The organism is Robertmurraya sp. DFI.2.37, assembly GCF_029211245.1.
In the GTDB taxonomy this organism is placed as follows: Bacteria; Bacillota; Bacilli; order Bacillales; family Cytobacillaceae; genus Robertmurraya; species Robertmurraya methanolica_A.
Genome location: NZ_JARGEJ010000010.1, coordinates 1 through 115,343, shown reverse-complemented (window position 1 = coordinate 115,343; position 115,343 = coordinate 1). Strand labels below are relative to the sequence as shown.

Annotated in this window: 110 protein-coding genes, 1 pseudogene, 1 CRISPR repeat array and 2 riboswitches (1 of these 114 running past the window's edge); of the genes and pseudogenes, 46 read left to right on the top strand and 65 right to left on the bottom strand. The window is 38.7% G+C overall.

The window, feature by feature from the left end; translation table 11 throughout:
- The 3 genes from PZE06_RS08055 to PZE06_RS08045 all read left to right on the top strand — a co-directional run.
- A protein-coding gene (locus PZE06_RS08055) for a glutamate-1-semialdehyde 2,1-aminomutase (protein WP_150915128.1) crosses the window boundary here: on the top strand, positions 1 to 325 show its 3' portion. It extends 974 nt beyond the left edge of the window; 325 of the gene's 1,299 nt are visible here — the last part of the coding sequence; the start codon falls outside the window, past its left edge; its stop codon occupies positions 323 to 325.
- Between the two features lie 513 nt (positions 326 to 838).
- Complete coding sequence (locus tag PZE06_RS08050; RefSeq protein WP_275791661.1) at positions 839 to 5,311, top strand: glutamate synthase-related protein; 4,473 nt, start codon at positions 839 to 841, stop codon at positions 5,309 to 5,311.
- 601 nt (positions 5,312 to 5,912) lie between these two features.
- Positions 5,913 to 6,995 (top strand): FUSC family protein, encoded by a 1,083-nt coding sequence (locus PZE06_RS08045; RefSeq protein WP_150915130.1) that lies wholly within the window; start codon positions 5,913 to 5,915, stop codon positions 6,993 to 6,995.
- Between the two features lie 31 nt (positions 6,996 to 7,026).
- Here PZE06_RS08045 and PZE06_RS08040 read toward each other — a convergent pair whose 3' ends face one another.
- The 5 genes from PZE06_RS08040 to PZE06_RS08020 all read right to left on the bottom strand — a co-directional run bounded on the left by PZE06_RS08040 (position 7,027) and on the right by PZE06_RS08020 (position 12,859).
- On the bottom strand, positions 7,027 to 7,926 hold the full coding sequence (locus tag PZE06_RS08040; RefSeq protein WP_095314058.1) for an ABC transporter permease: 900 nt from the start codon (positions 7,924 to 7,926) through the stop codon (positions 7,027 to 7,029).
- Positions 7,927 to 7,941: 15 nt separating this feature from the next.
- The gene (locus PZE06_RS08035) at positions 7,942 to 8,946 is read right to left on the bottom strand and encodes an ABC transporter permease (protein ID WP_137744789.1); all 1,005 of its coding nucleotides are present in this window, start codon (positions 8,944 to 8,946) and stop codon (positions 7,942 to 7,944) included.
- 277 nt (positions 8,947 to 9,223) lie between these two features.
- Positions 9,224 to 10,837 (bottom strand): ABC transporter substrate-binding protein, encoded by a 1,614-nt coding sequence (locus PZE06_RS08030; protein WP_150915131.1) that lies wholly within the window; start codon positions 10,835 to 10,837, stop codon positions 9,224 to 9,226.
- Positions 10,838 to 10,901: 64 nt separating this feature from the next.
- Positions 10,902 to 11,873, bottom strand: coding sequence for an ABC transporter ATP-binding protein (locus PZE06_RS08025; RefSeq protein ID WP_150915132.1), 972 nt, complete (start codon positions 11,871 to 11,873; stop codon positions 10,902 to 10,904).
- A complete protein-coding gene (locus PZE06_RS08020) occupies positions 11,873 to 12,859 on the bottom strand; it encodes an ABC transporter ATP-binding protein (RefSeq protein ID WP_150915133.1) in 987 nt (328 codons plus the stop codon). Before PZE06_RS08020 ends, PZE06_RS08025 begins: the two co-directional genes overlap by 1 nt.
- A 491-nt stretch (positions 12,860 to 13,350) precedes the next feature.
- On the opposite strand from PZE06_RS08020, the gene PZE06_RS08015 reads away from it, so the two are divergent.
- The 8 genes from PZE06_RS08015 (at position 13,351) to PZE06_RS07980 (ending at position 20,924) form a co-directional block, all read left to right on the top strand.
- A complete protein-coding gene (locus PZE06_RS08015; RefSeq protein WP_150915134.1) occupies positions 13,351 to 15,462 on the top strand; it encodes a BglG family transcription antiterminator in 2,112 nt (703 codons plus the stop codon).
- Between the two features lie 25 nt (positions 15,463 to 15,487).
- Positions 15,488 to 15,928 carry a PTS sugar transporter subunit IIA gene (locus PZE06_RS08010; RefSeq protein WP_095314069.1) on the top strand — a complete coding sequence of 147 codons (441 nt, stop codon included), beginning with the start codon at positions 15,488 to 15,490 and terminating at the stop codon, positions 15,926 to 15,928.
- Positions 15,928 to 16,194, top strand: a complete 267-nt coding sequence (locus tag PZE06_RS08005; protein ID WP_095314177.1) for a PTS sugar transporter subunit IIB — start codon at positions 15,928 to 15,930, stop codon at positions 16,192 to 16,194. Before PZE06_RS08010 ends, PZE06_RS08005 begins: the two co-directional genes overlap by 1 nt.
- Positions 16,195 to 16,224: 30 nt before the next feature.
- Positions 16,225 to 17,520: a PTS ascorbate transporter subunit IIC gene (locus PZE06_RS08000; protein WP_095314071.1), complete on the top strand. Its 1,296-nt coding sequence runs from the start codon at positions 16,225 to 16,227 to the stop codon at positions 17,518 to 17,520.
- Between the two features lie 201 nt (positions 17,521 to 17,721).
- Complete coding sequence (locus tag PZE06_RS07995; protein ID WP_095314073.1) at positions 17,722 to 18,714, top strand: phosphotriesterase family protein; 993 nt, start codon at positions 17,722 to 17,724, stop codon at positions 18,712 to 18,714.
- Between the two features lie 16 nt (positions 18,715 to 18,730).
- Entirely contained in the window at positions 18,731 to 19,459 is a 729-nt protein-coding gene (locus tag PZE06_RS07990; protein ID WP_095314075.1) for a creatininase family protein, read from the top strand.
- A gap of 1 nt (position 19,460) precedes the next feature.
- Positions 19,461 to 20,174: a KDGP aldolase gene (locus PZE06_RS07985; protein WP_150915135.1), complete on the top strand. Its 714-nt coding sequence runs from the start codon at positions 19,461 to 19,463 to the stop codon at positions 20,172 to 20,174.
- Between the two features lie 3 nt (positions 20,175 to 20,177).
- Positions 20,178 to 20,924 (top strand): SIS domain-containing protein, encoded by a 747-nt coding sequence (locus PZE06_RS07980; RefSeq protein WP_137744782.1) that lies wholly within the window; start codon positions 20,178 to 20,180, stop codon positions 20,922 to 20,924.
- Positions 20,925 to 21,018: 94 nt separating this feature from the next.
- Here PZE06_RS07980 and PZE06_RS07975 read toward each other — a convergent pair whose 3' ends face one another.
- From PZE06_RS07975 to fabL, 5 genes are all read right to left on the bottom strand, one after another.
- The gene (locus PZE06_RS07975) at positions 21,019 to 22,767 is read right to left on the bottom strand and encodes an ABC transporter ATP-binding protein (RefSeq protein WP_095314083.1); all 1,749 of its coding nucleotides are present in this window, start codon (positions 22,765 to 22,767) and stop codon (positions 21,019 to 21,021) included.
- 224 nt (positions 22,768 to 22,991) lie between these two features.
- A complete protein-coding gene (gene ntdP / locus PZE06_RS07970) occupies positions 22,992 to 23,522 on the bottom strand; it encodes a nucleoside tri-diphosphate phosphatase (RefSeq protein ID WP_095314085.1) in 531 nt (176 codons plus the stop codon).
- 234 nt (positions 23,523 to 23,756) lie between these two features.
- Positions 23,757 to 24,008, bottom strand: a complete 252-nt coding sequence (locus PZE06_RS07965; protein ID WP_095314087.1) for a YgaB family protein — start codon at positions 24,006 to 24,008, stop codon at positions 23,757 to 23,759.
- Positions 24,009 to 24,271: 263 nt separating this feature from the next.
- Complete coding sequence (locus PZE06_RS07960; RefSeq protein WP_095314090.1) at positions 24,272 to 24,466, bottom strand: gamma-type small acid-soluble spore protein; 195 nt, start codon at positions 24,464 to 24,466, stop codon at positions 24,272 to 24,274.
- A gap of 79 nt (positions 24,467 to 24,545) precedes the next feature.
- A complete protein-coding gene (gene fabL, locus PZE06_RS07955; RefSeq protein WP_095314092.1) occupies positions 24,546 to 25,292 on the bottom strand; it encodes an enoyl-[acyl-carrier-protein] reductase FabL in 747 nt (248 codons plus the stop codon).
- Between the two features lie 125 nt (positions 25,293 to 25,417).
- Between fabL and PZE06_RS07950 the strand changes: the two genes are divergently transcribed.
- The gene (locus PZE06_RS07950) at positions 25,418 to 25,606 is read left to right on the top strand and encodes a hypothetical protein (protein ID WP_095314094.1); all 189 of its coding nucleotides are present in this window, start codon (positions 25,418 to 25,420) and stop codon (positions 25,604 to 25,606) included.
- 391 nt (positions 25,607 to 25,997) lie between these two features.
- Here PZE06_RS07950 and mutY read toward each other — a convergent pair whose 3' ends face one another.
- Positions 25,998 to 27,092 carry an A/G-specific adenine glycosylase gene (gene mutY, locus PZE06_RS07945; protein WP_150915136.1) on the bottom strand — a complete coding sequence of 365 codons (1,095 nt, stop codon included), beginning with the start codon at positions 27,090 to 27,092 and terminating at the stop codon, positions 25,998 to 26,000.
- Positions 27,093 to 27,290: 198 nt separating this feature from the next.
- On the opposite strand from mutY, the gene PZE06_RS07940 reads away from it, so the two are divergent.
- Positions 27,291 to 28,271 (top strand): metal-dependent hydrolase, encoded by a 981-nt coding sequence (locus PZE06_RS07940; protein WP_150915137.1) that lies wholly within the window; start codon positions 27,291 to 27,293, stop codon positions 28,269 to 28,271.
- Positions 28,272 to 28,404: 133 nt separating this feature from the next.
- On the opposite strand, the gene PZE06_RS07935 is transcribed toward PZE06_RS07940, so the two are convergent.
- Positions 28,405 to 28,668 carry a YfhJ family protein gene (locus PZE06_RS07935; protein WP_095314181.1) on the bottom strand — a complete coding sequence of 88 codons (264 nt, stop codon included), beginning with the start codon at positions 28,666 to 28,668 and terminating at the stop codon, positions 28,405 to 28,407.
- A 132-nt stretch (positions 28,669 to 28,800) separates the two neighbouring features.
- Between PZE06_RS07935 and PZE06_RS07930 the strand changes: the two genes are divergently transcribed.
- Together PZE06_RS07930 and PZE06_RS07925 are read left to right on the top strand one after the other, a co-directional pair.
- Positions 28,801 to 28,977 carry a small, acid-soluble spore protein K gene (locus PZE06_RS07930; RefSeq protein WP_095314100.1) on the top strand — a complete coding sequence of 59 codons (177 nt, stop codon included), beginning with the start codon at positions 28,801 to 28,803 and terminating at the stop codon, positions 28,975 to 28,977.
- Positions 28,978 to 29,036: 59 nt separating this feature from the next.
- A complete protein-coding gene (locus tag PZE06_RS07925) occupies positions 29,037 to 29,195 on the top strand; it encodes a YpzG family protein (protein WP_095314103.1) in 159 nt (52 codons plus the stop codon).
- Between the two features lie 47 nt (positions 29,196 to 29,242).
- Here PZE06_RS07925 and PZE06_RS07920 read toward each other — a convergent pair whose 3' ends face one another.
- Both PZE06_RS07920 and recX read right to left on the bottom strand, forming a co-directional pair.
- Positions 29,243 to 29,563, bottom strand: a complete 321-nt coding sequence (locus tag PZE06_RS07920) for a YfhH family protein (protein ID WP_095314105.1) — start codon at positions 29,561 to 29,563, stop codon at positions 29,243 to 29,245.
- Positions 29,564 to 29,580: 17 nt separating this feature from the next.
- Positions 29,581 to 30,390 (bottom strand): recombination regulator RecX, encoded by an 810-nt coding sequence (recX, locus tag PZE06_RS07915; RefSeq protein ID WP_150915138.1) that lies wholly within the window; start codon positions 30,388 to 30,390, stop codon positions 29,581 to 29,583.
- A 271-nt stretch (positions 30,391 to 30,661) separates the two neighbouring features.
- Here recX and PZE06_RS07910 point away from each other — a divergent pair, with 271 nt between their 5' ends.
- The 3 genes from PZE06_RS07910 to PZE06_RS07900 all read left to right on the top strand — a co-directional run bounded on the left by PZE06_RS07910 (position 30,662) and on the right by PZE06_RS07900 (position 32,019).
- Positions 30,662 to 31,561, top strand: a complete 900-nt coding sequence (locus tag PZE06_RS07910) for a TIGR01777 family oxidoreductase (RefSeq protein WP_150915139.1) — start codon at positions 30,662 to 30,664, stop codon at positions 31,559 to 31,561.
- Positions 31,562 to 31,624: 63 nt separating this feature from the next.
- A complete protein-coding gene (locus PZE06_RS07905) occupies positions 31,625 to 31,753 on the top strand; it encodes a YfhE family protein (RefSeq protein ID WP_095314111.1) in 129 nt (42 codons plus the stop codon).
- A gap of 83 nt (positions 31,754 to 31,836) precedes the next feature.
- Positions 31,837 to 32,019: a YfhD family protein gene (locus tag PZE06_RS07900; protein WP_095314113.1), complete on the top strand. Its 183-nt coding sequence runs from the start codon at positions 31,837 to 31,839 to the stop codon at positions 32,017 to 32,019.
- 34 nt (positions 32,020 to 32,053) lie between these two features.
- On the opposite strand, the gene PZE06_RS07895 is transcribed toward PZE06_RS07900, so the two are convergent.
- Both PZE06_RS07895 and PZE06_RS07890 read right to left on the bottom strand, forming a co-directional pair.
- On the bottom strand, positions 32,054 to 35,209 hold the full coding sequence (locus PZE06_RS07895; RefSeq protein WP_150915140.1) for a DEAD/DEAH box helicase: 3,156 nt from the start codon (positions 35,207 to 35,209) through the stop codon (positions 32,054 to 32,056).
- A 942-nt stretch (positions 35,210 to 36,151) separates the two neighbouring features.
- On the bottom strand, positions 36,152 to 36,331 hold the full coding sequence (locus PZE06_RS07890; RefSeq protein ID WP_150915141.1) for a hypothetical protein: 180 nt from the start codon (positions 36,329 to 36,331) through the stop codon (positions 36,152 to 36,154).
- Positions 36,332 to 36,577: 246 nt separating this feature from the next.
- On the opposite strand from PZE06_RS07890, the gene PZE06_RS07885 reads away from it, so the two are divergent.
- Positions 36,578 to 37,090 (top strand): MFS transporter, encoded by a 513-nt coding sequence (locus PZE06_RS07885; RefSeq protein WP_150915142.1) that lies wholly within the window; start codon positions 36,578 to 36,580, stop codon positions 37,088 to 37,090.
- Between the two features lie 36 nt (positions 37,091 to 37,126).
- Here PZE06_RS07885 and PZE06_RS07880 read toward each other — a convergent pair whose 3' ends face one another.
- From PZE06_RS07880 to PZE06_RS07860, 5 genes are read right to left on the bottom strand one after another with little or no spacing between them, the layout of a single operon-like run.
- A complete protein-coding gene (locus tag PZE06_RS07880) occupies positions 37,127 to 37,567 on the bottom strand; it encodes an OsmC family protein (RefSeq protein WP_150915143.1) in 441 nt (146 codons plus the stop codon).
- Between the two features lie 11 nt (positions 37,568 to 37,578).
- Positions 37,579 to 38,742, bottom strand: a complete 1,164-nt coding sequence (locus PZE06_RS07875) for a cobalamin-independent methionine synthase II family protein (RefSeq protein ID WP_150915144.1) — start codon at positions 38,740 to 38,742, stop codon at positions 37,579 to 37,581.
- A gap of 42 nt (positions 38,743 to 38,784) precedes the next feature.
- On the bottom strand, positions 38,785 to 39,498 hold the full coding sequence (locus tag PZE06_RS07870) for a sulfurtransferase TusA family protein (protein WP_150915145.1): 714 nt from the start codon (positions 39,496 to 39,498) through the stop codon (positions 38,785 to 38,787).
- Between the two features lie 39 nt (positions 39,499 to 39,537).
- On the bottom strand, positions 39,538 to 39,900 hold the full coding sequence (locus PZE06_RS07865; protein ID WP_150915146.1) for a DsrE family protein: 363 nt from the start codon (positions 39,898 to 39,900) through the stop codon (positions 39,538 to 39,540).
- A gap of 28 nt (positions 39,901 to 39,928) precedes the next feature.
- Positions 39,929 to 40,168, bottom strand: coding sequence for a sulfurtransferase TusA family protein (locus tag PZE06_RS07860; RefSeq protein WP_150915147.1), 240 nt, complete (start codon positions 40,166 to 40,168; stop codon positions 39,929 to 39,931).
- A gap of 188 nt (positions 40,169 to 40,356) precedes the next feature.
- Between PZE06_RS07860 and PZE06_RS07855 the strand changes: the two genes are divergently transcribed.
- Positions 40,357 to 41,247, top strand: coding sequence for a selenium metabolism-associated LysR family transcriptional regulator (locus PZE06_RS07855; RefSeq protein WP_150915148.1), 891 nt, complete (start codon positions 40,357 to 40,359; stop codon positions 41,245 to 41,247).
- 62 nt (positions 41,248 to 41,309) lie between these two features.
- Here PZE06_RS07855 and PZE06_RS07850 read toward each other — a convergent pair whose 3' ends face one another.
- The 3 genes from PZE06_RS07850 to PZE06_RS07840 all read right to left on the bottom strand — a co-directional run bounded on the left by PZE06_RS07850 (position 41,310) and on the right by PZE06_RS07840 (position 42,818).
- A complete protein-coding gene (locus PZE06_RS07850) occupies positions 41,310 to 41,537 on the bottom strand; it encodes a hypothetical protein (RefSeq protein ID WP_150915149.1) in 228 nt (75 codons plus the stop codon).
- A gap of 434 nt (positions 41,538 to 41,971) precedes the next feature.
- Entirely contained in the window at positions 41,972 to 42,145 is a 174-nt protein-coding gene (locus PZE06_RS07845) for a hypothetical protein (RefSeq protein WP_170943658.1), read from the bottom strand.
- Positions 42,146 to 42,470: 325 nt separating this feature from the next.
- Positions 42,471 to 42,818, bottom strand: coding sequence for a cupin domain-containing protein (locus tag PZE06_RS07840; protein WP_306421142.1), 348 nt, complete (start codon positions 42,816 to 42,818; stop codon positions 42,471 to 42,473).
- Positions 42,819 to 43,084: 266 nt separating this feature from the next.
- Here PZE06_RS07840 and pepT point away from each other — a divergent pair, with 266 nt between their 5' ends.
- From pepT to PZE06_RS07815, 5 genes are all read left to right on the top strand, one after another.
- Complete coding sequence (gene pepT / locus PZE06_RS07835; RefSeq protein ID WP_150915151.1) at positions 43,085 to 44,317, top strand: peptidase T; 1,233 nt, start codon at positions 43,085 to 43,087, stop codon at positions 44,315 to 44,317.
- A 129-nt stretch (positions 44,318 to 44,446) separates the two neighbouring features.
- Entirely contained in the window at positions 44,447 to 45,673 is a 1,227-nt protein-coding gene (locus PZE06_RS07830; RefSeq protein ID WP_150915152.1) for a CynX/NimT family MFS transporter, read from the top strand.
- A gap of 175 nt (positions 45,674 to 45,848) precedes the next feature.
- Positions 45,849 to 46,028 carry an SE1832 family protein gene (locus PZE06_RS07825; RefSeq protein ID WP_483314057.1) on the top strand — a complete coding sequence of 60 codons (180 nt, stop codon included), beginning with the start codon at positions 45,849 to 45,851 and terminating at the stop codon, positions 46,026 to 46,028.
- A gap of 89 nt (positions 46,029 to 46,117) precedes the next feature.
- Positions 46,118 to 46,249, top strand: coding sequence for a hypothetical protein (locus PZE06_RS07820; protein WP_263641554.1), 132 nt, complete (start codon positions 46,118 to 46,120; stop codon positions 46,247 to 46,249).
- A 34-nt stretch (positions 46,250 to 46,283) separates the two neighbouring features.
- A complete protein-coding gene (locus PZE06_RS07815; RefSeq protein ID WP_150915153.1) occupies positions 46,284 to 47,243 on the top strand; it encodes a LacI family DNA-binding transcriptional regulator in 960 nt (319 codons plus the stop codon).
- A gap of 223 nt (positions 47,244 to 47,466) precedes the next feature.
- Here the strand turns inward: PZE06_RS07815 and PZE06_RS07810 are convergent, their stop codons facing one another.
- A complete protein-coding gene (locus PZE06_RS07810) occupies positions 47,467 to 48,189 on the bottom strand; it encodes an MOSC domain-containing protein (protein ID WP_150915154.1) in 723 nt (240 codons plus the stop codon).
- 257 nt (positions 48,190 to 48,446) lie between these two features.
- Here PZE06_RS07810 and PZE06_RS07805 point away from each other — a divergent pair, with 257 nt between their 5' ends.
- Positions 48,447 to 49,940 (top strand): peptide MFS transporter, encoded by a 1,494-nt coding sequence (locus tag PZE06_RS07805; RefSeq protein WP_150915155.1) that lies wholly within the window; start codon positions 48,447 to 48,449, stop codon positions 49,938 to 49,940.
- Between the two features lie 392 nt (positions 49,941 to 50,332).
- Here the strand turns inward: PZE06_RS07805 and PZE06_RS07800 are convergent, their stop codons facing one another.
- From PZE06_RS07800 to PZE06_RS07785, 4 genes are all read right to left on the bottom strand, one after another.
- Positions 50,333 to 50,482, bottom strand: a complete 150-nt coding sequence (locus PZE06_RS07800; protein ID WP_191963181.1) for a hypothetical protein — start codon at positions 50,480 to 50,482, stop codon at positions 50,333 to 50,335.
- A 625-nt stretch (positions 50,483 to 51,107) separates the two neighbouring features.
- A complete protein-coding gene (locus tag PZE06_RS07795) occupies positions 51,108 to 51,308 on the bottom strand; it encodes a hypothetical protein (protein ID WP_150915156.1) in 201 nt (66 codons plus the stop codon).
- Between the two features lie 95 nt (positions 51,309 to 51,403).
- Entirely contained in the window at positions 51,404 to 51,760 is a 357-nt protein-coding gene (locus PZE06_RS07790; RefSeq protein ID WP_225310643.1) for a YbaN family protein, read from the bottom strand.
- Positions 51,761 to 51,866: 106 nt separating this feature from the next.
- Positions 51,867 to 52,628 carry a MerR family transcriptional regulator gene (locus PZE06_RS07785; RefSeq protein ID WP_150915158.1) on the bottom strand — a complete coding sequence of 254 codons (762 nt, stop codon included), beginning with the start codon at positions 52,626 to 52,628 and terminating at the stop codon, positions 51,867 to 51,869.
- Positions 52,629 to 52,776: 148 nt separating this feature from the next.
- Between PZE06_RS07785 and PZE06_RS07780 the strand changes: the two genes are divergently transcribed.
- Complete coding sequence (locus tag PZE06_RS07780; RefSeq protein ID WP_150915159.1) at positions 52,777 to 53,394, top strand: FMN-binding negative transcriptional regulator; 618 nt, start codon at positions 52,777 to 52,779, stop codon at positions 53,392 to 53,394.
- Positions 53,395 to 53,425: 31 nt separating this feature from the next.
- Here the strand turns inward: PZE06_RS07780 and PZE06_RS07775 are convergent, their stop codons facing one another.
- Together PZE06_RS07775 and PZE06_RS07770 are read right to left on the bottom strand one after the other, a co-directional pair.
- Positions 53,426 to 54,727 (bottom strand): DUF4179 domain-containing protein, encoded by a 1,302-nt coding sequence (locus PZE06_RS07775; protein WP_150915160.1) that lies wholly within the window; start codon positions 54,725 to 54,727, stop codon positions 53,426 to 53,428.
- Between the two features lies 1 nt (position 54,728).
- Entirely contained in the window at positions 54,729 to 55,244 is a 516-nt protein-coding gene (locus tag PZE06_RS07770; protein WP_225310642.1) for a sigma-70 family RNA polymerase sigma factor, read from the bottom strand.
- Positions 55,245 to 55,438: 194 nt separating this feature from the next.
- On the opposite strand from PZE06_RS07770, the gene PZE06_RS07765 reads away from it, so the two are divergent.
- From PZE06_RS07765 to PZE06_RS07745, 5 genes are all read left to right on the top strand, one after another.
- Entirely contained in the window at positions 55,439 to 56,551 is a 1,113-nt protein-coding gene (locus PZE06_RS07765) for an ABC transporter ATP-binding protein (protein ID WP_150915162.1), read from the top strand.
- On the top strand, positions 56,541 to 57,344 hold the full coding sequence (locus PZE06_RS07760; RefSeq protein WP_150915163.1) for an ABC transporter permease: 804 nt from the start codon (positions 56,541 to 56,543) through the stop codon (positions 57,342 to 57,344). Before PZE06_RS07765 ends, PZE06_RS07760 begins: the two co-directional genes overlap by 11 nt.
- Position 57,345: 1 nt before the next feature.
- The gene (locus tag PZE06_RS07755) at positions 57,346 to 58,149 is read left to right on the top strand and encodes an ABC transporter permease (RefSeq protein WP_150915164.1); all 804 of its coding nucleotides are present in this window, start codon (positions 57,346 to 57,348) and stop codon (positions 58,147 to 58,149) included.
- Positions 58,146 to 59,219 carry an ABC transporter substrate-binding protein gene (locus PZE06_RS07750; RefSeq protein ID WP_150915165.1) on the top strand — a complete coding sequence of 358 codons (1,074 nt, stop codon included), beginning with the start codon at positions 58,146 to 58,148 and terminating at the stop codon, positions 59,217 to 59,219. The genes PZE06_RS07755 and PZE06_RS07750 overlap by 4 nt, the downstream gene beginning before the upstream one ends.
- Before the next feature lie 331 nt (positions 59,220 to 59,550).
- Positions 59,551 to 59,637, top strand: a riboswitch (cyclic di-GMP riboswitch).
- 127 nt (positions 59,638 to 59,764) lie between these two features.
- Positions 59,765 to 60,112: a hypothetical protein gene (locus tag PZE06_RS07745; RefSeq protein WP_275791658.1), complete on the top strand. Its 348-nt coding sequence runs from the start codon at positions 59,765 to 59,767 to the stop codon at positions 60,110 to 60,112.
- A gap of 59 nt (positions 60,113 to 60,171) precedes the next feature.
- Here PZE06_RS07745 and PZE06_RS07740 read toward each other — a convergent pair whose 3' ends face one another.
- From PZE06_RS07740 to PZE06_RS07730, 3 genes are read right to left on the bottom strand one after another with little or no spacing between them, the layout of a single operon-like run.
- A complete protein-coding gene (locus tag PZE06_RS07740; RefSeq protein ID WP_150915166.1) occupies positions 60,172 to 60,705 on the bottom strand; it encodes a hypothetical protein in 534 nt (177 codons plus the stop codon).
- Positions 60,706 to 60,723: 18 nt separating this feature from the next.
- Positions 60,724 to 61,881, bottom strand: a complete 1,158-nt coding sequence (locus PZE06_RS07735) for an ABC transporter permease (protein WP_150915167.1) — start codon at positions 61,879 to 61,881, stop codon at positions 60,724 to 60,726.
- On the bottom strand, positions 61,871 to 62,623 hold the full coding sequence (locus PZE06_RS07730; protein ID WP_150915168.1) for an ABC transporter ATP-binding protein: 753 nt from the start codon (positions 62,621 to 62,623) through the stop codon (positions 61,871 to 61,873). The genes PZE06_RS07735 and PZE06_RS07730 overlap by 11 nt, the downstream gene beginning before the upstream one ends.
- Before the next feature lie 186 nt (positions 62,624 to 62,809).
- Between PZE06_RS07730 and PZE06_RS07725 the strand changes: the two genes are divergently transcribed.
- Together PZE06_RS07725 and PZE06_RS07720 are read left to right on the top strand one after the other, a co-directional pair.
- A complete protein-coding gene (locus tag PZE06_RS07725; RefSeq protein ID WP_150915169.1) occupies positions 62,810 to 63,508 on the top strand; it encodes a LytR/AlgR family response regulator transcription factor in 699 nt (232 codons plus the stop codon).
- An 11-nt stretch (positions 63,509 to 63,519) separates the two neighbouring features.
- Positions 63,520 to 64,479 carry a sensor histidine kinase gene (locus tag PZE06_RS07720; protein ID WP_225310641.1) on the top strand — a complete coding sequence of 320 codons (960 nt, stop codon included), beginning with the start codon at positions 63,520 to 63,522 and terminating at the stop codon, positions 64,477 to 64,479.
- Between the two features lie 531 nt (positions 64,480 to 65,010).
- On the opposite strand, the gene PZE06_RS07715 is transcribed toward PZE06_RS07720, so the two are convergent.
- The 6 genes from PZE06_RS07715 to PZE06_RS07690 all read right to left on the bottom strand — a co-directional run bounded on the left by PZE06_RS07715 (position 65,011) and on the right by PZE06_RS07690 (position 72,767).
- Complete coding sequence (locus tag PZE06_RS07715) at positions 65,011 to 65,943, bottom strand: SDR family NAD(P)-dependent oxidoreductase (RefSeq protein ID WP_150915170.1); 933 nt, start codon at positions 65,941 to 65,943, stop codon at positions 65,011 to 65,013.
- Positions 65,944 to 65,991: 48 nt separating this feature from the next.
- Entirely contained in the window at positions 65,992 to 66,561 is a 570-nt protein-coding gene (locus tag PZE06_RS07710) for a TetR/AcrR family transcriptional regulator (protein WP_150915171.1), read from the bottom strand.
- Positions 66,562 to 66,654: 93 nt separating this feature from the next.
- On the bottom strand, positions 66,655 to 67,980 hold the full coding sequence (locus PZE06_RS07705) for a hemolysin family protein (RefSeq protein WP_150915172.1): 1,326 nt from the start codon (positions 67,978 to 67,980) through the stop codon (positions 66,655 to 66,657).
- Between the two features lie 227 nt (positions 67,981 to 68,207).
- On the bottom strand, positions 68,208 to 68,990 hold the full coding sequence (locus PZE06_RS07700; RefSeq protein WP_150915173.1) for a TerC family protein: 783 nt from the start codon (positions 68,988 to 68,990) through the stop codon (positions 68,208 to 68,210).
- Between the two features lie 553 nt (positions 68,991 to 69,543).
- Entirely contained in the window at positions 69,544 to 70,689 is a 1,146-nt protein-coding gene (locus PZE06_RS07695) for a trans-sulfuration enzyme family protein (protein WP_225310640.1), read from the bottom strand.
- A 575-nt stretch (positions 70,690 to 71,264) separates the two neighbouring features.
- Entirely contained in the window at positions 71,265 to 72,767 is a 1,503-nt protein-coding gene (locus PZE06_RS07690; RefSeq protein WP_150915175.1) for a DHA2 family efflux MFS transporter permease subunit, read from the bottom strand.
- Between the two features lie 188 nt (positions 72,768 to 72,955).
- On the opposite strand from PZE06_RS07690, the gene PZE06_RS07685 reads away from it, so the two are divergent.
- The 3 genes from PZE06_RS07685 to PZE06_RS07675 all read left to right on the top strand — a co-directional run bounded on the left by PZE06_RS07685 (position 72,956) and on the right by PZE06_RS07675 (position 75,763).
- Positions 72,956 to 73,846: a TetR/AcrR family transcriptional regulator gene (locus PZE06_RS07685; protein WP_150915176.1), complete on the top strand. Its 891-nt coding sequence runs from the start codon at positions 72,956 to 72,958 to the stop codon at positions 73,844 to 73,846.
- A gap of 118 nt (positions 73,847 to 73,964) precedes the next feature.
- A riboswitch (glycine riboswitch) is annotated at positions 73,965 to 74,037 on the top strand.
- A 73-nt stretch (positions 74,038 to 74,110) separates the two neighbouring features.
- Positions 74,111 to 74,386: an ACT domain-containing protein gene (locus PZE06_RS07680; RefSeq protein ID WP_150915177.1), complete on the top strand. Its 276-nt coding sequence runs from the start codon at positions 74,111 to 74,113 to the stop codon at positions 74,384 to 74,386.
- A 15-nt stretch (positions 74,387 to 74,401) separates the two neighbouring features.
- Positions 74,402 to 75,763, top strand: a complete 1,362-nt coding sequence (locus PZE06_RS07675) for a PFL family protein (RefSeq protein ID WP_150915178.1) — start codon at positions 74,402 to 74,404, stop codon at positions 75,761 to 75,763.
- Between the two features lie 190 nt (positions 75,764 to 75,953).
- Here PZE06_RS07675 and PZE06_RS07670 read toward each other — a convergent pair whose 3' ends face one another.
- From PZE06_RS07670 to glsA, 7 genes are all read right to left on the bottom strand, one after another.
- Positions 75,954 to 76,805, bottom strand: a complete 852-nt coding sequence (locus PZE06_RS07670; protein ID WP_150915179.1) for an MBL fold metallo-hydrolase — start codon at positions 76,803 to 76,805, stop codon at positions 75,954 to 75,956.
- 90 nt (positions 76,806 to 76,895) lie between these two features.
- Positions 76,896 to 77,807, bottom strand: coding sequence for a glycine betaine ABC transporter substrate-binding protein (locus PZE06_RS07665; RefSeq protein ID WP_150915206.1), 912 nt, complete (start codon positions 77,805 to 77,807; stop codon positions 76,896 to 76,898).
- 14 nt (positions 77,808 to 77,821) lie between these two features.
- Positions 77,822 to 78,655: an ABC transporter permease gene (locus tag PZE06_RS07660; protein WP_095309515.1), complete on the bottom strand. Its 834-nt coding sequence runs from the start codon at positions 78,653 to 78,655 to the stop codon at positions 77,822 to 77,824.
- Entirely contained in the window at positions 78,656 to 79,864 is a 1,209-nt protein-coding gene (gene proV / locus PZE06_RS07655) for a glycine betaine/L-proline ABC transporter ATP-binding protein ProV (protein ID WP_150915180.1), read from the bottom strand.
- 367 nt (positions 79,865 to 80,231) lie between these two features.
- A complete protein-coding gene (locus PZE06_RS07650; protein WP_150915181.1) occupies positions 80,232 to 80,981 on the bottom strand; it encodes an ABC transporter permease in 750 nt (249 codons plus the stop codon).
- Entirely contained in the window at positions 80,978 to 81,715 is a 738-nt protein-coding gene (locus PZE06_RS07645; RefSeq protein ID WP_150915182.1) for an ABC transporter ATP-binding protein, read from the bottom strand. The genes PZE06_RS07650 and PZE06_RS07645 overlap by 4 nt, the downstream gene beginning before the upstream one ends.
- Positions 81,716 to 81,954: 239 nt before the next feature.
- Entirely contained in the window at positions 81,955 to 82,884 is a 930-nt protein-coding gene (glsA, locus tag PZE06_RS07640) for a glutaminase A (protein WP_191963179.1), read from the bottom strand.
- A 187-nt stretch (positions 82,885 to 83,071) separates the two neighbouring features.
- Between glsA and PZE06_RS07635 the strand changes: the two genes are divergently transcribed.
- From PZE06_RS07635 to PZE06_RS07625, 3 genes are all read left to right on the top strand, one after another.
- Positions 83,072 to 83,974 (top strand): ABC transporter permease subunit, encoded by a 903-nt coding sequence (locus PZE06_RS07635; protein ID WP_150915183.1) that lies wholly within the window; start codon positions 83,072 to 83,074, stop codon positions 83,972 to 83,974.
- Entirely contained in the window at positions 83,971 to 84,870 is a 900-nt protein-coding gene (locus PZE06_RS07630; protein WP_150915184.1) for a peptide ABC transporter permease, read from the top strand. Before PZE06_RS07635 ends, PZE06_RS07630 begins: the two co-directional genes overlap by 4 nt.
- Before the next feature lie 337 nt (positions 84,871 to 85,207).
- Positions 85,208 to 85,834, top strand: coding sequence for a class I SAM-dependent methyltransferase (locus PZE06_RS07625; RefSeq protein ID WP_150915185.1), 627 nt, complete (start codon positions 85,208 to 85,210; stop codon positions 85,832 to 85,834).
- Between the two features lie 125 nt (positions 85,835 to 85,959).
- Here the strand turns inward: PZE06_RS07625 and PZE06_RS07620 are convergent, their stop codons facing one another.
- Positions 85,960 to 86,382 carry a hypothetical protein gene (locus tag PZE06_RS07620; protein ID WP_150915186.1) on the bottom strand — a complete coding sequence of 141 codons (423 nt, stop codon included), beginning with the start codon at positions 86,380 to 86,382 and terminating at the stop codon, positions 85,960 to 85,962.
- A 283-nt stretch (positions 86,383 to 86,665) separates the two neighbouring features.
- Here PZE06_RS07620 and PZE06_RS07615 point away from each other — a divergent pair, with 283 nt between their 5' ends.
- Complete coding sequence (locus PZE06_RS07615; protein WP_150915187.1) at positions 86,666 to 88,483, top strand: methyl-accepting chemotaxis protein; 1,818 nt, start codon at positions 86,666 to 86,668, stop codon at positions 88,481 to 88,483.
- 392 nt (positions 88,484 to 88,875) lie between these two features.
- Here the strand turns inward: PZE06_RS07615 and PZE06_RS07610 are convergent, their stop codons facing one another.
- From PZE06_RS07610 to PZE06_RS07595, 4 genes are all read right to left on the bottom strand, one after another.
- Positions 88,876 to 89,979, bottom strand: a complete 1,104-nt coding sequence (locus PZE06_RS07610; protein WP_150915188.1) for an HD-GYP domain-containing protein — start codon at positions 89,977 to 89,979, stop codon at positions 88,876 to 88,878.
- 163 nt (positions 89,980 to 90,142) lie between these two features.
- A complete protein-coding gene (locus PZE06_RS07605) occupies positions 90,143 to 90,820 on the bottom strand; it encodes a Na-translocating system protein MpsC family protein (RefSeq protein ID WP_150915189.1) in 678 nt (225 codons plus the stop codon).
- A gap of 114 nt (positions 90,821 to 90,934) precedes the next feature.
- Positions 90,935 to 91,630: a Na-translocating system protein MpsC family protein gene (locus PZE06_RS07600; RefSeq protein ID WP_150915190.1), complete on the bottom strand. Its 696-nt coding sequence runs from the start codon at positions 91,628 to 91,630 to the stop codon at positions 90,935 to 90,937.
- 214 nt (positions 91,631 to 91,844) lie between these two features.
- Positions 91,845 to 93,269 (bottom strand): PAS domain-containing protein, encoded by a 1,425-nt coding sequence (locus tag PZE06_RS07595; RefSeq protein WP_191963178.1) that lies wholly within the window; start codon positions 93,267 to 93,269, stop codon positions 91,845 to 91,847.
- A gap of 400 nt (positions 93,270 to 93,669) precedes the next feature.
- Here PZE06_RS07595 and PZE06_RS07590 point away from each other — a divergent pair, with 400 nt between their 5' ends.
- Complete coding sequence (locus PZE06_RS07590) at positions 93,670 to 94,437, top strand: divergent polysaccharide deacetylase family protein (protein WP_150915192.1); 768 nt, start codon at positions 93,670 to 93,672, stop codon at positions 94,435 to 94,437.
- Here the strand turns inward: PZE06_RS07590 and PZE06_RS07585 are convergent.
- The 10 genes and pseudogenes from PZE06_RS07585 to PZE06_RS07540 all read right to left on the bottom strand — a co-directional run bounded on the left by PZE06_RS07585 (position 94,429) and on the right by PZE06_RS07540 (position 105,432).
- The gene (locus tag PZE06_RS07585) at positions 94,429 to 94,629 is read right to left on the bottom strand and encodes a hypothetical protein (protein WP_150915193.1); all 201 of its coding nucleotides are present in this window, start codon (positions 94,627 to 94,629) and stop codon (positions 94,429 to 94,431) included. The two genes, PZE06_RS07590 and PZE06_RS07585, sit on opposite strands and share 9 nt — an antisense overlap.
- A gap of 37 nt (positions 94,630 to 94,666) precedes the next feature.
- Positions 94,667 to 95,446, bottom strand: coding sequence for a Cof-type HAD-IIB family hydrolase (locus PZE06_RS07580; protein WP_150915194.1), 780 nt, complete (start codon positions 95,444 to 95,446; stop codon positions 94,667 to 94,669).
- Positions 95,447 to 95,597: 151 nt separating this feature from the next.
- Positions 95,598 to 97,265: pseudogene (locus tag PZE06_RS07575) on the bottom strand (ribonuclease J).
- Between the two features lie 336 nt (positions 97,266 to 97,601).
- Positions 97,602 to 98,519 (bottom strand): sugar phosphate isomerase/epimerase family protein, encoded by a 918-nt coding sequence (locus PZE06_RS07570; RefSeq protein WP_150915195.1) that lies wholly within the window; start codon positions 98,517 to 98,519, stop codon positions 97,602 to 97,604.
- Positions 98,497 to 99,630 (bottom strand): Gfo/Idh/MocA family protein, encoded by a 1,134-nt coding sequence (locus PZE06_RS07565; protein WP_225310639.1) that lies wholly within the window; start codon positions 99,628 to 99,630, stop codon positions 98,497 to 98,499. The genes PZE06_RS07570 and PZE06_RS07565 overlap by 23 nt, the downstream gene beginning before the upstream one ends.
- A gap of 12 nt (positions 99,631 to 99,642) precedes the next feature.
- Complete coding sequence (locus PZE06_RS07560; protein WP_275791657.1) at positions 99,643 to 100,140, bottom strand: RbsD/FucU domain-containing protein; 498 nt, start codon at positions 100,138 to 100,140, stop codon at positions 99,643 to 99,645.
- Positions 100,127 to 101,059 (bottom strand): ribokinase, encoded by a 933-nt coding sequence (locus tag PZE06_RS07555; RefSeq protein ID WP_150915196.1) that lies wholly within the window; start codon positions 101,057 to 101,059, stop codon positions 100,127 to 100,129. Before PZE06_RS07555 ends, PZE06_RS07560 begins: the two co-directional genes overlap by 14 nt.
- Before the next feature lie 54 nt (positions 101,060 to 101,113).
- The gene (gene deoC, locus PZE06_RS07550) at positions 101,114 to 101,812 is read right to left on the bottom strand and encodes a deoxyribose-phosphate aldolase (RefSeq protein ID WP_150915197.1); all 699 of its coding nucleotides are present in this window, start codon (positions 101,810 to 101,812) and stop codon (positions 101,114 to 101,116) included.
- Between the two features lie 131 nt (positions 101,813 to 101,943).
- Entirely contained in the window at positions 101,944 to 104,142 is a 2,199-nt protein-coding gene (locus tag PZE06_RS07545) for an extracellular solute-binding protein (RefSeq protein ID WP_150915198.1), read from the bottom strand.
- A gap of 96 nt (positions 104,143 to 104,238) precedes the next feature.
- Positions 104,239 to 105,432 (bottom strand): class I SAM-dependent rRNA methyltransferase, encoded by a 1,194-nt coding sequence (locus PZE06_RS07540; protein ID WP_150915210.1) that lies wholly within the window; start codon positions 105,430 to 105,432, stop codon positions 104,239 to 104,241.
- Positions 105,433 to 105,985: 553 nt separating this feature from the next.
- Here PZE06_RS07540 and murQ point away from each other — a divergent pair.
- The 4 genes from murQ (at position 105,986) to PZE06_RS07520 (ending at position 110,233) form a co-directional block, all read left to right on the top strand.
- Entirely contained in the window at positions 105,986 to 106,888 is a 903-nt protein-coding gene (gene murQ / locus PZE06_RS07535) for an N-acetylmuramic acid 6-phosphate etherase (RefSeq protein ID WP_150915199.1), read from the top strand.
- Between the two features lie 27 nt (positions 106,889 to 106,915).
- A complete protein-coding gene (locus tag PZE06_RS07530; RefSeq protein WP_095309558.1) occupies positions 106,916 to 107,779 on the top strand; it encodes a MurR/RpiR family transcriptional regulator in 864 nt (287 codons plus the stop codon).
- A 91-nt stretch (positions 107,780 to 107,870) separates the two neighbouring features.
- Positions 107,871 to 109,229 (top strand): PTS transporter subunit EIIC, encoded by a 1,359-nt coding sequence (locus tag PZE06_RS07525; protein ID WP_150915200.1) that lies wholly within the window; start codon positions 107,871 to 107,873, stop codon positions 109,227 to 109,229.
- Complete coding sequence (locus tag PZE06_RS07520; RefSeq protein ID WP_150915201.1) at positions 109,226 to 110,233, top strand: MupG family TIM beta-alpha barrel fold protein; 1,008 nt, start codon at positions 109,226 to 109,228, stop codon at positions 110,231 to 110,233. Before PZE06_RS07525 ends, PZE06_RS07520 begins: the two co-directional genes overlap by 4 nt.
- A gap of 195 nt (positions 110,234 to 110,428) precedes the next feature.
- Here PZE06_RS07520 and rlmD read toward each other — a convergent pair whose 3' ends face one another.
- From rlmD to PZE06_RS07505, 3 genes are all read right to left on the bottom strand, one after another.
- Entirely contained in the window at positions 110,429 to 111,820 is a 1,392-nt protein-coding gene (gene rlmD / locus PZE06_RS07515) for a 23S rRNA (uracil(1939)-C(5))-methyltransferase RlmD (protein ID WP_150915202.1), read from the bottom strand.
- Between the two features lie 406 nt (positions 111,821 to 112,226).
- Entirely contained in the window at positions 112,227 to 113,234 is a 1,008-nt protein-coding gene (locus tag PZE06_RS07510; RefSeq protein ID WP_191963177.1) for a trypsin-like serine peptidase, read from the bottom strand.
- 83 nt (positions 113,235 to 113,317) lie between these two features.
- Positions 113,318 to 113,713 (bottom strand): DUF3221 domain-containing protein, encoded by a 396-nt coding sequence (locus PZE06_RS07505; RefSeq protein ID WP_191963176.1) that lies wholly within the window; start codon positions 113,711 to 113,713, stop codon positions 113,318 to 113,320.
- Between the two features lie 192 nt (positions 113,714 to 113,905).
- Positions 113,906 to 115,192: a CRISPR direct-repeat array (repeat unit 32 nt; unit sequence ATTTCAATCCACGCACCTATATAAGGTGCGAC).
- Positions 115,193 to 115,343: the final 151 nt, after the last annotated feature.

Genomic DNA, 115,343 nt, shown 5'->3' with positions numbered 1-115,343 from the left:
TTATTTGGACAAGCTTGGTGCCATGCTTGAAGAGGGTATCACAAAATCAGCACGAGAACACCGAATTCCGATAACAATAAATCGCCTAAAAGGGGCTCTAACAGTTTATTTCACAGATGTGAAAGTTGAAAACTATGAGCAAGCCGAAAACACAGACGGTGAAATGTTTGCCAAGTTCTTTAAGCTCATGCTTCAGCAAGGCATTAATCTTGCACCATCCAAGTATGAAGCATGGTTTGTCACGATCGCTCATACGACAGAAGATATTGAAGCCACTCTCCATGCTGTCGATCAAGCTTTTCAGGAACTGTCTGCTAACGCTTAAAAAACGAGCATAAATATTCATATTTTATGCATCAAGGAGCCCAATAAGGCTCCTTTTTTATAGATCATATTCATTGTAAACGGTTACATTATAAGGTTTTGTGGTAATTTCTTCCCATTTATTTCAAAAAACATATCCATGTTTATGTATAAATAATTGATTTCTGAAAATTCTTATGATACACTGGTATTACTATTTGGCTTCTTTAAGTGTGGTTATTTTTTGTCAAATAATCTCACATAATTAAGAGATAGAGTTTCATCTTTCGAGCTCTTCCCCAATAGTTTTCTATAAAGCCGACTTTATCTTCTATTATTCTAGAATGATAGGGAAGCTACCTTCAATTTTCCACTCAATATTAAAGCCATTGGATTGACGAATATTTTTCCAGATTGGTAAAACGTATGTCCCATACATAAGATCCCAATCGCTGGCTTGTCCAGCTCGTCAATCTAATTATGAAATTTTAGGAGGTGAACGGCTTTAAGGCAGAGCCTTTTTAAAGCCTAAGTTATGACAAATCAACACTGGAGCCCCTCACAATTTAATGAATTTTACCGCCAAGAACATGATGCTTGCGGAATTGTGGCCTCAATGGAAAAAACCAATACCCCTACCCGTGAAAATATATTTAATTGTATTAATGCCCTCGTGACAATGAATCACCGTGCTGGTTTCATTAATGGCGAAGGTGATGGGGTAGGAATTCACATCGACATTCCACGTACACTTTGGAAAGAAAAATTAGAAAAGGTTGGTCTAAACACAGAAGTGGTTGATCAAGCTGGATTTGTAGTCGGACATATCTTTATTAATAGAAAAGAACAGCCGCAAGCTCTAAAAGAAGATTTGATTTCAAAATTGGAAAAAGCTCACTTGGAAATTTTATTTGAGTCAACTGAAGAAAGTAATTCTTCTGCTTTAGGGCCCATTGCAATCCAAGAAAATCCTGTGTTTTGGCAAGTTGCCCTCAAAAGTGATGTAACGGGACAAGAGCTTTCAAAAAAACTATTTGAACTAACTGTAGAAATAGAAAAGAACGATCACATCCATGTTGCTTCATTAAGCCAATATCATGCCGTTTATAAAGTAATGGGTGCCGGTGATATTTTACCAAAGTATTATAACGATCTTGCAAACCCACTCGTTGCTTCAACAATGACATTAGGGCATAATCGCTACTCTACGAACACATTGTCCAGCTTTAATCGTGTTCAGCCGTTTAGTGTACTTGGTCACAACGGTGAAATTAATACCATTGCTAAACTTCGTGATGAAGCAAAAATGATCGGTGTTCCTCTTGTTAAGGATGGCAGTGATTCACAAGATTTAAGCAGAACGATTGAGACGCTTATTTGTCGTGATGGCTACTCTTTATTTGAAGCATTAGATTTACTTTTTCCACCGATTATTAATGAAATTAAAGCATATCCAAAGCATCTTCAAGATTTATATAGTTACATGCGTGAAGCATGGGGACATTTCGCTCAAGGTCCGGCAGGCATTATCTCCCGCTTTGGTGACGAAGCTGTCTTCAGTGTCGATGCATTAGGTTTGCGCCCGCTTTGGATGCTTGAGACAGAAAGTTCCTATCTGTTCTCTTCTGAACCAGGAATTATTCCTTCAAGTGAATATGTAAATGAGCCAAAGCCACTTGCACCAGGAGAAAAGGTTGGACTGAAGTGGGATGGCGATCTATTAAAAGTCTATGAGCATGATCAATATCAGGCTACTGTTTACGAGAGATTTTCAACAAGAGCGGACATCACAGATGCAAGAAAACGCCTCACTGTTCCAAAACTTGATAAAACCGTAAGCGTAACCTATCCGACGAAGATTCATAACGGTCAGTATAAAGCATTCGGCTGGGAAAGGGATCATATTCAATTAATTGAGCAAATGGCGGAAAAGGGTGTTGAACCGATCCGTTCACTTGGACATGATTCACCTTTGGCCGCGATCAATCCAAATCGTAAAAACGTTGCTGATTTTATTAAAGAAAGTGTCGCTGTTGTAACGAACCCAGCAATTGACCGCGATCGGGAGTCTGAGCATTTTTCAACAAGAACGATTATTGGCGAGCGACCTTCCCTTTTTGCGAAAAAATTGCCAGGTACACTTGTAGAATTGCCTACGCCATTGCTCATTGAAGGTGCGGCTGGCTACGAATGTTCATTGGAAATAAATCAACCTAGCTATGATCAAGTAACAGCTTTATTCCAAAAGGAAAATCTCGTCTCTTACTTATCTATGACCATGGATAAGAATGAAACGGTTGAAGCAGCAATAACTCGTCTTCAAGCGGAAGCTGTAACTGCAGTAAAGGATGGCAAAACACTAATTGTGCTTGACGACAGTCAGGCTCATATAAATGATTCATTATGGCTTGATCCACATCTTGTTACATCAGCCGTCGATCAAGCGCTTGTGAAAGAGGAACTGCGCAGAAATTGCTCCATTCTATTACGCTCTGCTTCCATTCGCTCTTTACACGATATTATTGTCGCCTTCGGATTAGGCTCTGACTTAATCAGTCCTTACTATATGTTTATGACCGTGTTTGATGAGTCTATTAAGCCTATCGTTAATCTTTACTCTGCCCTTACGAAAGGTTTGGAAAAGGTCATCTCTACGATCGGTATTCATGAACTTCGAGGCTACGGAAGATTGTTTTCGGCCATTGGTTTAAATGAAGAAGTTGCTAACGTCCTTAACATCGTTAACTTTTTCGGTTCTCGTGAGCTCGCCTATAATTTTGAGTCCATGAAAAATGATGCCCTTGAAAGAGCGGCAGATTATCAAAATGAAAAAGAGCGTGTCGGAAAGTCATTCAACCTCTTCCCTCGCATTTGGAAAGCTATCGGTGATGTGGCATCAACCGGTGACTACAGTGCATATAAGGAAAAAATCAGCGAGCAAGAAGAACAGAATCCAACAACGATCCGCCATTTAACTGATTTGAAAACATCTGCTTCAGGTATTTCAGCAAGTGATGTTGACATTAGTGTAGGCGAGCATAGTTTACCATTCGTGATTTCCTCTATGTCTTTCGGATCTCAAAATGAAATTGCCTTCCGCGCTTACGCCGAAGGGGCAGACCGATTAAATATGATTAGCCTTAACGGTGAAGGTGGGGAAATTAAGGATATGCTTGGTAAATATCCAAAAACGCGCGGCCAGCAAGTTGCCTCAGGTCGTTTTGGTGTCAATGCTGAGCTACTAAACTCTTCAAACCTCCTTGAAATTAAAATTGGGCAAGGAGCAAAACCGGGTGAAGGTGGACATCTACCAGGCTCAAAGGTTACAGAAAAAATTGCCGAAGCTAGAAATGCGACAATAGGTTCCGACTTGATATCACCGTCTAACAATCATGATATCTACTCGATTGAAGATCTAGCACAGATGATTCATGAACTCAAAACCGCAAACGACAAGGCGAAAGTTTCTGTCAAAGTTCCGGTCGTTCCAAACATCGGCACAATCGCTGTTGGAATTGCCAAGGCCGGCGCCGACATTATCACGTTAAGCGGATTCGATGGTGGTACTGGTGCTGCAAGAATTCACGCTCTTCAATATGTCGGGCTTCCAGTTGAAATCGGTGTTAAAGCAGCTCATAATGCCTTGTTGGAAGCTGGAATCCGTGACCAAGTAGAGCTTTGGGCAGATGGCGGTATTAAGAGCGCCAAAGATGTCATTAAAGTGATGCTTCTTGGAGCTAATCGTGTCGGATTCGGTACTTTATCAATGATTGCCATCGGCTGTACAACTTGCCGTGGCTGTCACTTAGATACTTGTCATGTTGGAATTGCTACACAAATCGAATCTGAAGCGCAGGCGAAGGATCATGGTTTAAGAAGATTTGTTCCAAGACAATTTGACCTAGCTGTTCAAGGAATTATCAACCTTTTCACTGCTTTTGGAAATGAGCTAAAGGAGCTCACAGCGTCATTAGGCTTTAAAAATCTTCAGGACATCGTCGGTCGCTCCGACCTTCTGCAACAAGCAAAAGGCACCGAGCAATTAGATTTAACTTACTTGTTAAAAACACTTGATATTGGTCAATTTGGGCAAAAAGAAGCAGCTGCCGCAACGGAAGCTGCCCAGCTTCAAATGGCAGTCGGCGCAGAGTTTTTAGATAGCAATGTTGGCGAGCTCCAGCAATCTCGCGAATATCATAGCATTACGTCGGAGCAGCGCGTATTGGGAAGCCGCGTTTCTTGCCACCGTGTTCTCGGCCGTTTAGATGGCTCCTATAAAGCTCTTCCTGCTGTTGAGCTCAAGTACAAGAACGGTTCCATTCCAGGTAATGGACTCGGAGCATACAACAGTGAAGGCATTAAAATTGAAGTATCAGGTGGTTCCCAAGACGGAACTGGTAAGACATCCTTTGGCGGCCAAATCCTCATCTTTAAATCAAAGGGGAAAAACGGACAATATTACAACGGTTCGGTCGGAAAAGGCTTCGGTTATGGAGCGCAGCAAGGCTTGCTCGTTGCTCAAGGCAATGCCGATGCACGCGCAGGTATTCGCTTATCTGGCGCTGATATGATTATCGGTGGCCAAGTAAAGAATGCCATCCCTGCAAAAGAAAATGGCAATATCGGTTCAAGAGCGAACATTAAAGGTTTTGCCTTTGAATACATGACCAATGGTCGCGGCTTAGTGCTGGGCGATCCAGGTCCATGGATTTGTGCTGGTATGACCGGCGGTGTCGTCTACTTAAGACATCAGCCTGAGCTAGGTTTAACGAAGGAAGCCATCCAAAGAAGGATCGCCAAAGGGGCGAAAGTAACCGTATCAGCTTTATCTGAAAAAGGTGTTTCAGATGTCGTTGAACTTCTTAGCCAGTACATTGATATGCTTAAAGCTCAAGGTCAAGACGAAGAAGCAAACAAACTAACCCTTCTCCTTCAAGACCCTGAAGAACATTTCGTTCAAGTAGTACCAGTAAAAGAACAAGCAGATCCATCTGTTTCAACTGAATGATGTTAGACGCCCGCCTTTGAGCGGGCGTTTTTTAGTTTGTGTAAGAGCTTACTGCTCCTTTCTTTGTTTTGTTCGTTTGACGGCGATTTAAAGCTTAATTTTGTCAGTCAATTTCCAGCCTTTTCTTCACAGCTTCTTCTTTTCTATCTGATTTTTCGATCGCACATTTGATTCGGGCTCTTCTCTCTGGTTTCTTCACTTGGCAGCCCGATTGCACTACCTATTCGGACTCTGCTTCTCCTTCGCCTCGCTTGGTTGTCCATGGACTCCCCTCTCTTAGCCTCGTTTGCTTGTTCAAATGCACTTTCTCTTCTATTTATCCATTTATATCCGTGCTGCTTAATCGAAAAAAATTCTTTATCTTCAAAACGACATTCGTCGCCTCTCCTTGACTGCAATTGTTTCATTATAGTCCAATTAAGAAGCAATTTTGCCCGTATAGCCACTCGTAAGAGCATGAACTCACGCCTAATTCATATACTCTTCACATATTATGAATTTTTGTCTATTGTGAAATAAAATAAAATAGTTTAAAGTATGTATACACATCTCATATAATGAGAAGTGTTATTTTTGTTGAAAAGAAAGGAAAAATCTACTTATGAAGCTTGGTGCCCGCATATTAAAGACGGGAATTGCAATTGTTCTTGCCCTCTTACTGTCAGAGCTATTTCAGTTACCTTCCCCAATTTTTGCTGGGATAGCGGCGATCTTTGCTGTTCAGCCGACCATTTATCGCTCCTATTTATCTATTATTGAGCAGGTACAGGGGAATATCATCGGAGCAATTGTTGCAGTTTTGTTTGTTGTCACTTTAGGGAATAATGTTGCTGTGATCGGGCTTGCTGCCATCATTGTGATCACGATAAATCTAAAATTAAATATTTCTAATACCATCAGCCTATCCCTTGTCACATTAATTGCGATAATGGAAAGTCCTGGTGATGAATTTATTGAGTTTGCTCTCATTCGCTTTTTAACCATTTTACTAGGGATTTTATCAGCATTTATTGTTAATCTTGTCTTCTTGCCTCCAAAATATGAGAAGAAGCTTTATTTTCGGATTGCCAGTTTGACAGAAGAAGCAACAAGATGGATTCGCATGAATACTCGGCATGCATCAGAACATACCTTTTTAAAAAAAGATATTGAAAAAATCAAAGATGATTTATTAAAGGTTAATCAGCTTTATCTAATGTACAAAGAAGAAAGAAGTTATTTTAAGAAAAACACAGCAACGAAGGCGAGAAAGCTCGTGATTTATCGGCAAATGATTTCCACGACGAAAAAAGCAATTGAAATCCTGAAAAGGTTGCATCGCTTTGAAAATGACGTGATTCACTTGCCTGATGACTTCCATTTAGAGATTCAGCACCAGCTCGATTTCTTAATTGAACGGCATGAGCAAATCATGCTGAAGTTTATTGGCAAGGTCAAACGGGAGAAATCTATCGAGGAAGATAAGCTGTGCCTAAATCGCCAAGAACTATTTAGCCTCTTTATCGCAAAGCAAAAAGAAATTGATTATGAAAATGAAGTGACCTTCTTTCATATTATGCAGTTAATTTCCTTTATCATCGAATATGATGAGCATTTAAATCATTTAGACGTGCTGGTAACGAGCTTTAAATCATATCATACAAAGGAAAACGAGCTTAATATGGAGGAAACTATCCAAGAATAAAGCAGCTGATCTTTTCAGCTGCTTTTTTTGGTTAATTTTTCATTTTTGGATCCAGTGCGTCTCTCAGTCCATCTCCCATTAAGTTAAAGCCAAGAACAGTGAGCATGATCGCCAAACCAGGAAAAATCATAGTCCATGGGGCCTGTACAAGAAATGCTCTGGAATCAGTGAGCATCTTTCCCCATTCTGGATTTGGTGCTTCAGCCCCCAATCCAAGAAACCCTAAAGCGGCAGCTTCAATGATCGCTGTTGCAATCGCTAATGTTCCTTGAACGATAATCGGCGCAATACTATTTGGCATCACATGATGGAATAGAATGCGACTATTTTTCATTCCAACAGCCTTAGCTGCTAAAATATATTCCTCTTGCTTGACACTTAAGACCCGAGAGCGAATGAGACGGCCAAAGTTAGGAATATTAATGATCGCAATCGCAATCAGTGCATTTTTCAACGATGGGCCTAATACGGCAACAATGGCGATCGCAAGCAAAATACTTGGAAATGCCAACAAAATATCAAAGAAACGGGAAATGATCGTATCAACCCATTTTCCATAATAACCTGCCAAAATCCCTAATAAGCAGCCGACTACAATAGAGCCTGTTACCGCTAAAAAGCCGACCCAGAGGGAAATTCTTGCCCCGTGTACCACCCTAGAAAAAATATCGCGGCCAAAATCATCCGTGCCAAACCAATGTTCACTTGAAGGCGCTAACAGGCGTTTTTCAAAATTTTGCTCATTAATTCCTTGAGGTGCAATAAGTGGTGCAAAAATCGCTAATAAAATAAAAAATAATACAATCAATGTTCCAAGCACTGCTAATTTATTTTTACGAAAGCTTCTCCACGCTTCTAGCCAAGGGGAGACTGCTTTTTCTTCAACCGGTTCTAATGGTCTCTGGAGTTGATTATTTGTTGAAAGCTCCAATTTCTCTCCCCCTCACTAATTGTATTTAATTCTTGGATCAATGACCGCATACAACAGGTCAACGATTAAATTTATCAAAACGAAAATGACCGCGATAACTAAAATTCCCGATTGGATAACAGGATAATCTCTGTAGTTAATCGCTTCATAAATATAGCGTCCAATGCCCGGCCAGCTAAAAATCGTTTCTGTTAATATCGCTCCCCCCAAAAGCAGCCCCGTTTGCAAACCAATAATTGTCAATACAGGAATAACAGCATTTTTTAAGGAATGCTTGTACACCACCCAAAACATTCTTAACCCTTTTGCTCGCGCCGTCCGGATAAAATCAGATTTCATCACTTCAAGCATTGTTGAACGGGTAATACGGGCAATAATCGCCATCGGTATGGTAGCAAGAGCAGCACTTGGTAAAATTAAATGCTTAATCACAATCCATAATTGGTCAAATCGCCCTTGAATAATCGTATCAATAATATAAAAATTTGTTATCGCGTCTATCGGGGCTCTTACATTTTCTCTGCCAGAAGTCGGAAGCCACTCTAAATTTATCGCAAAAATCCACTGCTCCATCAATCCTAACCAAAATATCGGCATCGATACTCCAACTAAAGCTAGAATCATTGCTACATAATCAAACCATGAGTTTTGAAACCAAGCACTGATAATTCCCGCATTCACCCCGATCACAATTGCAATCAGCATCGCACAAAGAGCTAGCTCTGCAGTGGCGGCTAAAAATGGCCAAATCTCTTCATTAATCGGTGACTTCGTTCTTAATGATTGTCCTAAATCTCCTGAAAATAAACCCCCTAAATAAAGAAAGAATTGGGTATACCAAGGTTGATCTAATCCGAGCTGCTTCGTTAATTCTGCAACTGCCTCCTCTGTTGCTAATTGTCCTAAAATAATTTGCGCTGGGTTACCAGGAATAGCTCGAATCATGAAAAAAACAATTAAAGTAAGACCGAGTAAAACTGGAATGAGCGATAAAAGCCGTTTTATCGTATAGGAAAGCATGATTGCACCTCACTTGCATGTGAAATATAGCGCTTATTGAGAACCATTTTTGTATCGCTTTGTTAATGTCGATGTTGCTTTTTAACTCATTTTCTTGCTGATCCATGAAGCAATATTGCTCATATCGTTTCATGAACATAACGGAAATCTTGGTTTTACACGAAAAAAGTTTTTGCTCAACCATATTGTTTAACAAAGCTATTGAAATAAAAATCGTTCTGAATAAGAACAAGATAAAGAAAAGGGAGCCACCCATATGCCCCCCTTTCCCTCAACCTTAATTTTTGATTTCGACAGATGACAATAGATCGGAACCAGTTGGATGAGCTAAGAAGTTAGAAATATTAGCACTTCCCGCTAATAACGGTGTAGAGTGTACTAAAGGAATCCACGGTGCGTCATCCTTGATAATCAATTGTGCTTTTTTATAGAGCTCATCGCGTTCAGCTTGATCAGAGCTAGCTTGTGCCTTTAGTAAGAGCTCATGAACTTCATCATTTTTGTAATACGAATAGTTGTTTGAGCCAATGGAATCTTCATCTAATAATACGTATAAGAAATTATCCGCATCCCCATTATCGCCGGTCCAACCTAATAAGAATGTGTCCGCCTCACCAGCATTAGCCTTCTCTAAGTAAGTACCCCATTCATAAGTGACAATTTTTGCTTTAACTCCGATTTCCTCAAACATTTTTTGAAGAGCTTCCGCGACTTTTTGTCCTTCAGGCATATATGGTCTCGGAACAGGCATTGCCCAAAGCTCCATTTCAAAGCCATCTGGGTATCCAGCTTCAGCCAATAATTCCTTGGCCTTCTCCGGATCATACTCATAATCCTCTACATCAGGATTGTAACCAGCCACTACAGGAGGCATCGGATTAATGGCAGGATCTGCGGCACCTGCATAGAATGCATCAATGATCTCTTGCTTATTAACAGCATGATTTAACGCTTGACGGACAAGTTTATTATCCAATGGTTTCCGAGTAGAAGTTAAACCTAAGTAACCGATGTTTAACGATGGTCGCTCAAAGACTTGAAGCTCTGGATTGGACTCGATCGTTTCTTTATCACTGAAGTTAACACCGTCAATTAAATCGACTTCTCCTGTCGCTAAGGCGTTTAATCGAGCAGAGTTTTCAGGAATTACGCGGAAAATAACTTCATCCAGCTTAGGAAGCCCTTCTTGCCAATAATCTTCATTTTTCACAATCGTGATGCGATCATTTTCTCTCCACTCTTTAAATTTGAATGGACCTGTACCAACCGGGTTTTTAAAGAAATTATCACCATGCTCCTCAATGGCAGTCGGACTTGCTATTCCAAATGGTGACATCGCTAAGTTTTTGTAAAATGGTGCAATTGGAGTTGTTAATTTGAATTCTACAGTGTGCTCATCAACCGCTGTTACAGATTCAATTTTGTCTCCAAATTGCGAATTGTAATAATAAAATTGTTCCTTGTCTCCACCTTTCCAACGCTCGAAGTTATACACTACAGCATCAGCATTGAAGTCTGTTCCATCGTGGAATTTGACGCCTTCACGGAGCTTAAGTGTGTGCGTTAAACCGTCTTCACTCGTACTCCACTCTGTTGCAAGTCCTGGATGAATTTCCGTATCTTGCTCTCCAAAATTAATAAGAGTTTCATAGAGGTTAACTGTAACCTTGAAAGCTTCACCTTCTGTTGTTGCTGCTGGGTCAAGAGAAGTAGAATCTCCGCCACGGCCAAATACAAGCTGACCACCAGCTGCCGTTTCTTCTGTACCATTATCATCAGTGCTATCGTCTGGCTCTCCCTCATTGCTAGTTGAACTGCTATTACATCCAACTAACGCCAATGAAAGTAACAACATCAATACTAACGCCCAAATACCTTTACGTTTCTTCATTCTTTTCCCCCTTTGTTTTTTTCGAGATTAGCTCTCCTATTTCTATATCATTTAATGCAGCTTTTCACTTGGTATACAAATGGCACGCTGCATAATGACCTGGTTCAACTTCTACCAATTCTGGTCTAGTTACTTTACAAATTTCCATACAATCGCCGCACCGGGTATGGAAAGCACAGCCTTGAGGTGGATCAGAAGGGCTTGGTAAATCCCCTTTTAGCAGCTCTCTTTCCTGTTTCAAGTCCGGATCCGGAATTGGGATCGATGCTAGTAATGCTTTCGTATAGGGGTGCAAAGGCTTTTCATATAACTTTTCCGATTCAGTTATTTCTACTAATCTGCCTAAATACATAACCCCTACTCTATCACTTATATGCTTGACAACACCGAGGTCATGCGCAATAAATATGTAGGTTAATTGAAATTCTTTTTGCAAATCCTCGAGCAAATTCAGCACTTGCGATTGAATGGACACATCCAATGCTGACACTGGCTCATCAGCAATAATTAATTTAGGCTTCGTCATTAAAGCGCGGGCAATTCCGATGCGCTGTCTTTGCCCACCGCTGAATTGATGGGGATAGCGCTTAGCATGGTAGCTGTTTAACCCGACGACTTCAAGCATTTCTTTCACTCTTCTTTTGCGCTCATCCTTATCCTTGATCCCGTGGACAATGAGTGGTTCCTCAAGAATTTTTTCAACGGTGTGACGCGGATTTAATGATGCAAATGGATCCTGAAACACCATTTGTATTTCTTTCCTCATTTGCCTCATTTCTTCCGCTTTGAGCTTGGTCAAATCTTTTCCGTCAAATTCTACAGTTCCTGCTGTTGGTTCCAACAATCGCATCAGTACGCGCCCAGTTGTCGACTTTCCGCACCCTGATTCTCCAACAAGACCAAGGGTTTCGCCCTTATTCACATAAAAACTGACATCATCAACCGCTTTGACATCGCCAATTTTCTTGCCAAAAATACCTCCCGTAAGCGGAAAATATTTCTTCAAGTTATCTACCTTAAGCAATACTTCTGCCATTAAATTTCACCTCCCGAGGCATGCAGGAAACAGCGGACATAATGGCCGTCGCCCTGTTTATATAGTTCAGGATCCTCTGTTAAACAGCGTTCTTGCACTTTGTCACATCGTGCAGCAAAACGGCATCCTGTCGTAATCGTTCCTGGCCTTGGCACATTACCTGGGATTGAATAAAGCCTTTCTTTCTTTTCACGAACATCAGGCACTGACTGCAATAAACCGATCGTATAGGGATGCTTTGGGTTTTTAAAAATCTCGCTCACACTTGCCTCTTCAACTACTTTTCCTGCATACATCACGAGCACTCTTTGACAAACCTCTGCTACCACCCCTAGATCATGGGTAATCATGATAATCGCTGTATCTAATTTTTTGTTTAAATCTTTCATTAAAGATAAAATTTGTGCTTGGATCGTTACATCCAAAGCGGTTGTAGGTTCATCCGCAATCAGCAGCTTTGGATCACAGGATAAAGCCATCGCTATCATTACCCTCTGTCTCATTCCACCTGAAAGCTGATGGGGAAATTCCTTCATAATCTGTTCTGCTCTAGGCAAGCCGACGAGCTTTAGCATTTCGACACCAATTTTAAAGGCTGCCTTCTTGCTTACCTTTTTATGTAAAATAATCCCTTCAACTAATTGATTTCCAATCGTAAACAGAGGGTTTAAAGACGTCATTGGCTCTTGAAAAATCATTGCAATGTCATTGCCTCTTATTTGCCGCATCCTTTTTTCTGTGGCCGGGACAAGATCCTCACCGTTCAAAAGAATCTCTCCACCTACTATTTTTCCTGGTGGCTGAGGAATAAGCTTCATAATCGATAATGAAGTAACGCTTTTTCCGCATCCTGATTCCCCAACGATTCCTAGAATTTCTCCTTTATTAACCGCAAAACTAATATTATCGACTGCTGGAATTTCACCATCAGACGAAATGAATGATGTTCTCAATTCTTTTACATCTAAAACGGGAGCCTGAGTCACACTTTTACTCCTTTCAAAGTTGCATTTTTAAAATGATTCCCTTCTAAAACAAAGCTCTCTTCATGGTGTTTTATTAAAAATGATCTTGCAGGATAAAATTTAAACATTACGTAAATCTTCCTAATATTCTACATTTTATAAAAAAAATAACACTTCGTCTACTATTTAACAGAATTATTTATATATAACGAATTTTCCATTAAATTCTTTCGAAGTATAAACCCAGTAATACCAATAGATAATATAAGTTATATTCTGAAATTATTTTTCAAAAATATAACGCGAAAAGTGGTCATCTATTTGACAAAAACCTTTTTACCTCCTCCACTTCATTTAGTGCTGTTAGACTATTTCGATAAATCAGTACGATTTTGCACAAAAGCAATGGATGGTACTTGGTCTTTTAATATCAGTAAGGAAGATGTACGATCAAATTAAGCAATTGCCCTTGATCTTTCTGCACAATCTTTTAGTGCAAGGAGGAATATGACATGTCATTAGATAAACGCAGTACTGCCATTTTAATGCAACTAATCAATGCTGACTCTTATCTTTCTGCGGAGGAATTAACAGAGAAAATAAATGTTTCACGGCGAACCATCTATTATGATATGGAAAAAATCAATGATTGGCTCGCCAGCCTTGGAATCGATAAGATTGAAAACATTCGTTCTGCTGGCTTTATTTTAACGGACCGTGCAAAAAAATTAGTTCCCAGCAAAATAGAGAAAATGAAAGCTTGGCACTATGAATACTCGCAGGATGAACGCAAGGCGTGGATTGCTCTCTATATCTTAATGGGTGTGAAAAGCTATTTCCTAGAGGATTTAATGGAAAAAAGCAGAGTTAGTAGAACTACTACGATAGAGGATATTAAATCATTAAAGGCAGATATTCGTTCCTTCCATCTTCATCTCGGGTTTGAGCGTAAAAAAGGGTACATCATTGCTGGTGACGAAGCTGAAATTCGCAGAGCGATTGGATATTATTTATCGATTGCGATCCCAATCCAAAATCATCATTCGTTAGTAGCTGCTATTCAACTGCAAGTAAATGACCCTAATAGCAGTGAACAATTTTTACATTTAATAAAACAGGTTTATCAATTTCTCTTTCAAAGTGAAGAAGAATTAAATATTAAGTTTACAGATGATATGCTGTATAGCTTAAGTTTACGCTTGGTGCTATTTAGCATGAGGATTGCGCAAAAGAAATATATAAAAATGGATTTAGTTGAGAAAGATGTTTTAAGAAAAACGAAAGCGTTTTTAGTGACAAAACAAATTTGTAGAAAACTCGAACGTATTTTTGATACCTCCTTTCCTGAGGATGAAAAATTTTATTTTACAACCTACTTATTGGGAGCGCGCGTAAATTATTCTGAGGAAGATAGAAATGACAATATACTTTCAGAAGAATTAACGAATGTTGCTAAAAAGATGACCCATCAATTTCAGATACTCGCATGTACACTATTTGATGATCAGGAAATGCTGGTGAAAAATCTTGTTCTACATTTGAAACCTGCTTTTTATCGAGTCAAATATGGACTCGACGTCGAAAAAAACATCGTCGACTCTGTTAAATCTAAGTTTGAGGAGGTGTACTCGCTTACACAAAAGGTGATCGAGCCCTTCGAAAAGTTAATTGGAAAACCGCTACCGGAAAATGAAATAGCTTACATTTCATTTCATTTCGGCGGCTGTCTACGGAGAGCCGGTACTACGCTGATTTCTAGAAAAAAAGCTCTAGTCGTTTGTGCAAATGGAATTGGAACTTCACAAATATTAAAACAGCAATTAGAAGGCTTATTTTCGACAATCGATATTATCGATTCTGTTTCCGTTAGAGATTATGAAGAAAAAGACTATGACATTGATCTCGTCTTTTCAACAACAGCGATTCAAAAAAATGATATTCCCATATTCGTCGTAAATCCGATTTTATCTGATGCAGAAAAAGAAGGCTTGTTAAAAAAAGTAAACGCCATCTTTAATAGCTCACAAAAACAAAACTTGGCAACAGACAGAATTGTTGATGTGATTGAAAGATATGCAACGATACATCAAAAGGACGAACTAATCAAGGAATTGCGCCAGCATTTAAATCGATCCGAAGTTTCTCTAACTGCAGTATATAAGCCAAACTTAATTGATATTTTAAAAGAAGAGCATATTCATACAATGCCAAGCGTGCCAGATTGGAAATCGGCTATTAAATTGGCTGCAAACTCACTTATAGAAGGTGAATATATTACGAAAGAATATAGGGACGCAATGATTTCAAATGTTGAAAAACATGGACCTTATATCGTCATTTCGCCAAAGGTAGCCATCCCCCATGCAAAACCTGAGGATGGTGTCAAAAAACTTGGCATAAGTCTGTTGAAGCTAGAGGAAGCTGTCTCCTTTTCAAATGATTCTAAACATGATGTCTTCTTAATCATTACATTAGCTCCATTTGATCAAGAATCACATCTCAGGGCATTATCCCAATTAACAGGATTATTTTCTAAGAAAGAAACAGTTAACAGATTAATCAAACTTCACTCAGCACGGGAAATCCATCAATACATTAAAAAATCCTTAATTGAACAGCATTAGCTTAACAAACATGGAGGTGTGATACATGAAATTTTTGGAGGAATCTTTGATTGCTTTAGACGTAGAAGCTAATTCACCTGAAGAAGCTATTATTAGCACAGGTACGCTCCTCAAGAATAACAAACTTGTTGAAGAAACATATGTAAATGCAATGGTGCATTCATTTAAAACAAACGGTCCCTACTTTGTTCTTGCACCAAATATTGCTCTTCCTCATGCTCGTCCAGAAGATGGCGTCAACGAGGCATGTGTTTCATTTGTAAGATTAAAGACCCCTGTTAAATTTGGTCATTCTTATAACGACCCAGTAAGGTTGGTTTTCGGCTTAGGTGCTTCATCTAGTATCGAGCATGTAACCGTGCTGCAAAAATTGATGGCGCTTCTATCTGATCAAGAAAATGTAGAAAAACTATTAACTGCTCAAAGCTATGAAGAAATTAAACCACTATTAGGAGGACAAGAATGATGAAAATTTTATGTGTCTGCGGTCTAGGACAAGGAACAAGTTTAATTTTAAGAATTAATGTGGAGAATGTGCTACGTGAGATGGGAATTGAAGCAGATGTAGAAAATACGGATGTTTCCAGCGCTTCTGCAGAGCATCCTGACTATATCATTACAAGCAACGAATTAGCACAATCATTAGAAGGACATTCATCTAAGATCATTATTGTCAATAACTACTTTGATACCAATGAGATAAAAACAGCTCTTGAAGCAAATTTAGCGTAGTAAATTCTAGATAAAAAGGGAGGATTAATAATGGAGGTTATTCAATGGTTAGCATCTAACTTCTTTGGAATACCAGCAATTTTATTAGGTTTTATCGTGTTGCTCGGTTTGATATTACAGAAAAAAAATAGCAGTCAAATTATCAGCGGCACTTTTAAAGCAATGATTGGATTCTTAATCATTAATGCTGGTGCCGGAGTCATCACAGGTGCCCTCGGTGTGTTTGAACCAATGTGGAGTGAGGTATTTGGAATTGAAGGCGCAGAATTTAGTTCCTTCATGGGACAAGAAGCATTCAATGCAAAATACGGTTCCGCAGTTACATTAGCAATGTTTATCGGATTTGTCATAAACGTGCTTTTGGCAAGATTTACTCGCTTTAAATATATTTACTTGACTGGACATATGATGTTCTGGACAACGATGATTTTTGCCGGCGTTCTCATCGACTCAGCAACAAATATTCCATTCGCGGCATTAGTTCTCATATTATCCGTATTTATGGGGATTTATTGGACATTACAGCCAGCGATCGTTCAACCATATATGCGAAAAGTAACTGGAAATGATCAAATTGCTTTAGGTCACACGTCTGCGATTGTTGCTTTACTTGCATCATGGTTTGGGAAATGGTTTGGCAATAAAGAAAATGATTCTGAAAAGATTAAATTGCCTAAAGGATTGGAATTCCTTAGAGATTCCAATGTCATTACGGCCTTAACGATGAGTATTCTATTCGTGGTAGGCGCTGTCATTCTTTCAATGAAAGATACTCCGGCTGCAGATGCATTAATTGCCCAAGCTGGAGAGCAAAATTTCATAATGTATGCCATCATTCAATCCTTTACCTTTGCAGCTGGTATCGCGGTCGTCCTTTTCGGGGTAAAAATGTTTATTGGTGAAATCGTTCCTGCCTTCAATGGTATTGCGACAAAGCTTGTACCAGGAGCAAGACCGGCATTAGACGCACCTGTTGTATTCCCTTATGCTCCAAATGCCGTTATTCTTGGTTTCCTCGGAGCCTTTGCAGGTGGACTTATTTGGCTGATTGTTTTAGGTCAAACAGTAGGCTATGTCTTTGTACCAACAATGATCGTCCTTTTCTTCCATGGGGCAACAGCTGGAGTTTTTGGAAACGCAACCGGCGGTGTGCGTGGCGCACTAATGGGCGGTTTCATTACTGCAACGATCGTCGCTTGGGGTCAGTATCTCATGGTAAAAACACTGATCTCTTCCACAATTCCAGATACTGCCATGTGGGCAGCGGATTCAGATATGTTTATCCTAGGACCACTATTCAAATTAATCGGAATGCTCTTTAATTAACAACAAAATGAAAACCGACATCCATCTGTCTTCAGGTTGAATGACAACGTTTGGTTCACCTTGCTAAATCTTGAAAAATGCGGAGTTTCCTATGAAGGGAACAGCACGAGAAAAAGGGAAAGAAAGCAAACGTTTACGATAACCGCCTGAGCCGACATGAAACTATGTCGGTTTTCATTTAGTCAATCAGGAGGGATCGATATGAGCTTTATTCGTACATTAAGAGGAGATATTCAACCGAAAGAGTTAGGCTTTACTTATTCGCATGAACATATTGTTTGCCGTCCAGCCTATTGGGCTGAAAGAGACGCAAATGATTTACTGTTAGATGATAAAGAGAAATCTAAAAAAGATGTAGCTGATTTTAAGCGTCATGGTGGAAAGGCTATTGTTGATGCTACCGCTGTAGACTATGGTCGAGATGTTCAAGCTGTAAAAGAAATTTCCGACGAGCTTGATCTACACATTGTCGGAACAGCTGGTTTTAACAAAAGCTTTCTTTGGGATGGAAAGATAAAGGACGAGCTCAAGCCCCTTATCGGAAATTACCAAACGTACGCAGAATGGATCGAGAACACAAGCATTAATAAGCTAACTGACTTTGTAATAAGGGAAGTTGAAGAAGGACTCGAAGGTACTCCCTTTAAAGCAGGACAAGTAAAATTCGGAACAGGCTATAACCGCATCACACCGTTAGAGGAGAAAACTTTACGTGCAGTAGCAAGAGCTCATCATGAAACAAAAGCTCCCATCCACTCACATACAGAAGCTGGTACAATGGCATTGGAACAAATTGAACTATTGAAATCAGAAAATGTGAACCTAGAATACTTAAGCATCGGACATATGGACCGCAATCCGGATCCGTACTATCATGAAAAAATTGCCAAAACCGGCGCCTTGTTAAGCTTCGATGGCATTGCGAAAATCAAATACGCACCAGAATCGCTGAGAATTGAATGTATCTTAAATTTAGTAGAAAAAGGCTTTGAAAACCAAATCTTAATATCTGGTGATACAGCCCGCAAAAGCTATTATAAACATTACGATTATGGCTTAGGCCTAGAATATATTATTGCCAAATGGGTTCCAAGATTTATAGATGAGGCGAATCAGAAGGGCTTTAATGGAGAACAATTGATTCATAAATTTTTCGTCGAAAACCCAGCAAGATGCTTTACATTTAAAAAATAGACAGCGAGGTGCAAGCATGCAATTCCAATATGAGAACTCCTTTGAAGTAAAAGAAAAAATCATGGCTAAAAAGGTTGCGATTTTGCCAATAGGTGCTGTCGAAGCACATGGTCCCCATTTGCCATTAGGTACTGATAATCTATTAGCAGAACGACTAAGTGCAAAGCTTGCAGAGCGCATCAATGGATTTGTTTTGCCAACCTTACCTTATGGACAAGTTTGGAGTTTAAAAAACTTCCCTGGGAGCATCAATGTTTCGAATGAGTCATTGATTAGTATGTTATACGATATTGGTGAAAGCTTATATCGTCAAGGATTCCAAATTTTCGCGATGGTCAATGGACATCTAGGAAATGCGGTTGCCATGAAAGAAGCTGCGCGCAAGCTTTATGAAAAATATCCAGGCTTAACAGTCCTGTACTTGTTTTATCCGGGAACCGGCAAGATCATCAGTGAAGTGAGAGAAACTCCTGCAAGTCACGGAACATACTTTCATGCTGACGAAATCGAAACATCGTATATGTTATATTTAGCTCCCGAATTCGTGCAGATGGAAAAAGCGTTGAATGATATGCCAACGATTCCGATGAGTGCTGATGTAACACCGACACCATGGGAAGAGTTCACCGAAACAGCTGTCTTAAGTGATGCGACATTAGCTCGAGTGGATAAAGGTGAAAAAATAATTAAAGTTGCCCTTGATAACATGGTCCAACTTATTGAACAGATGAAAGAAGGCCGTTAATATGTTAAAACAAAAACTTTATGATTTTGTCCTATTCAATTTTTTAGCAAAAGATAAAGCAAATGCCGAGGAAGTCATGGAAGCTGGTAAAGGGTTCGTCGTACCTGGAATCGTAGCATCCGATTTTTCCAACATTGAAGATGGCGCAAGCAAAGTGAAAGAGCTGAAAGAAGTGGTGGACATCGTCTCCATTGGCCTTGGTGGCGGCGGAGACCCCGTGTTCGCAAAACGGGTTCTCGACATTGCCGCCCTCTCCAACCCGGGCCACATTAATCAACCCTTTGAGAATGCTGTATATGCAAAAGGGTTTATAGACGGAAAGGCGGCTTCACCACAACTCATTAATGCATTAGTGAATCCAAGTGGAACCATTGGAACAGTGAAATTACCAACTGGTTCTGAAGTAAAAGTGGAGGAATTCGTGGAAATTGCCCATGCACTTGGAGTGGAATCTATTAAATTTATGCCTCTATCCGGTGAAGTTCATCTAGAGGAGCTTGTTTATTTAACGAAAGTAGCAGCTCAAAAAGGAATTCGTGGCATTGAACCTGCTGGTGGCATTAGCGCAGCAAATATTCGCACCATTATTAATGCTATAAAGAGTATTGAAATAGAATTTTTCATGCCGCATATTTTTGGCTCTACCATCGATAAGGTAACAGGAAAAACAATTCCAACAGAAGTTGCACAAGTATTACATGCACTGGAGGGGTAACATATGCTATCGAATTATTTTCAAAAAGTCAGCCATTTACTAGAGCACGTTTTAGAAAATGAAAAAGAGCATTTACAATTAGCAGCAGAAAAAGTCGCAAATAGTATCGAAAAAGGCGGCATTATTCAATTGTTTGGCTGCGGCCATTCACATATATTAACCGAAGAGGTTTTCTATCGCGCTGGTGGGTTAGTGCCCATTAAACCAATTTTGTTCGAGCCGCTAATGCTTCATGAAGGGGCTATGCGTTCTTCCCAACTCGAGCGAAAAAATGATTATGCTGAAAACTTTATTAAAGAGCATGAGATCAAGGCAAATGATATTGTTTTTGTTTTATCGACTTCCGGACGAAATCCTGTTCCCGTTGATGTTGCCAACTATGCAAGAGAAAAAGGCGCCTTTGTAATCGGCATTACCTCTCTAGAATATGCTAAAAGCCAACCTTCTCGCCATAAAAGCGGCAAACATCTATTTAACTCGGTTGACTTAGTCATCGATAATCACTCTGCTAAAGGGGATGCCATCTTAGCTTACGAAAAAGTGAAAATTAAGTTTGGCCCGACCTCAACGGTGATCGGTGCAACGATTCTAAACAGTATTTTTGCTGAAGCTATAAAAATCATGGCTGATCGAGGTTTTGAACCACCCATTTTCCTCAGTGGAAACATGGAAGATTCCGATGCTCATAATGAAGCATTAGTAAAAAAATATCAAGAACGAATTCCTTTACTAACTTTAAACGTGGAATAGAGAAGTGAACAAAAAACAAACGAAAGAGAACAAGTGCTTGCGCTTGTTCTCTTTCGTGCATCGTTTTTCAAAGCGATCTTTATCGCTTCTATTTCTAATGCTCTAATTGTTGAATTTGAAAAAGCTTATAATAATGACCTTGTGCTTCCATCAATTGTTCATGACGACCGATTTCGACGATTTCTCCATTTTCAATTAAGACGATGCGATCTGCATGGGTAATTGTTGACAGTCGATGGGCAACGATAAAAGTTGTACGCTCCTTAGCCAACTTCTCCAACGCCTCCTGAATTAAATGCTCGCTTTCTAAATCTAAAGCAGAAGTAGCTTCGTCTAAGACTAATATAGGTGGATTCTTAATAAAGACTCTCGCTATCGCAACCCTTTGTTTTTGCCCGCCTGACAGCTTCACTCCACGTTCGCCTACCTTCGTATCATAGCCTTCAGGCAGATTCATAATAAAGTCGTGGGCATTAGCTGCTTTCGCTGCCTCAATTACTTCTTCGTCCGTGGCATCAGGCTTGCCAATTAAAATATTTGATTTCACCGATTCGCTGAAGAGAATATTATCCTGTAACACCATCCCAATTTTATCGCGCAGCGAACGGACCTCAAACTCGCGAATATCGATGCCATCAAGAAGGATGCGCCCTTCTGTCACATCGTAAAACCTCGGCAGCAAACTAACCAATGAGGACTTGCCTCCGCCGCTCATACCAACGAGGGCAATCGTTTCTCCTTCTTTCACATCAAGGGAGATATTCTTCAGTACTTTCTCTTCATCTTTGTCATAAGCAAAACTCACATTTTCTAATTGAATATGGCCGGAGACCTTATTACAGGGAATCGCATTTGGTTTGTCAGCAATATCATATTTTTCATCGATAAATTCAAAGACCCGATCCATGGAAGCGATCGACTGGGTTAATGTCGTTGATGAGTTTACCAGCCTTCGTAGCGGGTTATAAAGACGATCAATATAAGCAATAAAAGCAGCCATTTCTCCAATCGATAAATGACCTTGAATCACTTGATAACCAGAGTAACCGATCACTAAAAGCGGGGCAATATCTGTAATCGTATTGACTACTGCGAATGCCTTCGCATTCCATTTTGTATGCTCAATCGCTTTACTTAAAAAATTGCTATTTTGTGAATCGAAGCGCTTTTGCTCTTCATCCTCAATAGCAAAGCTTTTTATAACAGGCATTCCCTGTACCCGTTCATGTAAATAGCTTTGAACCTCAGCAAGGGCCTGAGAGCGCCTCCTCGTCAGCTTTCGTAGATTCCCGAAAAAATATTTGATTGAAAATGCATAAAAAGGGAATAAAACAAGCGAAACAAATGTTAATGACACATCCATCGTCAGCATGATGACAACTGCGATCACAATCGTAGCAAGGTCCAACCATAAATTCATCAAGCCGGTAACGACAAATGTTTTCGTTTGCTCGACGTCATTAATCACACGAGAAATGACTTCCCCCGCCTTCGTGTTGGAATAATACTTAAAACTCAATTTTTGTATATGGGTAAAAAGTTTGTCCCGTATATCGTAAAGGATTTTACTCGCTGTCCACTGGGCAAAGTATTGACGATAATATTCAATCGGCGGCCGCACAACAAGAAAAATAACAATCATAATTCCCATGATTAATATGAGCTTGCTTACCTTTTCATCTCCGCTAAGTCCATCATTACCAACAATATCATCAAGAACATATTTAATCAGCAAAGGAATCAGCAATGGTATGGCAAATTTAATAATCCCAATCACAATCGTTCCCATGATTTGGAATCGATATGGCTTTACGAAACGCATGTACCTCCGTATACTATCCAACCTGTTCCCCCCTAGTTGAAAACAGCCATTAGAAAAATATTCAGATCAATGCTTAACACCAGCTAGACCTGACTTTTCAAAACAGACCTTTCCAATCTTCCTTCTCCTACCTTAATCACAACATAAACACCAAACGTTAGCAACGCTTCTAACTAACAACATTATTCACATATAAAAACCTGTTGAATCCATGTCAACAGGCGATCTCATCATACATTTCCTTGTTAGCGTCTGTAGGTTAAATATCGCTCATACCAAATATCAATAAAATCCGCGGCAAAAGGACCTTTTCTTTGACGTATCCAACGCATGAGCTTATCCACATGGGTTTTTAAAATTTGATCAATCACTTCAGGATATTTCATTTCCTTTCGGTGCCGTTCATACTCGTCCTCATCAAGCAAATTAAAGGTCATGTCGGGAAAAACCTTAATATCTAAATCATAATCTATGTACTTCAAAGCTTCTCCGTCAAAAATAAACGGTGAGCTTAAATTACAATAATAGTAAATCCCATCCTCGCGAATCATCCCAATCACGTTGAACCAAAGCTGTGCATGAAAATAGCAGATTGCTGGCTCCCGTGTTACCCATGTTCTGCCATCCGATTCAGTTACTATAGTCCGATCATTTCCACCAATAACTAAATTTCGCGAGCCTTTTAAAACGGTTGTTTCATCCCATACTCGATGAATATGTCCATTATGCTTATAGCTATGAATTTGTATCGGTTCACCTTCCATAGGTACTTCCATTTTAGTCTCCCTACTTTCATTTTCCGAACACCTTGAATATATTTGACAATGACTTCCAAGTTAACAGCCATTGTGACAATTGTTGAATTCGTTAAACTTATTCAAAAATAACAAAGCCTGTCCAGTTTCTCTTTTTATTATTATAACGGTAAAAGGGAGAATTTAAAACAAAGAGCCATTGAAATATTTCAATGACTTCACTTATTTCAAAGATTCGATTGTTTTTTAAAACCATTAAACTAAAGCACGTGCATCCTGATAAGACTGAATTAACTCTTCAGTTTGCTCCTCAAAGATCTTATGGATTTCCTGTAATTCTGCTTTCTTTACTGCTATATCCCTGCGAACACTTTCTAATTTAGCTTGCTCTTGAAGTTCTTTAAGTACCCTTTCAATATCCTGACAACGCTCAATTTCAGACTGAAGAAATAACAGCTTTTCCATCGTTTCCATCTGTTCACTTACTAAACGGTTAAATTTATTCATGTTTATACACCGTCCTATAGCTGATTTAATTCCACGTTTTAATATATTCGTTCCACCTAGAGGTATTCCTTTGACTAGTTATGTAAGCTTACAGGAAGTTTTGTCGAAAAAACACCGGAGCATGTCAAAATCAAAATAGCGATTTTTACTAGCACTGGACTTTGCCAGACCTTGCTGTTTACGCTTGAAAAAAGCATTCTTACTGCACAAAAGAACACCCCTTCTGCGCATAAGAAGGAGTGTTCTTTTTTAAGTATATACTGTTATGATTGACCAAATTGGCCAGAGTTTTGAGATTTTTTAGATTCTGCTTGTTGGTTTTGTTTTCTAACCTCTTGTGCGTTCGTTTCGCTACCAAATTCTGTACCGAATTGCCCTTGAGAACCAGCAGATTGAGCGTTTTGCTGGCGCACTTGTTGAATGTTAGTTCCAGCTTGAGATTTGTTTGGCTTTGCCACTGATATCACCTCCACGCCTATTAATTTATCCAGACGTGGAGATAAATATCCATTTATTTTCTGGAAATAAATGACTTATTTATACTAATAATGATATGCCGCCGTCAACAATAATTGTTTGTCCTCTAATCATGCTGGCTTGATCACTGACGAGAAACATTACAGTGTTCACGATATCATCAATTTCTACCATTTTTCCTGCCGGGGTTTTCGCTCTAGCTTCAGCAAGAAGCTCCTCGCGATTTGGAAAAGATTTCAACGCTTCTGTATCTACCGCTCCACCTGAGACAGCATTTACCACGATATTCTTCGCCGATAATTCAACAGCCAAGTAACGAGTAAGTGCTTCGACTGCCGCCTTTGATACTCCCACTGTCGTGTAATTTTCTAAATAGCGAATGGCCCCTAAAGAACTGATACTGACAATTTTGCCTCCACCATTCTTTTCCATTCGTTTCGCTGCTTCCTGGGCACAAAATAAAAGTGCTTTACTATTGATGTTCATCGTCCAATTCCAATGGGATTCTTCCAATTCCATAACTGGCCTTTGCACACCTGATGCTGCATTGCTGATGAATACATCCAAACGACCAAATACTTGATCGATTTCTTCAAACATGGCTTTTATTTTTTCCACGTCCCCAACATTGGCTTTAACGACCAATACTTTTCTTCCTAACGCTTCAATTTCAGCAGCCGTTTCCAAAGCAGCTTTTTTGCTTCTCGCGTAATTGAGCACAATATCATAGCCTTCCTGTGCTAAACGCAAGGCTGTCGCTTTGCCAATTCCTCGACTACTTCCAGTAACTAATGCAACCTTTGTCATAAAAATCGAAATCCTTTCTTATCCCCGTTCTTCCGAGTTTCTTCTTCAATTTTAGTCATTCTTTGTATAGATAGCAATTGAGAATATAAGACTATTCGTATACAAAAGATGAAGGAGTGTTTCAAATGTACGATGGAAGAGACATGACGGAACTGTCCATGCTCCCTATTACGAACTGGAATGATAAAGAACTTGCTTATTTTCACCACTCTTTACAACAAATGACGCCTTACTTAAACGCACAAGGCCAAACCATTCACCAGGAAATCATTACAGAAATCGAAAATCGCGGTGGACTTCGAAAAAGATTTTAATGTTACAACTCTTTCCAGCATTTCGAAGCGAATGTGCCGATTGTGATGCATTTGGACAGAAAAATATACGCTTAGGCTTCGCAGCACCGACAAAAAATGATGCACGTGCTCTTTCTATGTCCGATTAGAAAACCTATTCAGTCAGAAATGGCTGAGAGCCGCTTTCGCAAGTTCGAACGAAAGTCGAGATTGGACAGAAAATGGAGAGTCAGACTTGCCGCTCGATTAGAAGGCCTATTTGGACATAAAGACAGTACACCAACATTCTAAGTCCAAATCCTCTAAATTACCTTTCGGGAAACTAGCTCAAACAAAAAAAAGCTCAATTGCCCACGCCATTGAATTCATACTTCATATGATGTGAAAAAACGCCGTTTTTCTCGGCGCTTTTTCATGAAAATTTGTAGTATTGTTTGATAATTTTTTGGTGCGAGACGGGAAATGGATACGCATCAATACTTTCAAGAGTTGCATATTTTAAATCATCGGCTTCCTTTATCGGGGCAAGGAGCTTGCCTTCAAATACTTGAATATCCCACTTTAGATGCGAGAACACATGCTCAATGTGCCCAACATTTTGCCCAAGCTTTACTTCGATTCCAAGCTGCTCCAACAATAAGCCTTGAATATGACTCTTTTCTCGAGAAAATGGCAAAGATATTTCCACATTAGGGAATTCCCACATATTTGCCAATAGACCACTGCTTGGACGTTTATGAATCACCGTTTTTCCATCGCTATCTTTTATTACGACTGCTGCAAGGCGTATAAGCCTTTGCTTTTTGGCCTTTGTTTTAATGGGAAGCTCTTTCTCAACACCCTCATGAAAGGCATGGCAATGGTCACGCACAGGGCATAGTAAACACGAAGGAGTCGTTGGTGTGCAGATGAGAGCACCGAGTTCCATTAATGCTTGATTAAAATAAGATGGATTGTCATGAGAAATCAGTTGTTCAATCGCCTTGTCAAAGATCTTTCTCGTAGAAGGCTTTGCAATGTCATCCCAAATCGATAAAATACGTGATATAACTCTCATCACATTGCCATCAACAGCAGGCTCTGGAATTCCGTAAGCGATCGATAAAATGGCTCCTGCCGTATAGGGACCGACTCCTTTCAATGTGGAAATTTCATCCTTAGTATTGGGAACGGTTCCGCCATATTTTTCTTTTACTTCTTTCACAGCCGACTGGAGATTTCTGACCCTTGAATAGTAGCCCAATCCTTCCCATGCCTTTAATACTTTTTCTTCATCAGCATCAGCTAAGTCCTCCAATGTGGGGAACTGTTCAATGAAACGATTGAAGTAAGGGATGACCGTGTCTACCCTTGTTTGTTGAAGCATGATTTCGGAAACCCAAACCTTATATGGGTCCTGATCCTTCCTCCAAGGAAGAATCCGTTGTTCTTTCGCAAACCACTCAATTAAATCATTCTGGAAGGCATCTTTTTCAATTAATTTAAGGTTTTTTAAGGAATCTGTCATGAATGTGCCTCCTGGTGTCAAACATATTAATAATAAATATTTGTGAATTTTGTTTTAAACAATTTATAAAAATACCGGAAAAAACTATATTTACAGCGCACATGTTGTTAAAATTATTATATATTATTTAGCCTTTAAGGCAGAGCATTTTGCCTATACTGGATCACTTCACTCTATCCTACAAGGAGGTTCATCCTTTTGGACACTGGCACACACCTAGTTATGGGGCTTGCCCTTGGAGGGCTTGCTACACTTGATCCGGTTGTTGCAGGAAGTGCTGCTACTGCAACGAGCGTTATGGTAGGAACCATCGTCGGATCACAGGCTCCTGATGTTGATACTGTTCTTAAACTTAAAAATAATGCTGTATATCTTCGAAATCACCGTGGAATAACGCACTCTATTCCAGCTGTGTTATTATGGCCTATTGCGATCACAGCGGTTATATATCCTTTTTTTCCAGAAGCGAACCTTCTGCATTTATGGCTTTGGACATTCCTTGCTGTTTTCTTACACGTTTTTGTCGATATTTTTAATGCTTATGGTACTCAAGCATTGCGGCCCTTCTCATCGAAATGGATTGCACTCGGCGTGATCAATACATTCGATCCCTACATTTTTGGATTGCATGTGCTTGGAATCATCATTTGGATGTTAGGTGGAAATCCTGGTTACACTTTCTTAACTCTATATATAATTCTTGTCTTTTATTATTTTGTTCGCTTTTTCACGCAGCGCAAAGTAATGAAGGAGGTTCGGGCTCTCATTCCCGATGCTACCGACATCATCATTTCACCAACAATGAAATTTCATCAATGGCGCATCGCCGTTATGAATAACAACCAATTTTTTGTCGGCCGCGCCCACAACAATGATGTCACCATTATCGATCAATTTAATCGAGTAAAAGTCCCATCGTCTCCAGTCATTGCCGCTGCGAAAAAGGATGAAAATTTATCTGCTTTCCTCTCTTTTTCTCCTGTCTATCGCTGGGAAGTTGACGAATATGACAGTTACTATGAAGTCAAGTTTATCGATTTACGCTATCGCAGTAAAGATCATTATCCATTTGTCGCTGTCGTTCAACTTGATCGAGAGCTAAATATTGTTACTTCTTATACAGGCTGGATATTTAGCGAAGAAAAACTTAGAAAAAAACTTGAAGTCATTCCGAACTAATTTCCTTGTACAAAGGGGTAAACGCCTTTCAACTGAAAAGAGTATCCAAGAGGGTACTCTTTTTTTACACCTGAATGTTTCCGTAAAACATGTATCAGCTTTAGCTCGAGTCCCACAGCTCCAGTCAGCCATGTTAATGACCCTTTTGTTCATCAAACAAATGACTATATTTAGGGTTTGTTGCGAAAAATTCATGCAGCTTCTCGCCATAATTTTCAATCCACTGCCGGACAATTTTTTCAGTCATCTCGCTACCTTTATATTCCCGTCCTGCTTTCGCTCGTGTTGTTTCAAAGTCATCCCATAAAAGCTCTACCCACGTTTGCGCTTGATGGACGGATAATTTTGTATTTTTTTCAAGTAAAAGCTCCACTAATTTTTGCTGGTATTCCTGCATTTCTTTCACCTCACTGGCAACTTTTTGTTTGTTGTAATGATGATACTTCCATAGCAATGCGCTCATACTATGAATACGTGGTTAGCATTTATGCTCCTCACGTATTTAACACTCTTTTAGGGGGTAACTATTTTGCGCAATAAGGCTAAAGGTTTCCCGTATGAAAATCAAAATAAGTTCGAGGGCGAACCTCGAGCAAAAGCAGAATACGCCTCGAAAAGGGCCAATGGCACCACAAATACTCATCCACAAGAACGGATGAGGGCATCGAATAATCGAAATTCTGACACATCTGAGCTTTTCGAATAGAGGCTGTTCCTTGCACCTGTGTATTCTCTGAATTCATTTTTCTGGGAGGCTTGCATAAAATGGGAAATTCGAAAAAGTTTTTTGATCATAATCCGTATTCTAGCCCATTTACTTCGCCGCATTATCGTTCGAAGCATGCTCATTCTCAAGTTAACGGAGAAACTAAGGAAACGCAAGATATTATTATCCTCCACCGTCAAATTCGAAAAAACTCTTAATTCAATGACACACCTTCGTCAAGCAAATAACCAGAGCTTTGCTCTGGTTATTTTAGCTCTCTTAACATCGATATTGGCAATGCTTCCTTTTCCTTGCTCTCTCCAAGGCGGTATCCCCATGCAAATACTCCATTCAAATACGAGACTTGAAAATATTTCCCAGGATCCCCCTCTATTTCATAAATCTCTTCTTTTTTAATATCATTTGGATTCATTAAATATGCCTTAGCCATAATCGCTTTGCGCTCAAGAACCGCAAACTCATTAACCATTCCCATTTGTTCCGCTTTGCGCGCTTGTTCCTTTAGTCTGGCAATTTCTTGCTGAAGTTCATATTCGCTTAGTTCACTATATCTTTTATCTTCCATGTCGTTGCCACTCCTTATTATCGGTTCTTCATTTCTTCTAAAAACTGGGCAATCATGTCGAGTGAAAAGCCTTTGCGATATAAAGCTTGTTTCATTTTTTGCTCATATTCATAGCCATCATACTGGGCATACTTCCTGTGAGCTTTTTCTCCTTGGAATCTTAACGCATTCATTTCCTCATCAACATCTTTCAACTCATCATGCGCCTCTGCTGCTACTGTAATCACCTCAAAAGGATAGCCTTTACGGATTAAATGCTGTTCCGCTTTCTGCTTTGCCATTCTTTCGGATTCATGTGAACCTTTCTTAAGCACCTTTGTCCAAAGCTCTGTTGCTTTTTCCACTTGCCGTTCAAACGGGTACTCCTTTAAGGCTTGTTCCATTAAAGCGGGAGCTATTCCCTTCTCCTTCAGTTCTCGGCGAATTACCTCAATTCCCTTATCAGTTGTATTCATTTGCGTTCGGACGAAAGCTAAAGCATACTCTTCATCGTTTAAAAATTGGTACTCATCCAATTTATAAATGACTTCTTGTATAACAGGTGCTTCAACTTCTTTCTCAGCTAAATATTTTCGAACCTCCTGCTCCGATCTCATTTTTCTTGATAAAAAATGAATAGCTAAATTGTACGCTTTCCTAATATCATCATGGTAGTTTATTTCCATGAGTGCAAAGTCATCAAGCTCGAGACCTTTTTTTAAATTAAATTTTATCAACACATCTTCATCGACACTAAAAGCATATTCTTCACCTTTTCCATGGTCCAAGAAGATATTATATCGCTCGGTGTTCTTTTTTTGGACGGTGATTTTTGTAATGATAGCCATAACTCTCACCTCCCTATAAATGTACCACATGCTTTCCAATTATGTCTTTATGAAAACTATTTCTTTATCCTTAGGTTTTGTTATGATAACAGGATTGATTTTTGGCTCCTTTTCTCTCTTGCCTTTCAGTATAAGTGAAAGGCAAGTAACAATTCTGTTTAACGCAAAAACGCAAGCCAGTGCCACCATTTTTAAAACAGCTTCAGAAATAAAGGATTTCTATTATATAAAAGCAAATTAATTAATAATGAGCGAAAGGAGGACAATTCACATGAGAATTGCCATAGCAGGCGGAAGCGGCTTTGTTGGAAATGCCTTGACGAAACGTCTCATTGAGCGAGGTCATGAAGTATTTATTCTTACCCGCAGTCCAGCAAAGAACGGAGATATTAAGTACATACAATGGTTAACAGAAGGAAGCGACCCCGCTGAACAGTTAAAAGAAATCGATGTGATGATTAATTTAGCCGGTGAATCAATCGGAGCTGGACGCTGGACGTCAACACGTAAACAGCTTATCGTCCAGAGTCGTCTTCAAACAGTGGCAGAAGTACTGCAAATAATGAAACAGCTTCCCACAAAACCAAAAGTATTCCTAAACGCAAGTGCAATTGGCTTTTATGGGACTTCATTCCATGATCGTTTTACTGAAGCAGACACGTCAGCGGGTAGCGATTTTCTTGCTTCCACCGTTAAACAATGGGAAGAAAAAGCATTGGAGGCGACCCAACTCGATGTTCGCACGGTTTTATGTCGATTCGGTATAATTTTAGACAAAAAAGAAAGTGCTTTGCCGAGAATGGCTCTTCCGTATAAATTATTCGCAGGTGGAAACCTAGGTACTGGGCAGCAATGGATGTCTTGGATCCATCTTGATGATGTTGTAAATGGAATCATTTTTGCAATCGAGAATGAAAATCTTTCAGGCCCTGTTAATTTCACTGCACCTGTTCCAGTAAAAATGGAGCAATTGGGCAAGTCATTAGCAAAAGCGCTCAATAGACCTCATTGGTTCCCAACACCAGCGTTCATGTTAAAAGCGCTCCTCGGTGAGATGAGCCTATTAGTTTTAGAGGGACAGCATGTCCTTCCGACTAAATTACAAGAAGCAGGCTACCATTTTCAATATAAAGAAATTGCTTCTGCCTTAGCGGACATTTATCAAAATTAACGTATCATCCCCTCTTAATAAGGGAAAAATAGGAAGTGTATTGAATAAGGAGGGATGATTACGTTGTCTGATAAGAAAAGGAAAGATAAGTCAAAAAGCACATTATCCAGTATGCAGGAAGTCATCTATTCCCATGAATTTAAGCTCGCTGACCAAGCAGGTGGTTTTAGCAAAAAGAAAGCAAGACATTAACATATTTTTTAGCTTGAGAGTGAAAAATAAGTATGGAAACATTCGTGTTTTCCGTACTTTTTTCTTGGAAAGGGGTTTTTCGAGTGGGTCGAGCACAAGGACATAAAACAAGAGATAAAAACAAGGCGAAATTGCCGCAAGTACCAAAAAACATGAAATCTGACGGGCTTGATGTTGAATTTGACCGTGATTTAGCCGATCATGATGATTTAGAAGCGATGGCTCGCTCAAATGCTGCTGACAAGAGAGCCAAAAAGAACAAATAGCGCTATTTTCAGTGGGGAGATGCTCCCCACTGAGCTAAATTTGCAAAAGATCGCGAATATCTTCGTCTGTTAAAGCCCATGCATTATGATCTGATGACTGAATAAGTTCATCAATTAGATGACGTTTTTTATCCTGAAGTTCATCAATCTTCTCTTCAATCGTCCCTTTCGATATCAATTTAATGACTTTAACCGCGTTCTTCTGTCCAATCCGATGAGCCCGATCTGCTGCCTGCTCCTCCACTGCTGGATTCCACCAAAGATCGTATAAAATAACCGTATCTGCTCCAGTTAAATTTAGTCCTGTCCCACCAGCTTTTAGGGAAATAAGAAAGAAGTTATGCTCTCCTTGATTAAATCGATTGCAAATCTCTATTCGTTCCTCTGCCGGGGTTTTCCCATCAAGGTAAAAAAAGGATTCACCCTGTTCAGCTAGTTCTCTGCCAATTAAATCAAGCATTTTCGTAAATTGGGAAAAAATCAAAACTCTCCTGCCAGATAGCTTAGCTTCCGCAACAATATTCATTAATTTGGCAAACTTTGCCGAGTTCCCTTTATAGCCATCAACAAACAGAGCAGGATGACAACAAATTTGCCTTAATCTCGTTAAACCAGCCAAAATTCTAATCCGGTTTTTTCGGATTGTATTCTTGTCCAAATGCTTAAGCGTATCATTTTTAAGCTTTGCCAAATAGGCAGCATACAGTTTCTTTTGTTCGCTAAAAAGCTCAACCGATTCTTGAAGCGCAATTTTCTCTGGTAATTCACCAAGGACATCTTCCTTCATACGGCGGAGGAGAAACGGACGCGTTCTTCTTGCAATTTGCTTTGAAGTTAAATTGGCATATTGCTTCAATCCTCTAAAAAGCTCTGGAAAAACAACATGGAAAATGGACCAAAGCTCCTCACTAGAATTCTCGACTGGTGTCCCTGTTAATGCAAAACGATGATCGGCATGAAGCTTCTTGGCAGCTTTTGCCGTTTGCGTCATTGGGTTTTTAAATGCCTGCGCTTCATCAAAGAAAATGGTATGAAATTTTTCCCGTTCGAGCAGACTTACATCCTTTCGAAGCAATGTATAAGAAATGATCCAGACATCCTTCTCCTGCAAATGTTGATAGAATCTCGCCCTATCTTTTCTATCCCCATCAATGACAGCTACGTCAGTTTCTGGTGTGAATTTCCCTAATTCATTTAGCCAATTATATGTGACAGAAGATGGGCAGACAATTAGGACTGGTAGTGTATGTTTGCGAATATCTTCCATCACCGACTCGATATAGGCGATGCTTTGAACTGTTTTCCCCAATCCCATATCATCTGCCAAAACTCCGCCAAATCCATAGCTAGCGAGGGTTTTCATCCATTGATAGCCGCGCTTTTGATAGTCGCGCAGCACATGTGCCAAATTGGCAGGAACGTTGGTACGACTAGCTTCCGGTTCAGTCATTTCTTTTAAAAATTCACGAAAAGACTCTTCGAGGCTAAAGAGGTCATTTTCCATAATGGCATCAAGAAATGCGATGCCTTTAACCAGTGGCAGCTCAAATGAATCATCTATTTCTTCTTGAATGGGAACCGCCTTTAAAAAACGCTTAATCTCTTCAAACTCTCTCGTCTCTAACGAAAGTAATGAACCGTTGCGCAAACGGTAATATTTCCGTTTTTCTTCTAATGCTTGCAAAAGCTCGCGAATTTGCGCCTCCGGAATCCCATCCATTTCAAATTTAAATTCAAGCCAATTTGTTCGTTCCTTTTTGAACTTCACCTTTATTTTTGGTGGGGCATGCCCTTTAATAATTCGATTTCGAACGGCTGTTGTCGCATACACTTCAGTCAGTTTTTGCAGCTTAGGAACTGTATATGTTAAAAACTCATATTCAAGCTCCTCATGATGGAGAAAATAGCCTTCATCCGTTTTTGTCAATTCACTTTCTTCGATTAATGATAAAATCGCTTCTTCCTTTCTTGTATCCCTGACGATCATCACACTCATATTCGAGTTTTCTACCGGATTAATGACCAATTTTCCGTAATGAAATTCAAGCCCTACAAGCAAACGATTTTTCACACGATCTAAAAACAGCTTGGCAATAAGCGGTGTCCGAATCAACCTGTTCTCTAATTCCTTGGCAATTGTTACCGTCCCAAGCTTTTTTAAACCTGGCAATATTTTTTCTAAAAAGAAATGAACTTGTTCTTTTGGAATTGGAATGTGATTCGTGTTGGAAGAAAAGAGCATCTCTTGTAAATTAGCTAATCTTACACAATCATCATAATCCAAGTGAAAAACTAGACCGTCACAAAATATGCACTCATAGGTCGGCAAAAGGATGTGGCGATCTAATCCGGTTACGACTAATTGGTATGCAGCACCCACTGCTGCTTGAAATTCAAAATGTAAATCTAAAGATTTGTTTGAAAGTTGTAGTCGTTGAAATACCGTACTGCCGTATTTAAGCTTTGCTTGCGGAATTTTTGTAAGCAGCGGCAGAACTCTTTTCCACGAAGTGGGTGGCACAATCAAAAGGTTCTTCTTTTCAGAAGCAACATGTTCAAACAAAAGTTCTTTATCGCGATTCACTTGGATTAATTCATGAATCACTTGATCGGCTTCTCTTTGAAAACAGTGCACGCTCGGATCATAGGTAAATGCTAGAGACAGTATGCTTCTTTCTCCACTCGCAACACATTCTAAAAACTCACGAATGTGTAATATCGGGTTGCTTTCCACTTGTAGTTCTATGGCAACCATCATTTGCCCATTTTCCCCAGCGATCGGCATGCAAGTAAAACTCGTTTCCATAACCTGTCTATCCTCAAAATGAAGCTGCTGACCACTTGAACGCTTCGGGCTATTTTGAAAAATAGACAGCAATCCTTCAGCTAACTCAGAATGCTGTGGAGCAGTCTGCTTATGATAGAGGGCAATTAAGACTGCGGCAGTATGCTGGCACTCTTTTTCAAACGAAGCAAGGGTTGGACAGCTACAACTCGTTTGCATCTTCCCTCGACTATTCACCTTTATCGTTACTCGAAAACCTTCACCTGTATTGACAACTGCATCACAGGAATCAGTTGTATTTTTTTGCAAAACGACCTTATTTCCAGAATAAAAAGCTTCGCCTCTTTTGAAGGAGATATCTCCACACATTTCTTTGATTTGTTTAAGTGTAAGGTTTGTATTCAAAATGCATGCCCCCTTCCCGTCTCATTCAATACTACTATATTATAGAGGAATCAATGATAAAACAAGAAAATGAAGCACGCAGGAGCGTTCACCTGTGTTTAAAGACGCAAACGTAAATTATTTATGGCGAAGCGCCATATAAGCAAGGAAAAAGGAAGTGTGGCCAAATCGAGTGGGCATTCGAACAAGCTAGTGAGGGAACCTGAGCGCGGTGTACGCTTAGAGCATATATTCGGACAAACGGGCGAGGAAACCGAGTCGCTTTGGCCGAATAGAGGACGCATTCGCACTTTCAAGCTAGAAAATCCGCGCGCTTTGGCCGAATAGAGGACGCATTCGAACAATCTAGCAAGAAACCGAGAAGCGAAGGCATAATACAACGACTACTCGGCCAAAAATAGAATAAATGACTATTCCAGCAAACAATCGTTTTTTACTGAAACTTGATATTTGCTAGACTTTCGCAGCTTGAGCTAACCATAGAAATGATTCACGCCATTTCTTTTTAATCGAAAGTAATGAATGACTTAAGAAACTATCAAACAGATTTAAATGAATTGTGCATAAATATTATCCACAGGTTGTTAGTAATGTGGATAGAGTTGAATATTGCAGATTTCATTTTATATAGAAAATGTTAATAAAACGAGCTAATATCGGGTCGAAATCTGTGGATAATGTTAATAACTTTGTGGACGACTGTTATATTAAGATTTCCTCTGTGGATATTTTATAACGATGTGCTATGCAGTCCATCTCCTGTGAAATCAAGCTCTCACATAAAATGGACCGAATATTATTTAACAAAGTCGAATTAAAAAAGACAAAAAAACAGTGCTCCATTTTAGAAACACTGTCAGTCTGAAGGGCAACTGCTATCTATCATTTTGGACTATAACACTCTAGCAGCACCCCTCAGTAAACGTATGGTTATATAGATGGTCACATTTCTATGATCGATTGGATATTGATCATATAGGGCTTGAGACGATACTCAGCTGACTTTTTAGCAACCAAATCTGCAATAGCTTTTTCTTGTGAATCCGCAGTGACTAAGCTTCGGCCTTCCAACACAGAACCCTCTTCAACAACGGCAAACCATGTGATTCGATATGACTTCATTCCCACACCCCATATTTAGTATACTTCCTGATGTAAAACTATCATACTACTTATTTCTTTTTAATGAAATCGATTTAAAAAAATTGAATAATTTTTACAATTGATCTGTACAACTTGGAAAATATTTAATTCAATATACAGAGAATCCTTCAAGTATTTAAACATAATATGACTAAGTTTTTTGAAAAGGAATATTATGCATGGAAAATAATTATGAAACAAAGCATATTTTTTTAGCAATTGCCCTTGTTATTGCTATATTTACACCGATTTTTTTTCCTTCCACAGACCATTGCAGACATTGTCCATAATAAGGACGATATTTTTTTCGTAGCGGTACCAGATGAAAATTTCACTGTTTTTGCTATTGGCTATGGATTTATTTGTTTAGCTTCTTTAATACTCTTTTTATTTAATATTCGTAAACTATCCATCGCCATTAGTATTTTGTGTTTAATCCTAGCTTTTTGCATCTTCTATATCGGCTCCCAATACTATCAGACTCTTGCAGCTAGCACCATTTCATATAGCCCTCTATTCACTTTAAAAAAAGAAACGTATTCTTGGGATGAAGTCACGCAAATCATACATTATCGAAGCGAAAATGGGGAAATTTCTGAATATAAATTTGTATTTGCTGATGGCAATCAAATGAAGATTAACGACAATCCTTATTTTCAACATGTTTCCTACAAATTTTCAAAAAAGCTGCATGAGGAAGGTTTAACAGTGGAGCTTATTCTCATTGAATCAAAATAAGCCCCTATTGGTTTTCACCACAGGGGCAGCGTTTTTCTATGCTTTCGTCCAGATATTGCGTATTGGTACACCTGCATCCTTAATTGTTCTAAATAAAGGGCAGCGTAAGTCCACCATTTTTTGCAATTCATTAATCCTCGCTTGCGTTTCACTCGTCTGTAATGTTGCCTGAACCGTTACTTCCTGAAACTTTGGATCGACTTCTAAATCTCCCATCAATCCACTAATATCAATGCTTCCTTCTACATCAAATGAAATCTTTTGCAAATCAAAACTCATTTCTTTGGCGATAATTTGTGCCATCACATTTTCGCAAGCCAGTAAAGCTGCTAAAAAAGTTGATAATGGATCAGCAGCAGAGTCATTGCCTCCCATTGAAGCCGGTTCATCGACAGCAATTTCATGCTTTCCGGCAGTTGCATCTAATCGCATGCCTGAACCGGTTCCATCGACTTTTACTTGTAATATCTGCGTCATTCCTTCTCCTCCTAGACCATTTCTCGCAAAACTCTTGCAGCTTCTGCCATCGTTTTTAATTTTTCGAAGGCAACCTCATCACTATTCATCGGACGCTGGGCAAAAGTACCGAAGCCACAATCAGGGTTCAAAAAGATTAATTCATCACCTATGATTTCCCGAACTTCCTGAACACGGCGCACCACTTCTTCCACCGGCTCAATTTCATCCGTTCTTGGATTGATCACTCCAAAGCCCAATTCTTTTCCAGCAAATTCTTTTATAACGTCTATTTCTCCAGCACGTGGTGTAGAGTATTCCAGAACAAGCTGATTGACCTTGACATTTGCTAAATAAGGAACTAACGGATCATAGGGTCCTCTAAGAAGGACATCTTCTTCTGTACTCCAATTTCCGCGGCAAACATGGACCCCTATCTTTGTTCCTCGCTCCGTCATCCCTTCAACCACTTGATTCATTAAACCCAATGCAAAGGCGATCTCTTCTTTTGCATCAGCTTTAGCAGCTAGCGCGCCGCACATAAAAGTACGATTGGCATTTTTCTTCGTAAAAACAACCTCTGTTAAAACCGGCTCATCAAATTGAACAAAATCAGCTCCTGCGTGAATTAAGTCTTCTAGCTCTTCCCGTAGCACTCTAATGATATCTACCGCCAAATCTTCCTTTGTAGGATAATACTCCTTCGATAATCCTTCAACCCACATTGAGCGTGTTAAAAGGTACGGTCCTGGCAAGGTCACCTTTATGGATTTGTCTGTGTGCTTCTTAAGAAATAAATAATCATTTAAAGCTAACGGTTTTTTACGACTTATTTTTCCTGTTGCAGCTGGATTTGTCATTGAATAGGCAGGAACATCCAATGTTCCGAGAATTTCTTCAAAGCTCGCCTTATCTTCCACATAATCCAAAAGCTGAGCAACTGAAAGCATGCGGACATTATGCAAATGCTCAGCCACAAAGGAAATGTAATTATCTCTCCTTTGTTCACCATCTGATACATAATCAAGTCCCGCTTCTTCCTGCCATTTCACAATTTGCAAAATCGCCTTGTCAGCAATTTCCTGAAATTGCTCCTCTGTTATTCGGCCTACTTTTTTATCACGCATTGCTCTTTGAACTTCTTTCGTTCTTGGCCAGCTCCCAATCATACTTGTTAAAAATTTGCGATTACTCATTTCGAACTCATCCTTCATTGAAGTTACTTATTGATCATTTGCCTAGAAAACGACGGAAAGCTTAATGTCAATTTGAACTGTTTCTATTAACGTTTGGTAAATCGGTGACCTTTTTAATGTATCACGCCAAATTTCTTCGACTTGCTCTTCTTCATGTGGAGATGAAACATAAAAAGTTCCCAAAATTTTGCTGATTTTCGGACTGCCCTCATCCTCGATTTCCATATGGTATAAAATATTGTCCAAGCTTCCTTTTAATGTTAGCTCAGCATCGTCAATTTCCACGTTTCTCTTTGAAGCGAGCGCCTTAAAACCAACAACCAAACAGCTTGCTAGCGATGCAAGTAAGTAATCGATTGCGCTAGGAGCGTCCACCTTTGCACTAAAGTCAGCAGGCTGCCCTGCCACAAAGGTGTGATTTCGAGAATGCACCTTCGCCGTTAAATCTCTCCCACTTTGCGTACGTACACTCCAGTGATAACCCTTTGCAGCAGCTAAATCTTGTTTTAAATCGGACTGTGACTGACCTTTACGGATAAAATAACGGGTCGTGCCCTCGCCTGGCTCTGAGCCAAGAAAATCGTGTTCTACCATCCGACACCAGGCGGGCAAATCTTCAGCAACTGTTCTTTCCCTGCTTCTGACCTCCAAAATTTCGCCTGAGGCTATTGGATCGATCGCTTTCTTAATGATGAGGAGAAGACCTGAACCGCAATCCAAATCCCCTCCATCACAAATTGCTTGAGGTTCGTACACTTACCTCACCCTCTATCTCTTCTTTAGTAGACTATACGATTAATACGTAATAGATGCTGCTCCTTGACTGAGGAACTCTACTAATTTCGCCCCTCCGACAATGGTTGCCCCTTCAATCAAATCCTCTTCCTCTAAACCGCGTTTTTTATAGCAAGGGCTGCACACCCAAAGCGTTCCACCTGCTTCAACAAACTGATTCATTAACTCTTTTAACGGTGCAAATCCTTCCTCATTAATATCCTCAGCGTATCCCTTGGCAGCCAAATATGCGCCTTCAACATTTAAAAACACCACTGTTTCCTGCCCGGATGCCACAGCAGCATTAGCTACGACAAACCCAACTGTAGCTTTATCACCATCATTGCTTGCGTTTGTAATACTTACTAGAAATTTTCCTGACATGTCCATACCTCCATTTTTATCCTATAATTCATTTTTTTCGAATATAATATTGGCTTACTTTTCCTTCATCTTCCCGTTTCAATAGAAGATGATTCTGCAGCCTGCACCAGGCTGGAATATCCTCTCTAGCACCTGGATCATATGAAATAACTTTAATGACTTGCCCACTTCTCATTTTTTTCATAATTAAAAATAGATTCATAATCAGTTCGCCGCAGCCTGTTGGACCTGCGTCATACGTATGATCCGGCTCTATTTTGGCTGTCACTTAGCTACCTCCTAACATGAAAGCGCATACTACTAACTGACAATGAGTACACACTTGTCATAATCTCTTAATATTTACAGCCCTCTTTCATTATAAAAAAGTGATAAACTTATATAAATTCAAGTTATCGATAATTCCCATATAAATGAATCGTTTTAATAAATATGTTTGATTGGAGGGTTTTTAATATGGAATTACACCAACTATTCGTCTTCACAAAGGTCGTGGAACATAAAAGCTTTTCAAAGGCTGCTGAGGCAGTATACTTAAGCCAATCCACCGTTAGCTCTCATATACAATCATTGGAAAAAATGTTAAATGTCAGACTCTTCGATCGGGTTGGCAGAGATACGATTGTCACTCCATATGGGGAACGATTATATCAATGGGCATTAAGATTGCTTGAACTAAAGGATCAGGCTCTTTACGATATTAAGGAAAGTGTCACTGATTTAAGAGGAAAAATCCATATTGGTGTTAGCTCAGTTCCTGGACAATTTTTAGTGCCAAAAATGGTTAAAAAATTCCGGAAAGAATACCCAAATGTCACTTTTTTAATAAGTGAATTCCCTTCAAAAATCGTTGCTGAAAATGTAACGAGCGGAAAAGTAGATGTGGGGTTTCTCGGTGAAAAATACGAGGATGAACGCCTTCATTATCTTCCTCTCCAAAAGGAAAAGCTGGTCGTCATTTCATCTGATGAATATCAATTGGATGGCTGCTTATCAATTGAAAATATTGTCCAGTATCCATTTATAATGAGAAAGTCTGATTCAGGAACGAAGGCTATTTTAGAAAAATTTTTAAAGAAGAAAAACATTAAAGAAGAGCAGTTGAACATTGTCGCCCATACAGACAGCAGCCAAACATTAATTGAATTCGTGAAGCAGGGAATAGGAATCGCGATTATTTCCGAAATTGCTGCTAGAGAATACGCTCTAGCGAATAACCTTCATATTCACGAACTAAATGGGTTTGAAGATGAGCGCTATTTCTACCTTGTCTACAATGAGGCGAAAACATTATCTTTCGTTTCCAGACTGTTGATTGAGATGGTCAGTAAAAAGGTTCCCTGCTAAACAGGAGTGATCAAGAAAGACTATCCTCCTGTTCAGTTGCGGACGCTTCTTGAGCGTTAAGGCTATGTAAACCAAATTCTTGCTATTTGTAATGGATTAACAACAGACTTTAACCTGCCATCTTCATAATATAGTTTAATAGCTTCCATTTTAGCAAAATCATACGCTGCGTCTTCCAGGTTTTTCATCAATGTAAGCGTCTCTTTTTCGTCCAGTTTAAAAGTCAGAGATTGACCAGCCATTAAAATATCCGCCTTTATCCCTTTTGAGTTGCTCTTTCTCCCTATCATGATCTTCTTCCTTCCATTTTCTCATTATTATACTTTTTAAAACCTCCTATGAAAACACCTCTACTCGATATTCCATTCGTTCGAAATCTCATATTGAGATGATTTTCCAGATAAATAATCCCTTCCTCAACTTATTCAGATCCTTCAGTAAGCACTTTAACTGAAAAATCCTCGTTCTGATAAGCTGTCACTGCTTCATGCTTAAACTGACTGGAATAAAACCTATTAGACATTAAAAAACTCCCTCTATAGCAAAACAGATTTTTATTTTTTAATCTGTCTACCTAAAGAGAGAGCATATCAAGATGTAACTTTCGACTATAATATTTTTCTTTAATTACTGTTACTAATCAAATAGTACTTAAATAATTTTATTGTTCTTCAAAAACTTTCAAGATTAAAAATAACAACTTGTAACTTAAAATAGGAAAGGATTAACTGAACCCTCCTGTATCTTTATTATCCCCCATCATATAGTTTGAATCTTCACCAGATTTAACGTTTGGATTAGTTGGGATATGAGGATTATTGTTAATCTTTTTCCGTTTTATATCAATAAAAATAGAGAGTGCTAAAATGAAAATAACAAGGATAGAAATGATAACCATAAAATCACACCACCGCCTTATATTTCCATTTTATCATAAAATGATTTAAATTGGATAGCGATTAAGATTAATTTTTTTATGCATTTGTATGTATTAAGTACCGTTGGATAAATATAAGGAATTTAACGGAAAATATAATTAATTACACCCTTTATCATCATTAGTATTACTAAATATTGACATCATGTTCAGTATACTTAATTTCATTATTTAGCTCCTAAAAACTTAAAAAAATATTTGACAATGTATGCTAGACAACCAAAAAATGTAACGAATCTCAATTTTATTGAGATTCGTTACATTTATAAATTCCCCACTTGCCCTTTTATATATTTTGAACATATTGCTCGCTTGGGATTTTATTTAACATGACATATAAACTTGTATTTTCACCTGTGTCATTGACAAAGGCAAACTCTTCTTCTCCACCAGCAACGATTACATCATTGACCTTTGCCTTTACATCCTTCCCATCAATTGTGAAGGTGCCTCCGCCACTAAGAACGAGCAAATAAACATTCGTTCCAGGGTGTTTATGTTTTGGTAAAGATTGATTCGCTGTAAAATTAAGGACAAAAACGGTACTTTCTCCTTCTTTAAACACAATCCGCTTCGTAAAGTTATTTGGGCTATACTCAATATATTCTTGAAGATTAGCTTGTTTCACTGACATGCACACCTTTCTATTCCTTATGAGCTTTGACATCTTCATCATAACTGCTTTTAGATTTTTACGGTGTGATCGATATCATCCGTTCGTCAATTCGAGCAACAATAGATAAGATGTAGTTTTGAACAAAATTTTTTCTTTTTTCGGCAGCACGCTGGAAAAGTTTCAACTATAACAAAAAGTAGTATAATGAAAACAGATTTCACACTTTTATCACAATATTTTATAAATTGCACCGATCTGCAAAATAACGATTAGGGGTTGAAAAAATGAAACAAAAGTTAATGGAGAGGCTCATTCGATATGCAAAGGTGGATACTCAATCAAATGAAGATTCAACTACATGCCCTTCAACATCAGGACAGCTTGAGCTTGCCAATATGCTTGTCGAAGAGCTAAAGGCTATTGGCATGAGTGAGGTCACAATCGATGAAAACGGATATGTGATGGCGACACTACCAGCAAACACCGAAAAGAATGTGGCGACAATAGGCTTCTTAGCTCATGTAGATACAGCCACTGATTTTACTGGGGCAGGCGTAAATCCACAAATTGTCGAGAACTATGATGGCAATGAAATTATCCTGAATGAAGAATTGAACGTCATCCTATCACCTCAAGATTACCCAAATCTAAAAAAATACATAGGTCACACTTTAATTACCACAGATGGAACGACCCTTTTAGGAGCGGATAATAAAGCTGGCATCGCCGAAATAATGACAGCACTTGAATACCTATTAGCACATCCTGAGATTAAACATGGAAAAGTGCGGGTTGCCTTTACTCCTGACGAAGAGATTGGCAGAGGACCTCATAAATTTGATGTCAAGGCGTTTAACGCAAAATATGCCTATACGATGGATGGCGGACCACTCGGACAGCTTCAATACGAAAGCTTCAGTGCTGCTTATGCGAAGATCACCTTTAAAGGCAACAACATCCATCCAGGAACTGCAAAAGGTAAGATGATCAACTCCGGAAAAATGGCGATGGAATTTAACGGCAAGCTTCCTGCAAATGAAGCTCCGGAGTATACAGAAGGCTACGAAGGCTTCTACCACCTGCTCTCTGTCAATGGTGATGTTGAACAAACAACTCTTTATTACATCATTCGTGATTTCGATCGGGACAATTTTAACCAGCGGAAAAAAACGATCGTAAACATTGTTGAGGAATTGCGGGGAAAATACGGTCAAGATAAAGTCATTCTTGATATGAACGACCAATATTACAATATGCGGGAAAAAATTGAACCGGTCATGGAGATTGTCGATATTGCCCACGAAGCGATGACCAATCTCGGTATTGAACCTGTCATTGAACCTGTTCGCGGCGGAACAGACGGGTCGCAACTTTCTTATATGGGCTTGCCAACTCCTAATATTTTTACAGGTGGAGAAAATTATCACGGGAAGTTTGAGTATATTTCCGTTGATAACATGGAAAAGGCAACAAAAGTCATGATTGAAATTCTCCGGTTATTTGAAGAAAAAGCATGATCATCGATCAATAGCGAAGCTTAAAAGCTTCGCTATTGATCCGCTGTTGCTGTATAAGTAACATCATGATTTTTTAATAATCAGAATTATTATAAAATATCTATAACTTATATACGGGAGTGCTTTTACATGGAAAAGGCTCATGCACTATCATCTAAAGTTCATGCTGCAAAAAATCCCCTTCTCATTGCAGGGATTATTTTTGTCGCTTTTAACTTAAGGCCTGCTATTACGTCAGTCGGACCACTGATCAGTTTCATTCGCGAAGATACCGGAATGTCTAATAGTCTAGCTGGATTCATCACAACACTCCCCCTGCTCGCATTTGCCTTCCTTTCGCCATTAGCGCCTAAGATTTCGCAAAAGATTGGCAAAGAAGCTACCATTCTGACTGCTCTCATTTTTTTAGGTATTGGCTTATTTATCCGCTCAAGCGGAATGGTGTTCACCTTATTTTTAGGCACCGCTATTATCGGGCTTGGAGTAGCCATTTGCAACGTCATTTTACCTGGAATTGTAAAGCAAAGCTTCCCCACCAAGATTGGCCTGATGACGGGGATGTATACCGTTTCTATGGGAGCAATGGCTGGCATTGCCCCTGGAATCAGCGTCCCATTAGCTGACAGTTTCTATTTAGGCTGGCAAGGCTCCTTGCGCATTTGGCTGATTTTAGTCATTCCAGCATTATTTATTTGGACGTTGCAAAGCAAGCGTAAAGAAAATCATTTGAACTCCTCATTCCATATGAAAGCACCACATTCTTCCATGCTCCGCTCCGGACTTGCTTGGCAAGTAACATTATTTATGGGCTTACAGTCGACGATATACTTTTGTTTCATCACTTGGCTTCCGGAGATGCTCTATAGTCATGGAATAAGTATCTCTACAGCAGGCTGGATGGTTTCAATTCTACAGTTTTCTGGAATTCCGGCTAATTTCATCATTCCGATTATCGCCGACCGTGTTGCCACGCAAAAAGGAATTGTCATTGCGATCGGCGTCCTTTGCATGAGCGGCCTAGTTGGTCTCATTATTGGCGGCCATATTCTGCTCCTCACCCTTGCGATCATTTCGATTGGAATAGGAACAGGCGCTGCTATAAGCCTTGCCTTGACATTGATGGTTTTACGAGCTGCTAATGCAGAACAGGCCGCGAACTTATCTGCCATGTCGCAGTCGATCGGCTACTTATTAGCAGCGATAGGTCCCATTCTCCTAGGGTTTATTTTTGACATCTTTCACTCATGGAGCGCTGCCCTGTTATTGTTAATGGCCATTACGGTTATCATGACGTTAGCAGGAATTGGAGCTGGGCGAAATCAGTATGTTTTAGATGAAGACAGTAATGAGCAATAAAGAATATCTTTCTTGGCTGCAGCTCACTCTAATTCAATAAAGGAAGAATATTTTCTCCCAGAGGTTGAAACCATTCAAACGTATTTTCACTTTTCGCCGAAACAACTGCCCATCGACATCAACGATGACGGAAGGCAAAATATATGTTATGTATATAATTAGAATCGAGGTGCTAATGATGAAGAAAAAAGAGATTGAATATAAAATTCAAGAATTAAAGTATGAATATACTCGCTTGCAAAACGATCTGGAAAAATTGGAGTTTGTGCAAGGAAAGCTTTCCCCACTTGAAAAGCAAATTAGTGAAATTGAAGAAGAATTGAAGGCCCTTCATAAACAGCTAGCAACTCTTTAAAATAGCCATTGGTTTTTTTGATATCCGGTTTGACATGAAACGCGTTTCATCATTTACGCTCTTATTATAAAGGATAAGGAGGCGTAGATGTGATGCTAGGATTAATCATTCTTTGTATTATTATTTTATCTTCTTCGTATTATTGTTTGAAGGCCTCTGGCCAATCGCTGGGTGTTCATCCATTTGAGAATTTTGATGATTATTTTAATGATAAGAAATGATTACTCAAAAACGACAACTTTAAAGGTGAAGTTTATGACAAATATTAAAGACTTAGCTAAAATGGCCAATGTTTCTGTTTCAACTGTCTCTCGGGTATTGAATAACCATCCCTACGTAAAGGAAGAAAAAAGACTGGCCGTCTTAGAAGCAATTAAAAAATGCAATTATCAACAAAATATCAATGCAGTTCACTTAAGCAAAGGGAAAACACAGCTCGTCGGCGTCGTTCTTCCTTTTACCGATCTTCCCTATTTTGGACAGTTGTTAAAAGGCATTGCCAATCAGGCCCTTGAACATAACTATAAGCTCATCATATTCCAAACCAATTATATCGAAAGCCGGGAGCTAGAAGCGCTGCAAATGCTTAAACAAAAACAAATCGACTCATTAATTATCTGCTCCAGAACCTGCAACTTAGCGCTTATTCAAGAGTATCTCTCCTATGGTCCGATTGTTCTTTGCGAAAAGGTCGAGGATACTCATCTTGCAGCCACTTTCGTTAACCACTATCAAACATTTATGAAAGCATTAGATTATTTATATGAGAAAGGGCATCGACGGATAGGTTATACACTTGGGAGAAAAACAGGAACAAATAGCCACGAACGACAATCTGCATACGCCGATTTCATAAAAAAATATCAGCTCCCTAATAATCCAGACTATATTATTACTGGCTGCTACCACTTAGAGGACGGTGCACAAGTGGTGCAAAGCATCCAAGCAATGTCAGATCCTCCGAGCGCATTGCTTGTTACCTCAGATCAAGTCGCCGCAGGAATCGTTGCTTATTGTCAAAACCAGCAAATTGCAATCCCTGACGAACTAGCCCTTATTGGCTTTGATAATCAACCAATTGCTAAAATGTTAGGAATTACAACGATTGAAATCCCAATTGAAGAGATAGGAAAAAGCCTATTTCTGCAAGCAATCAATGAAGAAATATCTTCAATAGAAATGGAAGCAAAGCTGATAGAAAGAGGAACAGTGTAGCAAACGTTCCTCTTTCATTTTTAATCGAAAAGCTTTGTTATATGTCGGTATTGATTTTTGGCTCATTTTCTCTCTGATTCCATGAAGCGATAGAGAAAACTTGTTTTCTCACATCGCTTCATGGAATCAGAAGACCTTTCAGTATAACTGAAAGGTGTGTGAAACTAAAGTTTCACACAAAATGAGCCAAAAATCGTTTAATCAACCATATTGTTTAACAAAGCTAATCGAAAAGATAAATATCATCACCTACGGCAATATTTCCTGTTTTTATGACAGAAGCATACACACCAAAATAGTTATTTCTTCCTTTATAAACTGTCTTTAATAAGGATGAATCCAAATTACCGTTATTTGGATCAATATTGATAATCTGACACCGCTCGCAATGTCGTTTCACAATGATTTCAACCTCACCAATTTTTAACCTCTTGCCAAACCATGTCTCTTCAATAAATGCTTCATTCTCATCTAAGGAAAACACTAAATTAGGACGAAACCTTCGATAGTCGACGTGCTTGCCCCATACTTCAGATATCCTTGTCAACGATGCTTCTGTTGTGATGAGCAGATGCTCTTCCTCAATAGCTCCAATTGGCACAGATAAAGGAGAATATTGAACTGGAGTTATTTCCCGATTAGACACTCTCTCTAATTCTTCTTTTAGTTCTTCCTCTCCCCAATTGTAAACATGGCCTGTCGGGGATTTTATTGATAATGTTGGAAAACTCTCGAAACTTTCTTCTCCGGTAAATGAAGCATGATAGTTTGCAAGCTGTGGAATTTGAGTAAGAGTTAAGTATTTTCCCGGCCTCGAATGATCTAAAAAAGCATGGCTTCGATCCCCATATAGTCCATAAGATAAAACCTTTGTTTTTGAAACATTTTCACCACGAAAGGACTTTACAGGATGTCGTACAATTTCCTTTACTTCGCCAACTCTCATTTTCTCTCCTCCTCATGATTCTTTTTTCATTTTACATTTATCGATTGAATTTTAATACTGCCAGCCAAGGAAATGGAAAAACAATTATTACTATTACTTGATAATTATTATTTTAAAATATAATAAATATCCCTTTTTATTACAATTATACCATTGAAAACCCTTTAAAAATAGGAATTTACTCCTAATCCAACAAATTATTTTGACAATACAAAACTATTAAAAGTATCATAGAATAATGTTAAGGAGGATTCAATATGAGTAATGAAATAAAACAGAAAATTGTGGAGAGCGTTCCTCAAAAGGGCTTTTTTGGTCACCCTAAAGGTTTGTTTACCCTCTTTTTTACAGAATTTTGGGAGAGATTTTCTTACTACGGCATGAGAGCAATCCTTGTTTATTATATGTATTATGAGGTTTCCAAAGGCGGCCTCGGGCTCGATCAGACAACAGCACTGTCGATTATGTCTATCTATGGATCACTCGTTTATATGTCTGGCATCATCGGTGGTTGGCTAGCTGACCGCATATTGGGAACATCTAAGGCGGTTTTTTACGGCGGAATTTTGATTATGCTCGGTCATATTGCTCTCGCTGTACCTGGAAATCTAACTTTATTCTTTATTTCTATGGTCTTAATTGTACTCGGTACAGGATTATTGAAACCAAATGTTTCTAGTGTTGTCGGGGACATTTACAGCGAACAAGACAATCGTCGGGATTCTGGCTTTAGTATTTTCTATATGGGAATTAACCTTGGTGGATTCCTTTCACCACTTATTGTCGGTGAAATCGGAATGAAGCATGACTTCCATTTAGGTTTTGCCATCGCAGCGATCGGAATGTTTATTGGACTTCTTCTGTTTGTTTTTACAAAGAAAAAGAATCTTGGGCTTGCTGGTACAATCGTTCCTAATCCAATGACAGCTACGGAAAAGAGAAAGACATTTACGATTGTCGGATTATCGGCAATCATTCTTGCCATCGCTATTGCTGTAGCGATTCCAATGGGACTACTTACGTTCGATAGCTTTGTTGCATTGATTGGAATATTAGGGATTGGCTTACCAATTCTATATTTTACAGTGATGTACCGAAGCAAGAAAACGTCATCAGTAGAGCGTTCTAGATTATTGGCTTATATTCCGTTATTTATTGCCTCTGTTATGTTTTGGGCCATTCAAGAACAAGGCTCTACCATTTTAGCTAATTATGCGGACAAACGTACACAACTTGAAATAGCTGGATTTTCGATTTCACCAGCATGGTTTCAATCTTTAAATCCATTATTCATCATTACTTTAGCTCCTATTTTTGCTTGGATGTGGGTCAAGCTTGGGAAACGACAGCCAACCATTCCTCAAAAATTTTCATTTGGGCTATTATTTGCCGGTCTATCATTCATCGTCATTCTTATACCTGGTTATTTCGCAGGTACGGATGCACTCGTTAATCCATTATGGCTAGTGCTTAGTTATTTCATTGTTGTATTAGGAGAATTATGCCTATCACCGGTTGGACTTTCAGCAACGACAAAGCTTGCACCTGCCGCTTTCTCAGCACAAACGATGAGCCTGTGGTTCCTATCCAACGCAGCAGCACAGGCCATTAACGCGCAAGTTGTAAAATTCTATACACCGGAAACAGAAATGGTCTACTTTGGTGTAATTGGCGGAGTCTCCATCGTTTTAGCCGTCATCCTCTTCTTATTTGCTCCAAAAATCCAAGGATTTATGAAGGGGATAAAATAGAATACTGTGTTCTTTTGAACCGATGAAAAACAAATTACTCAAAAGAAATTTGAAAAAGCTCGTCGTCTTACAACAAGATGAGCTCTGACCAAAACAATGAAATAGCAATGTGCTATCAATTTTTGATTTGATTAGCATAAACGGAAAAATCTTAAAGTTGACTGTAAGGCTGGATATAGATCTTTTACCATCGTCAATTTTTAATTTCCTTTGTTTAAATATTCGAGTGTCAACAATTCAGTATTGTGCAAGGCTAATAAAACTCCGTACTTATAAAAAAGACGACTCCCATTTAAATCCTTTAAATGTAAGTCGTTTTTTCTTTTTTACTTGCGATTTCATCCTATGTTTTAATCCATTCAAATTTCGCCTTTAGTACTGTACTCTCTCCTTTAGAAGGAACGATGTCTTTTTTTATAAATAATATAAGAAGCTAAAACGATGACAAAAAAAGAACCGAGCTGCCATTGGTTAAAATCTCCATCTATTACTATGGCAATAAAACTAATAACACATAAAATTACTGCTATTTTTATATTCATACTCCTACCTCCATTCATCTAGTTTGAAAAGTTGATAAATTTAATTGTCAGCTCAAATTAGCTCACTTTTTCATAAAACGAGTTACATTTCCACTTCTACTTCTTCTAGAACAATGTCTGCACTCCACTTTAATCTTCGTCATGAGAGATAGTAATATACGATTTATTCCATTTCTTGGTCTTCATCAAAAATTGGAATTACTGCGTTCTTTGCAAAAGCACGTAGGATTTGCCCCTCTATAGATTATTTCCTTTCCTCTAATTATTACGGAATTATTGGATATTTCAACCAGTCTACTATAACTTTCACATATTATACAAATTTACCATTTGTTTTCATTTTGGGAAATATTGTTAACTTAGTAATAAGATAATTATTTTCTCTTTTATACCTCGATATACACGTAAAGAATCTATTTTGTGCATGTTTTCAAAAACACACTGGAGTATGGTTATTCTTAGGGAGCAGGCATACGATTACGGGAAGAGGTAAAAGAAAACAAATGCGCTCATACTCTGTGTCTGCTTTGGTTATCAACGGTTACAGTGAAAAAAACGTACAAAAAAGACAAGCTAATTAAACTTTAGACTTGTCTTTTCATGCAGAACATATGATTGAAATCTATTATTTCTTCTCATCTTTTTTTCGATGATTCAGATCGATAACCAGCTCTCCAATCCCCATTGCAATCAATCCATTCAGCAATGCGAATAATGGAACTACTGTTTCTCCACCATGTTTTGAAAAAATCGACATCACGACTAAAACGCTGCTAAATAATACAAACGCCAACCCTAATATATATAACGCACGACCAACGAACATTCTCTTCACCCTGCTTTACAATTTATACGGAGCTTTTGCCTCAACAATGTTGTTCAAGCCAAGTTACTTGTAAGCTATATGAAAGCCCTGCATTCTTATTTCTTGGCCTTGACTGTCTTAATTTTCGTTATAAAATAATAGTATTTATAAATGACAACTAAAATGAGAACTACTCTTACATACCATTTATCGACAGTAAAGAAAGCAATCGCAATCATACTGTCAGCAAACAAATTTAACGCTATTTTTTGCTTAAGAGTCATCGTTTTATTGGTCACAAACTCCTCTAAATGCTTCTTATATATCGTCGTTCCTTTAAACCATACCGCAAATTTTTTCGATCCTTTTACAAAACAATAGGACGCTAATAGCAGCAAAGGTGTCGTCGGGATAACTGGTAAAATGATCCCTAACAGCCCAATTCCTAAACTTACAAACCCTGCACAGATCAATAAAAAATTAGTTACTTTTTTGATATAATCACCTTCAAGACAAGTTTACTGATCTTTATTATAAACGAAAAATCGATCAGGCGTCCCCAATCGATTGTTTCAGTCATTATTTTTGCCCAGTATAAATATGAATGGCATCTCTTAGAAACGCTGCCATACCAGGCTGTTCCTTATCATAGTATGCTGTGAATCTTTCATCATCGACGTACATTTGAGCAAGCCCTGCATGTGCCTCCTTACTGTACTCTGTCCAGTAATAGGTGAGCCAGCGCTTATGCAGTTCCGCTGCCTTTTGAGCCTGTTCACCTGCAGGATCTCCTGTTGCAAATGCTTCCGCCAGAGCTTCCCTTACTTCCGCTTCAAGCTTTGTCACAGCCTCATAATCCTCTTGACTCATATTCATCAATTTTGCATTTGATTGATTCACCGTTTCTTGCCCATATTTTTCACGAATTTCTTTCCCGTATTTACGCTGATTCTCATCAATCATTTTCTTCTTAAAGCCTTCAAATTTTTCTTGATCGCTCATATCCATTCTCCCTTCTGTTGAAGCAATGGTTTTCTCAACATTTGTGATGAGTAAATCCAACTGCTTTCTTTTTTCAAGAAGCTGTTCTCGATGCTCTTTTAATGCTTTTTCAGCATCGAAAGAAGGTGCAGTCATGATTTCCTTAATCGTCTCTAACGCTATGCCCAATTCACGATAAAACAGGATTTGCTGTAATCGATCTACTTCCTTTTGACCATAGATGCGATATCCCGATGAATTAACTCTTGCCGGTGTCAATATCCCGATTTGATCATAATAACGTAGTGTCCGAGAACTGACTCCAGCCAATTGAGCCAATTTCTGCACCGTATATTCCACAATCGTTCACCTCCTTCTGTTTACACGATAAACCTTGACGTAACGTAAAGGTCAATAGATTTTCTTTAAAATTTTTCTTCATCTATAAAAACAGGAATTTCAATCAGGACTACCGAATAATCAATGAAGTGAAAGGAGCTGAAATCACTTGTATATTCCCTCATATTTCAAAATTGACGATAAAGCTACTATGATTTCCATAATAAAAGATTATAGCTTTGCAACACTCTTTTCAATCCATGATGGCATCCCGGTAGCTACTCATTTACCACTCATATTGAACAGGGATAACACCTATTTATATGGACATTTTGCCCGACCTAATCCACAATGGAAGGACATCAAAGCTCAGACAGTCTTAGCTATTTTCCATGGTCCCCATTGCTATATTTCACCGTCCTGGTACGAAACGAACCGAGCTGTTCCAACATGGAATTACGTAGCGGTTCACGTATACGGAGAGGTTGAACTCATTGAACATGAAGCGGAATTAAACCATTCTCTCTATGAAATGGTGTCAAAATACGAACCTTCTAATAGCTCGTATCATTTAGAAGAAATAGATGACGCTTTTCTTTCTAGCATGAATAAAGGAATTCAAGGATTTAAAATAAAAATCAATAAAATGAAAGGAAAAGCAAAATTAAGTCAGAATCATCCGGAAGAGAGACAACGTCTTGTCGCAGCTAACCTGGAACAAAGTTTACGGACAGATGAACAGGAGATTGCAAAATTAATGAAAGAAAACTTAAAGAAACGATATTAAAAAGCCGTGACTGCTTTGCCACGGCTTTGATTTATTTAATCCTGATTTTCTCTTCTCCATGAATCCATTCTGGAAAGAAGGAGAGTTCTAACGTTAGCGGATTAGGTTGGCTTTTTAAATGGGGAATTTGCACCCCAATTACTGCATATCCTTCATCACGATATCCAGACCAAAAGCTTGAGTCAATATCGATTTTCTTTCCTTCTCCATTAACTACTTCATTAAAAACTCCGTAGGGAAATTCTTTCTCCGTATATAAGTTAACCCTGATCTCATTTGTGGATACAGTGAGATCTCTCAATTTATTTCCCTTTGGCTGTTCGATGATTTCTTCCTTTTCCGCATCAATAACAAGCGAACTATTTTCTTTATCAAGAGCTTGAATTTTATTGAAAGCAAGATAAAGATCTGACGGCTCCTTAAAATAATTGCTTTGCAAATAGATAATCCATTCATCTTCCGACAGTATTTTTCTAGTAGCTCCATTTTTGATTTTTGACCACGTTTCTCCATTCCCATCGACTAGGCGGAGATCCTCAAACTCCAATAGCTTCTTCGTGTTGTTCGGATCCAGTTTGACATGGACACCAACCCTTAACGGATAAACAGTCGCCTCTACTAAATGAATTTTCTGTCCTTCGATTGTTACTGTTTGATTAATCTCATACGTCTTTTTCGCTTTAATCTCTTCTTTTAAAGTAAAAGGAAGGATGTACGTATCACCTTTCAATTCTATCTCGAGTTGCAACTCTCTTTCAGCAAATGGTTTTTCGAAGAAATATTCAATCGTGCCATTAAAGACTTTCTCCCCTTTTTCGGAATAATGAGGGGCGCCAAAGGAGGCTGAGCCATACTCCATTTCTTCCCCTTTCCTATTTTTCAATACGACATTTTCCATCATGATTTCCGTCTGCTTCTGTTCAGAATTTATCGTATAAAAAAGGACCAATCCATGCTCATCCACAATTGCCCCATCGATGACTATCTCCATGCCATTCTTTTTCTCCGAAACTTCAATCGGCTCGTAATAGTCATGTTCAATCGCCGTCATTATCCCTTTATCATGGCGGATCAATTCGACAATCTTTTCCATTCCAGGAATCTCAGCAATATAGTTCGCAAATGCAGGTGACACGCGAATAGACGTGAAAAAAAGGAAAACTAAAGCAGCAACCACCGCAGCATTCAACCACCATTTTTTTCGCTTTTTCTTATCAAATTTTGCTTTGCGGAAACCAGCTACAATGGCTTCATCAAGCTTATCCTCACTCAAGGCTAATTGCTCCAACTTTTGATTGTATTTCATGAGCTTTTCCTCTTCATTCGAAAACATGCTAGTTCTCTCCCTCCTCGGAAAATTTCGTTCTCATCTCTTGCAACGCTTTGTGAAGCCACGTCTTAATCGTCCCTTCTGGACAATCCATGGCATAGGCAATCTCCTTTATTTTCAATCCATGTAGATATTTAAGAGTAAGCAGCTCTCGAGACCGTGAATCTAAGCTTTGCAACACGTCCTCTACTTCCAAAGCTGCATGAGACTCTGACACTCCTTGTGCTTGTATATAATCCTCATTCAAGACTTCTCGCTTCTTTTTCTTCAGTTGATCTTGACAATGATTGATCATAATTCGCATCAACCATGTCTTAAAATAAGCTGGTTCTCTTATTTTTCTAATATTTTTGTAGGCCCGATACGTAACTTCCTGAATAGCCTCAAGTGCTTCTTCTTCATTTTTTAAAAAGGATAGTCCGGTTTTATATAAATCTATTTTGTACATTTTCATCAGCTCTATAAAAGCAGCTTCATTTCCTGCAATCGCTTTTGTGACAAGCTGTTCATTCGTCTCCAACTCATTCCCCCCTACTCTGTACATATTAGACCATCAAAACCAAAAAAAGGTTTTAACATTTTTCGCGAAAAATATGGCATATAGTTGCATTTCATGTATAATTATTCCGAATCGGAATTAATTCTCATTAATAGATTCAAAGTCAATCGTATCATAGGCTTTATAAATTTTTGCCAGAGGGAGGTTGCCATGTTTTGAAAAACGAAACGATTATTCAATTTCAACATGTAACAAAACAATATGATGACGATCCACCAGTCCTTAATGATGTAAGTTTTGAGATCGAACGCGGGAAATTTTACACACTACTTGGTCCGTCAGGTTGTGGAAAAACAACGATTTTGCGTTTAATCGCTGGATTTACTGAAGCATCAAAGGGCGAGATTTACTTTAATGGAAAAAAGATCAATGATGTCCCTGCCAACAAAAGACAGGTGAACACGGTTTTTCAAGATTATGCTCTTTTCCCTCATCTAAATGTGTACGAAAATGTTGCATTTGGATTACGGATAAAAAAGATGAACCAAATTGACATAGATCAAAAGGTAAAGGAAGCTCTTAGCTTTGTGAACCTCAAGGGCTATGAGAATCGAGAAATTAAAGAAATGTCAGGTGGTCAAAGACAGCGTGTCGCCATTGCTAGAGCGATTGTGAATGAACCAGAGGTTATTCTCTTAGACGAACCGCTCTCAGCACTTGATTTAAAGCTCCGTTATGAAATGCAGTATGAGCTGCGCGAGCTGCAACAACGACTCGGAATCACCTTTATTTTTGTTACCCATGATCAAGAAGAAGCACTTGCCATGTCAGATGAAATATTTGTCATTAACGAAGGAAAAATTCAACAAAGCGGCACACCAAAAGATATTTATGATGAGCCCATTAACCGTTTTGTTGCCGACTTCATCGGAGAGTCTAATATTTTGAAAGGACGAATGCTCGATGACTATCTTGTCGAATTTGTCGGCAAACAGTTCGAGTGTGTAGACCAAGGATTGGACAAAAATGAAACAGTTGAAATTGTCATCCGTCCTGAAGATTTAGAAATTACCAGCTTCGATAAAGGAAAACTGCAAGTGCGTGTCGATTCGCAGTTATTCCGCGGCGTTCATTATGAGATTAGCTGCTATGATAAGGACGGCAATGAATGGCTTGTCCATTCTACAAAGGCAGCAAATGTTGGCGATGAAATCGGCCTTTACTTTGACCCTGAGGCCATTCACGTTATGCGTTTAGGAGAAACAGAAGAGGAATTTGATAAACGATTAGAAGCTTATGGCGATGGAGACGATAGCGATGGAGAATAAGCTCACCCGCAATCTATATATGGTCCCTTACGCATTGTGGATTGCCTTATTTGTTATTGCGCCGATTATTCTTGTCCTTTATTATTCCTTTTTTGATATTGAAGGTAATTTTTCGCTTATAAACTACCAGAATTTTTTCACACCTGTGTATTTGAAGATGACATTAAGTTCCTTTTGGTATGCCTTCTTAATCACCCTATTTTCGTTATTGGTCGCATATCCAACGGCTTACTTACTAACGAAAACAAAGCATAAGCAATTATGGCTCTTATTAATTATCGTTCCTTCTTGGATCAACTTACTATTAAAGGCTTACGCATTTCTTGGCATCTTTGGTACTTACGGTGTGACAAATAACTTTTTAGAAGCAGTTGGAATCGGGACACAGCAAATATTATTTACGGATTTTAGCTTTATTTTTGTATCGGTTTATATCTTTATTCCATTTATGATCTTACCGATCTTTAATGCTTTAAATGAATTAAATCCAACATTAATTGATGCTGCGAACGATTTAGGGGCATCAAGATGGACAACATTTCGCCGCGTCATTTTCCCTTTAACACTCGATGGCGTAAAAGCGGGCTGTCAGGTTGTCTTTATTCCTGCGTTATCTCTATTTATGCTTACACGTTTAATCGCTGGAAACCGCGTGATTACATTAGGTACAGCAATTGAACAGCATTTTCTTGTCACACAGGATTGGGGCATGGGTTCAACGATTGCGGTTTTCTTAATTATTATTATGTTTCTGTTTATGACGATAACAGGTACTAGAAAGCGGGGTATATAAGTTGGAGAGAAACATATCCCCTTTAGCAAAAATCTTTTTATTTATCATCTTTTTCATTCTCTATGCACCGATTTTTTTCTTGGTGTTCTACTCTTTTAACAGCGGTGGAACAATGTACAACTTCGAAGGCTTTACATTGGATTGGTATCGAGAATTGTTTCAGGATACAAGACTATTAATTATAGTCTTAAACACGCTTGTGATCGCGCTTTTATCCGCATTAATTTCAACGATCATTGGTGTTTTAGGAGCGCTAAGCATTTATCAAGTTAAAAAACGCCGGGCGAAAAACACAATTCTTTCATTAAATAATGTCTTGATCGTCAGCCCAGATGTTATTATCGGAGCGTCCTTCCTTATCCTATTTACAATGGCTGGAATTAGGCTCGGCTTTTATTCCGTTTTGCTTTCCCATATTGCCTTTAGCATTCCCATTGTCGTGTTAATGGTTCTGCCAAAATTAATGGAGATGAGCCCTACATTAATTGATGCCGCACGGGATCTTGGTGCAAGTAGATGGAACGTGCTGACGAAGGTCATTTTGCCTTTTATAACACCAGGGATATTTGCTGGTTTTTTTATGGCATTAACGTATTCACTCGACGATTTCGCCGTAACATTTTTCGTAACTGGAAATGGATTCTCCACTCTTTCCGTGGAAATTTATTCTTTAGCGCGCAGAGGTATATCATTAAACATTAACGCTCTCTCTACATTACTGTTCTTGTTTACCATTCTCCTTGTCGTGATTTATTACTTTATTACGCAACGTAACAAGGCTCAGGTTGGAGGGATTCGCAAATGAACAAACTAATCCGTGTTTTTGCAGCAGTCGTGATTGCATCCCTGCTGTTGCTATTTGCAATCAATCGTTTAAATTCAGCGGTAGGCTTCTCAAGCGGCAATACATTAACCATTTATAATTGGGGAGACTATATTGACGATGACTTAATTGACCGTTTCGAAGAAGAAACAGGGATGAAAGTCATTTATGAAACCTTTGATTCAAATGAAGCAATGTTAACAAAGATTCAACAAGGTGGTACAACGTATGACATCGCTGTCCCATCTGAATATATGATCGCAAAAATGCTGGAGGAAGACTTGTTGCTACCATTGGATCATTCGAAGCTACCAAATTTCAAAAATATTGACGAGCGCTTCATCGATCTACCATTTGATCCAGACAATAAATATTCTGTTCCTTATTTTTGGGGAACCGTCGGTATTGTTTTTAATCGGGAAATGCTTGGTGACATGGAGATTACAAGTTGGAATGACTTATGGGATCCAGCATTTGAAAATGAGATTTTGTTAATTGATGGCGCCCGAGAAATTATCGGCATGGGCTTAAATAGTTTAGGCTATTCCTTAAATGATACAAATGTCGACCATTTAGAGGAAGCAAAAGCAAAGCTTGATACGCTCACTCCGAATATTAAAGCCATCGTTGGCGATGAAATTAAAATGCTCATCGCTAATGAAGAAGCAGCTATTGGCCTAGTCTGGTCTGGCGACGCAGCAGATATGATGTGGGAAAATGAAAACCTTGATTATGTCGTTCCGTCTGAAGGTTCAAATCTTTGGTTTGATAATATGGTTATTCCTAAAACAGCGAAAAACATTGAAGGTGCCCATCAGTTCATTAATTTTATGCTTGATGCAGAGGTTGCTGCCCAAAACACTGAATGGGTAAGCTACTCCACACCAAATAAAGAAGCTCTTCAATATATGCCAGAAGATATGGTTGAGGATGAACGCTTTTATCCATCACCAGAACTAACAGAAAAGCTTGAGGTCTATGAAAATCTTGGCAAGAAGAACTTAGCCTTATACAACGATTTATTTTTACAATTTAAAATGCATAGAAAATAGACAAACAGCACCCTATTAAAAAGATTAGTGAGTGCCTTGTTCACTTTACTATTTTCTGAGTCAATTTTCATCCATTCCACATTTACAAAAATAGGTCTTAAGTGACAAAAATCACACTTAAGGCCTATTTTCGACAAAAAAGCACTGATTTCAAAAAAAATTTCAAAAAACCCCCAAAAAATAGTCAATATCTGTCGAAATATATAAGTTTATAGGTTATAATAGTTCAATAAATGATTCTATTTCAGCAGGAATATAGGTTGTTGACTTTTCCAAAAATAATCATATAGACCTATATATACCAAGTTGAAATTGATTCGACAATTAAATAAGGTTAATTTGGCAAAGCCATTGAAAAATGGGGACGCAAAGCTATAGGGGCTAAAGTATTCACATACCATGCCAGCCAGTTGCATGAAGAAAGACATAGTTGTTTTTATGATCCCTCATGCGTTGAGGGATTTTTTATGTTGAACATCATTTGCTTCCTTGATTACGGTCCGCTTTGCAAATAACTTAATAATTTCGTTAAAGGGGAATGTATCTTGAAAGTATTGACTCAATCGACACGATACGATTTATTACGTGCTCAATTTAACTTGGATTCACAATCCGCTATGAATGATGAAATGAGAAACTCACTTAATCGAATTTTTTCGTATGTGTTTAACCACACAAAAATCATGTATCTTGAATTTATCGACGAGAAGGTTTGCTGCAACTACATTAAATTTCATCATGCTAACCAGTTCGAAGAAGTCAGTTACATGGAAACATTAAAAGATATTAAAAACTTTAACAATTTTATTCAAAACATAAAGTCAATAAAAAATGCACCAAATATAAAACCTTCAATTATTAATTATTCCTTCTGGATGAAGTTAAATAAATAATGACTAAAAAAAGTGACCTCAACGGTTGCTTTTTTAAATAAGGAGAGACAAGCGGCTAATTACGTTGTAAAAAATGTAATCAGCTGCTTGTCTTCAAAACAAAAAGGATAGGTAATTTTGAATTTCTTTATATCAATTTGTCTGTCCTGTTGCTCATCCCGAGGTTGATTTTCCTCTGAATCCCAGCAAGAATAAACTTCAATTGTTTCTCCCACTTGCAATTGCTCCTTTAAATAAGCAAATAATTCTCTCAAACATTTTTCATTGCATTGATACTGAATACGATTTTGAAAATAATCCTCCCCAGTCAGCTGAAAAGAACCGTCTAATTCATATATATAACTCTTATTGATGGGGAAATTCTTTGCTAAAGTTGTATCCCGTAACTCGCTAACTGTAATAAAGGCAAAATCGATTTCAGTTTCGTATACCTTGACCCACTCGTTTTCCAGATCGGATAAATCAAAAGCATTCCTCAAATCATGTTTATTTTTTGGCTTTGGAATGTCTCTCATCTTTTTTAAAGTATAATTTTCCCCAAAACTCCCTAAAAGGAGCGGTTTATCCGCCCCTAAATAATGATATAGTGTCATAAAATCAGCTCCAGTAAATTAGTTCATCACCCATTTATCCTTTAAGAAAAGAATTCGACCAATGATGAAAAAGACAATAATACATAAAACATTACTTCCCACTACTAAAAGAATATGTCCTAAATCAATTACACCAAACATTAACTCCTTTATTAAACTATATAAGTTTAAAATTGGAATAACAAAATGCTGCATCGTCAATTCATTAACTCCTGTACTAGTTAAAAGCATCATTGGTAAAATACTTAACATCATGATGGGTGAAGCATAGCTTCCCGCCTCTTTAATTGTTTTTCCTACAATACTCGTAATCATTAAGATTGAAGCATTAAACATCGCATATAAAATCGTAATCAAAAAGGCAACTAATATAATTAAATAAATATTTTCATCAAAAGTAAGTGCCTGTTTCAAATTTTCGGTTAAAAAAGTAATTTCTAAGACGACAACTAAAAGGGTAATAAGTCCGGTGACAGCTCCTATCGTGGTAATCGTCAACCATTTTGAGACAAGCAATGTTGAACGACGTACTGGTGTCATCAACAACGCTTCCATCGTCTTTCTTTCCTTTTCCCCAGCAAAAAGATCTGCCGCTGCTGGAGAAGCGCCAACTCCGATGGCAACTACTAAAATCATCGGCAATAATAATCCTAAAATTTGAATCATTGAATTTTCTTCAGAAAGTTCCTTTTGTTCCACCGTAAACGGGTGAACAAGGTTCGAATCGACTCCGGATTCCTGTAGCCTTGTATCAATAACAGCTTTCTCGTAAATATTTAAGGCATTGGTTACCAAGCTGATAAGATTAGCCGAGTTTTGGCTAAATGAATCACCAACGATCGTTGCCGTCGCAGCTTCTCCAGCTTGTACCTTCGATACAAAACCTTCCGTTAACAATAATGCCGCTTGTGCTTCACCATCTTGGACGGCAGCTTCTGGATCCGCAGTTTTCATCAGTTCAATATTTTCATAGACAGCAAAAATATTTTCTTCTTCGGCTAAAATTGTTGAACTCACGGCAAGTGTTAGTGAATCATCTGCCCCATCCGAGCTCAGTTTCTCATAAAATAGCGTTAAACCACTCATCATAATAATTGGTAAAAATACAGTTAATAGTAATGTACGACGGTCACGGAAACAATCCTTTAATTCCTTTAAATAAGTATTAAGAAGCATAATGCTCATTCCCCCTTACAAGTTTGCTCATGAAAATATAATTCAAATCAGTGCTTCCTTCTTCCTTATAAAGCTCTTGCAAACCACCATGATAGACAAGCTCGCCTTTATGCATCATCGCAACAGAGTCGCAGAGCAATGACACTTCCTCCATAATATGGCTGGAGAAGACGATTGTTTTCCCTTCCTGTTTAAGCTGATGGACTAGCTGGCGAAAAACATTTGAAGATGTAATATCCAAACCGGTCGTCGGCTCATCAAAAAGGATAATCTCAGGATTATGAATCAACGCTCTTGCAATCGCCACCTTTTGCCGCATTCCTTTTGAAAATCCTCCAACCTTACGATTTAAGTAATCCCGCATACCAAACATTCGCGAAAGTTCATCAATGCGCACCTTCGTTTCATGCTTGCTTAAGCCGTATAATGTCGCAAAATACTCTAAATTTTCTCGAGCCGTTAAGCGATCATACAATCCTGTTTCTCCTCCGAAAAGGACGCCTATCCGCTTTTTGATTGCTTCCGGATTTTTGGTCGTGTCATATCCTGCTACTTTGACTGAACCATCGGTTGGTGTAAGCAATGTTGCAATCGTTCTTAGCAGCGTTGTTTTCCCTGCTCCATTCTCTCCAAGAAGCCCAAGTACTTGCCCTTCTTCCACCTTAAACGAAACATGTTTTAGTGCAGTAAAAAATACTTTTTTATCTTGAAACTGCTTTGTTACTTTTTGAATTTCTATCATCACGTTTCCACCTCGTTCTCATTTCTTGTGTTTATCATACAAACAAAAAGAAATGAAATCTTCACTTATGTCGTGAATATTCCATTTCATGTCGTAAAAAGGTCATTTTTTCATCTTTTGATGGTAAAATGGAAAGAAACGATTCATAAATTGTCATTTCAAGAAATTTGCAGCGAGGCGAAATAAATGAGAATTGGTCTTGTAGATGATCGTCCAATTGATTTGGATAAATTAAAGGGCATTATAGAGGGAATAGCAGGAGTAGAAATTGTTTTTGCCACCCTTTCAGCAGAAGAGGCCTATGAACAAATAAAAAAAGAAACGATTGACTTATTAATTGCTGATATTGAAATGCCTAGTCTTTCCGGCTACGAGTTAGCAGATATTATCCATTCACATGCACTTAATATAGCGGTTATTTTTGTAACGGGGAACAGCGGCTATGCTGTTCATGCATTTGAATTAAATGTCCATGACTATATTATGAAGCCGTATTCGAAAGAACGCCTTGTCCATTCAGTTGAACGTTTATTAGAAAAGTCAAAATCAACGGATATTGCTGGAAGGCTTTATATAAAGAGGAAAAATGACATCCATATCATCCAAAAGAAAGATATCGTTTTTATCGAGCGTTCTGGACGTGCTACGACGATTTTTACAAATTCAGGTCCAATTAAAACGTATCAAACATTAAATGAATTAGAAGGAGAATTACGGGAAAGAGACTTTATTCGTTCTCATCGCTCTTTCATCATTAATATTCATTACGTTAAAAACTTTTCCTTATATGCAAAAAACTCCTATATTGTAACTTTCGAAGGAATAGAGGAACAAGCTATGATCACAAAGGAAAAAGTTGACTTTTTACAAGAGAATTATTTTTAGAGGTGAAACAGTTGAAAATCAAGCTTTATTGGGGGATGCTCTTTTTATTTGCAGGACTTCATCTCTTCATTGTAACAGGAGCACCTATCCCTGCATTCATCATAGCTGCCCTCTTTACTTACATATTACAGAAGAAGATGATCATCCGTATTTTCTCTCTCGACAACACAGTGAACAGCCTTTTACTAATCATCCAAGTCGTGCTTCTTTTATTGCAATTCCATGAAGCCTCTATTTGGGTACATATTATCTTACTGCTTAGCTTTATAATCATCGAGTTTATTCGGCTTAAGCTATCACATATATTCTTTTTCATGAAAAAGGAAATTTCTGATTTTGAGGAATATCGGCACCAATTAAACGAAACCTTTCGCATCGTTAGGAGCGAACGCCATGACTTTTTAAAACATATTTCTGCCCTCCATTATTTGCTAGAGAAAGAACAAAATACCGAAGCGAGAGTTTATTTAACAAACTTGGTAGACGGCTATGAAGAAACAAATCTTTCTATTAAAGGCGAACAAGGCAGCGTCGCAGGAATTCTGCATCAAATGTATCAAAGAGCAAAATCTGCCAATATTGAAGTTGTTTATGACCTTGAAGTTCCGCTATCTTCCCTTCCTTTCGCCGACAAAGAAATTGTCACATTAGTGGGGAATCTGTTAGCAAATAGCATTGAGGCCTGTGAAGAATGGCAAACAGCACGCGGAAAGCAAGCCAATATAACACTACAATTATATAAAAAAAGCGGTCTATTCCTTTTAATTTGCAAAAATAATAGCTTGCCAATTCCTGTCTCCATCCTCGATCAGCTCTACGATTCTTACGGGCATACGACAAAAGAGGATGGGCATGAAGGACTCGGCACAAAGCTTATCCATAACATTGTTCAAGACCATCAAGGCTTTCTCGATTTCACCCATAAGAATGAAGAATTTCATGTAAAAATTAAAATCCCAGCAATTCGATAAAAGAACAGTTACTCACATGCATTTCCGATGGGAGTAACTGTTCTTTTCGTGAGGCCATACTCTTTCGACCGCTCGAATAAAAGAACTTTTTTGATTTGTTTTTTTCTCTCGGATCGCTATCCTCTTTCTTGTGGAGTTGCCCATGAGGACAGAACTTGCTCTTGTCTGGCTGTGCTTTGTCCTTTATGAAGACAGGATTTGCTTTATTTTAAGCTTTTCTTATCCTCATCGACCCTTCATGAGAACACACTGTGCTTGCTTTTGACGATCTCTGTCCTCATGGAACCTTCATGCGGACACGAAGTGCTCTTTTTTGGTGGTCTTTGTTCTCATGAGCCCTTCTTGCGGTCACGGGGTGCTTGCTTTTGACGATCTCTGTCCTTATCGACTCTTTATGAGCACAAAACTGCTCTGAGCTGAGCATTCTTTGTTCCTATGACACCCACGATAAAAACACACTTACTCCGTTCTGAACCTCCATCAATCCACGATAGTAACGTTGCGCTAAATAAAAGGAGGGGGTGCACCTTTTTATGGCTTTTTCATGTAATCAATTGTTCGCCTTAGTCCTTCTTGATAGGACGTGCGTGGAACTTCACCAAGCATTTGCTCATATTTAGAGCCATCAAGCACAACTGGTTCTTCATTTAAGTAAAACATTTCCACTACTTCACGCATAAATCGATTAAAGAGACCGAGGAATTTAATCATATTCTTTGAAACTGTGGAAACACCTTTTGCATAGCCTGTTAATTCCCGCAAAATCGCAATGATTTCTTTTCCAGATATCGTTCCGCAGCCTGGAATATTCCAATTTTGACCATAGCTTCTCTCATCAAAAGCTAGATTCACAATTGCTTTAGCGCCGTCAGGGGTAAAAATAAACTCCCTCTTAATATTTTGATCACCGAGATAGAGGGCTTTTTTCCCTTTTACAACACTATCAAGCGTATAATGCAACAGCGTATTATGTGCGTTAGGGCCATAAAAATCGGGAAAGTGTGCAATTAGGGCATCCACTTCTGATTGTTTAATTAACTTTTCCACATTTAAGCGCACACGTCCTTTTTTCGTATGAGGGTTTTTCGGAAAATTTTCATTAACCTTCTCTCCAGCACTGCGCCCATATGCATATATATTATCGACACAAGCAAGCTTTGCCCCACAATCCTTGGCTGCCAGGACAATATTTTTCATAAATAGCTCCAGCTTTTCTTCCCATTCAGGATATGGAATATTAGCCGATTGGAAAATAACATCCACATCCTTCGCTGCCCTCTTTATATCTTCAACTTCAAAAATATCGCCTGTAAAAAAATGCAAATTTGGAACGTCACCAAAAAGGGATTCGAGTTTACTCTTTGTTCTCGCAAATGCGGTGACCTCCACTCCGCGAGCCATTAATTCGTTAACAATCGAAAACCCCATCCCACCTGATGCTCCTAAAACAAGTGCCTTTTTCATTCTTCTTCCTCCTTTTATTGACCACTGGTTAAATATATCTAAAAAAAATTAGAGAATGGCTCTTAATAGAAAATTTGCATGGGCCTCAGCCAAGCCCTTCACATCTTCATACCCGACTACATGACGGCAATAATGTGTGACAAAACCATGTAATGAAAGGAAAATGGACCACACATCTTGGATTGAAACATTCTTTTCACATAAAGAATAAACACTTTTTGCAAATTTTTCATACGTATGGTTCGGTTCCTCATTCATAAAATTTCTCACCTCTTCATCTTTGATCAAAAACATGATTTCATAATGGCTTTGATAGGTTAATCCAAATTGGATAAAGCCGGTAAAAATCTCCCTTAATTTCTCGCGGGGCTCCATCTCTTTTTTCATGATTTGATCTAATACTGTATTTAACATGGAAAAATGATTTTCTACTAGCGCATAAAACAGCTCTGCCTTATTTTTAAAATGGTAATAAAGCGCTCCATGACTGTACCCTAATTCCTTCGCAATTTGTCGCATTGATACATGCTGGTATCCTTTTTCAGAAAAGAGGTCTCTTGCTGCATCCATTATCATTTCTTTTGTTAATTCTTGTTGTACAGTCTTTCTCGGTGTCATATTATCCTCCTCACAACTTTTTTAATACTAACAGTTTAAAACATATTTAACCACTGGTCAATAAAAAGTAAAAAAAGCAGGAATTTTCCTCCGCTATTCCTGCTCTTCTCCTTCTAATACGATAACCTTCACTTTCACAATTCGCCGTTCGTTAATTTCCTCGACTACAAAAAGATGGTTTTCGTATTCAATTGTTGGCCTTTCTTCACGATCCGGTATATAACCGAGCTGTCCAATAATAAAGCCACTTAAAGTATCAAATTCTTCAGTCGGAAAATCGACCTTTAGCATATCTTCTACATCATCTAAATCGACTGTTCCGATCATCATGTACTCTTGCTCGGCAATTTTCTCAATTTCCTCCCGATCCAATTCAGGATCGTCATATTCGTCAAAAATATTCCCGACTATTTCTTCTAATATATCTTCCATTGTCACGATTCCGTCTGTACCACCATATTCATCAATGGCAATTGCCATATGGACCTTATTTTTTTGCATATCTCTAAACAAATGATCAATTCGGAGAGATTCTAAAGCATAAAAAGGCTCCCGAATAAGCTCCTGTAGATTAAATTGCTTCTGACTACCATTTTCTATAAAAGTAAAAAGATCCTTCACATGGAGTATTCCCACGATATGATCAATATTTTCTTCATAGACTGGGATTCTCGTGTACTTTTCAACATTTGCAACATGAACAGCTTCTTGAAAGCTTAAATCAAGAGGAATGGCAACAATATTAGTGCGGTGTGTCATAATATCTGAAACCGTTTTATTGTCAAACTCAAAAATATTATTAATCATTTCCTTTTCCGCTGCCTGAATAGTTCCTCTTTCCTGACCGACATCGACCATCATGCGTATCTCTTCTTCCGTCACTTCTTCTTCCTCCACATTTGGATCAACGCCAAATACCCGTACAATCAAATTAGTGGAAAAGGTTAAAAGTTGAACAAACGGTGAAATGACTTTTGACAAAATTGCCAAAGGCGCTGTAGCTAAAAAAGCAATCTGTTCTGCTTTGTGCACGGCCAGTCTTTTCGGTACTAATTCACCCAAAACAAGAGTGAAATAAGACAAAACTAATGTAATGATGATCGTTGCCACCACTTCGAGAAGTTGTCTATCAATGGCAGGCGCAAAATATTTATTTAACGAAATTGACATCATTCCCACAAAATTCCGAGTTGCAAAGGCGCTAGCCATTAAGGTTGATAAAGTAATGCCAATTTGGATGGTAGCTAAAAATCGGCTCGGTTCAGATAGAAGCCACTGAACCGATTTTGCCTTTTTATCCCCATCTTCAGCTAATTGTTTGAGGCGACTATCACTTAAAGAAACTAGCGCCATTTCAGAACCTGCAAAAAATGCATTTAAAATTATAAGTATAGCAAGAATAAAAATTTCAACACCCAAGAAAGTCACCTACCAAATTGGATAGCCTTTAAGAGCACAAGTACCTTCAATAATCAATTAGTACATTTGAAGGAACTTTTTCTCGCCTTCTTTTTTTAAACAGTTCCTTCATGAACTTCTTAGCACTGCTGTTGGGAAGGCTTGCGTTCAAGATTTTAACTCCGTCACCTCTTATTACTATACCCTGACCTTCAAGGGGTTATTATGTGACATTGCCCTAAAGATATTTACGCTCTTGTTGTTTGCTTCTCGACATCCTCATGATCCTTAGATAAAAACCATCCTGCTGCTGCAATTCCAATTAAAACAGTATAGAAAATCAACTTCCATAATGTTGAGTGAGCAAACTCATACGGGATGACCGCAATATCCGGATGCGCTAATGTTAATACAACCAGTTTTACCCCAACCCAGCCTACAATGGCAAAAGCAGCTAGCTCAAGACCTGGCCTTGCATGGAGGAGCTTCACAAATAAATTGGCTGCATATCTCATAATGATGACTCCGATTAAACCTCCAGCAAAAATAACTAAAAACTTTCCTCCATCCATTCCACCAATATGAGGAAGATTAGTGTTCGGCAACGTCATTGCCAAGGCAAAAGCTGCTAAAATAGAATCAATTGCAAAAGCAATATCCGCAAGCTCTACTTTGAGAACAGTCATCCAAAAACCAGACTGCTTTTTTGGCTGTTTTTCCTCTTTCTCTTCTTCAAAATTTTTCTTCACTAACTTTCGAACGATGTGATTAATCGAGATGAATAATAAGTAGAGGGCACCGATCGCCTGAACTTGCCAAACATCGACAAGAAAAGAAATGACAAACAAAGAAATAAAACGAAAAACAAACGCACCCGCTAACCCATAAAATAAAGCTTTTCTTCTTTCATCTTCAGGGAGATGCTTTACCATTATCGCTAACACAAGCGCATTATCTGCTGCTAATAGCCCTTCTAAAGCAATAAGTAAAAGTAACACCCAACCATATTCTAATAAAATTGAAATATCCATGTTCATTCTCCTCCTCGTTCGTATCATTAACTTTTATCTTTTCCAGAAATCATTTAAATCACATTTCCATCACCTTCCTTATTCTCTCTAAATAGAAAAGGCCTTTACCAATATTGGTAAAGGCCTAAAAACAAACAAAAAGACCTTTACCAGTGCAGTGGTAAAGGTCTTGCTAACTGTCGGTTTAAACGATTATGACAAACCATTCGCCAACAAAGCCGAGAGACAAATATCTCCGAAATGACGACTTTGCTGTTAAAGCTACTCCCCTTTAGGAGAACACTATTTGATTATATATTTACTATAATCGATCACTTAAACATTCGTCAATCATTTTTTAGTTGTGCGAAAAAAATAAGGCAATTGTCCCCCATAAAATAGTTTCAAGAAGCTTGGTGATACTATTCTTTAAAGGAGGAGTTGCAATGGAAAACAACCGCGATCGCCGAGTGAAACAACGGTCGAAAAGCAATCAAATTGCTGATTTTAGCAGTGCTACCTATCGAAGACTCGCCCTTTCTCGCATTGGAAGAATAAAGAAATAGAGTTCACCTTATTCTTTCAGTGCCTTATTGAGAGCTTCAGTGAAAACATGAATAATATCAGCCGGATGCTCAATACCAACGGATATTCTTACCAATTCCATCGTAATTCCTAGTGCTTCACTCCGTTCTATTGGCAAGGCTCGGTGGGACGTCTTTAATGGATGAGAGACTGTCGTTTCTACTCCCGCTAGAGTTGGGGCAATTTTTATCCATGCTAGCGATTTGAAAAAAGTATCTACATCCACCATCTTGCCCAGCTTTATTGTGACAATAGCACCAAAGCCGTCATCGGTTTGTTCAAACGGGTAATAGACCTTTTCAATCTTTTGATTATTGAGCAATGCCTCGGCTAATCGTCTTGCATTTTCTGATTGGCATTTCATCCTCAGCGCTAACGTTTTAAGGCCGCGACTTGTCAACCATGCCTCAAAAGGACTGACATTTGCGCCAAGATTCACAACCTTAGCTCTTGCCTTGTCAATTAAATCCTCTCTCCCTACTAACACTCCCGCCGTCACATCGCTATGTCCGCCGATGTACTTTGTTGCACTATGAACAACTAAATCAACCCCGATTGTATAAGGATTGCTGTGAAATGGAGTCGCAAAAGTGTTATCTACAAGTGTTTGTAAGTTATGTTTTTTGGCAAGTGCCACCACTCTATGCAAATTTTCTACTCTCAACAAGGGATTGGTAATGGACTCGGTATATAAAAGCTTTGTATTTGGTTGAATGGCACGCTCCACTTCTCGCCTCTCTGAGAAGGAAACGAATGTTGTCTCAATCCCAAGGTTTTGAAGCTCCTCTTTTAACAAAAAGAAGCTTCCACCATATAGATCGTCTGCAGCAACGATATGATCCCCACTTTTCACAACAGCAAGAACCCCAGCTAAAATCGCTGATAACCCAGATGAAGTGGCAATTCCGGCAGGAGCACTTTCAATTGCGGCAACCGCTGCCCCAAGTTCATCAGGATTCGGGTTGCCTGTGCGTGAATACAAGTAATTCCCTTCACCTTGATAATAGCCTTCAAGCTCCTCCAAATCTGTAAACACAAAGGCAGAAGTTTGATAAATAGGCGTTACTTTACTCTTTATCGGTTTCTGATTCTGTCGAATTGGATGCAATAAAATCGTTTCCAACTTCTTTTTCAAAACATTCACCTTCTCCTTTAATTTCCATAGATTGATCATTAGATCAAACCGGTTGGAATTGCAAGCGAATAATTTGGAGAAGATTAAGCCTTTATAGTTTCGCGAACGTCTTTATTTTGAATCTTCTTTTTAAAAATTTGTCGTAAAACCAGAATAAAAAGTGGTAGACTAACGGTAACTCCTAAGGCAATCCAAACCCAATAAGTTTCGAGTAAATGTATCGCTCGAGCATGATCAAAAACAAACCAGTATCCAAACGATCCTAATATGAGAGCAGTTGGGGTAATAATCTTTTACTTCCAATTATTTTTATCATGATTGCATTAAACTTTTTAGGTCCGGTAATCATTTGGTTTATTATGAACAGCAAACCGATGCCCATCCTGCGCCATTTTAAAAAGAAGAAAGAGAGTAGCAAAGCGGAAAGTAAATAACATCGTCACCATAATAAGGCTAACTTGTGACAACGGCAATTCTCGCCCCTCGAGATGCTTTTGGCTCCTCAACAAAAATAAGACTGCAGACAAACCTGATCTTCAAGTTTATCTACAGCCTTATCTCTTTGTTAAGTTTACTTAGTTTCCAACAAGTTTTGATTTTACTTGCGGTTTTGCTGTTTCTTGCTGGGGATCTTCTGATTCTGTTGAACGTTTAATAAAGAATGCAAGGATAAATGCCAGTATCGTGATGATAGATGCTACGAAAAAGGCATCATTAATCCCTTCTAACATCGCTTGCGCTTCAATTTGTAATTTCATTGCCTCTGTTGGCTGTGTTGTTAATGATTTCGCAATTTCTGTTGCATGTGTTTCAGTGCGGGTTGACATAACCGTTACTAAAAGAGCCGTACCGATCGCACCAGACACTTGATTAAGGGTATTGTTCATTGCCGTACCGTGCGGATAGAAACGTTTAGGCAATTGATTTAATCCATTAGTGGAAACAGGCATCATGACCATCGACATTCCTAACATGCGAATCGCATGCAAAATCATGAGATGAGTATAACCTGTTTCAAACGTAAGTTTACTAAACAAAAAGGTTGTTACGATCATAATGCCCAACCCAATTATTGCTAAAACCTTTCCGCCAAACTTATCAAAAAGTCTTCCTGTAACCGGGGACATCAAAGCCATTGCTAACGCCCCCGGGAGCATTAGTAAGCCGGCATCCATCGGTGATATTCCACGCAACGTTTGGACATAAATGGGAAGCAAGAGCATTCCTGAAAACATTGCCATGTTGACAACCATCGTAATTGATGAAGAAAGGGCAAACATCGGGAATTTAAAGACATGGAAGTTCAACATTGGCCGCTCTAATTTTGCTTGACGAAGAATAAACCATACTAATGTAACGACCCCTATTGCAATCGCCCCATATACATGGACACTGTCCCAGCCTTTATTTCCTGCTGAACTAAATCCATACAATACTCCACCGAAGCCTAAACTTGATAAAATTAATGAAAATAGGTCAAGATGAAGATTTGATTTTTCCTTTTTATCCTTCAATAAGAAGAAACCAAGAATGAAAACAGCGGCAGCTATTGGCGTAATAAAATGGAAGAGCATTCTCCAATCATAATGCTCAATAATCCACCCTGATAGTGTTGGACCAATTGCAGGTGCAGCCATAAGGATCAAACCAAACATCCCCATTGCGGTCCCCCTTTTTTCAACAGGGAAGCTTACCAGCATCACATTCATCAAGAGCGGCATCATCACTGCTGAACCTGAAGCTTGCAGCATCCGTCCTGCCAGCAAGAGCGGAAATGCATGAGCCATACCTGCTACCACTGTACCAATAGTAAATAAACTCATCGCCACTAAAAACAAACGGCGGACACTGTATTTCTCAATTAAAAAAGCGGAAGCTGGGATTAATACTCCGTTAACGAGCATAAACCCTGTCGTCAACCACTGTACAGTTGACGGACCCACTTTCAATTCTTCCATAATGGATGGCAATGCGATATTTAATAAAGTATTATTTAAAAACGCAATAAATGCACCAATCATTAGTATCGCAATGATGCCATATGGTGGACGACTAGACGTTCCAATCGTGTTATCCATTGTGTTTCCCCCTTAGACGTATAGTACATTATATTATACTCGGATTTCACATAAGACTTATCATATACCAGCAGTTCAAAAAAAGCAATTGAAAAAAACCAGATTTTTTACCACATTGAGGAATTAATCAAAATCATGTACTATCAAATTAGACAATCGGTACAATCTCTCTATTAAAGGTGATGAATATGAAAGACAGAAAACAGCATGTGATTAAAATGGCTCATCAACTATTTATCGATAAAGGCTTTCAAGCAACCTCTATTCAAGACATCCTCGATTACAGCGGCATTGCTAAAGGAACCTTTTATAACTATTTTTCATCTAAAAACGAATTATTAATCGCTCTTTTCACAACCCTCTATAAACAGATGGAAAAAGAACGTAATGAATTGTTAATCGGACAAGATCCTTCAGATATAGAAATTTTTATAAAACAAATGGAACTGCAGCTCGAAATGAATCGTTCCAATAATTTAACAGCCCTTTTTGAAGAAGTTTATGTTTCTAATGATGAGGAGCTTAAACAATTTATTAAAATAGGCTCCTTTAAAAGTTTACGCTGGTTATATGAACGATTTGTAGCGATTTTTGGAGAAGATAAAAAACCCTATTTATTAGACTGTGCCAGCATGTTTATGGGCATTTTAAGCCATATGCTGAAAAACTATTCGATTGCGGTAAAGTCTCCACATGCGATCCATCTTGTTGTCCGCTACAGCGTCAACAGAATTGCTAAAATTATTGAAGAGGTCTCCCAATCTGGCGAACAGCTCCTTGAACCAGAACTACTAGATGCGTGGAGCCCGAACGGAAAAAAGAATAACCAAGCTTTTCAACAAGCACTGCATCGCATTATTCTTAACTTAAAAAAGCCATTTACTCAAAATATTGGTTCAAAGAAACAGGTCGAGTTATTGGACTTCATTTATGAAGAATTAATCAATAGACAAGAGCCACGCCTTTATTTAATTGATAGTGTCCTTGATACGCTAAAAAAGGAACCGCAATTAAAAAGGACAGCGGGTATGCAAAAGCTAGAAAAGTTCATTAATGAATATGTAAAAAATGAGAAATAAAAATTTTTTCATTGATTTCTTGTCGAGACATTGTTATATTTTAAAAATAATTTCATATTGAATCGTTTTTTCAAAATGATTCACTTTAGCGATGAATGTTATGGGTAACACTATAACAGGAGCAGCTTCTGGAGAGACCCTTGCGGCGCCGAAGGATTCACAATCTCAGGCAAAAGGACAGAAGAGTAACATTTGTTATTCTACGTCTTATGGAGATTGGGAAACCAGTCTCCTTTTTTAATACTATTTTTTGAGGTGATTTAATTGGAACAAAAAAGAGCCATAGTTAGTGTAATCGGAAAGGATCAGGTAGGAATAATCGCAAAAGTTACGACGATCCTAGCTGAAGAAAAAATTAATATTCTCGATATTAGTCAAACTATTTTACAAGACTTTTTCACCATGATGATGATCATTGATGTGACAAAATATGAGGATTTGGAAGCTTTACAACAAAAGCTTGCCGATTTAGGAGAAGCTCTTGGATTAACGATCAATGTCCAACTCGAGGACATTTTTCAGGCCATGCACCGAGTGTAAGAGAGGAGAACGAACATGAACTTTGCTGTTAATGAAATGATGGAAACAATCAGAATGGTGCAAATGGAAAACCTTGATATCCGCACAGTAACGATGGGCATCAGCTTACGAGATTGCGCAGATTCTGATTTTGAGCAAATGAATAAAAAGGTCTATGAGAAAATTACCTACTATGCAAAGGATTTAAAAGCCACGGCAGAAAAGGTAGAGCGAGAATTCGGTATTCCGATTATCAATAAACGGATTTCGATTACGCCAATTGCTGAAATTCTTGGACATGCTTCCGTTGAACAAGCTGTTGAGCTTGCAAAAACGTTAGATAAAGCAGCAATTGCCCTTGGTGTTGACTTTATTGGAGGGTATTCAGCTCTCATTCATAAAGGCATTTCCGTTGGTGAACAAACATTGCTTGATGCCCTGCCAGAAGCCTTAAGTGTTACTGAAAGAGTATGCGCCTCCGTTTCTGTGGGTACGACACGCGCTGGCATCAATATGGACGCTGTTCGTAAAATGGGAGAAATTATTAAAGAGGCAGCGGAAAAAAGCAAGGAGCAAAATGGTCTTGCCTGTGCAAAGCTCGTTGTGTTTTGTAACCCTGTTGAGGACAATCCTTTTATGGCTGGCGCCTTTCATGGTGCAGGGGAAGGCGAAGTTGTCTTGAATGTGGGAGTGAGTGGTCCAGGTGTTGTATTAAGTGCGTTGAAACGATACCCTCATGCAGACCTTGGTGAAGTAAGTGATATCATTAAGAAAACGGCCTTCAAAATAACTCGTGCAGGGGAACTTATTGGTCGTGTCGTTGCCGAAAGGCTTGGCGTTCCATTTGGAATTATGGATCTCTCCCTCGCCCCAACCAATGCGATGAATGATAGTGTTGCGGAAATTTTGGAGGAGATTGGCTTAGAACGAGTTGGTACCCACGGAACGATCGCAGCCCTTGCATTAATGAACGACGCCGTTAAAAAAGGGGGAGCGATGGCCAGTTCCTATGTTGGCGGCTTAAGTGGCGCATTTATCCCCGTTAGTGAGGATAACGGAATGATTCGCGGGATTCTAGATGAGGCCTTATCGTTATCAAAGCTCGAAGCAATGACTTGTGTCTGCTCTGTGGGCCTCGATATGATTGCGTTAACGGGAGATGCTACTCCGGCTACATTGGCAGGGATTATTGCAGATGAGGCGGCAATCGGAATGATAAATAAAAAGACCACGGCGGTTCGAATCATCCCTGTTCCTGGCATGAAAGAAGGAGATATGGTCGAATTTGGTGGCTTACTAGGTCGAGCCCCTGTCATGGGGGTAAACCCTTATAGTTCTGAAAAAATGATCAAGCGTGGCGGACGCATTCCTGCTCCGTTACAGTCGTTAATTAATTAGTGAATGAGGCGGATTTTATCCGCCTCATTTTTAACGAGTATATGCGTTTCGCCGATATACGAAAATTTTCGCCGATATATAGATTTTTTCGCCGATATACGAAAATTTTCGCCGATATATAGATTTTTTCGCCGATATTTACAAATTTTCGCCGATATCGTCTTTTTGGTCAGCTTATTTTACATAAAAACTAATGTAGATCCCCATCAACATACTTTCCATAGTCCGGAAGAGCTATTTGCTCAAATTCTTGCACCAATTTCGTTAGACTTTCAGTTAAAAGTTCTCCAGACATCGGTAGTCCATGCCCTGTCAACGCAACAGTTGGATTTAATCCATGCAACCGTGTCACTGATTCCTTCGCTGCTTTCCAGTCATTCGTAAAATATCGTGGTGGTCCGCTAATTTCTTGCTCTTGCGTCATGACTTTATATAAATATTCCTGCTTCACCGTGACAAAGGCATCACCAACAATTAATGCCCGATCCGATTCACGAAAAAAGGAGACGTGCCCTGGTGTATGTCCAGGTGTGTGTATCCATTTAAAGCCTGGCATAAACGGCACTGTACCATCATTAGGTAGCTTTTGGACATGCTTCCCTAAATTTACGGGCTCATTTGGAAAAAACTTCGACATCTTCGCTACCATTCCACCTTCCACCGTTGGATCTGGTTCAGGGTAACTCCTTTCTCCAGATAAAAATGGCAATTCTAGTTCATGCCCATAGACGGGAACATTCCAATGTTCAATTAGTTCAATAATACTTCCAACATGATCAAAATGCCCATGGGTTAATAGTATTGCTTTTGGGCGGCTCCCCATTCCGAAGCGCTTCTCAATGATTGAAATGATCTCCTCCGACGCTCCCGGCATTCCTGCATCTACTAAAACAAACTCACCAGCAGTGCCGACTAGAATGATGTTTACAATTTGAATTGTATGTGAATACAAATCGGGTAATACCTCTATTCCAATTCCGCTTCCTATTGAAGTAGCGGGAATAAATGTGTAATCACTACCGTAATTCATTTCTTTGTCCACTAAAATACCTCCTAGTATGTTTCAATTAGCATTATTTTCCCCCTCCAATTAAAAATGATGCCCAGAGATTTCTGAGCATCATTTTTATTCTTATAAATCTTCAATTGAATCTGCCTCAACATAGGTAGGTACGACAAGACCAATTGCTGCACCTTCAAGGTTTGGACCTAAGTCTACTAGCTTATCTCCGTACTCTTCCATGTACGATGCATGCGTTCCTGGTAACCATGCTGCTACCATTCCGTCTGCATCACCTTCAGCAACTGCCGCAAACATTGGACCTGCATCTAATTGAAGAAGATCGACATCATATCCAATGCTTTCTAATACATTCCCAACAACATTTGTACTTGCGATTTCAGAATCCCAAGCGACATAAGCAAGCTTAATTGACTCTCCATCGACTTCTTCTGCCCCATTTGTCCATTCAGCAACTTTATCTGAATTTTCTTCTACCCAAGCAGCCGCCGCTTCAGCAGGATCAGCGCCTTCCTGAATCTCTACCATTACCTCGGCCATATCATCAGGAGTCCAGAAAAATTGGTCTAACACCGTATACGCACTTGGTTGCTCCTCTTGTAATCCTTCACGTACTAACGTTTGAATTACTTCAGCTTCACCATACACACCTTTTGGATCCTCTAAATATTTCAAATCAAACTTCGCGAATTTCCAGTGTGGTGTCCAACCAGTAACAATAATTGGTTCTTGCTTATCATAAGCTTTTTGAAGCTCAGAAGCCATAGCAGCCGAAGAAGACTCGACAAGAGACCATTCAGCTAAATTTTCATATTCATCTAAAGCTGTTTGCGTTGCTTGCATGATGCCTGCACCAGGCTCAATTCCAATAATTTTATAATCTACTTGTTCGCCGACTCCCTCGCTACCGCCGTCAGATGACTCTCCATCTCCACTGTTACTACCTTCATCATTACCACCACAAGCCGCAAGCAACATTGTGAACAAGAGCGCAATTGCTAATAAAAACTTTTTCTTAAACATCAAAATGTCTCCCCCTATTTTTGTTTTTTCATTCCTATATTTTGAGAAATCCGGTCTAATACAATCGCTAAAATGACGATCGCTAGACCAGCTTCAAAACCAATTCCTACCTTGATTTGTGTAACAGCTCGATACACATCGGCACCTAAACCTGGTGCTCCAACTAGGGACGCAATGACAACCATTGAAAGTGACAGCATCACACTTTGGTTGACTCCTGCCATAATGGTTGGTGTCGCTAAAGGAAGCTGTACTTTAAATAATTTTTGTTTCGTAGTTGAACCAAATGCATTTGCTGCCTCAATTAAATCCTCTGGCACTTGACGAATCCCTAAGTTCGTTAAGCGGATCGTCGGAGGCATCGCAAAAATAACCGACGCAATAATTCCTGGAACCATCCCAATGCCAAAGAAAAGAATGGCTGGAATTAAATATACAAACGCAGGCATCGTCTGCATGAAATCTAGTATTGGTGTAATAATATTTCGGGCTGTATCATTTTGGGAAATCCAAATGCCGATTGGAACCCCAATTATAATGGAAATAACGACTGAGGTTAGCACAAGCGCTAAAGTGTCGATGGTCCCATCCCAGTATCCCAAGTTATAGATTAATAAAAGTCCAACTGCTGTAAATACAGCATTTGTCCACTTGCTGACCCATAACATAAGTGCTGTAAATAGGATAATAAGAATAGCAGCAGGAACAGATGATAATATCCAAACAATAAATTCAACAAAACCGCCGATTCCATCTCTTATTAAATCAAATAGGGGCTCTAATTGAACTTGTAAAAAATCAACAAATGTATCGACCCAATCGCCGAGTGGTATTTTTGGTAAGGTCACTTATTTCACCTCATTTCCGTTTAATTGAATATCGTCTCCAGCAAGTGCAGCCAAAATAGCACCGCGAACGATGATTCCTTTTAAACGCTCTTCTTCATCAATTACCGCAACGGGCAATGAGGCGGTAGCCACCTGTTCAAACATCTCAGAAATTAATGTATCAGGTGTGACTGTTTGTAAATCGCGAATCATAATATCTTCGATTTTTTGATTTTTTTTCAATGCATCGGCTGCATCTTGAGCCGTAATCGCTCCAACAAGCTTTTGCTTTTTATCAACAATGTATAAACTAGAAATTCCCGCATCCTTCATAATTTGCAAAGCGACTCTTAATCCTCGATCAGCAAGGATTTTCTCTGGACGTTTCATGACGTGCGCTGCTGTTAATACTTTGGATAAGTCAACATCCTCAACAAATCGTTCTACATAATCGTTTGCTGGATTCATCAGAATTTCTTCAGGTGTTCCTACTTGAACAATGGAACCGTCTTTCATTAATGCAATTCTATCTCCGATGCGCAATGCTTCGTCTAAATCATGGGTAATAAAAATAATGGTCTTTTCCATTTTCTCTTGAAGTTCGAGCAGCTCATTTTGCATATCTTTGCGAATTAACGGATCGAGAGCACTAAATGCCTCATCCATAAGCAAAACATCAGGATCATTCGCAAGAGCACGGGCCAAACCTACCCGCTGCTGCATTCCTCCACTTAGCTCACTAGGATAACTATTTTCATAGCCTTCGAGACCTACAAGTTTCAAAGCTTCCAACGCCTTTTCCCTTTGCTGCTTTCGATCTGAGCCTTTAATTTCCAAACCATATTCTGTATTGCTCAAAACCGTACGATGTGGAAATAGGGCAAATCGCTGAAAGACCATACTTATTTTTGAACGTCGCACTTCTCTTAATTCGTTTGGTTTCATCTTGACAATATCTTGTCCATCTATAAGTACTTGGCCATCGGTAGGATCAATTAATCGATTGAACATTCGGACTAATGTTGATTTCCCACTTCCCGACAGGCCCATTATCACAAATATCTCTCCGCTTCTCACTTCGAAGCTCGCCTTATTGACCCCCACAGTCATTCCGGTTTTTTCAAGTATTTGCTTTTTACTTAGACCTTCATTTAGCATTTTTACTCCTTGCTGAGGAGACTTTCCGAAGACCTTCGTCACATTCCGGACTTCTATTTTCGCATCACTCATTATTTCACCTCTATTAACTTTCTAAGGCAACAGCACGACATTTTTAGAAATTTTATCCATGGTTATTAATTATACTCTTCTATAAATCTATGAACAAACTCGAAAAATAGCTTTATTCTGTTAAAAAAGTATGTTCAGAAATAACTGTACAAAGTTAAGTGGAGTATCCTTATAAATCATCCATATTCCTCCCAGATACTCCCGGATGCTAGAAGTTCATAGAGAAAAAGCCCGTCACATCAAGCATTTAGATGCACGGACTTTTACATTAGGTTTGTTAAACAAGCTTGTTGCTAAAAAATTATTGTGTAATCCACTCCTTCAGCTATGCTGAAAGGTCCGATAATGCCAAAAACAAAGCTTTATTTTAAAATACTTCGAGCTGTTGCTCTTTATTAAATAAGCTAGGATAGATTAAAAAACCTAGAATGATCGCTGTTAAAGTTGCTGCCGACATAATCAAGAAGACAATTAATAATTGAAATTTCACTGCCTGTATCGGGTCAGCTCCTGCAATAATTTGACCGGTCATCATTCCTGGAAGCTGGACAAGACCGATCGTTTTTTGCCCTTCAATTGTCGGGATTAAGCTCGCACGAATCGATTGCTTCAAAATTGGGAAGATCGATTGTTTGACGCTCCCTCCTAACGATAGGACTAATTCGATCTCCTCTCTTCTCATTTCTATTTCTGCCTTTAGCCGATTTAGAAAAAGATTCGCTATAATCATTGAATTACCAATGATCATGCCACTGATAGAAATAATATATTGCGGTTCGGCAGGAACAATTTTTAATCCCAGTAAAAAGCCTTGCGTTATGATCTCCACAACAGCGATCGTCAAGAATATCTTCCAAAATGCATATGGGATTTCCTTTCCACGCTGAGCGGCATTTTTAGCGGCGACTAGAATCATGATTAAAAGCATTAGAATGATGACAAAAGGATGGTCAAAGCCGAAGACAAATTTTAGAATATAGCCGACGATAAATAATTGAATAGTCGCACGAATGCAAGTAATGATAATATCTTTTCCTAAGCCTAGCCTAAAAGCATTAGATAAAAAAAGCGCGAGAATAACAAAGACAAAACTAAAAATAATAGCTGTTAAATTCATAAGCTACTCCTCAATAAATTTAAAAAGTCCTTTGTACGCTCATCCTTTGGCTCAGAAAAAAATTGCTTTGTTGGTGCACCTTCAACAAGTTGACCATCCTTAATCAGCCACGTTTCATCTCCGACTCTTTCTGCCTGGGACAAATCATGCGTAACCCAAAGAATCGTAACAGATCGCTCTTTGTTTATCCGTTGAATAAGCTCCTCTATCCCTTGAGAAGCTTTAGTATCAAGGGCGGAAGTTACTTCATCTAATAGTAGAACAGAGGGGTTGTTCACCAATGTTCGTGCAAGCGATAACCGTTGCCTTTGCCCTCCTGAAAGCTCCTTTGCCTCTCTCGATAACAGTTCCGCTGATAAACCCACATATTCCAAATAAGTTTCCGGATTTTCTAACGCCTTCCCGCGAAGCTTCAATGGCAATGATAAGTTCTCAAGAACAGTTCCTTTTGTCATAGGAGCCGACTGGAAAGCGATGCCCACATAACGCCGAAGTTCCTGAACATCCCATTTTCTAACCTCCAGCTTATTCACATAAATCTCGCCATCATCCGGAGTTTGTAATAAATTACATAGAGACAATATCGTACTTTTTCCTGATCCTGATGGCCCGACTATCGTAAGCAGAGTGCCTTTTCCAACCTTGGCACTGATCCCGTTTAAGACCTGAACTTTTTTGGAGCCATCTGCAAATGCCTTTTTTATATTATGTAGCTCGATTTCCGTGTTTTCCATACCCACTTCTCTCTCTTTATCTTTGACCTTGAAATAAACGATTCTTGGCTCATTTCGTGTAAAAACTTTGTTTCATCCGTCTATTCGTTATGTTGAAAAATGAATCATTATAAATCAAAGCCCTATTTTCAGATGGATCTATCATTCATTTTACCATTTCATCTCCAAGCATAGCATATCTCTTCTATAATATATTAGGCGATTGAATGACATTCCATTTCCGTTTTAAGCTCAATTTCCTAAAACATGCTCAAGCGATAATTTTCTGATAAAAGCTCAAGCAACTTGATTCCAGCAATACTATTTCCCGTTTCATCAAGAGCTGGCCCGAATATGCCAATCCCATATTTTCCAGGCACTGCCCCCATAATGCCACCAGCTACGCCGCTTTTTGCCGGTATTCCGATCTTTATGGCAAATTCTCCTGAAGCGTTGTACATTCCACAAGTAACCATAAACGTTTTGCAAATTCGTGCAACAGCAGATGGCATTAACTGTTTGCCACTATCTGGATCTTTCCCATCCATCGCAAAAATAAGACCAATCCTCGCCAAGTCAAGGCAATTCATTTCAATTGCGCATTGTTTCGTATACAAATCAATCAATGGTTCAACCTCTTCTTGAATAACTCCGTGTTCTTTCAAAAAATAACATAAAGCACGATTTAAATGAGCGGTTTCATATTCAGACTTTGCTACTTCCTTGCAATAATTCACTTCTGAATCAGCGGATAAAGTTTGGATAAATGATATTAGACGATTTAATCTCACATTGACAGAGTTTCCTTCGATCATATGAGTAACAACCAATGCCCCTGCATTAATCATCGGATTAAGGGGTTTAGCAACAGCCATCGTTTCCAGCTTCGCAATCGAATTAAATGGATCTCCTGTCGGCTCCATCCCCACCCTTTCAAAGACATATTCTTTTCCCTGTTCCATTAATACGAGGGCAAGACTAATAACCTTTGAAATGCTTTGTAGCGTAAATTTCTTCTCTATATCTCCTGCTGAAAAGCATCCTCCATTAGGAGAATGGATTGCAATCGATAAATCATGTGGATTCGCAAGACCAAGGGCAGGTATATAATCGGCCACTTTTCCTGCCTTTGTCCATTTCCGCGCTTCTTCTACCATCAACTGTAACTGTTCATTAGATTTGCATATCATTGACATCACCAATTTTAGTATGAGCCCATTAGCATAGCTGTATGTGGGATAATTTGACTAAAATTGTATTTTCATGAGAAAATCAACTAAACTGAATTTTCTAAAATAAAATAGTTTTCAAATACTTTATCAAGTCTTCCTCATTATCATATGTAGAAGATAATGACATTTTAAAAAGGAGGTTCTTATGGTTTGGGAATTCATTAAGAGCTCACTCGTGTTTCTAATTATTGTTCTTGCGTTTGTACTTCTCTTATTGCTGCCAAGAGAGATGGAAATCATCCACCACGGTGGACTCGTATTCACTGCAGATTTTCCGTTCACATTCGATTTATATAAGGAGAAGATCGCTGCTTTCATTGAGCATTTTCGTACAGAAAAAGGCTTTGGAAATAACAGCATGGGGGTACCGATATTAGAAGAAGTGCCAAAGCTATTATTACGCGATTTTACAATTATCGCACCAGCATTGCTTTTAAGCATGGGGGCTGGCACTTTACTAGGCATCGTACAATTTTATTTTCGCGATAAAGTCATCGGGAAAGTCCAGGCTTTTTTTTCATGGATCTTTTCTTCCATTCCTGATTTTTTTCTTTTTATTGCCCTCCAATATTTATTAATTAAGTTATTTTACATAGGTGTTCCAAAATTTAGTTTATATGGCAATGATCATTGGTATAACTTTCTTATTCCGATGATTGCCATTACCGTATTTCCATTGGTCCATATGGTGAAATTCACCTCTGCTGCACTTGAGAATGAAATGGGCCAAGATTATTTGCGAACAGCTCGTTCCAAAGGCTTAACATCATTAAAAATCCTCAAACATATGATTTGGAATTGCCTTTATTCGATTTTAAATCAAACTCAATTTATCATGCTTTACCTATTAACTAGCTTACCAATTATGCAAAAATTGGCTAGTTTCCAAGGAGCAGGCTACCATCTCTTAACTAGTATTCAAGAATTTGACGAACCTCGAGCCCTAGCCTTAATGCTGCCTTACCTCTTGATGATGTTTGCAACAATTGTCTTATCTAAGCTATTGAAATATAAACTTTTACCACAAAAAGCGGGAGCGTTACAATGACTGTTCTGAACTTTTGCAAAAAAAATTTGATATTAACCATTGGAAGCATTATGCTAGGCATTCTCCTTTTTATGACTTTTTTCGGAGAACATTTATCATTTATTGATGCTGAACTGCAGGAAATTGATTATCTTTGGGACGAAAACAAAATTCCAATCGCACCCCCTTATGAACCTTCAGCACAATTTCCATTTGGGACAGACCGTGACGGACGAGATATGCTGAGCTTAATTGTCATGGGAGCGAAAGAAACGCTACTAATTATTCTTTCAATCACTTTGATTCGATATCTATTAGCCATTCCTCTTGCCTATTTTGCTCATAGACAATGGCTTGGTACGAATGCTTTGCTTAACTGGCTCAATGGCTTCCTCTCGTATGTTCCGACCATTATTGTAGTCATTTTGCTCGTTACCATTCCACCTCTTATTATGTCACCATTACGACCATATTTCGTTGTGCTAATTATTGCAATTATGGAGATTGGCAGGGTGGCAGACATGATCAAGATGGAATTCCAACAAATTTCTAAAAGGGAATTTGTAACAAGTGGAAATTCTGTTGGGGTGTCCTCTTTTAGGCTTTTAAGAAGATATTATCTGCCTTTTATTTATAATAAATTACTGATTAGCATTGTGGGAGATCTAGGGAAAGTTATGTTTTTACTTGGTCAATTAGGCTTCTTAGGAGTTTTTGTCGCGCAATTCTTTGTTCAAGTAGATGCCGGAATGTTTACTTTTGAAAACACATCAAATTCTTGGCCTACATTCTTAGCCAATTCATTTAAAGACATTCGCGGCCCTGTGTGGATCGTTTTTTACCCTGCTCTGGCTATGACCTATGTTATTTTCACCTTTAATATGTTGGGACATGGTCTGCAAAAAATCTTCCGTTAATATCATGTCTCCTTTTTTCACAGCTGTGCTAAAACATCTCATTTAACACTGCCCCGATGAAACGTAGGGAAAACAAGCTTTCTCCTAGCATTTCATCGGGGCTGTTCCACCTTACTACACAGCTTTAAAGACATGAATTTCACGAAATGCGAAAAAATCATAGAACATGGCCTCTTCAAAGATCTTTTGATAGTGTAAACAAAAATGACTGAATACACTTGACAAGGCGCAGCGAGTTGAAGTTACTATTTTGCTAGAATTTCTATACGGATGTAGTATTCTTTGCTAAGATGGAGAGACTATTATAGAGAGAATTAAGCGAAAAGAGGCAGGAAGTATGAAATATACTGGAGAAAGAGTCATCCCAGAATTAATGAAGCAAATGAATGGTCTTTTGTTGGAGCATTTAGCAAGATACCATTTTTCGATTCATTATGCCAAGGGGCGCATTTTAGATTTCGCTTGTGGAAGCGGGTTTGGCAGCAACATCATGGCTGTGGCAGCAAAAAAGGCCATTGCAGAAGTAATCGCCGTCGATATTGACCCAGAAGCTATTGCCTATGCAAAGGGAAAATATTATCACCCGCTGATTTCCTTTCAAGTGGAAAATTGCGTAGATCCCTCTATCCCAGAAAGATTTGGACAATTCGATTTGATCGTAAGCTTTGAAACTCTTGAACATGTGGATAACGAAGAAATATTCATGCGTAATATCTATCAAATGCTGAAACCTGGTGGGACAGCAGTTATTTCGACCCCTTTTGGCCAAGGACGGGGAATGCCGACAAGCGAACCCTTCCATGTCCATCAATTAACAGAAGGGGAATTTCAAGATCTCTTTGCTTTATACGAAGAAGTGCAATTTTACTATCAAAAAGGCGTGCTAATTGAACCAGCACCTGGCCGGGAAGGTCGCCACTATCCAATTGGAATCGCCGTATGTAAAAAAAGCACACAAGCGTAGAATCATTGAAGGTTTTTGAAAGGAAACTAGAATCATGAGCGGTAAATATAGATATGCATTTATTAAAACCAATAGCTATCTATATTTTCCGAAACCCATAAAAAAACTAGTCACTAAACCTCTGACTAGTTTCCATACAATTCTTTATAAGCAATAACCTTTAAGGCTAAAATCTCTTCTTCTGATAATTTGCTCTCCACTTCTTGAAGAATCTCTTCCTTGGAAGCAGATCCATCTTGCACTTTCACACGAATCTCATTAAGGTTCGTTAAACCAACCTTATTAACAAGAACTCTCGTTGCTTCTTCCTTCGTTGTGAAAGGCAGTTCATTGGCATCAGCAGTACTTGCTTCTTCAATAAAAGATTTCAGTTCCGGATCGCCCTCGATCATCTCTTTTATATTGTCTATCTCGCCACTGTTCTCCAGCTCTGTAGTCACAGCATCCATTAATTTTTCCGAGGCAATATTTGTACCTACATAATAGACAGCAAAACCAGCTATTCCAAGTAACACGAGCGGGATCAACAAATACTTAATTAGTTTCACTTACCAACACCCTTTCATAATCTCATCATACAACGAAATGACTCTATTTGTAAAAACTTATAATCAGCTGTTGAAGCAAATTCCGAACTTTCGTACTATTTTATACTATAGAAATAGTTTTAATTTACTAGTAAAATAGTATAAGATAAAGTTACTATCTTTCAATTTTGGCAAACAATGTTAATTTTCATTTCATTTATTCTTATAGCTGTTTACGAAAACAGATTGGAAACAGCATCATTTTACATAATTATAAAACAGAAAATACATAGGGGGCACTTGAATGAAAAAGCAAAAAATGAAAAAGACAAAATTAAAAATGCCAAAGGTAAAAAAAACAAAGCTAAACATGCCGGAAATGAAGCTACTCAATTTGAAGCTTTCAGTTTCTAAGAAGATGTATATCGGCTTTGCATCCCTCTTACTAATTATGGGAGTTTTAGGCTTCGTCGCAATCAGTTCAACAAATAACATCAGTAAGAGAAGCTCTGAAATTACCAATGTGTGGCTACCGAGTGTTGAAGCTATCAATACGATTAACTACTTAACGGAACATCTTGCTTCCCTCGAGTACAAATATGTTATTGAGCCCGATGAAAAGAAGCTTGAATTACTAGTAGAAAAAATGGATGAAACCTTTGCAGAAATTGATCATGTTTTTGCAGATTATGAAGCTACCATTACTTCTGAAGAAGAACGACAACTGTTCGATACTTTACTTGATAAATGGGAAAGATATCACACCATTCACGAAAAATTTATTGAGCTAGGTACCGATATGAATATTGTTAAAGGAACCGGCAACGTCAATGGTATCCGACTTCTTTCAACGATAGGTGAAGCGGACAACATGTTCTCAAGCATCCAGTTTACTCTTGAAGAACTTGTTGCCTATAACCATGATAACGCTCTGGCTGCCAGCGATGTAGCCAATCAAGAATCCAATCGCAGTATGTTTTTAATTATTGCTTTCTTAATCGGTGGCGTTATCGTCGGCTTGTCTATCGCTTATCTCACTTCGCGTATGATTTCAAAGCCATTGAAGTTTGTTACAGAAAATGTGAAAGAGGTCGCAAAAGGCAACTTAACAATGGATCCAATAAAGATTAAAAACAAGGATGAAATTGGTGATCTTGCAGAGGCATTTAATGAAATGGGAACTAGTCTAGCAAATTTAATTCGCCAAGTAACCGTAACATCCGAAACCGTTGCTGCCTCCTCTGAGCAGCTATTAGCAAGCTCTGAACAAACAACAAAAGCAACGGAACAAATCACCATTTCGATTCAAGAAGTTGCTGCCGGCTCTGAACATCAAGTTCAAAGTGCTGTCAATGGAAATCAATCGATGCAAGAAATTTCTAAAGGCATGGAGCAGGTCGCTGGAGCGATCCAAATTGTCTCCGATTTAAGTCTTACAACCAACGAAAAAGCTGAAGCTGGAAATGTAGTTGTTTCTGAAACAGTTACACAAATGAATACTGTTCAAGAACAAGTCTCAAAAATTGCAGACAATATCCAAGTTCTTGGCACTCGCTCCAAGGAAATTGGCAAAATTGTCGATTTAATCTCACAAGTATCCGAGCAGACAAACCTCCTTGCGTTAAATGCCGCTATTGAAGCAGCAAGAGCTGGGGAACATGGAAAAGGTTTTGCTGTTGTTGCAGATGAGGTCCGCAAATTAGCTGTGGAATCCAATAACGCAACAGACAATATTCGCGCTCTTATTGGTCAAATTCAAAAAGAAATCAATGAAGTTACCCTCTCCATGGAAGAAGGTAAAAAATCAGTAAAATCAGGGATCGATAAAGTCAATGAAACAGGCGTATCCTTCCATGAAATTACTGATATGATCTCAAGCATTAGCACTCAAGCACAAGAGGTATCTGCCATTGTTGAGGAAGTCAATGCAAGCACTGAAGAGATGGTGCAAAAAATGTCCGAAATTACAACTATCTCTCAGCAGGCCGCTGGAAACTCTCAACAAGTTGCAGCCTCTGCCGAAGAGCAAAACGCTTCTATGGAAGAAATTTCAGCATCTGCCCATACATTAAGCAGCATGGCACAAGAACTTCAAGAAAACGTCTCAAAATTTAAAGTGTAGCAAACAATTATTTTAAAACTGATAGACTCCTGAACATTTTATTCAAGGCAAGTGGCGTAGATTCGCTCCACTTGCTTTTTTTGATTTGGAATCGAAAAATTTGATTTCGATTGGAAAGTAGTTGATTCATGCGGACACTCTTCCCCGGTTTTCCTCTCGACCGTGTCCTCATGAACCCTTTATGAGGACATTCTTTACTTAGTTTAGGAAATCTTTGTTCTCATGAAGACAAACTTTAATCAGACTACTGTTCAATGTTGCTCTCTTATGCTAAAAGTCTAAATACTGTTTCAAAAATCCCCTCAAAGAGTCAACAAATCGCGTCTTTGAGGGGAAAGTTTTTCCTTTTACAACAACCAAAAAAAGATAAAGATCAATTTCTTTATCCTTTTTTATAACAATGCATCGGCATCGGTTATTTCTAACATTACATGTTCTTTTGCCGCTAGATCGATTTCATAAGGTTGAACCGTTTGATTTTCCTGATCTTTAATAATGCGAACGACCGGTCTACCGACTGCCTTAAAATTGTACTTTGCAACAATTCCCGTTCTGCCATCATTTAATAATACGGTTAACCCTGGTGGATAAATGGCGATGCATTCTTTAAATAAATCGACCTGCCTTGGTTCAAATTGTGTTCCTTTTCCGTTATGAAGAATTTCCATTGCTTTATGAGGGAGCATTGCCGGGCGATATGTTCGATGACTTGTGACAGCGTCAAAAACATCGGCAACACTTATAATTTTGGCATACTTATGAATTTCATGGTTTTTCAATCCTCGTGGATAGCCTTTTCCATCAACTCTTTCATGATGCTGGAGAGCGCAATGGGCAACTGGCAACGGAATTTCATGAATTTTTCGCAATTGGTTAAAGCCCAGCTCACAATGCGATTGAATTAATTCAAACTCCATTTCTGTCAGTTTGCCTGGTTTATTAAGAATCTCTTTCGGGATAAATAGTTTGCCAAGATCATGTAGCATGGCCCCAAGACCGATGTCTTCAATTTTTTTGATGGGTAAGCCATTCTCTATCGCCAACTGACAAGCATAAATCGAAACATTTAATGAATGAGTATAGACATGATCTTCGTGAACCTTTGCAGTAGCTAATAAATTTAATGCAGCCTTGTTTTCATTTAAACATGATAAAATATCCTTAAAGACTTTCTGTATACTGCGTACCACTCGTCCTGTCTTCATAATTCCATGAATATTTGGGCGCTTATGTATATTTACTAATTCATCTAGTCCTTCCGTTATTGCACTTGCCGCCTCTGCTCGAATCTCATTCGGAATCGTTTCAGTAATTTCAATTCCTTCAGACGCCTCGTCCTCGATATATACAGTAAAAATGTTTAATTCCTTCAGCCTTTTTATTAAATTATTGGTTAAATAAGTACCTCGGGCTAAAAGAATTGTCCCATTTTCACGAAATATTGATTTAGCTAACAGCGTTCCAGTTTCACAATGATCCAACTTCACTAAACGCATTCTACTTTCTCTCCGCTTCTTATCACTAAGTTCTAATACCTGATAGTTAAATGATACTATAAAATGTTATTTTTCTGTAAAATAAATACATACTATCTAATAGGCACAAAGACTCATATTGAAGGTAAAATGCATGGGGTTCACTGAAACTGCCTCAAATTAATTAAAATAAAATAAAAACCAGCACCGATTTATTCCCGTGAAAGTTCCAATCGATAAAAATGTCCCTTACTTGTTTGTGGAAAATTTCTTCAAAATCACCGTGACGGTGGAAATAGCTTTTTTCCAATTGATCCTTTGTATATCTCAATTCCTGTTCAAATCCTCTTTCAATCAATGCTTTTTCAATCTGAATAAGGATGCCGGTTCTTTCTACGCAGTAGATAGAAGGAGTAATCGGGCATGTGTAAATTTCATCAGGAACTTTTTGAACTAACTCACTAATTCGGGCAATCTCCTTTTCCAACTTTGGAATATCGACATCGTTTACAATATGTCCTTCCTCTTCTTTTTCTAACGTAAAAATAAAAATTCCTGTATTATTGGGAAAATTCCAGTCATGATAATACTCAATCACTTCTACATCAAGTGATACCTGCAGGACCCCTTTAATTTCTTCAATAAGAGAATTCATAATAAGCCTTCTTGCTCTGTCTACATCTTTGGCATGTCCCTCTTTTAAAAGCACTTCTTCCATCGGCGCTACAAATCCCCGTACATAGGCAATCACATATTTTTTACAAACACTTGTCTGACATGACTGCGGTCCTCTTCCAAAATTCTTTTTTAACAGCTTGCTAATGTAGCTACTAATATAATCCAGTTTTTTTTGCTCAACCACTCATAATCATCCTTTTTACAAGATAAAATAGCGATATTAGCATCCCACCACTTTCCAATTTAATACAAAAAAAACATGCTGATTAGAGGAGAGCCTATAACCAACATGCCTTTATCAAATTACCTTTTTCGAAAAAATAAGAAACAGTACATATCGATTTCTTTCATAATCGCACATCACAAATACATCATCAACAGAATAATTTAGTATGCTTTCCAGCTGTTTTTTATGTTTAAGATACCCTTGCTTAATATGTGTCAAGTGCTGCTGCAAAAAATGCGAGTTTCCATTTTTAAACAACAAAGTTTCAAGGTGGGTCTGAATGCCAATAATTTCGATTCCACACATATTATGTGTATTCATGAAAATCCGAATTTCTTCAGGCTTTTTATGTAATTGCAGCCCAATTTCTTCAACTACTTTTAGAAACCTATTAGATTGAGAATCTAAAATTACTTTCTCTTCATCCACATGTAGATGTTCTAAAAATACAAGTCCAGTATTTGAGCTATAGTTCCAATCATGAAAGAAATATTTAAAATCAATTTCTAAAACTTTAGAGGCTTTCGTAATAAACTCTTGAATGACAGAATCAAATACCGCAGAACGAAAATGGTTAGCCAACTCCCATTCTTCATTTTCTATCAGCACTTCCTCTGCGGGTGTAATGAAATTTCGAATAAAAATATAGAGTCTTCCTTTATTTAATACAGTTAAGCAGGATTCTGGCCCTTTCCCAAATCTCTTTTTTAGCATCTTACTGAAGTTGCTACTCAATTTCAGTAAGTCTGGTTGTGTTGAATTTAACATTTCATAACCCCTTCAAGACAAAATAAAAAAGGCCTAACTTCTTCAAAAAGAAGTTAGGCCATGGTTAAGACAACATATAGTTTCTTCCATTTACCGAACAATACGTTATTAATTTATAAGTTTAACAGTAAATTATATGCATTCTAATGACAGCTAGACATTAGACACTAATATTCTACCATCTTTTATGCAACTGAGCAAATAGTTGTGCTCTCTAATGATAACATGGAAAAATCACTTCGATTCGCGTTCCTTCGCAACTGCTTAAAATTCCAAGGTTTCCCCTATGCTCTTTAATAATTTGACTGCTGACAATCATACCTAGACCTGTTCCATTTTCCTTCGTTGTAAAAAAAGGTTCTCCCATTCGAGCTTGCACTTCTGGTGGGATTCCTCCCCCCTCATCAACAATTCTAATGCATACCTTCTGATCACATTGAATTCCCTCAATTAATAATTTTCCCCCGTGGGGCATTGCTTCAATGGCATTTTTTATATAATTAACAAACACTTGCTTTAATTGATTTTCATCACCTAAAATATCGATATTAGAAAATTGAAGATTGTGTTCAACCTCGATGTTGTTCAATAATGCTTGCGATTCCATTAATGTTAAAACTTTTTTAATAACCGAATCGATACATAAACGTTCATACTTTAAATCCGAAGGCTTTGCCAGAACCATCAATTCCCTTAAGATTACTTCGATCCTCTCGATTTCTGATTCGATAATTGAAAAATAGGAGCTCGGCTTCTCTTGTTCAACCCTGATTAATTTTAAGAATCCCTTTATTGCTGTAATCGGATTTCTAATTTCATGAGCAACTCCTGCTGCTAACTGTCCAGCTACAGCTTGTTTTTCCGAAATCTTCGTCAATTTTTTGTATTCACTTATATCTTTAATAATTAAATGAAATGCCCGTTCTCCATTAAAAATAGTAGGTAGAACTTTTATTTCAACATCTAATAATTGTCTATCAATTGTCAGCATCCTCTGCTCAAATAGATCCGGTATTCCTCCATCTTCTATTAGAACTAGTTTTTTATAAAAATTTTCTATTGAATCTGGATCTAAGAGCAAGTAAAAGCTCTCACCGACTAATTGTTTCTTATGACTAGCACCCACCATTGAAAGAGCAACATTGCTTACATCCACAATCGTTCTGCCTTTCACAATAAAAATGGACTCCGGAGAATGCTCCATAATCGTGCTGTAATTTTTATTTTGTTGGACGACTAAATCTTGTGCCTCTCTAAAAACCACATATGTTCCAATGACGATTTTATTTTGAAAAATAGGAAAACAGGTAACATCAATATCGATAAACTCTTTATTCCGCTTCATGATTTGTAAGTAAAAGCTGGTTAATTTTTCTCGATCATCTCTTAAGAAATACGTTTGTGTTCGATTTAATTCCGTATAGGAACAGATATCTTTCAATTCCAATTGCATCATTTCTTTTTTTGAATATCCTAAAAAGGTTTGGCAAGCATTATTTGTATAAACGATTTCACCTGACATATTAATGATGAAGTATGGATCTGAATTCTCTGAGAAAATGGAAAAATCACTGCCGATATTCATACTAATAAATTGAGCCAATGAATCTTTATATATTTGTGAAATTCCATTCCTCATTAAACCCATCCTTTCAAATGCTCAACTCTAAAAACATCGCGACTAACAATGACGACCGGGATAGCAAATAAATAAAAAAACCAAAATAAGGGTAGCAGGTAACTACCTCTTATTTCGGCCTAATTCCTTGCATTCCATATTCTAAGGAAACATTACCTCTATAATCAAAATCGCACATTCCATAATAATAGATCGGAGCAATTAACTCTATATCCATTACTATCATATACTTTATTTTTTGAATTTACAATCATCTCTTAAAATTATTTAGCCATTTTATGATAGAAAACAGCTGTTCAATACTGCCTATCGTCAAAACAACTTTCCTTGGATGAAAGATAATGATTTGTGAAAACTTATAAAGGACACATTTAATCAAAATTAAAGGAAGTGACGAAGGATGCGCAGCATTGTCTTAATTCCATATCTTATTTTCTTTGCGTTCACTGGAACTGCTCAATCCTTTACAGAGGAGCAGCAGAAAAAGGAATTGGCCATTGTGATTGATGATTTTGGCAATAATATGGAAGGTTCAAAAGAAATGCTTGAACTCCCCGTCCCATTGACGGTTGCCATTATGCCCTTTCTCTCGACAACAGAAAAGGATGCAAAGCGCGCGCATGAAAAAGGGCATGAAGTGATCATTCACTTACCAATGGAACCAAAGAAAGGAAAGAAAAGCTGGCTTGGTCCTGGTGCCATTACAACAGATTTGAGTGATAAGGAAATCAGAAAAAGAGTCGAAGAAGCAATTAAGGATGTTCCCTTTGCAGTTGGTATGAACCACCATATGGGCTCAAAGGCAACTGAAGATGAAAGGGTCATGCGGATCATTCTTGAAGTATGCAAAGAAAACAATCTTTACTATCTTGATAGCAAAACAGCAAAAAAAAGCGTTATTCCCAAAATCGCCGAAGAATTATCTGTGCCTTATCTTGAAAACGATATGTTCTTTGATCATATCTACTCAGAGAGACATATATATCGTCAAGCTTCAAAATTAGTCGAGAGGCTTGATCATCGTTCACAATTAATTGCGATCGGACATGTTGGCGTTACTGGAGAACGGGTCGTAAGCGCACTAAAAACATATTTACCAGAGTACGAAAAACAAGCGGAAATCGTCCCTTTGTCAGCATTGCTTCCTCCCGTTATTCCTTCACTTTAAGCAATAGCTAAAAGTGAAGGACGAACCTTCGAATAGTTCATCTGTGCTCATGATGGACAATCTTTTAAGCAAGGCAACCGCTCCTGTGCTAGACAACCAATAATACCCTAAAGTCCACACAAAAGAAGAAGCTGCAATCAAAAAGTCGTTTTTAACGTCCTTTTGATACAGCTTCTTTTTTGCAATCGGCATATATTAACATTTCCTGAAAAGTGCCATTTTAAACCGGTTATAATAATCCGACCATTTTCAGGCCGTGGACAATTCCGTCTTCTTCCACTGATTTTGTGACGTACTTAGCAACCGCTTTTACTTCTTCCTCACCATTCCCCATCGCAACACCATGATGAATCATCGAAAGCATTTCAATATCATTTAAGCCATCGCCAAAGGCATATTGTCGCTCCTTCGGAATGCCGAGCTTCTGCACAATTTTCTCAATGCCTCTCCATTTAGAACCACCTTTGGGCAGAACATCGCAAGAAACGGGGTGCCAGCGAATAAAATCAAAATCTTGAAATGCCTCTTCATATTGTTTTTCTTCCCCTTCTGGGCAGAATAAAAGGGTTTGGAAAATATCTCGCTCTTCATAATAGTGAGGATCATGGGCAGGAAAATAATCAATTTTCAATGATTTTATGCTTTCTTTAATATAAGAATGTTCTGGTACATTAGCCCTCATATCTTCATGATCCATATAGACAACCGGATGATCATTTACAAGTGCTGTTTCTGTTAATTTTAGCAGTGAAGGTATAGAAAGTGGATTCGTGTCCAGTACTTCCCCATTCAACACCACATATTGTCCGTTATAGCTTACATACGTATTGATGTCCAATTCCTTTCGCAATTCTTCGAACATAAATGGCGCACGCCCTGTTGCAATTGCCACTTCATGCCCTTGCTCCTTCAGTGTAAACACCGCCTCTTTTGTCGTCGCAGGCAGTTTCTTATCATGGTTTAAAAGTGTTCCATCAATATCAAAAAAAATAACGCTTCTTTCCATCATTTCAATACCAACTTTCTGTGCTGTTCTTCCCTTAAACTGGCTTTCTACTTATACTCCATATTCATCCATTTCCACTCTTATGTTATCCCATTACGTTACAGCTTTGCAATGATAAAAGATTTGCTCAGTAAGAAAAAGAAGCGCAGAACAGTTAGATTTCAATAATAATCGGCAATATCATCGGTCTTCTTTTTGTTCTGACATATAGAAAATCACTTATTGTTTTTTTAATTGTTTGTTTTACAGTACTCCATTGACTTTTACCCGCTTTCTTTAAATCTTTTAAGGTCTTGTCTATTAGACGATTCATTTCATTTAATAATTCCTCCGAATCCCTTACATAGACGAAACCTCTCGTAATCGTATCTGGTCCAGAAAGAAGCTTCTTATCCCCTTTGCTCATCGTTAAAACAATAACGAGCATGCCATCTTCTGATAATTGCTTCCGATCTCTTAATACAATATCTCCCACATCTCCCACTCCTACTCCGTCGACGTATGTATCGCCAGCATGAATCCTTCTTGTTTGACGGGCGAGTGAATGATCGATATCGACTACTTCTCCATTCTTTAAAATAAAAGTAGCACCCTGTTCAACACCGACTGATTACGCTAATAATCGATGTTGATGAAGCATCCGATATTCTCCATGGATCGGAATAAAGTATTTTGGTTTCATTAACGTAAGCATTAGTTTCAAATCCTCTTGATATCCATGGCCGGATACGTGCATGCCCTTTCCAGAGCCATAAATAACATGTGCACCTAAAGCAAACAAACGATCCACGATTTTTGATACAGCCTTCTCGTTCCCAGGGATCGGCCCTGCAGCTAAAATAACCGTGTCTCCAGCCAGTACTTCGACGCCTCTGAAGTTTCCCGTTGATAAGCGCGACAATGCCGCCAATGGCTCGCCTTGACTGCCTGTACATAATATAGCTACTTGTTCTGGCGGAAGTTCATTTATCTCATGTGCCTCGATTATCATTCCTTCCGGCACATGCAAATATCCCCTCTCAATCGCTACCTCAACGACATTGATCATACTTCTCCCAAGCAAAGCAAGCTTGCGATTCGTTCGTCTTGCAGCATCAACCACTTGCTGGACACGATTAATATTAGAGGCAAAAGTCGAGAGAATTACCTTTTGATCCGCCTTTATAAACGCCTCCATCACCTGCTCCCCGACCATTTTCTCCGACGGGGTACCGCCTGGTCGTTCAGCATTGGTACTTTCTGAAAGCAACAGCAGGACTCCTTCCGCACCGATCCTTGCCATCTTGTGAATATCCGAATATTGCTCATTAACCGGCGTTAAATCAAATTTAAAATCGCCGGTATGAACAATATTGCCTTGAGGGGTACGGAAAAGAACACCTAAGCAGTCGGGAATACTGTGGTTTACTTTAAAGAATTCAACAATGATTTCACCAATGGTTAACTTTGCATCAGAGTCGATTTCAATTAGCTTTGTCTCCCTTAAAAGTTTATGTTCTTCTAACTTTAATTCGATTAATCCAAGTGTAAAACGCGTTGCGAATACTGGGATATTCAATTTTTTTAAAAGATAAGGAATTCCACCAATATGATCCTCATGTCCATGGGTCACAATCAATGCCTTGACATTTTCTTTATTTTCCTCTAAAAACGTAACATCCGGAATAATCAAATCAATACCCAATAAACTTTCATCAGGAAATTTATTCCCACAGTCGATGACAATAATATCATTTGCATATTGTATACAGTACATATTTTTTCCTACTTCATTTAACCCGCCTAAGGCAAAAATTGATAATGTCTCATCCTTGCTGTTCATAAAGAACCCCACCTTTTTAAACGTATAGGGATAGTATTTGAGGATTGTATAGCTTTATATTCTCGGAAATGATCCATTCAGCCATTTTAGCGGAACCATTTAAGTGCGGAGGGGCTTTGTAACTTGTTCCTGCGAAGGGGTTCCTTGCCGTACAAACGATAAAAGGTATCGTACGTTTAATTGTTTGTTAAGCTTGCGAAGGACTATATACACTCATTAAATCCACAACAAACGAAAATGATCACGTTTTAACTAAAACAAAAAGGAACCTGTTTTTAAGGTTCCTCCACTACATTCATTTAGCGACCTATTTCCCAATCTTTTTCAACCTTCTTTTTATACGCCAACCTTTAAAAGCTTATTGTCCAAAAATTCTTTTGCACGTGGAATGTCGTCCTCATCTAAATGCTCAATAATAATAGGAATATTTGGATGCTTTTTTGCCAATAATTTTAAATATAAATCGTAGTTTAAAACACCTAGTCCCACAGCCGGAAGCTCAACATCTCCTGCTCCGCGGAAAGTATGGGATTCAACCGCATCGATCGCTGCATGCTTCTCGCTCTTGTCTTCTGCCAATTTAATATCCTTGGCATGTGCGATTTTAATTTTGTCTTCTAACGCATTAAAGATCCGATATAATTCATGATCTACATCATTTATATTTTCTCCGTTAAAGAAATTGGTCGGATCCATTAATAATCCTAATCCTGGATGATCGACTTCTCTAAACAATCTAAGTACTTGCTCAACGCTGCCGATTATATTATTAACGTAATTTTCAACTAAAAACACCGCGTTATGTTCATGAGCAAACTCCGCTAGATCTCTTATAACGGCAGTAATTTCACGCACGGCCTCTTCCGTACTATTCTTCTCATGATAAACCCAGTCGCTTTCCGTATTGTAAGTACCTGTCTCGCTTATTACGTAAGGCGTGCCCAGATCGCGGGCAAATTTTAATAACGTTTTAACATAAGCAATATTTTTTTCTCTCTTTTCTAAATCTGGACTGACGAGATTTGTATAAGCGGAAATAGCAACTATTTGGATATTCGCCTTGCGAAATGCGTCACGAATTTTATGTGCTTTTTCAACTGTAAGCTTCTCAGGTAATGTATAAGGGTCTTCTAAGTCCATATCTTTAAAACTCAAATCCAATTGTACTGAAGTAAAGCCAGCTTCCTTAATTCTCTTTATACTTTCTTCCAATGTATAAGGATAGTATCCATTAAAAATTCCGACTGAAATCATTTTCGTAGACCTCCTTTAAAGTTTCAGAAAATAACACGGTTCTCTCCTCTTCGATGGAAAGATAACAAGCTTCGATTGCAGCCATCGTATGCAAGTTGTCACGGCCGCTTATTTCAGGTTCAGTATCATTCTCCACCGCCCGCAGCAGCTGCGTCATCGTTCCTAAAAAAGCATCCGGAAACCATACTTCATCCCATGTAGGTTCAATCCATTGGTTAGGGTGTTTACGAGTTGTAAATTTGATCGTGCTCGGCTCTCTTGCCGGTGAAGCCGGCCATCCAATCGTCCCCCAAGCCATTCCATCCATTCCTTCGACGCGCCATTTTATATACATGTCTTTTTCCGTGCCTTCTCCTTGCCAAGCCCAGACATCGTCCAAGCTGGTTGCCATCAATTCATTGGCATATTGGAAGGTATATTGGCTTATTCCATCGATATGAGCAAATGTTGTTCTCGGATCGCGTCTTGTGACAGCGGTTACTTTTTCAGGGTCTCCAAAAAGATAGCGGAACACATCAACATGGTGGATTCCCATATTCAAAATCTCAATTCGGTCATACTTTTTCAAAAATTCCTGCCAATGTGGAATCGCTCTCATTTCTATTGTTGCTAATACAATATCACCAAAATATTGATGATCGAGTAATGTTTTCAACGCTCTCATCGATTGGTCGTAACGCATATTGCTGTTAACACCTAATTTGACCCCTGCCTTTTCACAAAGCCGCACAATTTCAACTGCTTCTTGTAAATTCATAGCAAGTGGTTTTTGACATAGAATCCCTTTAATATGCTTTTGCTTTACAGCTTCACGAATAATCTCTAACTGAACGTCTGGAGGAACCGCAATATCTAAAATCTCAATATTGACGTCCGCGATTAGCTCTCTCCAAGAATCAAAGACGTGGGGAATGTTGAAATCTTTTGCAGCCATTCTTGCGCCTACCCCATTAAGAGAAGTGATCCCATATGGTTTAAAACCGGCATTTTTGTAAGCAACTAAATGACAATCTCTGACGATCGCTCCTGCTCCAATTGAACCAATGCGAAAATCCTTTCTTTGCGGCAAAACGGCGTGTATATTCAAATCTAAATCAAAGGTTGACATCATAAATCTCCCTTCTTATAAATTCGGAACCTCATTTTCCTTTATTCTCCGTCTTCTCTCCACATATGCTGGCAAAATCTTAATCTCTTCCTCTGTAAACCATGCAAAAGGATCTGTGCTTGCAACCAACGCAAAATTTGCCCACGCATTTAATGAGCCTGAACGTATCACCACCTTTGCTTTAGGAGCGATATTTTCGACCAACTCCTCATGCGTTGTCCCCTTAAAAATCGCTCCTGAGCCCGTATAAATATCTTGAATGCTCTTATAAAGCTGCGGATGATGTGTTTTTACCTCACCCGCAAATGCAACCTCATCGACGAAAATTTCCTTTCTAAGCATTTTTAGAATATCTAAAACATCCACTTGCCCAGCGTAATAACCAAGATCAATACGGTTCGCATCTTTCGGAATCGGAAAGCCTGCATCTGTCACCAAGATGATATCTGTATGCCCACATTCTGCAAGCGCTTTCGAAAGTTCTGGATGTAGAATACGGCTAGGTCTCATCATAAATCCTCCTTTTGCTAATAAACTCTTCAACTTCTGATCTAGTGTGATAGGATGGTACTGTTTCCCATTTTGTACAACACAAGGCAGCGACAGCATTGGCAAACTGAACAGCATCTCTTAATTCCTTTCCTTCTCCAAATGCCACTGCAAGAGAGGCGTTAAAACTATCACCTGCCCCATTGCTATCGACAACTTCAATTGGGCAAGCACTTACGGCGGTGCAGTTTGTTGACGTATGAATTTCAACACCCGCTCCACCAAGGGTCATAATGACTGTTCCACAGCCTGATTTTAACAATTCAAGAGCGACTTCACGGTGTGACAGTTCCACTTCTGGCATCTCTCCAATTGTGACCCGGGCCTCAGTTTCATTTGGTGTAATGAAATCTACAAAACTTAAGTCATAGGATAATAAATTAATAGCTGGTGCCGGATTAAGGATCGTTGTTTTCCCTAGCTCTTTTGCCTTTTTCAGTGCATAAAGAGCCGTTTCAGTCGGAATTTCTAATTGAGCGAGGACAACATCTGCCTCTTCAATCAACTTTAAATGTCGCTCAATATCTCCTTTAGAGAATAATTGATTAGCTCCCATATCCACGACGATGACATTTCTAGCGTTCGTATCTTTAATGATAAATCCTACACCGGTCGGCTTCTCAGTCGTTTGCCTTATCCCCTCAAGCGTTACACCCTCTGATTTCATTAAATCGAGAAATTCAAGACCAAACGAATCGTTGCCTACCACTCCGATATAAGACACTTCGGCACCTAATCTTGCAGCTTGAACAGCCATATCAGAGCCTTTCCCGCCAAAGGTTTCACGATAATGATCACCTAGAAGAGTTTCACCGACGAGAGGGATGCGATCCGTCGTCATAACAAGGGCTTTTGCATAGCTTCCGATAATACATATCTTCATTCTATCACCTTCTTTCCGTTAAAGCTGAGTTTCCCATTGTCAGAAATTAGTAACTTAATAGGCATTCAGATCGCCTGCTAACCCCTCGCAAATCTCAGGTCCAGAGCTTGTTCCCACGAGTTCTGCTCCAGCTTCAAACATTGCCTTCATTTTCTCAAGTGTGTTTACTTTTCCAGAAACTTTAACTCGGCATGGTTCCTGAATATTTTCCTTTAAAATTTTGACGTCTTCTACTGTTGCTGCGCATCCGCCAATTCCCCAGCCGCTAGATTGTTTAACCCAGTCAATTCCAGCTTCATAAGCAAGCTTTGTAGCTTTTATTTTTTGTTCCTCATTTAAAAAACCAAATTCGAGCATGGCTTTAACTACGACGCCTGAAGCGTGAGACACTTCAACAATTTGCCGCATTTCTTCAAAATACTCCTGTTCTAGCCCACCGATTAATAATCCCGGATTTGGAGGAAAATCAAATTCATCTGGCCCAATTTTAATAAGCTCCCGTAATGATGCAAGCTTCATTTCTAATGTATCGTTCGCCTGTGGAAAATTTAATGTCGTTGCCACCTTAATTCCTGTCCCTTGCAGAAAATCCTTTGCTAAGGATACATAGCATGGAGCAACCATCGCTGCATTAAAACCATACTGTACACATGTCTCTAAATGCTTAATCATTCCTTCTCGCGTTAAGTTCGGATTTACATTCGTGTATTGTATTGCTTTTGCAACCTGCTTTTTGTCACTAAAGTCAATCATATAACCCCTCCTATGTATAATGTTACATGAAACGTTTCATATAAACATCTTATCATGATGATTTTCCTATTTCAATCCTATTTATAAAAAAATAGCTGTAGTCAAACCTATTATTTGACTACAGCTTCCGACTACTTGTTCTCATCCATTAAACGATTAATGGTTTGTTCAATGTTTAATAAGGCTTGCTCCTCTGAAATTTGACCACTAACTGCAGCGGTAATTTCTTTAGAGATGACATGACTATATATATAGTTACGCCCCTTATTGTTTATCTTTACATTTGGCAGTATCCTTTTTCTGCTTTTCCGATAACTATCCAAAACCTTATTCTTCCACGGGTAAGAATCCTCTAAATCATTGCTCTCATAATAGCTTTTTCTCAAGGTCGATCCACCTAATAGAGCCAGTGGGATCACAGCATGATCACTGCTCACCCATGTGAGAAACTTGATAACCTCTTCTATATTCGTACTATTTTTATTGACTCCTAAGCTCCAGCCACCCAATACTGGAGTCCCTCCCGGAATATAGCCAACTCCTAGGTTACCGGCCACCTTCGATTTCGTGTAATCATTTAGTTCATTAGCATAAGAGTCATATAAAATCGTCATGGCACTATGACCCTTCTTAAAGTCTTCCACTACCCCATCCCATGAATACAATTGTTGCGATGAAGAATATTTGCTGCTATTAACAAAATTCATCAATGCTGTAAGTGATGTACGATTATTGATGAGCACTTTACCATTATCGTCGAATACATCACTTCCGTATGACCATAGTCGATTCAAATAAGAGATGGTCGTATATATATTTTCACCAGAAACACTCGTAATACCATATGTTGTTGGTGATTTACTATTGTATGCCCTTGTGAAAAACTCAGCAATGATATTGAACTGTGACCATGTCTGTGGGACGGTTAACTCATTTCCATATGTTCTAGCAAACTGTCTTTTTAATGACTCATTTTCAAACAAGTCTTTTTGATAAAATAAAAGCTGTGTTCCAGACATGACCGGTACTGCGTGATATTTCCCATCAACCACACCACACTGCTGCTCAAGTCCAGGAATAAAACCTTGAAAATCAATATTAGACTGATCGAGTGGAGCCAACACATTATGGCGCACAAGCTCATCGATCCATGTAATATCCATCATCACCCCATCATATAAACTGCTGGAGCTGTCAGAGATACTATGTACACAATGCTCTAACTCGTCGTACTTATATAAATCAACCTCTATAATTGTTCCTGTTTGCTGTGCATATACTTCTGCAAGCATTTTTAAACTAATAGAAGTGGGACTTTCGTATAAAGCAAACTTAAGATTTGCCGTTGAACGATTCCGTTCCACACCATACAAGACTGTTCGCGTTTCTTTGTATTCAGCATGAATTCTTTCCACAACAGGTTCATGTGTTTTAGGATTCTCGATTGCATCGAGAGTTTTTTCAATCACACGTTCAGCAATTTTCTTTTGAGAGAAAGAGATTTGGACCGGAAATGTCGCCTCATCCTCTATCCAGTTCCCTTCCTTCAATACGGCAACCTCAATATCTTCAATTTTCAAAAGCTTAATCGCTTTTTCTACCCCTTCAGCAATGAGAAAATTGCCTGAAATGACTGCATCAATTTCAGGGTGTTGAAAGAAGAGCTCATAGGCAGCTTTAAATCCACGTTCTTTACTGTAATCTGAGATTTTTAGCAGCCCTTTTTCACCGTATCTCTTAATATATATTCCGATCACTTCTTCATTTTGGTAAAAAGATTCGTCAATTATCAGCGCGACATTTGTCTTCCCCTTCCGCTCATAATAATTTAAAATCTGTTCAAAAGCGCGGGAATAGTCCAAAATAATCGCATCACCCGTTATAGTACGCTCTTCGCTGTATGACACCATCACGATGGGTGTCCCTTCTTTTTCCGTTATTACTTCCTTCTTCCTTTTTAATGAGGAAAATAAGATGATGCCATCGACCCTTTTTTCAAGGCATTTTTCAATTGCCTTTTTCTCAAGCAGCTTGTTATTTTGTGAAAAAAACAAAAGAATGCTGTATCCTTTCTCACTTAACCTTGATTGGATATGCGAGAGCAATGAAGCATTTTCTGGATTCGTTGCATTCGGCAATACGAAGCCAATTAAACCACTTTTCTCACTTTTAAGACTTCTAGCATTTGCATCAGGACGATAACCCAATTCTTTCATGGCATGTTCAACTCGATCTATAAGTTCAATATTATTTGTTTTACCGTTCAAAACATTCGAAACGGTCCCAATTGAAACTCCTGCCATTTTTGCCACTTCTTTAATTGTAGTCAACGTATTTCCACCTCGTTAAACGTTTCATCTATGATAAATAGTAGCATATCATAAAAATGCAAATTCTGTATTAGAAAAACTTCTCTCCCTTTTCGTTTAAAGCTTCTGCAAAAATACCACCTTCAAATAATCACCTTCTTTAAATTCCTTAATTGTCTTAAAATCGACAGGTAGTCTGAACTCTTCAAGAATTTGATACTTGGAATCGGCTTGCTTGAATGCCTTTTCGATAAAACCTTTAAATTTGTCCATGCCAAATGTACTGCAATTCGTAGAAGCTACAATCACGCCCCCCTTTTCGGTGATATGGATTGCTTTTGCTAATAAATCTGGATAATCTTTTCCGGCACTGAATGTATTTTTTTTTGAACGAGCATAACTTGGCGGATCGAGGATTACTAAATCAAATGACAGATTTTTTCGACCTGCATACTTGAAATAATTGAAGACGTCCTCAACAATAATATCCTCTGTTTCAAAATCGATTCCGTTTACACTAAATTGCTCAATCGTTTTGCTTTTACTGCGATTCGCAACATCAACGCTCGTTGTTTTTATGGCACCACCTAATGAAGCCGCAACTGAAAAGGCACCCGTATATGAAAAAGTGTTTAATACCGTCTTCCCCTTCGCATACTTATCACGTATCGTTTTTCTTACCTCGCGCTGATCTAAGAAAATCCCTACCATTGCACTCTCATTTAAATAAACGGCAAAATTAATGCCATTCTCTTTTATAAGAAGCGGTACAGGCGCTTTTTCTCCGATAAGAAAATCATCATCTTCCATATATGTCCCTTGCAAATCGAAACGTTTCTTTTCATATATTCCTTTATAATCAATAATGTTGCCTAGGGCCTCAATGAACAAATCCTTAAAATGATAAATGCCTTCACTGTACCACTGAATAAGAAGATACCCATCGAAGTATTCAATCGTCGCACCTCCGATTCCGTCCCCTTCACCATTAAACAAGCGGAATGCTGTTGTTTCAGAATCATTAAAGAAAGACCTCCGCAGTTCAAAAGCTTTTTTTAATTTTTTCTCAAAAAAGCGCACATCAATTTGTTCATCCTTCCGGCGAGTTAAAACCCAACCGAGTCCCTTATTTTGCTTCCCATAATAACCTTTCGCCAGAAACAAACCACTATCATCTATTAATTCAAGAATCGTCCCTTCCGCACCTAATTGTTGTAAATTTTGAATGGCTTCCTTTTTGATAAGCGGAAACCCTGTCTTTATACTTTTCACATACGATGATTTTACTTTAACCTTTACAATTTGCTTCATAAAAACCGCCCTGTTCATTTAATTTTCCCTCTATTAGTAATGGCATTATAATCTCTTAAGCTTAAATGGCTCATTTGTGTAAAAGCGTTGTCTTTATCAACTTATTCCATCTAAGAAATAAAAAAGAAGCCTCATCCATTTATAGAATGGGCTTCTTCCAGCTTTTCTAATACCTCTTATTATACCTTTGTTTTCAAGCTCATACCATTTTTCATTGACCAATTGTCCATTTGAGCTTTTCGTTGCTGAAGAAACTTTTTTTATCGTTATACTTCGGTCACCCATAGCTCTAACCTCGGCTTATGCCAAAGGCTTTGGCACTGCTTTCAGTTCAGGTTTTAATATCCCTGCATTCATCGTTATACTGTAGCATAAAATTTTGTCACATGCATTCTTCTCGTAATTATATTTCAAGTAGCCAATGCAAAAGTAATTTCTATACTGAAATAAAATTTCAGTATTATATATTAAGTATTGAAATTTTATTTCTAAGGAGTTATACTAAATCTGGATAACCTATCATAACAACAAGTCATAAGCATGGAGGCATAGTATGCAGCACAATTTGAAAACGCTAACAACAGAATCTCGCAATGAACGTTCAATGGCGATTGATACTGCACAACCACTTGATATTCTCAAACTTATGAATGAGGAAGATCAAAAAATTGCCGAGGCAGTTGCACAAGAGCTTCCTCATATTGAAGCCGCAGTGAAATACACATTGGACTCATTTAAACAGGGAGGTAGACTCATTTATATCGGTGCTGGAACAAGTGGGAGATTAGGTGTTCTTGACGCGGTGGAGTGCCCTCCGACTTTCAGCACTGATCCCAATATGGTTCAAGGAATTATTGCAGGCGGAGAACAAGCATTTGTTAGAGCTGTTGAAGGGGTTGAGGACAAACCGGAAGCAGGGGAAGCCGACTTAAAGAAAATCAATCTTTCGTCTCAAGATACGGTTATTGGGATTGCGGCAAGCGGAAGAACCCCTTACGTTATTGGTGCCCTTCAATATGCGAAGAGCATTCAAGCAAAAACAGTCGCCCTCTCGTGCAACCGCAATGCTCTCATTAGCAAAGAGGCCGACCAAGCGATCGAAGTCGTCGTTGGACCTGAAGTATTAACAGGCTCAACAAGATTAAAGGCAGCGACTGCACATAAAATGGTTCTGAATATGATTTCGACAAGCTCGATGATATTGCTTGGGAAAGCCTATGAAAATTTAATGGTAGATGTTCATGTAAGCAATGAAAAATTAAAGGAACGCGCTCTGAACATTATTATCAAAATTACTGGGGTTACCTACGAAAAGGCAATGAAAGCACTCGAGGCGGCAGATCTTCAAGTGAAAACAGCGATTGTCATGATACAGAACGATGTCACGAAGGACGAAGCGCTCCAAATGCTAGAGGAAGCCGATGGATATGTTCGCAGAGCGATCAAAAAGGAGTAAATGGATTTTAAAAGGTGGTAATGAACGGTGATTTCAGGTGGATTAAAAATTATAGAAAATATGCTTATGCAGCTTCCAGAATCGGAAAGAAAAATTGCTCAGTATATCTTGGATGCTCCACATGAAGTTGTAAACTGCACAGTGAGTGAGTTAGCAGCCGTTACATCGTCGAGCGGCGCCGCTGTTATTCGACTTTGCAAATCATTAGGTTTCAAAGGCTTTCAAGATTTAAAGGTTCGTGTCATTAGCGACTTAGGAAAGCCGGTTGAACAAGGATATACAGATATCAAAAAGGATGAGACGAAAGAGAATATCGTTCAAAAAACATTAAGTAACAGCATTCAAAGCTTACGTGATTCTGCTGAGGTTATCCAGTATGAGGAACTTGAAATGGCTGTTCAAACTCTATTGGCTGCCAAAAATATTCATTTATTTGGAATTGGTGCTTCACAAATAATCGCAACGGATGTTCAGCAAAAGCTTTTGCGCATCAATAAACACGCCACCGCCTTCTCAGATACACATCTGGTTGCTACGTTAATCGCAAATGCTGAAAAGGATGATGTATTATTTGGAATCTCTTTCTCTGGAGAAACACCTGAAGTTATTAATGTGATGGCGTTAGCAAAAGAAAAAGGGATGAAAACGATTAGTTTAACGAAATATGGACATTCTTCAGTAGCAGAATTAGCAGATATGAAGCTGTTTACTTCCCATTCTACAGAAGCTCCGTTTCGGAGTGCTGCCACTTCCTCCCGATTGGCACAACTATTTATGATCGATGTCTTGTTTTTATGCATGGCAACAGAAACTTATGAGGAAACCGTTGATTATATTGAAAAAACAAGAAGTGCTATCAAATTTTTAAAAGAGCAATCAACCGGAAAGTGAGCACCAAATTATTTAGAGAAAAAGCTTGCCAAGTGATTTCATTATTACCGCTTGAGAAAAAAGCTTTATTACGATGATAGGGGGAGCAAAAATGGCTGAAAATAAAATTTTAGCTGAAAAAATATTAAAGCAATTAGGCGGCGCAAAGAATGTTGAGTCTTATACACACTGCATGACTCGGCTTCGGGTGACCCCAGTAGACGAATCTCTCGTCAATAAAGAAGAGATCAAGAAAATTGATGGTGTCATCGGATTTGTCGAAGAAGAAACGTTGCAAATCATTCTTGGACCAGGAAAAGTTAATAAAGTAACGGAGGAGTTTGGTAAATTAATAGAGCAATCAGGAGAAATCAATTTAAAAGAACGGGCAGCATCAGTAAAATCAGAGTTAAAAACGAAAAACGCTACTCCTTTTAAATTATTTTTAAGAAAAATTGCCAGCATCTTTATTCCATTAATTCCTGCTTTAGTAGCCTCAGGGTTAATTACAGGGATTTCAAAAGCGGTTATTCAAGCTGGATGGCTCTCAGCGGAATCACAGCTTGCGATGATTTTAACTGTTATTGGCGGCGGGCTATTTACGTATCTCGGCATTTTAGTGGGGATTAACGCAGCGAAGGAATTTGGCGGTTCGCCAGCTCTCGGTGGTCTGGCAGGGATTCTTATTATCAATCCTGCCTCCGCTTCGATCGTATTATTTGGAGAAGAGCTCGTTCCAGGACGGGGTGGACTTATCGGTGTCTTACTTGCGGCCATCTTTATCGCCATTGTAGAAAAAAGAGTTCGCAAATTTGTCCCACAATCACTTGATATTATAGTTACACCTACTATCGCATTATTGGTTACTGGAATTGTCACATATTTAGTTTTTATGCCAGTAGGTGGCTTCATATCAGACGTGATTACAAAAGGATTATTAGCTGTGTTAGATATGGGCGGAATTATAGCTGGATTTGTTCTTGGTTCAACCTTCCTTCCGCTCGTTGTAACAGGACTGCATCAAGGCTTAACGCCAGTGCACTTAGAATTAATTAATACGATTGGCGACGATCCATTACTCCCAATTTTGGCAATGGGCGGTGCCGGCCAAGTTGGAGCAGCTTTTGCCATCTACTTTAAAACAAAGAAACCACGCTTAAAAAGAGCGATTGGCGGGGGACTTCCTTCTGGGGTTTTAGGAATTGGCGAACCACTTATCTTTGGAGTTACCTTACCACTTGGACGACCATTTATCACTGCTTGTTTAGGGGCTGGTGTCGGTGGAGCGTTCCAAGCATACTTTAATATCGCTACAATTGCAGTTGGGGTGTCTGGTTTGCCACTCTCATTCCTTGTTCACACCCATCAAATTGTTCTTTATTTAGTAGGTGTACTCATTGCTTATGCTGCTGGTTTCATCTTTACTTACCTATTTGGGTTTAAGGATGAAATGGCAGGTGAATACGATTGATTGGAATCTCCTTTTATTTAAACGATCCAGCTGCCGCAGAACGAATTTCACTTGCTGGAAAAACAGGTGTGAAGCGGGCATTTACCTCGCTTCACCTCCCTGAGGAGCAAGGAGAATTAGCTGAGCGCGCCAAAAAGCTGTTACAATTAGCGAGCGAGAACGCAATTGAGGTTTTTGCTGATGTATCCTATAACACCCCGTCTCATCTTGGCATTGATGATCTTTTCCAACTAAAAGATTTAGGGGTAACAGGACTTCGCTTAGATGACTTTTTTGACAATGAGCTGATTTTAGCCCTCGCTGCTGAGTTTAAAATTGCCATTAATGCGAGTATTTTATTTGAGGATGATATTCTCGCTCTTACCTCTAAAGGATTAAAAACAGAGAGTCTTATTGGCTGGCATAATTTTTATCCACGGAAAGAGACCGGATTAAGCATAGAGTTCTTTCGCCAACAAAATGCATTGTTTAAACGTTACAATATACCAATAAGTGCCTATATCCCAGGAGCTGGCGAAAAAAGAGGGCCATTGTTCGATGGCTTGCCAACTTTAGAAGAACATCGCAAGCAAGACCCTTTCCTATCTGCACTCCAGCTTTTTCATGAAGGAGTGGAAGATGTCTATATCGGTGACCCTGCCCCAGGTGAACAATTGCTTGCAAAATTGCAATTATTCTCTGAGGAGAAAACAATCATCGTTCGTACAGAAGCCGGTTTTCTGCATCAAGGTACTTATAAATTGCGCCCCGATCTTTCCAGAGACGTGCTGCGCTTTATGGACACACGCTCAAAAACAGTAATTGCTCCTGCCAATACGGAGATGCGTCCAGTAGGAACGATTACAATGGACAATCATCTCTATGGCCGTTATCAAGGTGAAATTCAAATTGCGTTACGCGATTTGGTTGCTGATCAAAGGGTGAATGTCCTCGGTAAGGTGTTGAACGATGATCTTCCATTACTAGCTTGCCTTCCTCCGGGAGCAACTGTTCAACTGGTTTAATCTAGCTGGGACGCTTTGCTTTTGGGGTGAAGACCGATATTTTTCGGTGAAGACCGATATATCCTGATAAAGACCGATATTTTCTGGTGAAGACCGATATTTTTCGGTGAAGACCGATTTCCTTTCATCATCACTATTTTCACACACAAATATTTGAGGGTATCACCTTATTATGCGGTGATACCCTCTTTAAAATTATTCTCCAGTATATACCAACAACGCAACACATTCTACATGAACCGTGTGCGGGAATAAATCGACTGGCTGTACTTTCTCCAATCTATATCCGAACGGCTCGAGCTCTTTAATATCTGTAGCAAATGTATCAGGGTTACAGGATACATAAACAATGCGCTCAGGTTTAGAACGTCCGATTCTTCTCATCACTTTTCCACCGGCTCCTGAACGGGGCGGGTCTAATAATAATAATTCAGGATTACCGAAATTCGCTAATACCTCGTCAATGCCTTTACGAGCATCTTTTGCTAGAAAATACGTGTTCGTTAATCCATTATCCAAGGCATTTCGTTGCGCCGATTCAATCGAGCTTTCAACAATCTCAATACCGGCAAGCTTTTCCACTCTACTTGCAAACGGAAGTGAAAATGTTCCAACCCCACAGAATAAATCAATCATTTTTTCAGTTTGCTTTGGTTCACCCATCGCAACTGCCAGTTCAACCAACTTTTGTGCTTGTGTCGGGTTCGTTTGGAAAAATGTATCGAACCATAGACGGAAGCGGTATCCGTCCATTTCATCATAAATAAAGTCTCTCCCTGCAAGGATATGACTTTTTTCAGATTGGGTACGATCCGCCCAATCAGTATTCTCAAGCCACATTAAACTTTTCACTTGGGGGAACTTTGCTGTAATTCGTTTAACCAAATCGCTCGTTGCTCCATCAAGTTGTCCAGTTGGAGCCTCAGTTGCAAATAAAGCCAGCATCATTTCACCTGTTACGAATGACTGCCTCACCATAAGATGGCGTAATAAGCCTTCGTGCAGATCTTTATTATATCCTCTTAACTTCTGTTCTTCTGCCCATTTGGCAACCTCCATTGCAGCCTCAACCATTTCTTCCCCTGCAATAAGACATGTTTCCAAAGAAATAATTTTTCGGAAATTTCCTTGTTCATGCAACCCTAACTCACCTTCAGGCGAAAACGTAAACTCCATTTTATTGCGATAATGCCAAGGCTCATCCATTCCAATCGTATCTGCGACAAGCTCTGGATTAAAACCTTGCGTTTCGATCGCCTCTTTCACATGGGAAGTCTTTTGCTGCAGTTGTCCACGATATTGCCAATGCTGCCAAACACATCCTCCACATCGATCAAAATGAGGACAAGGTGGAGCAATGCGCTCTGAGTGCGTCTCTAAAATTTCTTCAGCAATCGCCCTTCTTCTTCGACGTTCTGGCTTGTCCACAATAACACGAACTTTTTCCCCAGGGAGTACTTGCGGAATCGTTAGCCTTAACTTTTTCTGATTTCCGTGCTCATTCTCACGCCAAACACTAGCTCGTCCTGCACCTTTATCATCCAAACTTTTTATCTCAACAATCATTTCTTCATTCGTAATGGTCATAATTAATTCCTCTCCATTAAATCTTTTACTCCAATTAGTATAAAGGACTAATGGACTTTTGGGAATGATACATCCTTAGTAGATATTACAAGCCTTGACATAAAACACCTAATCTTTCATTTCCGTTAAGAAAAATTGTTTAAAGTTCGTTTTCATCTCGGAGTTCTTGCCTCAGTATATGTATCCTATATCTTAAACAAAAAATTAACATTGTTATACTGATTGTTAATAAAACGATTTTGGCCACATTTCCCGTAAAACTTTGGTTTTGCACAAAATAACTGATTACTTATGAACAGTTCATTTCTCAGACTCCCACTCATTTAATAAGATTTAGCGAGCGCAAAACTGCACCTCCAAATGTTAGTACTCCCTAACAATTAAAGGTGCAGTATTTTATCCATTATTAATTCAACGCATTTGAAACGAACTCAAACATAGAGCTACTCATCTTTGGACCGCCATTTCTCACCGGATTACCATTCCGATCAGAATAACCACTGCTATGTACACCAATGACTTGATTGCTTGTATTTAACATAGCAGAGCCCGACTGTCCTGGAGCTGTATCAATTGTATAATAAGCAACTTGACTATCCTCACTTGCCACATTTCCACGCATCCCATATTGATTTATAGCTCCATCTCTTCTAATCAAATCACCAGGATAACCATAGATCCCGATGTTCTGATTAAGAATATTCGTTACCTGCCTAATTCCTGCATATCCAGCACGTTCTCCTGCATGGCGGCCATTCGATGGACTTAGTACAAGAACTGCATAATCTTGAGATATTGCCCCAGTATTGATCCAATGGGAAGTAACATAATAATCGATCGCATTATATGCTCCAAATAAAGCGGTACTACCACTTACACCCGGATAAACTGTGGCACTCATTATCCCTCTTTGCGTAGTAGGATTCACAACACAATGCCCATTTGTTAAAACTCTATCGATACCAATTAATGTCCCTGTACAAGATCCGCGGCTACCATCTGCCCACTCCAAGGAAATATAAGTAATGGCACTATATGGGAATACTGTTGTATTTTCTACTCTAGTTCTTCCATCTGGACCGATGACAACAAATGGTGCGACTTCATTTGTGGTCACATCTTTTACTAAAGGTTGTGTAGTCTCTAAAAAGCCTTTATTTAGCAAATCACCAACAAAAATAGGATTAAGCTCTCCTGAGCCTTGAAAACTTTTTGTTTCATTAATAAACGTTAAGTTCTTATTGCTGTAATCCTCATATTTTGTTACCTCACCCTTTGAATTAACTCTATCCAAGGGATGTGAAGATTCCTTTGCATTAAAATGAAAATCTCCTAGCGTTTCGTCTGCCAAAGCACTGATTGGAACGAATAAAAAGGTAAACAAAAAGATTGTTAGAAAAACACTTTTTTTCAAAATATTACCTCCTTTCAAAATATGATTATATTATAACGAATTTTCAGAAAACAAACAATTACAATTAGTAAAGAAGTGTAAATTTATTTGTTTTTATCAATTTTCCTTATTTGCATTAATTTAATTTGTGCCGGGTACGATTCAAGGACTTCTTCATACCAAATAGCGACCTGATCACCACTTTTAATTCCTGTCCCTAAAAGTTTCATTCCATCATCTAGTAATATCGCTATTTCCTCAAACTTTTTTGAAAACATCGTAACATCTTCATCAGAAAAATTTTCCAAATCAGAAGCTGTAATATTTTCTCCTTTAACGAAATATTTCGTACCATTGTGAAAAACAATATAGCCTTCATCAGTTGGCTCCTGCCCCTTCATGGAAAAACGATTGCTCATTTCGCTAAAAACCCATATGCCAATAAGCAAGAACAACAAGCCTCCAAGCACAGCCTTCTTTGATGTCAAAATTTTTTTCACAATCCACACCACCAGAAAAGTCATATTTTATTATATTACTATCTTCGCTACAATCATTGTCTTCTCCTGTGTTATTTTCTAGTTCCTTTGGTGTGAAATTTATGTAGGGTTCGACAGTCATTTCCATTTCGTCTTTAGGTAGACCGTCACGATTTCAATCCATATCTCTACATTAGTACCCAACTGTACAGTATTTCAATCCACGCACCTATTTAAGGTGCGACTTACAAGTTTCGAAAGACTATGACCGGACATTAATTTCAATCCACGCACCTATATAAGGTGCGACCGAATTTGCTTCTATGATGTTTGATGTCGTGCGAATTTCAATCCACGCACCTATATAAGGTGCGACGCCAGTTCTCCAAATTTCTCTCGAAGCTTTTTTGCTATTTCAATCCACGCACCTATATAAGGTGCGACATTAGATATCTTTTTGTTAGGTGATCGCATCACTATTTCAATCCACGCACCTATATAAGGTGCGACGGGATGGTTTACAAACTTTTACAATGATATCTAATAATTTCAATCCACGCACCTATATAAGGTGCGACAGCCATAAACCAAGGTGGGGATATAGCAATTTAAATTTCAATCCACGCACCTATATAAGGTGCGACATAACTTTCGTTTATTTGTTTTAATAAAGTTTTATTTCAATCCACGCACCTATATAAGGTGCGACTTTATTCTTCATCCACGTGGGGTAAAATTCACAATTTCAATCCACGCACCTATATAAGGTGCGACGGTATGACGATATTTTAGTTACTACTCCGGATCGAATTTCAATCCACGCACCTATATAAGGTGCGACATTGATTGGGTACTCGCTCACTGGAGAGATTACAATTTCAATCCACGCACCTATATAAGGTGCGACGCAATTTAAGGATCGCATGAAGCTGAGTGATGATATTTCAATCCACGCACCTATATAAGGTGCGACGGAAATAATGTTCTCGTTTAGCCGAAATAACGTAATTTCAATCCACGCACCTATATAAGGTGCGACCTAAGGGAGGGTTGTACTCCTTTATAGACACGTTGATTTCAATCCACGCACCTATATAAGGTGCGACTATTTTCTGCCTTCTCCCATATCCAGCTGGGGAATTTCAATCCACGCACCTATATAAGGTGCGACGCTCATCACTGCACCATCCTTATTACACGCAATATTTCAATCCACGCACCTATATAAGGTGCGACTTAATGTAGTTAATGAAAACCACCATAGAGCTATATTTCAATCCACGCACCTATATAAGGTGCGACGTTGTTTCAGCAGCTTGCATGCCGAAACCTGAAAATTTCAATCCACGCACCTATATAAGGTGCGACCTTGCCGAGGCGACCACTGCGGTAGTATTTAAACATTTCAATCCACGCACCTATATAAGGTGCGACCATCAGTTATACTCACTGCTTCATCACCCAAAAAATTTCAATCCACGCACCTATATAAGGTGCGACGATTGATGGCCATATATATTTCTTTGGATCGGCTACACTTAGTTAGACAGAAATTTTAAGGTCAAGTAGAATGAACTATACTAATCAGTTATGAGGAGAATCTACATGACAAGAAAAGTACGTCGAACATTTACCGAAGAATTTAAACAAC

Coding starts and splice junctions, on each gene's coding strand:
- PZE06_RS08025 (WP_150915132.1), bottom strand. CDS start 11,873: ATGGCAGAAGTATTGCTTAAGGTAGATAACTTGAAGAAATATTTTCCG.
- PZE06_RS07795 (WP_150915156.1), bottom strand. CDS start 51,308: ATGTTCGTTGGTCGTGCGTTATATATATTAGGGTTGGCGTTTGTATTA.
- PZE06_RS08035 (WP_137744789.1), bottom strand. CDS start 8,946: ATGCTTTCCTATACGATAAAACGGCTTTTATCGCTCATTCCAGTTTTA.
- PZE06_RS07540 (WP_150915210.1), bottom strand. CDS start 105,432: ATGAAGCAAATTGTAAAGGTTAAAGTAAAATCATCGTATGTGAAAAGT.
- PZE06_RS07920 (WP_095314105.1), bottom strand. CDS start 29,563: ATGGAAGATAAAAGATATAGTGAACTAAGCGAATATGAACTTCAGCAA.
- PZE06_RS07910 (WP_150915139.1), top strand. CDS start 30,662: ATGAGAATTGCCATAGCAGGCGGAAGCGGCTTTGTTGGAAATGCCTTG.
- PZE06_RS07650 (WP_150915181.1), bottom strand. CDS start 80,981: ATGAATTTAACAGCTATTATTTTTAGTTTTGTCTTTGTTATTCTCGCG.
- PZE06_RS07760 (WP_150915163.1), top strand. CDS start 56,541: ATGGAGAATAAGCTCACCCGCAATCTATATATGGTCCCTTACGCATTG.
- deoC (WP_150915197.1), bottom strand. CDS start 101,812: ATGATTGACTTTAGTGACAAAAAGCAGGTTGCAAAAGCAATACAATAC.
- PZE06_RS08030 (WP_150915131.1), bottom strand. CDS start 10,837: ATGAAGAAACGTAAAGGTATTTGGGCGTTAGTATTGATGTTGTTACTT.
- PZE06_RS07590 (WP_150915192.1), top strand. CDS start 93,670: ATGCGCAGCATTGTCTTAATTCCATATCTTATTTTCTTTGCGTTCACT.
- PZE06_RS07645 (WP_150915182.1), bottom strand. CDS start 81,715: ATGGAAAACACGGAAATCGAGCTACATAATATAAAAAAGGCATTTGCA.
- PZE06_RS07690 (WP_150915175.1), bottom strand. CDS start 72,767: ATGGATAACACGATTGGAACGTCTAGTCGTCCACCATATGGCATCATT.
- PZE06_RS07980 (WP_137744782.1), top strand. CDS start 20,178: ATGCTATCGAATTATTTTCAAAAAGTCAGCCATTTACTAGAGCACGTT.
- ntdP (WP_095314085.1), bottom strand. CDS start 23,522: ATGGAAGTACCTATGGAAGGTGAACCGATACAAATTCATAGCTATAAG.
- PZE06_RS07950 (WP_095314094.1), top strand. CDS start 25,418: ATGTACGATGGAAGAGACATGACGGAACTGTCCATGCTCCCTATTACG.
- proV (WP_150915180.1), bottom strand. CDS start 79,864: ATGAGTGATGCGAAAATAGAAGTCCGGAATGTGACGAAGGTCTTCGGA.
- PZE06_RS08015 (WP_150915134.1), top strand. CDS start 13,351: ATGTCATTAGATAAACGCAGTACTGCCATTTTAATGCAACTAATCAAT.
- PZE06_RS08045 (WP_150915130.1), top strand. CDS start 5,913: ATGAAGCTTGGTGCCCGCATATTAAAGACGGGAATTGCAATTGTTCTT.
- PZE06_RS07750 (WP_150915165.1), top strand. CDS start 58,146: ATGAACAAACTAATCCGTGTTTTTGCAGCAGTCGTGATTGCATCCCTG.
- PZE06_RS07585 (WP_150915193.1), bottom strand. CDS start 94,629: ATGCCGATTGCAAAAAAGAAGCTGTATCAAAAGGACGTTAAAAACGAC.
- PZE06_RS08010 (WP_095314069.1), top strand. CDS start 15,488: ATGAAATTTTTGGAGGAATCTTTGATTGCTTTAGACGTAGAAGCTAAT.
- rlmD (WP_150915202.1), bottom strand. CDS start 111,820: ATGACCATTACGAATGAAGAAATGATTGTTGAGATAAAAAGTTTGGAT.
- PZE06_RS07935 (WP_095314181.1), bottom strand. CDS start 28,668: ATGCAGGAATACCAGCAAAAATTAGTGGAGCTTTTACTTGAAAAAAAT.
- PZE06_RS07710 (WP_150915171.1), bottom strand. CDS start 66,561: ATGACACCGAGAAAGACTGTACAACAAGAATTAACAAAAGAAATGATA.
- PZE06_RS07865 (WP_150915146.1), bottom strand. CDS start 39,900: ATGTCAGGAAAATTTCTAGTAAGTATTACAAACGCAAGCAATGATGGT.
- PZE06_RS07850 (WP_150915149.1), bottom strand. CDS start 41,537: ATGATAGGGAGAAAGAGCAACTCAAAAGGGATAAAGGCGGATATTTTA.
- PZE06_RS07615 (WP_150915187.1), top strand. CDS start 86,666: ATGAAAAAGCAAAAAATGAAAAAGACAAAATTAAAAATGCCAAAGGTA.
- PZE06_RS07675 (WP_150915178.1), top strand. CDS start 74,402: ATGAACTTTGCTGTTAATGAAATGATGGAAACAATCAGAATGGTGCAA.
- PZE06_RS07995 (WP_095314073.1), top strand. CDS start 17,722: ATGAGCTTTATTCGTACATTAAGAGGAGATATTCAACCGAAAGAGTTA.
- PZE06_RS07560 (WP_275791657.1), bottom strand. CDS start 100,140: ATGATGAGACCTAGCCGTATTCTACATCCAGAACTTTCGAAAGCGCTT.
- PZE06_RS07735 (WP_150915167.1), bottom strand. CDS start 61,881: ATGCTTCTTAATACTTATTTAAAGGAATTAAAGGATTGTTTCCGTGAC.
- PZE06_RS07965 (WP_095314087.1), bottom strand. CDS start 24,008: ATGAATAAATTTAACCGTTTAGTAAGTGAACAGATGGAAACGATGGAA.
- PZE06_RS07855 (WP_150915148.1), top strand. CDS start 40,357: ATGGAATTACACCAACTATTCGTCTTCACAAAGGTCGTGGAACATAAA.
- PZE06_RS07685 (WP_150915176.1), top strand. CDS start 72,956: ATGAAAGACAGAAAACAGCATGTGATTAAAATGGCTCATCAACTATTT.
- PZE06_RS07700 (WP_150915173.1), bottom strand. CDS start 68,990: ATGGATATTTCAATTTTATTAGAATATGGTTGGGTGTTACTTTTACTT.
- PZE06_RS08005 (WP_095314177.1), top strand. CDS start 15,928: ATGAAAATTTTATGTGTCTGCGGTCTAGGACAAGGAACAAGTTTAATT.
- PZE06_RS07775 (WP_150915160.1), bottom strand. CDS start 54,727: ATGTTTTCGAATGAAGAGGAAAAGCTCATGAAATACAATCAAAAGTTG.
- PZE06_RS07565 (WP_225310639.1), bottom strand. CDS start 99,630: ATGATGTCAACCTTTGATTTAGATTTGAATATACACGCCGTTTTGCCG.
- PZE06_RS07985 (WP_150915135.1), top strand. CDS start 19,461: ATGTTAAAACAAAAACTTTATGATTTTGTCCTATTCAATTTTTTAGCA.
- PZE06_RS07805 (WP_150915155.1), top strand. CDS start 48,447: ATGAGTAATGAAATAAAACAGAAAATTGTGGAGAGCGTTCCTCAAAAG.
- PZE06_RS07610 (WP_150915188.1), bottom strand. CDS start 89,979: ATGCGTTTAGTGAAGTTGGATCATTGTGAAACTGGAACGCTGTTAGCT.
- PZE06_RS07665 (WP_150915206.1), bottom strand. CDS start 77,807: ATGTTTAAGAAAAAGTTTTTATTAGCAATTGCGCTCTTGTTCACAATG.
- PZE06_RS07525 (WP_150915200.1), top strand. CDS start 107,871: ATGGCTGAAAATAAAATTTTAGCTGAAAAAATATTAAAGCAATTAGGC.
- fabL (WP_095314092.1), bottom strand. CDS start 25,292: ATGACAAAGGTTGCATTAGTTACTGGAAGTAGTCGAGGAATTGGCAAA.
- PZE06_RS07875 (WP_150915144.1), bottom strand. CDS start 38,742: ATGAGTAATCGCAAATTTTTAACAAGTATGATTGGGAGCTGGCCAAGA.
- PZE06_RS07815 (WP_150915153.1), top strand. CDS start 46,284: ATGACAAATATTAAAGACTTAGCTAAAATGGCCAATGTTTCTGTTTCA.
- pepT (WP_150915151.1), top strand. CDS start 43,085: ATGAAACAAAAGTTAATGGAGAGGCTCATTCGATATGCAAAGGTGGAT.
- glsA (WP_191963179.1), bottom strand. CDS start 82,884: ATGATATGCAAATCTAATGAACAGTTACAGTTGATGGTAGAAGAAGCG.
- PZE06_RS07800 (WP_191963181.1), bottom strand. CDS start 50,482: ATGAATATAAAAATAGCAGTAATTTTATGTGTTATTAGTTTTATTGCC.
- murQ (WP_150915199.1), top strand. CDS start 105,986: ATGCAGCACAATTTGAAAACGCTAACAACAGAATCTCGCAATGAACGT.
- PZE06_RS07830 (WP_150915152.1), top strand. CDS start 44,447: ATGGAAAAGGCTCATGCACTATCATCTAAAGTTCATGCTGCAAAAAAT.
- PZE06_RS07570 (WP_150915195.1), bottom strand. CDS start 98,519: ATGATTTCAGTCGGAATTTTTAATGGATACTATCCTTATACATTGGAA.
- PZE06_RS07595 (WP_191963178.1), bottom strand. CDS start 93,269: ATGAGGAATGGAATTTCACAAATATATAAAGATTCATTGGCTCAATTT.
- PZE06_RS07625 (WP_150915185.1), top strand. CDS start 85,208: ATGAAATATACTGGAGAAAGAGTCATCCCAGAATTAATGAAGCAAATG.
- PZE06_RS07845 (WP_170943658.1), bottom strand. CDS start 42,145: ATGGTTATCATTTCTATCCTTGTTATTTTCATTTTAGCACTCTCTATT.
- PZE06_RS07580 (WP_150915194.1), bottom strand. CDS start 95,446: ATGATGGAAAGAAGCGTTATTTTTTTTGATATTGATGGAACACTTTTA.
- PZE06_RS07890 (WP_150915141.1), bottom strand. CDS start 36,331: ATGAAGTCATATCGAATCACATGGTTTGCCGTTGTTGAAGAGGGTTCT.
- PZE06_RS07635 (WP_150915183.1), top strand. CDS start 83,072: ATGGTTTGGGAATTCATTAAGAGCTCACTCGTGTTTCTAATTATTGTT.
- PZE06_RS07730 (WP_150915168.1), bottom strand. CDS start 62,623: ATGATAGAAATTCAAAAAGTAACAAAGCAGTTTCAAGATAAAAAAGTA.
- PZE06_RS07600 (WP_150915190.1), bottom strand. CDS start 91,630: ATGTTAAATTCAACACAACCAGACTTACTGAAATTGAGTAGCAACTTC.
- PZE06_RS07630 (WP_150915184.1), top strand. CDS start 83,971: ATGACTGTTCTGAACTTTTGCAAAAAAAATTTGATATTAACCATTGGA.
- PZE06_RS07555 (WP_150915196.1), bottom strand. CDS start 101,059: ATGAAGATATGTATTATCGGAAGCTATGCAAAAGCCCTTGTTATGACG.
- PZE06_RS07715 (WP_150915170.1), bottom strand. CDS start 65,943: ATGAAAAAGGCACTTGTTTTAGGAGCATCAGGTGGGATGGGGTTTTCG.
- PZE06_RS08000 (WP_095314071.1), top strand. CDS start 16,225: ATGGAGGTTATTCAATGGTTAGCATCTAACTTCTTTGGAATACCAGCA.
- PZE06_RS08050 (WP_275791661.1), top strand. CDS start 839: ATGACAAATCAACACTGGAGCCCCTCACAATTTAATGAATTTTACCGC.
- PZE06_RS07740 (WP_150915166.1), bottom strand. CDS start 60,705: ATGACACTATATCATTATTTAGGGGCGGATAAACCGCTCCTTTTAGGG.
- PZE06_RS07725 (WP_150915169.1), top strand. CDS start 62,810: ATGAGAATTGGTCTTGTAGATGATCGTCCAATTGATTTGGATAAATTA.
- PZE06_RS07990 (WP_095314075.1), top strand. CDS start 18,731: ATGCAATTCCAATATGAGAACTCCTTTGAAGTAAAAGAAAAAATCATG.
- PZE06_RS07925 (WP_095314103.1), top strand. CDS start 29,037: ATGGGAAATTCGAAAAAGTTTTTTGATCATAATCCGTATTCTAGCCCA.
- recX (WP_150915138.1), bottom strand. CDS start 30,390: ATGGCTATCATTACAAAAATCACCGTCCAAAAAAAGAACACCGAGCGA.
- PZE06_RS07880 (WP_150915143.1), bottom strand. CDS start 37,567: ATGACGCAGATATTACAAGTAAAAGTCGATGGAACCGGTTCAGGCATG.
- PZE06_RS07825 (WP_483314057.1), top strand. CDS start 45,849: ATGATGAAGAAAAAAGAGATTGAATATAAAATTCAAGAATTAAAGTAT.
- PZE06_RS07810 (WP_150915154.1), bottom strand. CDS start 48,189: ATGAGAGTTGGCGAAGTAAAGGAAATTGTACGACATCCTGTAAAGTCC.
- mutY (WP_150915136.1), bottom strand. CDS start 27,092: ATGACAGATTCCTTAAAAAACCTTAAATTAATTGAAAAAGATGCCTTC.
- PZE06_RS07840 (WP_306421142.1), bottom strand. CDS start 42,818: ATGTCAGTGAAACAAGCTAATCTTCAAGAATATATTGAGTATAGCCCA.